This is a genomic window from Leifsonia sp. NPDC056824 (assembly GCF_042789575.1).
Classification (GTDB): Bacteria; Actinomycetota; Actinomycetes; order Actinomycetales; family Microbacteriaceae; genus Leifsonia.
This window is the reverse complement of the sequence record NZ_JBHUAV010000004.1, coordinates 245,780-355,660: the sequence shown is the minus strand read 5'-3', so window position 1 is coordinate 355,660 and position 109,881 is coordinate 245,780. Positions and strand designations below refer to the sequence as shown.

98 protein-coding genes, 1 tRNA gene and 3 pseudogenes are annotated in these 109,881 nt (G+C 71.1%); 51 read left to right on the top strand and 51 right to left on the bottom strand.

The window, feature by feature from the left end:
• Window positions 1-34: 34 nt before the first annotated feature.
• From ACFRFH_RS16995 to ACFRFH_RS16985, 3 genes are read right to left on the bottom strand one after another with little or no spacing between them, the layout of a single operon-like run.
• Complete coding sequence (locus ACFRFH_RS16995; RefSeq protein WP_382464167.1) at window positions 35-895, bottom strand: hypothetical protein; 861 nt, start codon at window positions 893-895, stop codon at window positions 35-37.
• Between the two features lie 56 nt (window positions 896-951).
• Window positions 952-1,923, bottom strand: a complete 972-nt coding sequence (locus ACFRFH_RS16990) for an RNA polymerase sigma-70 factor (RefSeq protein WP_382464166.1) — start codon at window positions 1,921-1,923, stop codon at window positions 952-954.
• Window positions 1,920-2,852 carry an NAD-dependent epimerase/dehydratase family protein gene (locus ACFRFH_RS16985; protein ID WP_382464165.1) on the bottom strand — a complete coding sequence of 311 codons (933 nt, stop codon included), beginning with the start codon at window positions 2,850-2,852 and terminating at the stop codon, window positions 1,920-1,922. Before ACFRFH_RS16985 ends, ACFRFH_RS16990 begins: the two co-directional genes overlap by 4 nt.
• A 113-nt stretch (window positions 2,853-2,965) precedes the next feature.
• Between ACFRFH_RS16985 and ACFRFH_RS16980 the strand changes: the two genes are divergently transcribed.
• The 5 genes from ACFRFH_RS16980 to ACFRFH_RS16960 all read left to right on the top strand — a co-directional run bounded on the left by ACFRFH_RS16980 (window position 2,966) and on the right by ACFRFH_RS16960 (window position 7,521).
• The gene (locus tag ACFRFH_RS16980; RefSeq protein ID WP_382464164.1) at window positions 2,966-3,166 is read left to right on the top strand and encodes a hypothetical protein; all 201 of its coding nucleotides are present in this window, start codon (window positions 2,966-2,968) and stop codon (window positions 3,164-3,166) included.
• A 40-nt stretch (window positions 3,167-3,206) separates the two neighbouring features.
• On the top strand, window positions 3,207-3,791 hold the full coding sequence (locus ACFRFH_RS16975; protein WP_382464163.1) for a YdeI family protein: 585 nt from the start codon (window positions 3,207-3,209) through the stop codon (window positions 3,789-3,791).
• 74 nt (window positions 3,792-3,865) lie between these two features.
• Complete coding sequence (locus tag ACFRFH_RS16970) at window positions 3,866-4,930, top strand: hypothetical protein (RefSeq protein ID WP_382464162.1); 1,065 nt, start codon at window positions 3,866-3,868, stop codon at window positions 4,928-4,930.
• A gap of 29 nt (window positions 4,931-4,959) precedes the next feature.
• Window positions 4,960-5,574 carry a GNAT family N-acetyltransferase gene (locus tag ACFRFH_RS16965; protein WP_382464161.1) on the top strand — a complete coding sequence of 205 codons (615 nt, stop codon included), beginning with the start codon at window positions 4,960-4,962 and terminating at the stop codon, window positions 5,572-5,574.
• A 75-nt stretch (window positions 5,575-5,649) separates the two neighbouring features.
• The gene (locus ACFRFH_RS16960; RefSeq protein WP_382464160.1) at window positions 5,650-7,521 is read left to right on the top strand and encodes an alkyl/aryl-sulfatase; all 1,872 of its coding nucleotides are present in this window, start codon (window positions 5,650-5,652) and stop codon (window positions 7,519-7,521) included.
• Between the two features lie 23 nt (window positions 7,522-7,544).
• Here the strand turns inward: ACFRFH_RS16960 and ACFRFH_RS16955 are convergent, their stop codons facing one another.
• Both ACFRFH_RS16955 and ACFRFH_RS16950 read right to left on the bottom strand, forming a co-directional pair.
• Window positions 7,545-10,229, bottom strand: coding sequence for a DUF4062 domain-containing protein (locus tag ACFRFH_RS16955; RefSeq protein ID WP_382464159.1), 2,685 nt, complete (start codon window positions 10,227-10,229; stop codon window positions 7,545-7,547).
• 72 nt (window positions 10,230-10,301) lie between these two features.
• Window positions 10,302-11,282, bottom strand: coding sequence for a DUF1996 domain-containing protein (locus ACFRFH_RS16950; RefSeq protein WP_382464158.1), 981 nt, complete (start codon window positions 11,280-11,282; stop codon window positions 10,302-10,304).
• Between the two features lie 110 nt (window positions 11,283-11,392).
• Here ACFRFH_RS16950 and ACFRFH_RS16945 point away from each other — a divergent pair, with 110 nt between their 5' ends.
• From ACFRFH_RS16945 to ACFRFH_RS16930, 4 genes are all read left to right on the top strand, one after another.
• Window positions 11,393-12,079 carry a response regulator transcription factor gene (locus ACFRFH_RS16945; protein WP_382464157.1) on the top strand — a complete coding sequence of 229 codons (687 nt, stop codon included), beginning with the start codon at window positions 11,393-11,395 and terminating at the stop codon, window positions 12,077-12,079.
• Window positions 12,080-12,084: 5 nt separating this feature from the next.
• On the top strand, window positions 12,085-13,437 hold the full coding sequence (locus tag ACFRFH_RS16940) for a sensor histidine kinase (protein ID WP_382464156.1): 1,353 nt from the start codon (window positions 12,085-12,087) through the stop codon (window positions 13,435-13,437).
• A 35-nt stretch (window positions 13,438-13,472) separates the two neighbouring features.
• The gene (locus tag ACFRFH_RS16935; protein ID WP_382464155.1) at window positions 13,473-14,198 is read left to right on the top strand and encodes a hypothetical protein; all 726 of its coding nucleotides are present in this window, start codon (window positions 13,473-13,475) and stop codon (window positions 14,196-14,198) included.
• Between the two features lie 86 nt (window positions 14,199-14,284).
• Window positions 14,285-15,151 (top strand): ABC transporter ATP-binding protein, encoded by an 867-nt coding sequence (locus tag ACFRFH_RS16930; RefSeq protein WP_382464154.1) that lies wholly within the window; start codon window positions 14,285-14,287, stop codon window positions 15,149-15,151.
• Here ACFRFH_RS16930 and ACFRFH_RS16925 read toward each other — a convergent pair.
• Window positions 15,097-15,567: a GNAT family N-acetyltransferase gene (locus ACFRFH_RS16925; RefSeq protein ID WP_382464153.1), complete on the bottom strand. Its 471-nt coding sequence runs from the start codon at window positions 15,565-15,567 to the stop codon at window positions 15,097-15,099. The two genes, ACFRFH_RS16930 and ACFRFH_RS16925, sit on opposite strands and share 55 nt — an antisense overlap.
• Window positions 15,568-15,608: 41 nt before the next feature.
• Between ACFRFH_RS16925 and ACFRFH_RS16920 the strand changes: the two genes are divergently transcribed.
• Together ACFRFH_RS16920 and ACFRFH_RS16915 are read left to right on the top strand one after the other, a co-directional pair.
• The gene (locus tag ACFRFH_RS16920) at window positions 15,609-16,385 is read left to right on the top strand and encodes an alpha/beta fold hydrolase (protein ID WP_382464152.1); all 777 of its coding nucleotides are present in this window, start codon (window positions 15,609-15,611) and stop codon (window positions 16,383-16,385) included.
• Between the two features lie 164 nt (window positions 16,386-16,549).
• A complete protein-coding gene (locus ACFRFH_RS16915) occupies window positions 16,550-17,929 on the top strand; it encodes an FAD-binding oxidoreductase (protein ID WP_382464151.1) in 1,380 nt (459 codons plus the stop codon).
• Window positions 17,930-18,019: 90 nt separating this feature from the next.
• Here ACFRFH_RS16915 and ACFRFH_RS16910 read toward each other — a convergent pair whose 3' ends face one another.
• Window positions 18,020-19,381: a DUF2252 domain-containing protein gene (locus ACFRFH_RS16910; protein WP_382464150.1), complete on the bottom strand. Its 1,362-nt coding sequence runs from the start codon at window positions 19,379-19,381 to the stop codon at window positions 18,020-18,022.
• Window positions 19,382-19,546: 165 nt separating this feature from the next.
• Here ACFRFH_RS16910 and ACFRFH_RS16905 point away from each other — a divergent pair, with 165 nt between their 5' ends.
• From ACFRFH_RS16905 to ACFRFH_RS16885, 5 genes are all read left to right on the top strand, one after another.
• Window positions 19,547-21,169, top strand: a complete 1,623-nt coding sequence (locus ACFRFH_RS16905; RefSeq protein ID WP_382464149.1) for an MFS transporter — start codon at window positions 19,547-19,549, stop codon at window positions 21,167-21,169.
• A 92-nt stretch (window positions 21,170-21,261) separates the two neighbouring features.
• Complete coding sequence (locus ACFRFH_RS16900) at window positions 21,262-23,094, top strand: glycoside hydrolase family 15 protein (protein ID WP_382464148.1); 1,833 nt, start codon at window positions 21,262-21,264, stop codon at window positions 23,092-23,094.
• Window positions 23,091-24,191 carry an ATP-binding protein gene (locus ACFRFH_RS16895; protein WP_382464147.1) on the top strand — a complete coding sequence of 367 codons (1,101 nt, stop codon included), beginning with the start codon at window positions 23,091-23,093 and terminating at the stop codon, window positions 24,189-24,191. Before ACFRFH_RS16900 ends, ACFRFH_RS16895 begins: the two co-directional genes overlap by 4 nt.
• Before the next feature lie 13 nt (window positions 24,192-24,204).
• Window positions 24,205-25,059 (top strand): MIP/aquaporin family protein, encoded by an 855-nt coding sequence (locus tag ACFRFH_RS16890; RefSeq protein WP_382464146.1) that lies wholly within the window; start codon window positions 24,205-24,207, stop codon window positions 25,057-25,059.
• Window positions 25,060-25,111: 52 nt separating this feature from the next.
• Window positions 25,112-25,669 carry a hypothetical protein gene (locus ACFRFH_RS16885; RefSeq protein WP_382464145.1) on the top strand — a complete coding sequence of 186 codons (558 nt, stop codon included), beginning with the start codon at window positions 25,112-25,114 and terminating at the stop codon, window positions 25,667-25,669.
• Between the two features lie 67 nt (window positions 25,670-25,736).
• Here ACFRFH_RS16885 and ACFRFH_RS16880 read toward each other — a convergent pair whose 3' ends face one another.
• From ACFRFH_RS16880 to ACFRFH_RS16870, 3 genes and pseudogenes are all read right to left on the bottom strand, one after another.
• Window positions 25,737-26,969, bottom strand: a complete 1,233-nt coding sequence (locus ACFRFH_RS16880) for an AI-2E family transporter (protein WP_382464144.1) — start codon at window positions 26,967-26,969, stop codon at window positions 25,737-25,739.
• Window positions 26,956-28,686, bottom strand: coding sequence for a SulP family inorganic anion transporter (locus tag ACFRFH_RS16875; RefSeq protein WP_382464143.1), 1,731 nt, complete (start codon window positions 28,684-28,686; stop codon window positions 26,956-26,958). Before ACFRFH_RS16875 ends, ACFRFH_RS16880 begins: the two co-directional genes overlap by 14 nt.
• A 106-nt stretch (window positions 28,687-28,792) precedes the next feature.
• Window positions 28,793-29,173 (bottom strand): annotated as a pseudogene (locus ACFRFH_RS16870) (SHOCT domain-containing protein); the annotation flags it as partial.
• A gap of 279 nt (window positions 29,174-29,452) precedes the next feature.
• On the opposite strand from ACFRFH_RS16870, the gene ACFRFH_RS16865 reads away from it, so the two are divergent.
• Window positions 29,453-31,750, top strand: coding sequence for an arylsulfatase (locus ACFRFH_RS16865; protein WP_382464142.1), 2,298 nt, complete (start codon window positions 29,453-29,455; stop codon window positions 31,748-31,750).
• 18 nt (window positions 31,751-31,768) lie between these two features.
• Window positions 31,769-33,373 carry a SulP family inorganic anion transporter gene (locus ACFRFH_RS16860; RefSeq protein ID WP_382464141.1) on the top strand — a complete coding sequence of 535 codons (1,605 nt, stop codon included), beginning with the start codon at window positions 31,769-31,771 and terminating at the stop codon, window positions 33,371-33,373.
• Here ACFRFH_RS16860 and ACFRFH_RS16855 read toward each other — a convergent pair.
• The 5 genes from ACFRFH_RS16855 to ACFRFH_RS16835 all read right to left on the bottom strand — a co-directional run bounded on the left by ACFRFH_RS16855 (window position 33,370) and on the right by ACFRFH_RS16835 (window position 39,008).
• On the bottom strand, window positions 33,370-34,284 hold the full coding sequence (locus tag ACFRFH_RS16855) for a hypothetical protein (RefSeq protein ID WP_382464140.1): 915 nt from the start codon (window positions 34,282-34,284) through the stop codon (window positions 33,370-33,372). The genes ACFRFH_RS16860 and ACFRFH_RS16855 overlap by 4 nt on opposite strands.
• 112 nt (window positions 34,285-34,396) lie before the next feature.
• Entirely contained in the window at window positions 34,397-35,545 is a 1,149-nt protein-coding gene (locus ACFRFH_RS16850) for a DNA glycosylase AlkZ-like family protein (protein ID WP_382464139.1), read from the bottom strand.
• A 41-nt stretch (window positions 35,546-35,586) separates the two neighbouring features.
• Entirely contained in the window at window positions 35,587-36,264 is a 678-nt protein-coding gene (locus tag ACFRFH_RS16845) for a DedA family protein (protein WP_382464138.1), read from the bottom strand.
• The gene (locus ACFRFH_RS16840; RefSeq protein ID WP_382464137.1) at window positions 36,261-37,802 is read right to left on the bottom strand and encodes a glycosyltransferase family 39 protein; all 1,542 of its coding nucleotides are present in this window, start codon (window positions 37,800-37,802) and stop codon (window positions 36,261-36,263) included. Before ACFRFH_RS16840 ends, ACFRFH_RS16845 begins: the two co-directional genes overlap by 4 nt.
• A 120-nt stretch (window positions 37,803-37,922) precedes the next feature.
• On the bottom strand, window positions 37,923-39,008 hold the full coding sequence (locus tag ACFRFH_RS16835; protein WP_382464136.1) for an NAD(P)/FAD-dependent oxidoreductase: 1,086 nt from the start codon (window positions 39,006-39,008) through the stop codon (window positions 37,923-37,925).
• 117 nt (window positions 39,009-39,125) lie between these two features.
• Here ACFRFH_RS16835 and ACFRFH_RS16830 point away from each other — a divergent pair, with 117 nt between their 5' ends.
• Entirely contained in the window at window positions 39,126-41,672 is a 2,547-nt protein-coding gene (locus tag ACFRFH_RS16830; RefSeq protein ID WP_382464135.1) for an ATP-dependent Clp protease ATP-binding subunit, read from the top strand.
• Between the two features lie 135 nt (window positions 41,673-41,807).
• The gene (locus ACFRFH_RS16825) at window positions 41,808-44,327 is read left to right on the top strand and encodes a transglycosylase domain-containing protein (RefSeq protein WP_382464134.1); all 2,520 of its coding nucleotides are present in this window, start codon (window positions 41,808-41,810) and stop codon (window positions 44,325-44,327) included.
• Here ACFRFH_RS16825 and ACFRFH_RS16820 read toward each other — a convergent pair.
• From ACFRFH_RS16820 to ACFRFH_RS16805, 4 genes are all read right to left on the bottom strand, one after another.
• On the bottom strand, window positions 44,324-45,217 hold the full coding sequence (locus tag ACFRFH_RS16820; protein WP_382464133.1) for a 3-methyladenine DNA glycosylase: 894 nt from the start codon (window positions 45,215-45,217) through the stop codon (window positions 44,324-44,326). The genes ACFRFH_RS16825 and ACFRFH_RS16820 overlap by 4 nt on opposite strands.
• Window positions 45,218-45,239: 22 nt before the next feature.
• A complete protein-coding gene (locus tag ACFRFH_RS16815) occupies window positions 45,240-45,845 on the bottom strand; it encodes an HD domain-containing protein (protein ID WP_382464132.1) in 606 nt (201 codons plus the stop codon).
• A gap of 432 nt (window positions 45,846-46,277) precedes the next feature.
• A complete protein-coding gene (locus ACFRFH_RS16810) occupies window positions 46,278-47,312 on the bottom strand; it encodes a zinc-dependent alcohol dehydrogenase family protein (RefSeq protein WP_382464131.1) in 1,035 nt (344 codons plus the stop codon).
• A complete protein-coding gene (locus tag ACFRFH_RS16805; protein WP_382464130.1) occupies window positions 47,309-47,749 on the bottom strand; it encodes a (deoxy)nucleoside triphosphate pyrophosphohydrolase in 441 nt (146 codons plus the stop codon). Before ACFRFH_RS16805 ends, ACFRFH_RS16810 begins: the two co-directional genes overlap by 4 nt.
• A 39-nt stretch (window positions 47,750-47,788) precedes the next feature.
• Between ACFRFH_RS16805 and ACFRFH_RS16800 the strand changes: the two genes are divergently transcribed.
• Complete coding sequence (locus ACFRFH_RS16800) at window positions 47,789-48,331, top strand: cysteine hydrolase family protein (protein ID WP_382464129.1); 543 nt, start codon at window positions 47,789-47,791, stop codon at window positions 48,329-48,331.
• A gap of 4 nt (window positions 48,332-48,335) precedes the next feature.
• Here ACFRFH_RS16800 and ACFRFH_RS16795 read toward each other — a convergent pair whose 3' ends face one another.
• On the bottom strand, window positions 48,336-49,454 hold the full coding sequence (locus ACFRFH_RS16795; RefSeq protein WP_382464128.1) for a hypothetical protein: 1,119 nt from the start codon (window positions 49,452-49,454) through the stop codon (window positions 48,336-48,338).
• A 123-nt stretch (window positions 49,455-49,577) separates the two neighbouring features.
• On the opposite strand from ACFRFH_RS16795, the gene ACFRFH_RS16790 reads away from it, so the two are divergent.
• Entirely contained in the window at window positions 49,578-49,913 is a 336-nt protein-coding gene (locus ACFRFH_RS16790; protein WP_382464127.1) for an antibiotic biosynthesis monooxygenase family protein, read from the top strand.
• A 76-nt stretch (window positions 49,914-49,989) separates the two neighbouring features.
• Window positions 49,990-50,553, top strand: a complete 564-nt coding sequence (locus ACFRFH_RS16785) for a hypothetical protein (RefSeq protein WP_382464126.1) — start codon at window positions 49,990-49,992, stop codon at window positions 50,551-50,553.
• 46 nt (window positions 50,554-50,599) lie between these two features.
• On the opposite strand, the gene ACFRFH_RS16780 is transcribed toward ACFRFH_RS16785, so the two are convergent.
• The 7 genes from ACFRFH_RS16780 to hpaH all read right to left on the bottom strand — a co-directional run bounded on the left by ACFRFH_RS16780 (window position 50,600) and on the right by hpaH (window position 57,712).
• Window positions 50,600-51,178 (bottom strand): hypothetical protein, encoded by a 579-nt coding sequence (locus ACFRFH_RS16780; RefSeq protein WP_382464125.1) that lies wholly within the window; start codon window positions 51,176-51,178, stop codon window positions 50,600-50,602.
• A gap of 136 nt (window positions 51,179-51,314) precedes the next feature.
• A complete protein-coding gene (gene hpaD / locus ACFRFH_RS16775; RefSeq protein ID WP_382464124.1) occupies window positions 51,315-52,388 on the bottom strand; it encodes a 3,4-dihydroxyphenylacetate 2,3-dioxygenase in 1,074 nt (357 codons plus the stop codon).
• A 13-nt stretch (window positions 52,389-52,401) separates the two neighbouring features.
• A complete protein-coding gene (gene hpaE / locus ACFRFH_RS16770; protein WP_382464123.1) occupies window positions 52,402-53,898 on the bottom strand; it encodes a 5-carboxymethyl-2-hydroxymuconate semialdehyde dehydrogenase in 1,497 nt (498 codons plus the stop codon).
• Between the two features lie 38 nt (window positions 53,899-53,936).
• Window positions 53,937-54,635, bottom strand: a complete 699-nt coding sequence (locus ACFRFH_RS16765; protein WP_382464122.1) for a GntR family transcriptional regulator — start codon at window positions 54,633-54,635, stop codon at window positions 53,937-53,939.
• The gene (locus tag ACFRFH_RS16760; protein WP_382464121.1) at window positions 54,617-56,050 is read right to left on the bottom strand and encodes a fumarylacetoacetate hydrolase family protein; all 1,434 of its coding nucleotides are present in this window, start codon (window positions 56,048-56,050) and stop codon (window positions 54,617-54,619) included. Before ACFRFH_RS16760 ends, ACFRFH_RS16765 begins: the two co-directional genes overlap by 19 nt.
• Window positions 56,051-56,129: 79 nt before the next feature.
• The gene (locus tag ACFRFH_RS16755; RefSeq protein WP_382464120.1) at window positions 56,130-56,942 is read right to left on the bottom strand and encodes an HpcH/HpaI aldolase/citrate lyase family protein; all 813 of its coding nucleotides are present in this window, start codon (window positions 56,940-56,942) and stop codon (window positions 56,130-56,132) included.
• Entirely contained in the window at window positions 56,927-57,712 is a 786-nt protein-coding gene (hpaH, locus tag ACFRFH_RS16750) for a 2-oxo-hept-4-ene-1,7-dioate hydratase (RefSeq protein ID WP_382464119.1), read from the bottom strand. Before hpaH ends, ACFRFH_RS16755 begins: the two co-directional genes overlap by 16 nt.
• 129 nt (window positions 57,713-57,841) lie before the next feature.
• Between hpaH and ACFRFH_RS16745 the strand changes: the two genes are divergently transcribed.
• Window positions 57,842-58,087, top strand: coding sequence for a type II toxin-antitoxin system Phd/YefM family antitoxin (locus ACFRFH_RS16745; RefSeq protein ID WP_382464118.1), 246 nt, complete (start codon window positions 57,842-57,844; stop codon window positions 58,085-58,087).
• Window positions 58,084-58,521, top strand: a complete 438-nt coding sequence (locus tag ACFRFH_RS16740) for a type II toxin-antitoxin system VapC family toxin (RefSeq protein ID WP_382464117.1) — start codon at window positions 58,084-58,086, stop codon at window positions 58,519-58,521. The genes ACFRFH_RS16745 and ACFRFH_RS16740 overlap by 4 nt, the downstream gene beginning before the upstream one ends.
• Window positions 58,522-58,524: 3 nt before the next feature.
• Here ACFRFH_RS16740 and ACFRFH_RS16735 read toward each other — a convergent pair whose 3' ends face one another.
• Window positions 58,525-59,814 carry an MFS transporter gene (locus ACFRFH_RS16735; protein ID WP_382464116.1) on the bottom strand — a complete coding sequence of 430 codons (1,290 nt, stop codon included), beginning with the start codon at window positions 59,812-59,814 and terminating at the stop codon, window positions 58,525-58,527.
• 54 nt (window positions 59,815-59,868) lie between these two features.
• On the opposite strand from ACFRFH_RS16735, the gene ACFRFH_RS16730 reads away from it, so the two are divergent.
• The 3 genes from ACFRFH_RS16730 (at window position 59,869) to ACFRFH_RS16720 (ending at window position 63,060) form a co-directional block, all read left to right on the top strand.
• Window positions 59,869-60,825: a GlxA family transcriptional regulator gene (locus ACFRFH_RS16730; protein WP_382464115.1), complete on the top strand. Its 957-nt coding sequence runs from the start codon at window positions 59,869-59,871 to the stop codon at window positions 60,823-60,825.
• A 229-nt stretch (window positions 60,826-61,054) separates the two neighbouring features.
• Window positions 61,055-62,050: a type I glyceraldehyde-3-phosphate dehydrogenase gene (gene gap, locus ACFRFH_RS16725; protein WP_382464114.1), complete on the top strand. Its 996-nt coding sequence runs from the start codon at window positions 61,055-61,057 to the stop codon at window positions 62,048-62,050.
• A 71-nt stretch (window positions 62,051-62,121) separates the two neighbouring features.
• Entirely contained in the window at window positions 62,122-63,060 is a 939-nt protein-coding gene (locus ACFRFH_RS16720; RefSeq protein WP_382464113.1) for an MBL fold metallo-hydrolase, read from the top strand.
• A gap of 34 nt (window positions 63,061-63,094) precedes the next feature.
• Here ACFRFH_RS16720 and ACFRFH_RS16715 read toward each other — a convergent pair whose 3' ends face one another.
• Window positions 63,095-63,397, bottom strand: a complete 303-nt coding sequence (locus ACFRFH_RS16715; protein WP_382464112.1) for a DUF1905 domain-containing protein — start codon at window positions 63,395-63,397, stop codon at window positions 63,095-63,097.
• A gap of 110 nt (window positions 63,398-63,507) precedes the next feature.
• Between ACFRFH_RS16715 and ACFRFH_RS16710 the strand changes: the two genes are divergently transcribed.
• On the top strand, window positions 63,508-63,903 hold the full coding sequence (locus tag ACFRFH_RS16710; protein ID WP_382464111.1) for a hypothetical protein: 396 nt from the start codon (window positions 63,508-63,510) through the stop codon (window positions 63,901-63,903).
• 86 nt (window positions 63,904-63,989) lie between these two features.
• Window positions 63,990-64,616, top strand: a complete 627-nt coding sequence (locus ACFRFH_RS16705; RefSeq protein WP_382464110.1) for a hypothetical protein — start codon at window positions 63,990-63,992, stop codon at window positions 64,614-64,616.
• Window positions 64,617-64,631: 15 nt separating this feature from the next.
• On the opposite strand, the gene ACFRFH_RS16700 is transcribed toward ACFRFH_RS16705, so the two are convergent.
• Together ACFRFH_RS16700 and ACFRFH_RS16695 are read right to left on the bottom strand one after the other, a co-directional pair.
• Window positions 64,632-66,077: a lipase maturation factor family protein gene (locus ACFRFH_RS16700; RefSeq protein WP_382464109.1), complete on the bottom strand. Its 1,446-nt coding sequence runs from the start codon at window positions 66,075-66,077 to the stop codon at window positions 64,632-64,634.
• Between the two features lie 72 nt (window positions 66,078-66,149).
• Window positions 66,150-66,860 carry an endonuclease/exonuclease/phosphatase family protein gene (locus ACFRFH_RS16695; protein WP_382464108.1) on the bottom strand — a complete coding sequence of 237 codons (711 nt, stop codon included), beginning with the start codon at window positions 66,858-66,860 and terminating at the stop codon, window positions 66,150-66,152.
• Window positions 66,861-66,973: 113 nt separating this feature from the next.
• On the opposite strand from ACFRFH_RS16695, the gene ligD reads away from it, so the two are divergent.
• The gene (gene ligD / locus ACFRFH_RS16690; protein ID WP_382464107.1) at window positions 66,974-67,993 is read left to right on the top strand and encodes a non-homologous end-joining DNA ligase; all 1,020 of its coding nucleotides are present in this window, start codon (window positions 66,974-66,976) and stop codon (window positions 67,991-67,993) included.
• Between the two features lie 78 nt (window positions 67,994-68,071).
• Here ligD and ACFRFH_RS16685 read toward each other — a convergent pair whose 3' ends face one another.
• The 8 genes from ACFRFH_RS16685 to ACFRFH_RS16650 all read right to left on the bottom strand — a co-directional run bounded on the left by ACFRFH_RS16685 (window position 68,072) and on the right by ACFRFH_RS16650 (window position 75,066).
• Window positions 68,072-69,142 (bottom strand): ATP-dependent DNA ligase, encoded by a 1,071-nt coding sequence (locus ACFRFH_RS16685; RefSeq protein ID WP_382464106.1) that lies wholly within the window; start codon window positions 69,140-69,142, stop codon window positions 68,072-68,074.
• Between the two features lie 68 nt (window positions 69,143-69,210).
• Complete coding sequence (locus ACFRFH_RS16680) at window positions 69,211-70,068, bottom strand: SDR family NAD(P)-dependent oxidoreductase (RefSeq protein WP_382464105.1); 858 nt, start codon at window positions 70,066-70,068, stop codon at window positions 69,211-69,213.
• The gene (locus tag ACFRFH_RS16675; RefSeq protein WP_382464180.1) at window positions 70,065-70,448 is read right to left on the bottom strand and encodes a Fe-S oxidoreductase; all 384 of its coding nucleotides are present in this window, start codon (window positions 70,446-70,448) and stop codon (window positions 70,065-70,067) included. The genes ACFRFH_RS16680 and ACFRFH_RS16675 overlap by 4 nt, the downstream gene beginning before the upstream one ends.
• Window positions 70,449-70,462: 14 nt before the next feature.
• The gene (locus ACFRFH_RS16670) at window positions 70,463-71,914 is read right to left on the bottom strand and encodes a dihydrolipoyl dehydrogenase family protein (RefSeq protein ID WP_382464104.1); all 1,452 of its coding nucleotides are present in this window, start codon (window positions 71,912-71,914) and stop codon (window positions 70,463-70,465) included.
• Between the two features lie 78 nt (window positions 71,915-71,992).
• Window positions 71,993-72,778, bottom strand: a complete 786-nt coding sequence (locus ACFRFH_RS16665) for a crotonase/enoyl-CoA hydratase family protein (protein WP_382464103.1) — start codon at window positions 72,776-72,778, stop codon at window positions 71,993-71,995.
• Window positions 72,779-72,800: 22 nt separating this feature from the next.
• Window positions 72,801-73,748 (bottom strand): arginase family protein, encoded by a 948-nt coding sequence (locus tag ACFRFH_RS16660; RefSeq protein ID WP_382464102.1) that lies wholly within the window; start codon window positions 73,746-73,748, stop codon window positions 72,801-72,803.
• Window positions 73,745-74,392, bottom strand: a complete 648-nt coding sequence (locus ACFRFH_RS16655) for an NADPH-dependent F420 reductase (RefSeq protein ID WP_382464101.1) — start codon at window positions 74,390-74,392, stop codon at window positions 73,745-73,747. The genes ACFRFH_RS16660 and ACFRFH_RS16655 overlap by 4 nt, the downstream gene beginning before the upstream one ends.
• Window positions 74,389-75,066 carry a TPM domain-containing protein gene (locus ACFRFH_RS16650; protein ID WP_382464100.1) on the bottom strand — a complete coding sequence of 226 codons (678 nt, stop codon included), beginning with the start codon at window positions 75,064-75,066 and terminating at the stop codon, window positions 74,389-74,391. Before ACFRFH_RS16650 ends, ACFRFH_RS16655 begins: the two co-directional genes overlap by 4 nt.
• A gap of 126 nt (window positions 75,067-75,192) precedes the next feature.
• Here ACFRFH_RS16650 and ACFRFH_RS16645 point away from each other — a divergent pair, with 126 nt between their 5' ends.
• On the top strand, window positions 75,193-75,933 hold the full coding sequence (locus tag ACFRFH_RS16645) for a gamma-glutamyl-gamma-aminobutyrate hydrolase family protein (protein ID WP_382464099.1): 741 nt from the start codon (window positions 75,193-75,195) through the stop codon (window positions 75,931-75,933).
• Between the two features lie 64 nt (window positions 75,934-75,997).
• Here the strand turns inward: ACFRFH_RS16645 and ACFRFH_RS16640 are convergent.
• Window positions 75,998-76,630 (bottom strand): annotated as a pseudogene (locus ACFRFH_RS16640) (protein-L-isoaspartate(D-aspartate) O-methyltransferase); the annotation flags it as partial.
• 60 nt (window positions 76,631-76,690) lie between these two features.
• Complete coding sequence (locus tag ACFRFH_RS16635; RefSeq protein WP_382464098.1) at window positions 76,691-77,686, bottom strand: SDR family oxidoreductase; 996 nt, start codon at window positions 77,684-77,686, stop codon at window positions 76,691-76,693.
• Between the two features lie 173 nt (window positions 77,687-77,859).
• Here ACFRFH_RS16635 and ACFRFH_RS16630 point away from each other — a divergent pair, with 173 nt between their 5' ends.
• The 4 genes from ACFRFH_RS16630 to msrA all read left to right on the top strand — a co-directional run bounded on the left by ACFRFH_RS16630 (window position 77,860) and on the right by msrA (window position 81,173).
• Complete coding sequence (locus ACFRFH_RS16630) at window positions 77,860-79,071, top strand: mechanosensitive ion channel family protein (protein ID WP_382464097.1); 1,212 nt, start codon at window positions 77,860-77,862, stop codon at window positions 79,069-79,071.
• A 182-nt stretch (window positions 79,072-79,253) separates the two neighbouring features.
• Window positions 79,254-80,069: a hypothetical protein gene (locus tag ACFRFH_RS16625; RefSeq protein ID WP_382464096.1), complete on the top strand. Its 816-nt coding sequence runs from the start codon at window positions 79,254-79,256 to the stop codon at window positions 80,067-80,069.
• 118 nt (window positions 80,070-80,187) lie between these two features.
• A complete protein-coding gene (gene msrB / locus ACFRFH_RS16620) occupies window positions 80,188-80,661 on the top strand; it encodes a peptide-methionine (R)-S-oxide reductase MsrB (protein WP_382464095.1) in 474 nt (157 codons plus the stop codon).
• Window positions 80,661-81,173: a peptide-methionine (S)-S-oxide reductase MsrA gene (gene msrA / locus ACFRFH_RS16615; protein ID WP_382464094.1), complete on the top strand. Its 513-nt coding sequence runs from the start codon at window positions 80,661-80,663 to the stop codon at window positions 81,171-81,173. Before msrB ends, msrA begins: the two co-directional genes overlap by 1 nt.
• 17 nt (window positions 81,174-81,190) lie before the next feature.
• Here the strand turns inward: msrA and rlmC are convergent, their stop codons facing one another.
• Both rlmC and ACFRFH_RS16605 read right to left on the bottom strand, forming a co-directional pair.
• Window positions 81,191-82,315: a 23S rRNA (uracil(747)-C(5))-methyltransferase RlmC gene (rlmC, locus tag ACFRFH_RS16610; protein ID WP_382464093.1), complete on the bottom strand. Its 1,125-nt coding sequence runs from the start codon at window positions 82,313-82,315 to the stop codon at window positions 81,191-81,193.
• A gap of 113 nt (window positions 82,316-82,428) precedes the next feature.
• Complete coding sequence (locus ACFRFH_RS16605) at window positions 82,429-82,725, bottom strand: DUF4190 domain-containing protein (protein ID WP_382464092.1); 297 nt, start codon at window positions 82,723-82,725, stop codon at window positions 82,429-82,431.
• 194 nt (window positions 82,726-82,919) lie between these two features.
• On the opposite strand from ACFRFH_RS16605, the gene ACFRFH_RS16600 reads away from it, so the two are divergent.
• The 5 genes from ACFRFH_RS16600 (at window position 82,920) to ACFRFH_RS16580 (ending at window position 88,197) form a co-directional block, all read left to right on the top strand.
• Window positions 82,920-83,705: a DeoR/GlpR family DNA-binding transcription regulator gene (locus ACFRFH_RS16600; RefSeq protein WP_382464091.1), complete on the top strand. Its 786-nt coding sequence runs from the start codon at window positions 82,920-82,922 to the stop codon at window positions 83,703-83,705.
• The gene (locus ACFRFH_RS16595) at window positions 83,702-84,667 is read left to right on the top strand and encodes a 1-phosphofructokinase (RefSeq protein ID WP_382464090.1); all 966 of its coding nucleotides are present in this window, start codon (window positions 83,702-83,704) and stop codon (window positions 84,665-84,667) included. The genes ACFRFH_RS16600 and ACFRFH_RS16595 overlap by 4 nt, the downstream gene beginning before the upstream one ends.
• Window positions 84,668-84,736: 69 nt before the next feature.
• Window positions 84,737-86,803, top strand: a complete 2,067-nt coding sequence (locus tag ACFRFH_RS16590) for a fructose-specific PTS transporter subunit EIIC (protein WP_382464089.1) — start codon at window positions 84,737-84,739, stop codon at window positions 86,801-86,803.
• Between the two features lie 54 nt (window positions 86,804-86,857).
• Window positions 86,858-87,127, top strand: a complete 270-nt coding sequence (locus tag ACFRFH_RS16585; protein ID WP_382464088.1) for an HPr family phosphocarrier protein — start codon at window positions 86,858-86,860, stop codon at window positions 87,125-87,127.
• Between the two features lie 122 nt (window positions 87,128-87,249).
• Complete coding sequence (locus ACFRFH_RS16580; protein ID WP_382464087.1) at window positions 87,250-88,197, top strand: trypsin-like serine peptidase; 948 nt, start codon at window positions 87,250-87,252, stop codon at window positions 88,195-88,197.
• 75 nt (window positions 88,198-88,272) lie between these two features.
• On the opposite strand, the gene ACFRFH_RS16575 is transcribed toward ACFRFH_RS16580, so the two are convergent.
• Complete coding sequence (locus ACFRFH_RS16575; protein WP_382464182.1) at window positions 88,273-88,398, bottom strand: hypothetical protein; 126 nt, start codon at window positions 88,396-88,398, stop codon at window positions 88,273-88,275.
• Here ACFRFH_RS16575 and ACFRFH_RS16570 point away from each other — a divergent pair.
• A pseudogene (locus tag ACFRFH_RS16570) lies at window positions 88,367-88,624 on the top strand (IclR family transcriptional regulator C-terminal domain-containing protein); the annotation flags it as partial. The gene ACFRFH_RS16575 and the pseudogene ACFRFH_RS16570 sit on opposite strands and share 32 nt — an antisense overlap.
• Window positions 88,625-88,957: 333 nt before the next feature.
• Here ACFRFH_RS16570 and ACFRFH_RS16565 read toward each other — a convergent pair.
• The 4 genes from ACFRFH_RS16565 to ACFRFH_RS16550 form a co-directional block, all read right to left on the bottom strand.
• Window positions 88,958-89,515 (bottom strand): hypothetical protein, encoded by a 558-nt coding sequence (locus tag ACFRFH_RS16565; RefSeq protein WP_382464181.1) that lies wholly within the window; start codon window positions 89,513-89,515, stop codon window positions 88,958-88,960.
• An 80-nt stretch (window positions 89,516-89,595) separates the two neighbouring features.
• On the bottom strand, window positions 89,596-93,597 hold the full coding sequence (locus ACFRFH_RS16560) for a hypothetical protein (RefSeq protein ID WP_382464086.1): 4,002 nt from the start codon (window positions 93,595-93,597) through the stop codon (window positions 89,596-89,598).
• 409 nt (window positions 93,598-94,006) lie between these two features.
• A tRNA-Arg gene (locus ACFRFH_RS16555) sits at window positions 94,007-94,079 on the bottom strand.
• A gap of 60 nt (window positions 94,080-94,139) precedes the next feature.
• Window positions 94,140-94,751: an iron ABC transporter ATP-binding protein gene (locus tag ACFRFH_RS16550; protein WP_382464085.1), complete on the bottom strand. Its 612-nt coding sequence runs from the start codon at window positions 94,749-94,751 to the stop codon at window positions 94,140-94,142.
• A gap of 98 nt (window positions 94,752-94,849) precedes the next feature.
• On the opposite strand from ACFRFH_RS16550, the gene argS reads away from it, so the two are divergent.
• The 8 genes from argS (at window position 94,850) to prfA (ending at window position 106,039) form a co-directional block, all read left to right on the top strand.
• Window positions 94,850-96,553, top strand: coding sequence for an arginine--tRNA ligase (gene argS / locus ACFRFH_RS16545; protein WP_382464084.1), 1,704 nt, complete (start codon window positions 94,850-94,852; stop codon window positions 96,551-96,553).
• 4 nt (window positions 96,554-96,557) lie between these two features.
• Complete coding sequence (locus ACFRFH_RS16540; protein ID WP_382464083.1) at window positions 96,558-97,376, top strand: DUF2993 domain-containing protein; 819 nt, start codon at window positions 96,558-96,560, stop codon at window positions 97,374-97,376.
• A gap of 149 nt (window positions 97,377-97,525) precedes the next feature.
• Window positions 97,526-98,941 carry a diaminopimelate decarboxylase gene (gene lysA, locus ACFRFH_RS16535; RefSeq protein WP_382464082.1) on the top strand — a complete coding sequence of 472 codons (1,416 nt, stop codon included), beginning with the start codon at window positions 97,526-97,528 and terminating at the stop codon, window positions 98,939-98,941.
• The gene (locus tag ACFRFH_RS16530; protein ID WP_382464081.1) at window positions 98,938-100,293 is read left to right on the top strand and encodes a homoserine dehydrogenase; all 1,356 of its coding nucleotides are present in this window, start codon (window positions 98,938-98,940) and stop codon (window positions 100,291-100,293) included. Before lysA ends, ACFRFH_RS16530 begins: the two co-directional genes overlap by 4 nt.
• Window positions 100,293-101,414 carry a threonine synthase gene (gene thrC / locus ACFRFH_RS16525; protein ID WP_382464080.1) on the top strand — a complete coding sequence of 374 codons (1,122 nt, stop codon included), beginning with the start codon at window positions 100,293-100,295 and terminating at the stop codon, window positions 101,412-101,414. The genes ACFRFH_RS16530 and thrC overlap by 1 nt, the downstream gene beginning before the upstream one ends.
• Window positions 101,411-102,373, top strand: coding sequence for a homoserine kinase (gene thrB / locus ACFRFH_RS16520; RefSeq protein ID WP_382464079.1), 963 nt, complete (start codon window positions 101,411-101,413; stop codon window positions 102,371-102,373). The genes thrC and thrB overlap by 4 nt, the downstream gene beginning before the upstream one ends.
• 260 nt (window positions 102,374-102,633) lie before the next feature.
• Window positions 102,634-104,874 carry a transcription termination factor Rho gene (gene rho / locus ACFRFH_RS16515; RefSeq protein ID WP_382464078.1) on the top strand — a complete coding sequence of 747 codons (2,241 nt, stop codon included), beginning with the start codon at window positions 102,634-102,636 and terminating at the stop codon, window positions 104,872-104,874.
• Between the two features lie 88 nt (window positions 104,875-104,962).
• The gene (gene prfA, locus ACFRFH_RS16510) at window positions 104,963-106,039 is read left to right on the top strand and encodes a peptide chain release factor 1 (protein ID WP_382464077.1); all 1,077 of its coding nucleotides are present in this window, start codon (window positions 104,963-104,965) and stop codon (window positions 106,037-106,039) included.
• A gap of 84 nt (window positions 106,040-106,123) precedes the next feature.
• Here prfA and ACFRFH_RS16505 read toward each other — a convergent pair whose 3' ends face one another.
• From ACFRFH_RS16505 to cysK, 3 genes are all read right to left on the bottom strand, one after another.
• Window positions 106,124-107,125: a DUF2510 domain-containing protein gene (locus tag ACFRFH_RS16505; RefSeq protein WP_382464076.1), complete on the bottom strand. Its 1,002-nt coding sequence runs from the start codon at window positions 107,123-107,125 to the stop codon at window positions 106,124-106,126.
• 195 nt (window positions 107,126-107,320) lie between these two features.
• The gene (gene epsC, locus ACFRFH_RS16500) at window positions 107,321-107,890 is read right to left on the bottom strand and encodes a serine O-acetyltransferase EpsC (protein ID WP_382464075.1); all 570 of its coding nucleotides are present in this window, start codon (window positions 107,888-107,890) and stop codon (window positions 107,321-107,323) included.
• Window positions 107,891-107,894: 4 nt separating this feature from the next.
• Window positions 107,895-108,833 (bottom strand): cysteine synthase A, encoded by a 939-nt coding sequence (gene cysK / locus ACFRFH_RS16495; protein WP_382464074.1) that lies wholly within the window; start codon window positions 108,831-108,833, stop codon window positions 107,895-107,897.
• A 62-nt stretch (window positions 108,834-108,895) separates the two neighbouring features.
• Here cysK and prmC point away from each other — a divergent pair, with 62 nt between their 5' ends.
• Entirely contained in the window at window positions 108,896-109,768 is an 873-nt protein-coding gene (gene prmC / locus ACFRFH_RS16490) for a peptide chain release factor N(5)-glutamine methyltransferase (RefSeq protein WP_382464073.1), read from the top strand.
• Window positions 109,769-109,881: the final 113 nt, after the last annotated feature.

Genomic DNA, 109,881 nt, shown 5'->3' with positions numbered 1-109,881 from the left:
CGTAAACGCCCCTAAAACGCACTTTTAGGGGCGTTTACGTGCCCCTCGGCGGGGTTGCGGGGGTTGGGGCGGCGGCGATGGGGCCGGGGCGGTCGGCGTAGGTGCGGCCGGTGACGACCAGCCGCAGGATCGCGGGCGCGACGTCGTAGCGTTCCGCCAGCTCGGTGAGCGGGGTGCCCTCCGCATACGCCTCCCGGATGCCGCGGACCTCCTCGTCGCCGAGCCGCCTCCGGTGGGCCTCGACGATCGGGCCGCCGTGCCCGGCGTGGGAGCTGCCGCGGACGATGAGGCTGACCCGCTGCTGGCTGGTGCCGAACCGGCGGGCGATCTCGGTCTGCGACACCCCTGCGCTGTGCAGCCGGCGCATCTGGACGACCTCGTCGTCCTCGCCGGTCGCCTCAGCCACCCCCGTCGTCGCGCCGCGGACGACCGACGCGATGGTCCAGTGCGAGACGCCGAAGCTGTCCGCGATGGCCTGACGGTCCTCCCCGGCGCGGACGCGCTCGCGGATGCGCTCCACCTGCTCGACGGTCAGCGGCCGGGCGCGCGTCGCCGCGGTGCTGGTGAGCGGTCCGCCGACGTCCGCGAACGCGCGGCCGGAGGCGATATTGGAGACCATCTGGTGCGAGATGCCGTAGCGCTCGGAGACCTCCGCGCGCGGCGCGCCGGCGGCGACGGCCTCCCGGATCGCGACCACCTCGGCGCTCGTGACCTTGCGCGCCTTGCCCGGCATGATCGGGCCGCCCGCCTCCTGGCGCGACCTCCCGGTCACCAGGCTCGACACCGTGTTCTGGCGCACGCCGTACTCGGCGGCGAGCTGCACCTGCCGCGCACCCGCGGCGTACTTCTCGCGCAGCTCGCGCACCTGCGCGTCGGTGAGCGGGACGGAGGCCATGAGCCGAGAGTATCGGTGCGGGCGCGCGCGGAAAAGGTTCCGCGCGCGGCCGCCGCTCAGTCGGGCCGGACGCGCTTGGCCAGCGGAGGCAGCGGGTCGCCGCCGGCTGCGAGACGCGCCCGGTTGGCCTCACGCAGCACCGCCCAGGCGTCGGCGACCGGGCCCACATGCGTCAGCTTGTCGGGGTTGATGACGGTACGGATGGTCTGGATGCCGCCACCGGCGATCTCCAGGACCATCGTGTTCACCACCCGGCCGTCGCGGTCGCGGAACACGGCGCCCGGCTGGCCGTTCACCTCGTGCGGCTCCACCGAGCCGCCGATCGTCGCGAACGGCCCGGCCATCGCGACCAGCACTCCCGCAACGTCGCCCGCCCCGACGATGCGTCGCGCCCACTGCGGCGCCTTGCCCCCGCTGTCGCCGACCAGCTCGACATCGGCGAGGAGCAGCGCGCGCAGCGCCTCCACGTCGCCCGCGCGGAAGGCGTCGAAGAACCGGGCGGCCAGGTCCTCCCGCTCGGCCCGGTCGGCGTCGAAGCGCGGCCGGCCCGCGTCCATGTGGCGGCGGGCGCGCACCGCGAGCTGGCGGCACGCGGCCTCCGACCGCCCGACGGCCGCCGCGATCTCCGGGAAGTCGAACGCGAACACCTCGCGCAGCACGAACACCGCGCGCTCCAGCGGGGTGAGCCGTTCGAGCAGCAGGAGGGCGGCCATCGACAGCGAGTCCGCCAGCTCGGCCGACCGCTCCGGATCCTCGTACGGGTCGGAGAGCAGCGGCTCGGGGAACCAGGGACCGACGTAGGCCTCGCGGCGCACCCGGGCGGAGGAGAGCACGTCGATGGAGACGCGGGTGACGATGGTCGACAGGTACGCCTTGACCGAGACGGGCTCGACGCCCGCCGCTTCGTAACGCAGCCAGGTCTCCTGCACGGCGTCCTCGGCCTCCGTCACGCTGCCGAGGATGCGGTACGCGATCGAGAAGAGCAGCGGGCGCAGCTCCTGGAACGTCTCCTGCGTGCCCTCGGTCACCTCAGCCCCTCCGCGAACCCCTGCCGCCACGACGGGTAGCGCAGCTCCCAGCCCAGCTCGCGCTTGGCCTTCGCGTTGGAGAAGCCGCGGCCCTCGGTCATCATGATGACAGCCTGGTCGCCCGCGGCGATCCGCGCCAGCCACACCGGGATGCGCAGCGGAGGCTTCGCGCCGGCCGCCTGCGCGAGGGACGGCAGCCACTCGCTCGCCGGCGCCGGTTCGTCGTCCACGATGTCGAACACGCCGGTCGCACCCTGCTCCAGTGCGAGGACGGTCGCCGACGCGGCGTCGTCCAGGTGCACCCACGAGCTGTAGCCCTGGCCGCGGCCGACGAGCGGATACTGCCGCCGGCGCACAAGCTCCACCTGGTCGTCGGTCGCGCCGGGGCCGTAGAAGGCGCCGTAGCGCAGGACGGTCCCGCCGAACGCGGTGACCGCGTCTTCGACGTGCTTCATCGCCCGCATCCCCGGCTCGGCCGGCGTGCCGGGCAGCAGGTCGAGCGGGTCGGCCTCCGTCTTCACCCAGCCGCCCTCACGGAGGCCGTTCCAGCTCGCGTAGCCCTGGGCGAGGAACCGCGTCACGCCCTGCGCCTCGGCTGCGGCCAGCAGATGGTCGGTGCCCTCGGTGCGCAGCCGGTTGGTGCCGGCGAACCACTTGTCCGGATGCTTGAGGTCCGGCTTGCCCGCGTGCGCCGGGTTGATCGCCGTCATCTGGTGGATGACCGCCTCCGGCTCGGCCGACGCCACGGCCCGGCCCACGGAGGCGCCGTCCAGCCCGTCCATGACGACGCCCGCCGCGCCCATCGCCTCGATCGTCCCGAGCTTCGCCGCGCTCGTCGTCGACGCCGTCACCGCGTGCCCGCGCGCCACGAGCTGCGGCACCAGCCGCCGTCCGAGCACGCCGCTCCCACCTGCCACGAAGACCCGCATCCTGTCCACCTTCCACTGTGTTCCCTGCGTACACCCCTGCAGACGGGACAGCGGTCGCGCGTGTGACATCGCACCGCTACCCGGCGCGCGCTCGGCTCGCTACGCTGACGGCCATGAGCGAGAACGGGCGGGGCCGGGTGGTCGTGCAGTCGGCGCAGTGGGGCTTCTTCTTCTTCATCGCCTACATCGGCGCGGCGGTCTACTTCGTGTCGGTCTCCGACGGGTCGTTCTGGGGCGTCGTGCTCGGCCTGCTGCAGGCGATCGTCTGGCCCGCGTACGTCGTCTACCACGCGCTTGTGCTGCTGCACGCGTGAGGCGGCCGCCGGTGTCGGCGGCGGTCGCTAGGGTTGCGGAATGGGGCAGGAGACGATGACCGAGCTGATCGTCGCCGACGCCGCGGCGTGGCGTGCGTGGCTCAACGCGAACGAGGATGCGTCGGACGGCGTCTGGCTCGTGCTCGCGAAGAAGGGCACGACCGACCCGACCTCCCTCAGCTACGCGCAGGCGGTGGACGAGGCGCTGTGCAGCGGCTGGATCGACGGGCAGAAGCGCAGCCGCGACGCGACGACGTTCGTGGAGCGGTTCACGCCGCGACGGGCGGCGTCGCTGTGGTCGCAGCGCAACATCGGGCTCGTGGAGGCGCTGATCGCCGACGGCAGGATGCGGGACCGCGGTCACGCCGAGATCGAGCGCGCCAAGGCCGACGGCCGCTGGGAGCGCGCGTACGCGCCGTCGAGCACCGCGGAGATCCCCGAGGACCTCGTGGCGGCCCTCGAGGTCTCGGCCGCGGCCGCCGCGACGTTCGCGACGCTCAACGCGGCGAACCGCTACTCCGTCATCCACCGCGTCATCACCGCGCCCAGCGCGACCAGCCGCGGCAACCGGCTCGCCAAGCTGATCGGGATGCTGGAGGCGGGCCAGACGCCGCATCCGCAGTGACGCCGCATCCGCTGTAGCGCTGACACCCGAACCGGGGAGCATCGGTCTGCGCCGTCGCCCCCTAAGCTCACTCCGTGACCGACACCGCACCGCAGCGGACCCAGTACGAACTGGTTCCCGGGATGACCGCCTACCGCCTCAACGTCATCCTGAAGAAGGCGCAGTTCGGGGTGTACGCGGCAGCCATCGCCGCGGTGATCTGGTACGTCTTCGCCCACTCGACACATGGTGCCTCCGCGGACCGGATCGTCACGTACCTGATCGTGGCCGTTCCGTCGCTGATCTGGATCGCCGTCAGCATCCTGCTCGTGCGGCGACGCGATGCCGCGGAGACGGCTGCCGGGTACACGACCCGTGCGGGCGTCCTCCATCGGCTCGACCAGGTGGACCCGGTGACCGGCGTCGTCATCCGGCGCGCGGGCTCCGCCGTGCTCACGAAGCCGGGACGCCAGGCAGACGGCGACGCGACCGGACTGTCCGCGGGCGCGGTGCTCAACGGCGGGTCGTCGGGCGGGGTGCGGTTCGAGGGGACGGTCAACAAGCCCGCCCGGCTGCTGGTCATCGTCGTCGTGGTCGTCCTCATCCTGCTCGTGATCGGCATCCCCCTCATCGTGGCCTCGTCGAACGGTGGCGACACCGGAGTGGCGCTCGCCGTGGTCCTGCTCGTGCTCGGCATCACGGTGGTGGCGATCGCGATCGGCTACGGAGGTCCTGCGCTCCTCACGCGCCAGAAGATGAGTGCGGTCCTCCGGCGACGCCCCGACGCGTTCGTCTTCCTCAGCCGGCGCACGCCCGAGCTGGAGGATGCGCTCGACGAGTTGCTGGGCAAGCACGGCACTCTGGGGCAGTCCGTCGCGGTGTCGGTCGGCGCGCTCGGCGTCGAGCTGTGGCGCGGGTCCGCCGACGAACCGCGTGTCGTCATCCCGTGGAGCGCGATCGGTCACGTCCATCCGGGGCGCCTGCTCGTGACCCTCGGCCGTCGCGAGTACGCGGCCCGAACCATCCACATCTTCCTGGGCGACGGAGCCAGGCTGGACGCGCCGCTCCCGGTCTACGGCCGCCACGGGATCACCGTCGCGGGCGCCGACCACGCCAACGAGGTGCTGGACGCCTTCCGCCGCTACACGACGGTCGCCTGAGCGGCGGCCTCCCCGCTACAGTTCGCGGTATGAATCAGCGCACCGCACGCCCCGACGACGTGGACGCGGTCACCGCCACCATCGCGCTCGCGTTCAGGGACGACCCGGTGTGGGGTCCCGCGCTCGTCTCCGCGGACGGCAGCACTGGCCACCTCCTCCCGTTCTGGCGGTTCTTCGTGGAGGGCGCGGTCGGCCACGGGACCATCTCGCTCGTCGACGGACCCGACGGGGAGGTCGCGACCGTCGCCGTCTGGCTGCCGCCGGGCGTCGACGAGCTCACGCCCGAGCAGGACCGCGACCTCGACGCCCTCCTGGTCGCGGCCCTCTCGCCGGAACGGTACGCCGCGTACGAGCAGCTCTATGCGCTGTTCGACGACGCGCACCCGCACGAGACCGCCCACATGTACCTGAGCCTCCTGGCGACGCATCCCGACCAACGCGGGCACGGGATCGGGCAGCGGCTGCTCGCGGAGGACCTCGCCCGGTTCGACGCGGACGGGCTGCCCGCCTACCTGGAGTCGACCAATCCGGCCAACGACCACCGCTACGCGCGCGCCGGCTTCCGGCCCGTGGGCGGCTTCCGCGCGGTGCTCGACGGAGCCCCGGTCACGACGATGTGGCGCGATCCGGTGGGTCGGGACTAGACGCTCCGGTCGTCCCTGAGGAAACCTCGGCGGTGACGGTGCGCACTGTGCGCCGCCTGGCCCGAGGGAGACCCGATGAATCAGAACGACTCGACCGCCTCCGTCGCCGACGCCAACCGCGCGCTGCTCGACGCCCTGCCGTTCGCCGACACGGACGACTTCGCCGACGCCGACCGGGGCTACCTCGGCACGCTCGAGGACCCGGTGATCCGCGACGCCGACGGCAAGGTCGTCTGGGACGCGGCGGCGTACGACTTCGTCGACGGGGACGCGCCAGCCACGGTCAACCCGAGCCTGTGGCGGCAGTCGAAACTGGTCGCCAAGCACGGCCTCTTCGAGGTGGTCGAGGGGCTGTATCAGGCGCGCGGGCTCGACCTGTCGGTCATGTCGTTCATCGAGTCGGACAACGGCGTGATCGTCGTGGACCCGCTCATCTCGAAGGAGACCGCGGCAGCCGCGCTCGGCCTGTACCGGGCGCACCGCGGCGACCGTCCGGTGGTCGCCGTGATCTTCACGCACAGCCACATCGACCACTTCGGCGGTGTGCTCGGGGTGGTGGAGGCCGCCGACCTGGAGGGCCGCACCGTGCAGATCGTGGCGCCGGACGGCTTCCTCGGCCACTCCATCGCCGAGAACGTCTACGCCGGCACCGCGATGGGCCGCCGCGCCGGCTACATGTACGGCGCGGCGCTCGACAAGGGGCCCGCGGGACAGGTGGGCGCGGGCCTCGGCCAGACGACCTCCACCGGTGAGGCCGGCATCCTCGTCCCGACCGTGGACATCCGGGAGACCGGCCAGACGCACACCATCGACGGCGTCGAGTTCGAGTTCCAGCTGGCGCCCGGCACCGAGGCGCCGGCGGAGATGCACTTCTACCTGCCGCGCTACCGCGCGCTGTGCATGGCCGAGAACGCGACCCACAACCTCCACAATCTGCTCACGCTGCGCGGCGCGCTGGTGCGCGACCCGCACATCTGGTCCGCCTACCTGACCGAGGCGATCGAGCGCTTCGCCGACCGCTCCGATGTGCTGTTCGCCTCCCACCACTGGCCGACCTGGGGCGGTGACCGCATCCGGCACTTCCTCGGCGTGCAGCGCGACCTCTACGGCTACCTGCACGACCAGACGCTGCGCGGCATCAACCGCGGCTACACCGGGGCGGAGATCGCGGAGGACTTCGAACTGCCTCCGGCGCTGGTCGCCGAGTGGAGCACCCACGGCTACTACGGGTCGGTGTCGCACAACGTCAAGGCGGTCTACCAGCGCTACATGGGCTGGTTCGACGGCAACCCGGCGCGGCTCTGGCCGCACCCGCCGCAGGCGCTGGCCGAGCGTTACGTTGCGGCGATCGGCGGCGTGGACCGGGTGGTCGAGCTCGCGCGGGAGGCGTACGACGCCGGCGACTTCCGCTGGGCCGCGACACTGCTCGACCACGCCGTGTTCGCCTCCCCGGAGCACGAGGCGGCGAAGGGGCTGTACGCCGACACCCTGGAACAACTCGCCTACGGTTCCGAGAACGGCACCTGGCGCAACTTCTTCCTCTCCGGGGCGACCGAACTGCGCGAGGGCAACTTCGGCACCCCGACGGCGACGGCGTCGCCCGCCATCCTCATCCAGCTCTCGCCGGAACAGCTCTTCGACTCGGTCGCGATCCGCGTCGACGGCCCGCGCGCGTGGGACCTCGACCTGGAGTTCGACATCACGCTGACCGACCTGGGCCGCAGCTTCCACCTCGCCCTGCGCAACGGGGTGTTCGTGTACGTGGAGCGGGAGCCGTCGGGGAGGGCGCCGCTGCACCTGACGTTGACGAAGCCGCGGCTGCTGCGGCTGGTCGGCGGCGACACGGCGTCGGAGGGGCTGACGGTGGAGGGCGACCTCGGTGTGCTGACGGCGCTGGTCGGGGTGCTGGATCAGGGGGACCCCGGGTTCGACATCGTGGTGCCATAAGGGCGGTTTCTTCGCGCCCGACGTCAGCTCTCGCCCGGCCCGTCCTCCCTGCCACCGTCCGCGTCCGCTCCCTCGCCGCGGCCTTCCGCCAGCGCCTCCGCGACCGCCTGCTCCACGGTGAGCTCGCGCCCGTCCGCGATGGCGGCCGCGACCAGATCACCGTGCGGCCCCTGGAGCAGGTCGTCGAGGTATCGCCGGTGAAACGTGAACGTCGGCCCGTTGTGGAGGCCGCTGCGCTCGCGGAGTGCCTGCGCCGCGCCGGCCAGCTCGCCGGCACGCTCGTCGTCGTGCAAAAGCGCCGCGACCGCGACCATGCCCTCCAGGCCGTACGCGATGCCCTCCGGATGCCCGACCGCCGCGGAGATGGTGACGCTCAGCGCGAAGTCCGACCGCGCCGCCGCGACGTCGCCGAGCATGAGCTCGGTCCAGCCGAGGTGGTACGACGCGATCCGCTGGCCCACGCGGTCGCCGGACCGGTTCGTGAGCGCGAGGCTCGTGGTGAAGTGGTCCTGCGCCTCCGCCAGGTCGCCCTCGCGCAGCGCCACACGTCCCAGCAGCACCAGCGCCATCGACTCGCCCCACACGCTGCCGGTCGACCGGTAGAGGGCGAGCGCGGCCTCCATCACCCGCCGGGCGCGCGCCGTGTCGGGCGGGGTGCCGGCGAGCAGGGCGAGGGCGAGGGAGATCGACGCGAGCCCCTCCCCGTTCGAGTCGCCGGTGCGCCGGAACAGCTCGATGCTCTCGGCGAGGTCGGCGGCGACGCTGCCGTCCGGGTCCTTCCAGAACATGATGGTGCGGCTGAAGTAGAGCGCGATGGCGCGGGTGTGCGGGTCGAGCTCGTCGCCGGACGCCAGCGCCTCCTCCATCCAGGTGCGCACCTCGCCGAGGAGGCCGGTGACCCACCAGTACAGGTAGAGGCTGAAGGCGAGGCGCGCGGCCCGATCCCAGTCGCGGCCGTCGAGCAGGAACCGCTCGGCCGCGCGCAGGTTGTCGCGCTCGTCGCCGAGCCGCTGCATCCACCGGCGCTGGCCTGCTCCGCGGAGGTCGTCCTCCGCGTCGTCGCCGAGCGCGAGGAAGTAGCGCGCGTGCGCGTCGCGGGTCGCCGGCTGTTCGCCGCTGCGGGCGAGCTGCTCCCTGGCGTACTCGCGGACGATCGCCTGCATGGAGAACCGCGGCCGGTCGTCGCTGTCGTGCTGGCCGACGAGGCTGCTGTCGACGAGCGCGGCGAGGTTCTCGAGGACGTCGGGGTCGGTGGGGGAGGTGCTGTCGTCGGGGATGTCGTCGTCGGTGTCGCCGCCGTGCCGTTCCGCACTCGCCGCCCCCACGAACTCCGCGGCCTCCAGCGTGAACCCGCCCTCGAACACCCCGAGCCGAGCGAGCAGTTTCCGCTGGTCGCTGTCGAGGAGCTGCGTGCTCCACTCGATCGTCCGCCGGATGGTCTGTTGCCGGGCAGGGAGGTCCCGCGGGCCGCCGACCAGCACGGACAGTCGCCGGTCGAGCCGGTCCAGCAGTTCGGCGGGGGAGAGCACCCGCACGCGCGCCGCCGCCAGCTCGATCGCGAGGGGCACACCGTCGAGCGCCTCGCAGACCCGTTCGACGGCGTCCTCGTTGTCTGGCGTGATCTCGAAGTCCGGTTTGACGGCGTGGGCGCGTTGGACGAAGAGGTCGACCGCCTGCTCGTCGGCGAGCGGCTCGACGTCGTAGCTCTGCTCGCCGCTGATCCGCAGCAGCACCCGGCTGGTGACCAGGATCGCGAGCTCGGGCGCCTCCGCGAGCAGCGTCGTCAGGGCGGGGGCGGCCTCCACCACCTGCTCGAAGTTGTCGAGCACGAGCAGGATGCTGCGCTCCCGTAGCGCGGTCGCCAGGTTCTCCATGATGGGCGCGTCGCCGGTGTCGCGGACGCCGAGGGACTGCGCGATGCGGCTGGGCACGCGCTCGGGGTCGTGCACGGCGGACAGGTCGACGAACACGGAGCCGTCCTCGAAGTCCGGCGCCGCCGAGCGGGCCGCCGCGATCGCCAGCCGGCTCTTCCCGATCCCACCGGGGCCGACCAGTGTCACGAACCGGGTCCCTGCCGCGAGCATCCCGTGGATCGCGGCGATGTCCCGCTCGCGCCCGACGAGCCCGGTGAGCGGCGCAGGCAGCCGGACGGGGTCCGCCACAGCCGGGTCGGGCCCCGACCGCCCGATGGTGGCGCGCGCGGAGTCCACCTCGTCGAGGAACAGGGGCCGGCTCTGATCGAACCGCTCGGCGAGGAGGATGGCGAGGTCGGCCTCCACCAGCCGTGCCAGCTCTTTGGAGGTCTCGAAGTACTTGTAGGCGGCGCGATCGTCCTCGCGGATGCGGTTCAGCAGGCCGGTGAGCCGCTCGTCGCGGTGGTCGGACACCTTCACGTAGAGCAACCGTGGCACGTCGTCGGGGCAGAGGTTGTACTCGTCCTCGAGCCCGGAGACCTGCTCGTCGGGCGCCACCCAGCCGTAGCGCTCCCAGTACAGCCCGAGGAAGACGTCCGACTGCTGGAGGTACGAACGATAGAGCTCCCGAGGCGGGTGCGGCCGCGCGCCGAGCTCGAACATGACGGGCGCGAGGTGCAGCCGCTCGATGGCGGTCCTGGCGGCACGGCGCTCGGCGGCGAGCTCCTGCAGTGTGGACGAGACGAAGATGCGTAATCGCTGATCGGGAGTCCGGATTACATGAGGTTGGCTCATGTTATGTCATTGTGTTGCGTGCGTATGGAAATGTACAGGGAGGCGAGCCAACCAATTCGCCCGGGTTGCGCCTTACGCTTTCCGGCCCTGCACCTTCCCGCCCTGCACCTTCCCACCTTGCGGTGTCGCGTCCGCACCCTTCACCGGACCGCATCGCACTTGGGCTGTGTCGCAGGCGGCCACGTCGGCGTCCATCCGGCTCTGCTGCCAGCCGCTCACGAAGTCGGCGTGACCGGTGACCGGCTGACCCTGACTCCGCGGCCCGGTCGAGAGAGTGATCCCCGCACCGCTCGAGGTGGGATACGTGACGTGGAGGACGAGCTGCGGGATGTGCACGGGATGCGATGCCGGGCATCCCGTGCTCGTGGCGTAGACCGCGCCGGAGCGATCGCGGCCGTCCATCGTGTGGCCGTCCCAGCAGTTCGGGAAGGTGATGACGAGCCGGAGCTGAGAGCCGGACGGGCAGCCGTGCGGCAGCGACGCCCTTCCCGGTCTCGGGTTGGACGCGGTCGTGGCACAGGTCCAGTCGACGATCGAGGTGCTTTGCGGAGCTATCGCCGTCTCGTTGCCGGCGATCAGGCTGATGCCTTGCGGCATGGTTCGCGTGGACGACGCGATGCCGGCCGGGGTGCGCCAGTAGAGCAGGGTGCGCTGCGGCACCAGGGCCGTGCCGTGCTGGTAGACCACGGGCGTCCAGTACGCCGACGCGTCTGCGGATGTCGAACACGTCGTCGAGCCCGCTCGGAGCATCGCCGCGGTGGAGGAGGCGTTCACCGCGGGGTTGCCGAAGAAATCGTGCTGCATCGACATCCCGGTCATGCCCGGCATCATGATCGGATCGTTCGGCGCGGTCGTGGACCGCGTGCAGGTGTCGGTGAAGATGCCCGGATTGGAGCCGCCGGAGGGGAAGCCGGTGGTGTCGACGCGGGGAGGCGGCGCCGAGGATGCGACAGCCGCAGCCGTCGCCGCCGCCGCGCCTGCTGCGAGCACGAGCGCGGCGGCGAACGCGATCAGCAGCGCGATCGGGCTGCGGAGGCGGGTGGAAGTGGACATGGTGAGAGTCAACGCGGCGAGTGTTCGGTGTGTGCGAGCGGAATGTAAGGAAACGGTAAGGGGGCGCCGAAACGGCGGCGCGGAGCCGCGCGACCAGGGAAGATGGACAGGTGAGTGAGGAGAGAGGGCTGGTGCTCGTCGTGGAGGACGAGGCCTCCATCGTCGAGCTCGAGAGGCTGTACCTGTCCGGCGCGGGCTTCGGTGTTCACGTCGAGTCCAACGGGCGGGAGGCCTTGGCGGCGGTCGAGCGCCTCCGGCCCGCGGCCATCGTTCTCGACGTCGGGATTCCGGGCCTCGACGGCATCGAAGTCTGCCGTGCCCTGCGTGCACGCGACGACTGGACACCCGTCATCTTCGTGACCGCGCGCGACGACGAGGTGGACAGGGTCGTGGGCCTCGAGCTGGGCGCCGACGACTACCTCACCAAGCCGTTCTCGCCGCGAGAGCTCGTCGCGCGCGTCAAAGGAATGGTGCGGCGTGCGGCCGGGCCGGTCGCGGCGCCGAGCCGCACAGTGGGCGGCGTGCATATCGACGGCGCGCGCCGGCGGGTGGAGACTGCGGCGGGCAGGGTGGAGTTGACGGCGACGGAGTTCGACCTCCTCGACCGGTTGATGAGCCAGCCCGGTCGCGTGTTCACACGCGAACAGCTCCTGTCGTCGGTGTGGGGGGTCGCGAATTACAGCAGCAGCCGCACCGTCGACGTCCACATCGCGCAGTTGCGGGTCAAGCTCGGCGACGCCGCAGGGATCGTGCGCACGGTTCGCGGGGTCGGCTACAGCGTGGCGGACGAGGGCTGAGCGGCATGGCGAGACGCCAGCGCCTGCTCACTTCGCTGAGCGCGCGATTCGTCCTGGTGACCTTCGCCGTCGCCCTCATCGCCGTGCTCGTGACCGCTCTGGTGGCGGTCCAGGTGGTGCAGACGGTCGAGCAGAACCAGGCGCGGCAGCAGCTCAAGGCGCAGGCGACGGCGCTCATCGCCTCCGGACGCGCGGCTGCGGGCCGGGTCGGTGTCGTCGGCGACCGGTTCGCCCTCGTCTCGCCCGACGGCACGGTCACCGGAGCGGCGCGGGGCTCCGTCGGCGCAGAGGTGGTGCGGAAGCTCCAGGCCGGCGAAGCGGTCTCGGCGACCACGACGCTGAACGGCAAGGACGCGGTGCTCGTGGGCATCCCCGGCCCGAACGGCGGCGGGATCGTCGGCGTGCGCAAGGTGGCGGACATCGCGGCGGGCGACGCGGAACTGCTGCGCGGCATCCTGCTCGCGCTCGCGATCGGCCTCGCGGTCGCCACCGTGGCGGGCGTGCTGCTCGCGCGCCTGCTCGCCCGCCCGCTCCGCCGGCTGGCGGACGCCGCCCGGGCCCTCGCCGGGGGCTGGCGCGACGTCCAGATCGAGCCCCAGTCGGTCGCCGAGATCGACGACATCGCTCAGGCGCTGCGCACGCTCGACTCCGCGCTCGCGACGAGCGAGGACCGTCAGCGCGAGTTCCTGCTCTCCGTCTCCCACGAGATCCGCACGCCGCTCACCGCGATCCGGGGCTATGCGGAAGCGCTGGCGGACGGCGTCATCCCTCCCGGCGACGTGGCGGAGGCGGGGCGGACGCTCTCGGCGGAGTCCGAGCGGCTGCGGAGGTTCCTCGACGACCTCCTGGAGCTCGCCCGGCTGGAGGCCGACGAGTTCACGATCTCCAAGACGCACTTCGACGCCCGCGAGACGGTCGGCGCCGTCGTGCGGGCATGGGCGGGCGCGGCGGGAGGAGCGGAGGTGGCGTTGCACGCGGCGCTGCCGGACGACCCGATCCCGGTGCACACCGACGAGATGCGGCTGCGGCAGGTCTTGGACGGCCTCGTGGAGAACGCCCTGCGGGTCGCACCGGCCGGCACGGAGATCGTCATCGTGGGTGGGCTCTCCCCGCAGCGGGTGGTGGAGCTGGCGGTCCGTGACCGTGGGCCCGGGCTGAGCCCGGAGGACACCGCCGTCGCGTTCGATCGCGGAGCGCTCCACACACGCTACCGGGGCGCCCGACCGGTCGGAACCGGGCTCGGCCTCTCGATCGCGCGGGCTCTCGTCGGCCGGCTGGGCGGCTGGATCAACGTGTCCGCCGTCGAGGGCGGCGGGACCGAATTCCGGGTGGCTTTACCTTCCTCTGACATTCCGTGAGTATCGCCCTGATCTGCGCCTGTCACCGTTGAGGCATGGACACGAATGACGCCGAGAACGGCTCCGGGAACGACGCCTCGAAAGACGCGGGGAATGATGCTGACAACGCCGCGGGGGGAGACGTGAGCGACCCGGAGAATGGCCGGGAGCTTCCGACGGAGCCACTGCCGTGGTGGGTGGAGGCGCACGATGGCGTTGCGGGGGACACGGCGCCGTTGGGGACGGTGGCGAGCGCGCCCACCGCGGGCAGGACGGTCACGGACTCCATGAAGGCGGGCGAGCCGGAGCGCACCTCGTTCCTGCGTCGGCACGTCGTCGGGCTCTCCATCGCCGCGGCGGCACTCGCGATCGTGGTGGTCGCCGGAGGGACGGCATGGGGGGTCTCCGCGGCGATCGCCGGGGGAGACTCCGCTGCGCCCGCGGCGATGAACTCGGCCATGCACGCCAAGAAGGGCGGCGCCGGCGGCAGCGCCGCGAAGCAGAAGCGCTCGCATGGCACCGTCGGAACGCTGACGGGCATGTCCGGGGGCACCTGGACGATCCAGTCCGCGGCGGGCGCCACGGTCACCGTCACCGTCGGCTCCGGCACCACGTTCGGCACCGCGAAGAAGCCGGCCACCGAGTCGTCGTTCGCAGTGGGGGACAGGATCGGAGTGATCGGGACCCGCAGCGGCGACTCCGTCACGGCCACGCGCATCGTTCACGTCGGGGCAGCGAAGAACGGCACGATGGCCACCGCGGCGCCGACCCCGAACACCTGACCGCTGTGTGGGCGATCCCGGCGCGTGCTGATGGGGTCGCGATGTGACGGTCCGTGTCCGCGGACCGCACAGGGCAGGATGGGGGGATGGAGACGGTGCTCGAACTGCGCGACGTGACCTTCCGGCGTGGCGGCCGGCACATCCTGGAGGACATCGGTTTCGCCGTGCGTGCCGGGGAGCACTGGGCGCTGCTCGGCCCGAACGGTGCAGGCAAGAGCACGGTGCTCGGCTTCTGCGGCGCCGTCGCGTTCCCCACCTCCGGTACGGTCGACGTGCTCGGGCGGCGGCTCGGGCGGGTCGAGCTGCAGGAGCTCCGGCGTCACATCGGCCATGTGAACCCACGTCATCCCGTTCGCTCGCCGCTCACCGTGACGGAGGTCGTCCTCACCGGGATCACCGGAACGCTGGAGCCTCCGATGCGCTGGGAGCCGGCCGCAAGCGAGGTCGCCCGCGCCCGCGACCTGATCCGCACGATCGGGCTCGACGAGCTGCGCGAGGCCCGCTGGCCCACGCTATCGCAGGGTGAGCGCGGCCGGGCCCTGATCGCGCGGGCACTTGTGTCCGAGCCGCGGCTCCTGCTGCTCGACGAGCCGACTACCGGGCTCGACGTCGCCGCGCGGGAGCAGCTCCTGGAGACGATCGACGGACTGTCCGTCGCCGTGCCCGACCTCGCCAGCGTGCTCGTCACACATCACCTGGAGGAGCTGCCGGAGACGACCTCGCACGCCCTGCTCCTGTCGCACGGGCGCATCGTCGCCGCCGGCCCGATCGCGGAGGCCGTGACCACCGAGACGGTCAGCGCGGCGTTCGAGCACCCGATCCGGGTGGAGCGCGAGGAGGGACGTTGGAGCGCGCGAGCGGTGCGGGGCGAGCGCCCAGGCGACCACGGGAATGCCGCTCAGCGCAGCTCGAGCAACAGCTCCTCCACGGGCCTGCCGGCTCCCGCCGCGTAGGACGTCTCCCGCCCGGTCTCCACGAACCCGGCCCGGGCCAGCACCCGCTGCGACCCGATGTTGGCCGCCGCGACCCGCGCGTGCAGCGGCCGGCCCGGCTCGCCGGCGACGAGCAGGAGGAGCGCCGCGGTCGCGATGCCCCGGCCCCAGAGCTCGCGGCGCACCCAATAGGTGACCTCCCGGTCGCCGTCGAGGGTGAACGCCGCGACCGTTCCCGCGAAGCCGCCGTCGGCCTCCACCGCGCGCATCGTGATCGCCGGATCAGCGAGGTGCCGTCGCCACCGAGTGTCGAAGTCGGCCCGGTCGTCGGGGTCGGCGGCAGTGAACGCCGCCATCCGCACGGCCTCCGGGTCGCGCATCATCTCGAAGGCGGCGTCAGCGTCGGCGGCGGTCACCGGGCGCAGTCGCACATGCATGCCGCGATGCTAGCGGGTGGCGGCAGGTAGACTCACACGCCGTGCCCCCTCTCGCGACCGCCGACGACGGTGTGCCGATCGCGTTCGAGGAGCGGGGGAGCGGCGTCCCGCTGCTGCTCATCGCCGGGCAGGCGACCGGGATGCACGGCTGGGGGCCGTTTGCGGACGCGCTCGCCGACGACTTCCGCGTGATCGTGTTCGACCATCGCGGGATCGGCGAGAGCGGCGCGGGCGACCCGGCCGCCTACAGCACCCGGCAGTTCGCCGACGACGCGCTCGCCGTGCTCGACGAGGCGGGCGTGTCCGCCGCGCACGTCCTCGGGCACTCGATGGGCGGGCGCGTGGCGCAGTGGCTCGCGGCCGAGCACCCGTCCCGGGTCCGCCGGCTGGTGCTCATCGGCACAACGGCCAGCGACCGGGCCGGGGGACAGCACGGCCGGCGCGACCCGGCCGTCATCGGCGACCTCCTGAGCGGCGACCGGGAGCGGATGCTGCCGCTGTTCTTCGACGCGGACTGGGCGCGCGCCAACCCGGAGGCGGTGGCCGGGTTCTTCGACCGGGTCGCGTCGCGGGCGGCGCTGCGCGGGCACTTCGCCGCGAGCCGCGACCACGACGCGCGGGAGGCGCTCGGTCGGATCCGCGCCGAGACACTTGTGATCCATGGCCGGGAGGACGCGCTCACGCCGGTCGCCCACGCGCGGCTGCTGGCCGAGCGCATCCCGGACGCGCGGATGCTGGAGCTCGACGCCCGGCACGGCCTCCACCTCGACACCCCCGAGGTCGTGGAAGCGGTCCGAACGTTCCTCACCGCTCGCTGAACCGCGGCAGCGGCCGCCGAGGAGAGCGCGCCTGCTCAAATGAGCATTTTTCAGTTCGGGGTGGTGCGAGGCCGGCGCGGAGGGGCATCCTTGCTCCCGTCGCCGTGCGTGCCCGGCCGTCGGCGGCCTTCACCAGAAACCCGTACCCGAACAGGAGCACCACCATGTCTCTCACCGAGACCGCCGTCTCGGATCGATTCCGAGATCTCGCCGCCCGGCTGACCGGCCGTGTCGTCACCCCCGCCGACCCCGACTGGGACCTCGAACGGCAGGGCTGGAACCTCGCCGCCGACCAGCGCCCGGAGGCCGTGGTCGTGGCGGCCGACGCCCCCGACATCGCCGCCGTCGTCGGGTTCGCGCGCGACCACGGCCTGCGCGTCGTGCCGCAAGGCACCGGCCACCTCGCGGCGCCGCTCGGCGACCTCGCGGGCTCCATACTGCTGCGCACCTCGCGGCTGTGCGAGGTGAACGTCGACGTCGCGGGCGCGACGGTCCGCGTGGGCGCAGGCGTGCTGTGGGGCGAGGTCACCGCCGCCCTCGCGCCGCACGGCCTCGCAGCCCTCGCGGGCTCGTCGCCAGACGTCGGCGTCGCCGGCTACCTGCTCGGCGGCGGCTACAGCTGGATGGCGCGGGAGCGCGGGCTCGGCTGCTCGGCGGTCACCGCGATCGACGTGGTCACGGCGGACGGCCGGCAGCGGCATGTGACGGCAGCCACCGAGCCCGACCTGTTCTGGGCGCTGCGCGGAGGCGGGGGCAACGTCGCGGTCGTCACGGCGCTCACCTTCACCGTGTTCCCGGTCGCGACCGTGTACGCGGGGATGCTGCTCTACCCGATCGCTCGCGCCGGGGAGGTGCTGCGCGCCTACGAGGAGTGGACGCGCGACCTGACCGAGACGGCGACGACCTGCGTGCGGCTGCTGCACGTCCCGCCGCTGCCCGACCTCCCTGACTTCCTCCGCGGGCAGGCGTTCGTCGGCGTGGACGGCGCGATCGACCTTCCGGAGGACGAGGCCGCGGCGGTCCTGGAGCCGTTGCGCGCGCTCGGCCCGGCCATCGACACGTTCGGCGTCCTCCCTGCCGCTCAGCTCGGGCTCGTCCACCTGGACCCGCCGCAGCCGGTGCCGGCAATCGGCGATGGGCTGATCCTCGACGACCTCCCCGAGGCGGCGATCGAGGCGCTGGTCGCGATCGCCGGCCCCGAGGCGGACACCGCGCTGCTGGCGATCGACCTTCGGCACCTCGGCGGCGCCGCCGGCCGCCCGGCCGAGAACGGGGGAGCGGTCGACCACTTCCCCGGCCGTTTCCTCGCTTACGCGGTCGGGATGCTGCCCGATCCGGCGCTCGCCCCGGTGCTCGTGTCCCAGGTGGCCGCGATGCGCGCGGCGCTGGAGCCGTGGACGAACCCGCGCGACTACTCCAACTTCCGCGAGGTCCCGGCCTCGCCGTCGCGGTTCTACGACGCGGCGACGCTGGAGCGGTTGCGCGCGATCAAGCAGGCGTTCGACCCGGAGCGCGTCATCCGCACCGCCCACCCGCTCGACTGACCCCGAAACGCCCGCCGAGGGGCACGTTGTTGTCGCTTATGCGCGTGGAAAGTGACAACGACGTGCCCTTCGGCGAGGAGTGAACGCCGCTCAGTTGAAGTCGCCGGCGCGGACTGCGTCGACGAAGGTCGCGTAGTCCGCCTCGGACTGGTTCGCGTACGAGTGCGCCCACTCGGACACCGCCCGCACGAACGTGCCCCCCGTCCCCATGTACCCGGCCGCGAACTGCGCCTTCGGCGAGCGGGCGTGCGCGCGGCCCAGGACGACGGCGCACGACTGCGCGTAGTCGCCGAACTGGGCGCGGTTCATGTCGGCGATCTCGAACGAGGCGTTCCGGTTGCGGAAGATGCGCATGTAGAAGCTGAAGTCCTCCACGTTCAGGTAGCCGAGGAACGGGTCGGACACCGCCTGCAGGATGCGCTGGCAGCCGACGACTCGATACCCCTGGTGCAGAGCCTCCAGCTCCGGGTCGAGATAACCGATGACGGGTGCGATCCCGCCGTACTGCTGGACGACGGAGCGGCTGGCCTCCTTGAGCTGGAGGATGAGGACGTCGCCGGTCGGGTCGCCGAGCGCGATGATGAAGCAGCGCGTCCCGACGCTGCCGACGCCGACCACGCGACGCGCGGCGTCGAGCACGGTGTACTGCGACAGCATCAGCGCGAGGTTCGTCGGGACGGTCTTGCGGTACGCGCTGAAGACCGATTCGATGAGCGTGCGGATCTCCGGCTCCAGCCGGGTGAGCACCGGCGGGTTCTCGACGAACTGCACGGTCCCGTCGCCGCCCTCCTCGAGGGAGCGCCGGGCGACGCGCTCACTCGTGCGCTTCTCCGACTCCTTGAGGGTGCGCTTGATCATCCGCTCGCTGTCCGGACTGAGGATCTGTCGGTCCACCAGGCTGGTCGGCCGGAAGTACCGGCCGATGAGCGTCTGTGTGAGGGCGTTCCGCAGCGAGTTGCGGTACATCGCCGCCGCCGAGATCACGACGGAGCGCAGGTCGGAGCCGCCCATCCCGAGCGAGCGCCCGGCTAGGACGACGCTGGCCAGCAGCCGCCGCACGTCCCACTCCCACGGGCCGACGGACGCCTCGTCGAAGTCGTTGATGTCGAACACCATCGCGCGCTCCGGCGAACGGTAGATGCCGAAGTTGCTGATGTGCGCGTCGCCGCAGATCACGACCTCGGCGCCGGAGGTCGGCCCACCGCGCATGTCGGCGGCCTGGAGGGCAGCCGTGCCCCGGTAGAAGGCGAACGGGTCGGTGCTCATCCGCTGCATGCGCAACTGCACGAGGTTCGGGAGCCGCGACTCGTTCTGCTCGTGCAGGATGCCGAGGGGGTCGCGCCCGGGCGGCGGTGTGTACTCCGCCTGCGCGGACCGCGGCACCTGTGAGCGGGCCTGGCGGCCGGCGTCGTAGAGCTCGGTTTCGGTGAGCGGGGTCGCGATCGTCGTCATGACGCACCTCCTGGGGTGGCGCTCATGCTAGCTCTGTGCGCGGCGGGCGGGTAGACGGTTTCCCGTTCACGGTGGAGAGCCTGCGCGCTGCGGCGCTGAGCGCGGGTCTGGTGCGGCGCAGCGGCCGCGGGCTACCATCGGGCAGATTTTCCGGAGGTGGCGGTCATGGCGAATCGGTGGGGCGCGGTGACGGTGCTGGCGTCGGCGCAGTTCGTGATGACGCTCGACAGCACCGTGATGAACGTCTCCATCTCGACCGTCGTCAAGGACCTCCACACGACCATCTCCGCCATGCAGGCGTGCATCACCTTCTACACGCTGACGATGGCGGCCTTCATGCTGCTCGGCGCGAAGCTCGGCGACGTCTGGGGCCGCCGGCGGGCGCTCGTCATCGGCTCGATCGTGTACGCCGTCGGCTCCGGCACCACCGCGCTCGCGCCGAACATCGTGGTGCTGTTCCTCGGCTGGTCGGTGGTGGAGGGGCTGGGCGCCGTGCTGGTCATCCCGGCCATCGCCGCGCTCATCGCGGACAACTACTCGGGGCACGCGCGGGTGACGGCGTTCGCCGCGATCGGCGCCGCGTCCGGCGTGGCCGTCGCGGTCGGGCCGCTGATCGGCGGCTTCCTCACCACCTACGCGAGCTGGCGGTACGTGTTCGCGGGCGAGGTCGTCATCATGGCGATCGTGCTGCTGTTCCGCAAGGTCGTCGCCGACAACGGTGCGCGCCTGCGCATCCGGATCGACATCCTCTCTGTGCTGCTCTCGGCCGCCGGCCTCGTGCTCATCGTCTACGGCCTCCTGCAGACGAAGACCTGGGGCTGGATCCTGCCGACCCAGCAGGACATCAAGCTCCTCGGGATCTCGCCCGTGCCGTTCATCGTCGGGATCGGCGCCGTGCTGCTCTGGCTGTTCTTCCTCCGCCAGCGCCGGTTGATCCGGCTCGGGAGGCCTCCGCTGCTGAACACCGCCATCCTGCGACTCCGGCAGCTCCGCGCGGGGGTCGGGAGCCTCGGCATCCAGTACACGGTGACCGCGGGCCTGTTCTTCATCGTGCCGATCTTCCTGCAACTCTCGCTGGGGCTGGACGCGCTGACGACCGGGCTGCGGATCTTCCCGCTGTCGGTCGCGCTCGTGCTGTTCTCCATCCTCGGGACCGTGCTCGCGCGGAGGCTGTCGCCGAAGCTCATCGCCCGGATCGGCCAGTACGGACTCGTGCTGTCGAGCCTCGTGCTGCTCGGCTCGGTGGACTCGACGCTCGACAACTGGATCTTCGGTGCAGGGATGTTCCTGGCCGGCGCGGCCCTCGGGCTGCTCGCGTCCCAGCTCGGCAACGTGACCATGTCGGCGGTGGGCGACGACGAGCTCAGCGAGGCCGGAGGCGTGCAGGGGGTGTACCAGAACCTCGGTTCGTCGCTGGGGACCGCGCTGATCGGCTCGGTGATGATCGCTTCGCTCACCACGCTGTTCAGCGGTGGGGTGGCGGCGAGCACCCTCCCGGACTCCGTGCAGCAGCAGATCGCGCAGGAGACGCAGGCCGGCGTCGCGGTCGTGCCGGTGGCCGACGTGCCGAAGATCGCGACCGACGCGGGCCTCTCGCAGGATCAGGCGAACGAGCTCTCGTCCATCTACAGCACGTCGCAGCTCGACGCCCTGCGGCTGTCGTTCGCTGCGTTGGCGATGGTCTCGCTCGGCGCGGTTTTCTTCTCCCGCAACCTGCCGTCGAGCGTGCTGGGGAAGCCGGAGGGCGAGGCGAGCGAGGATGCGGAGGAGGAGGCGCCCTCGCGCTGACAGCTCCTGACAGGTCTGGTGCCGCGCTCGCGCCCGGAGCTAGCATGCGGCCGTCGGCGCCGGGCGGCGCGGCACGACGGGAGGAGACCCGCATGGAGGCGTTCCCCGACATCGCGGACCACGGTCTGATCGGCGACCTGCAGACCGTGGCGCTGGTCTCGACCGGCGGCTCGATCGACTGGTTCTGCGCTCCCCGGTTCGACTCTCCGACGATGTTCGCGGCGCTGCTCGACCGCGAGAAGGGCGGCTTCTTCCGCATCCACGCCCTCGCCGACGACGTGCGCATCCGGCAGATGTACTTCCCGCAGACCGCCGTGCTGATCACCCGGTTCATGTCCTCGGCGGGCGTCGGGGAGGTCATCGACTTCATGCCGGTCGCCGACGAGCCGCGGATCGCGACGGCCCGGCGCATCATCGTGCGCGCCGTGCGGGTGGTGCGCGGCGAGCTGACCTTCCGGCTGGAGTGCCGGCCGCGGTTCGACTACGGCCGCAGCGCGCACACGGCCACGGCCTCCGACAACGGGGTGCTGTTCGCCGACGACACGACCAGCGCGGCCCTGCACGGGGTGCCGGCGGACGCGCTCAAGGACGGCGACGTCGACCTGGAGTTCACGCTCGGCGCAAGCGACCTCCGGATCTTCGCTTTCGAGACCGAGCCGCGCGGCGAGCCCCGCGACATCGGCCGTGCCCGCGGCAACCGGCTGTTCCGGGAGACGGTCGCCTTCTGGCGCGACTGGATCGACCGCAGCGGCTACTCCGGCCGCTGGCGGGAGGATGTCGAACGCTCGGCGATGGTGCTGAAGCTGCTGCAGTACGCACCGAGCGGCGCCCTGGTGGCCGCCCCGACCGCGGCTCTGCCCGAGCAACTCGGCGGCGTGCGCAACTGGGACTACCGCTACACCTGGATCCGCGACGCCTCCTTCTCGGTCTACTCGCTGCTCGCCCTCGGGTACGAGGAGGAGGCCATCTCGTTCGCGCTGTGGACCGCCGACCGGGTCTCCGAGGCCGTGGGCGAGAGCTCCGGCCCGCTCAAGATCATGTACCGGATCGACGGCTCGTCCGACCTGGAGGAGCTCACCCTCGACCACTTCGAGGGCTACGCGGGCTCGACGCCGGTGCATATCGGCAACGGCGCCGCCGACCAGCTCCAGCTCGACATCTACGGCGAGGCGATGGACGCGCTGTCCATCGCCGAGGATCATCACCCGATCGGGCATCCCGGCTGGGTCAAGCTCGTCGGCGTCCTCGACTGGCTGGCCGACAACTGGGATCAGCCGGACGAGGGCGTCTGGGAGACCAGGGGAGGCCGCAAGGACTTCACCTACGGCCGGATCATGTGCTGGGTGGCGTTCGACCGCGCCATCACCATCGCCCGCGAGCGCAGCCGCCCGGCGCCGCTGGAGCGCTGGATCACCACCCGCGACGCCATCTACGAGCAGGTCTTCACGAGGTGCTGGAACCCGGAGCGCAAGGCTTTCACGCAGCATCCCGGCACCGACGTCGTGGACGCGATCACACTGCTGATGCCGCTGGTCGGGATGATCTCGCCGAAGGACCCGATGTGGCTGTCGACGCTCGACGCGATCGGGGAGGAGCTGGTCACCGACAGCCTGGTGTACCGGTACAACCCGTCGGCGTCGCCGGACGGCCTCCCCGGCGAGGAGGGCACTTTCTCGCTGTGCTCGTTCTTCTACGTCTGCGCCCTGACCGACGCCGGCCGCCTGGACGAGGCGCAGTACGCCTTCGAGAAGATGCTGACCTACGGCAACCACGTCGGGCTGTTCGCCGAGGAGATCGACCCGGCCGGCCTCCAGCTCGGCAACTTCCCGCAGGCCTTCACCCACCTCGCGCTCATCCGGGCGGCGATCACGCTGGACGCCGCCCTGACCGCCCTGAGCGCCACCAACCGGAAGGCGGCACGATGATCCCGCTCACCATCGGCACCACCGTCGACGCCCCCGAGCGTCCCGCCGTCATCGACGGCTCGCGCTTCAATCGCCACACGTTCTGGTGCGGGCAGAGCGGGTCGGGCAAGACCTACGCGCTCGGCGTCGTGCTGGAGCAACTGCTGCTGCAGACCGAGCTGCCGATGGCGGTGCTCGACCCGAACGCCGACTTCGTGCGGGTGTCGCAGACCCGGGAGGACGCGTCGGCCGAGGAGCGCGAACGGTTCGCGGCCTTCGACATCCGCGTCTTCCACTCCAGCACCCGCGCCGAGCCGCAGCTGCACGCCCGCTACGTCGACCTCCGGGTGCGGTCGCAGGCCGCGGTCGGCAGGCTCGACCCGATCGCCGACGAGGAGGAGTACAACGCCCTCCTGCACCTCGACAAGTCGCCGGGGCAGCACTTCGACAAGCAGCGCTTCCTGGAGATGCTCGCCTCCTCGGACGACCCGGCGCGCCAGCGGCTCGGGATGCGGATCGACAACCTCCAGATCCTGGACTGGCCGCTCTGGTCGTTCGGTCGTTCCTCGGTCGTCGACACCATCGACGAGCGGCCCCGCGTCACCGTGCTCGACGTCGGGGGTTTCGCGCACCTGGCCGAGCCCCAGGCGGCGGCGCTGTGCGTGCTGGAGCACCTCTGGGAGAAGCGGATGGACCGCGACCCGCTGCTGATCGTGCTGGACGAGGCGCACAACTTCTGCCCGCCGACGCCGCGGAACAGCGTGGAGGCGCAGCTCACCGAGCAGCTCATCCAGATCGCCGCGGAGGGCCGCAAGTTCGGGCTCTGGCTGTTCCTCTCCACGCAGCGGCCCACCAAGATCCACCCGAACGTGCTGTCGCAGTGCGACAACCTCGGCCTGATGCGGATGAACTCGCCGCGCGACCTGGACGAGATCGGCGACGTGTTCGGGTTCGTGCCGCAGCATCTGCTGGAGCAGTCGCCGACGTTCCGCAAGGGCGAGGCGCTGTTCGCGGGGGCGTTCTCGGACGAGCCGCAGCTGGTCCGGATCGGTCGGCGCATCACCGTCGAGGGCGGCAGCGACCTGTCGGTGGAGCCGAGCGCGGTGGGAGTCGGATAGCCGAGGAGGCAGCATGAGCCAGGAGCAGACCCGCAGGGACGCCGCGGAGGCGCGCGGGATCATGAACGACGTCGTCCACGGTCGGCTGATGCATGTGCCGACGTCGATCGAGCAGTCCATCGAGGACTTCCACGACACGTCGCAGGAGTGGCGACGGCTGTTCTCCGAGCTGCTCGGCACCTTCTTCCTGGTGCTGGTGGCCGCCGGCGGCGGGATGATGGGCCAGGCGTTCCCGAACACGATCTCGCGCACGGCGGCGGTGACCGCGCCGGCGCTGATGGTGTTCGCGATCATCCTGTTCATGGGCAAAGTCTCCGGCGCCCACCTCAACCCGGCGGTCAGCGTGGCGTTCGCGCTGCGCGGGGACTTCCCGTGGTCGCGCGTGCCCGGCTACATCCTCGTGCAGCTGGGTGGGGCCTCCCTCGCCGCGTGGTTCCTGGAGGGCGTCACCCATGTGTCGGCGCGCTACGGCTCGAACTACCCGGCGTCCGGCTTCAGCTCGTGGGACGCGCTGCTGATGGAGACCGTGCTGACCTTCGGCCTGGTGAGCGTCATCCTGGGCACGGCCTCCGGAGCCCAGAACCTCGGCATCATCGGCGCGTTCGGCGTCGGCGCCTACATCGCGCTGGCCGGGCTGTGGGGCAGCCCGATCTCCGGCGCCTCGATGAACCCGGCCCGCACCTTCGGTCCCGACCTGGTGAGCGGGCACTGGGACGCGTACTGGGTGTACATCGTCGGCCCGGTGGCGGGCGCGGTGATCGCGGTCGGCGCGGCGTTCCTGCTGCGCGGGCGCGGGGGAGGCCTCTCGGGGTCGGCGGCGGCGCAGGGCGGGCTCGGGACGGAGGCGCGGTTCCCGGAGAAGGAGTGAGTGCTCCGCGACGGGACTGACGCTGCGACTCGCGGCGGACCATGATGTCCTCATGGACTCGATGGACCTCAACGACGCCGGGGCGGAGGCCTCCGACGGCGGCGTCCGGGTCCAGCGGGCACTGTGGCGGCACTGGGGCACGCCGGCGGGCATCTACGGCACCATCGTCTACGCGAGCGTGGTCGCCGCGAGCTCGGGCGGCGCGACGGACCAGGCGGACGCACTCCACGTCCTGGTCTTCACCCTGGTGAGCATCGTGGTGTTCTGGCTGGCCCACGTCTACTCAACAGCCCTCGGCTTCCACGCCGACGACGACAGCGTCCGCGGTCGCATCGTCGACTCGCTCCGGCACGCCCTGTTCGAGTCGAGCGGCATGCTGGAGGCGGCCGTCGTCCCCAGCATCCCGCTGCTGCTGGCGGCGCTCGGCATCCTCCCCGCCGAGGTCGGTGTGTTCGTGTCGCTCTGGCTGACCGTGCTCCTGCTGGCGCTGCTGGGATACCTGGTGTTCCTGATCCGCGGCAGGTCGGTGCTGGTGTGCCTGACCGGCGCCCTGGTGACGGGCCTCTTCGGCTTCGTCGTGATCGCGCTGAAGACGACGCTGCAGCACTGATCGGCCGCAGCTGGACCCGCGAGACGTGAGTCGTTGCGGAAATCGCCGGTGCGAATTCCGCAATTACTCACGTTTCGGGGTCCTCTTTCCGCTCGTCGATCGCGGGGGTGTGCTTCGCGTCCTTCGCCGACTTGCGTTCGGCCTTCGCCGCGTCGGACTCCACCTTCATCAGGTCCTTCGTCTCCCGGAGGTCGCCGATGAAGGCGCGCCAGATCCGGGCCCGCGGGTCGGAGTCCACCAGGATGGCCCGGGCCAGCAGCGTCAGCGGGATGGCGAGGATGGCGCCGATCGCGCCGAGCACGATCGCCCAGAGCAGCACGGAGAAAAAGGTGAGCGTCTGGCTGAGCGCCACAGCGTTGCCGACGACCTTCGGCTGCACGACCGACTGCACGACCGCGTTGACGACCCCGTAGATGACGATGATCGCGATGACAGTGCCCCAGCCTCCGATCAGGTAGCCGAACACCAGGGGTGGCACCAGTGCCAGGAAGTAGCCGACGTTGGGGATGAAGCTGCACAGGAACGACAGGATCGCCCAGAGCAGCGCCGCGGGCACGCCGAGGATGAACAGCGCGACGCCGTTGATGACGCCCTGCACGACACCGAGCACCGTGGTGACGACCATGTACCGCCGGACGCTGTGGGCGAAGCCCGTGAGCGCGTAGACCAGGTTGGGTTTGGTCGGCTTCAGCTGGCGCAGCAGCGTCGGCGTGTAGGCGGCATCGGCGGGCATGAGGATGAGCATGGTCAGCACGATCACGCCGAAGGTGATGAGGCCGAAGGCGCCGCCGAGCACGCCGCTGAAGAAGTTCAGCAGCTTGGTCGGGTCGAAGCCCTGCGTCACGACCTTGAGGTCCTGCGGGCTGATGCCGATGCTCGTCAGCCAGCTCGCGAACTGCTGGCCGATCTGCTGGAACTGCTCCTTGTACTGCGGCAGCATCGCGACGAACTGCGCCATCGCGATGATCAGGAGGGCGGCGAAGCCGGCCAGCAGCGCGAAGGTCGTCAGCGCGACGGCGCCGGTCGCGACGCCGCTCGGCGTGCCGTGCCGCTCCAGCCACACCCGCACCGGCTGCACGCAGATGACGAGCACCAGCGCCAGCAGGGTCGGGGCGAGGATGCCGGAGATCGCGTGCAACCCGATCAGGATGACGACGCCGGCTGCCAGGGCGAGGAGGATGCGGACGCTGCGGCCGTTCGCCGCGGTGGCCTCCTGGTCGGGGTCCGGCCCGGCCGGCGGCGGGGGCTCGGGCGCGCGGGTGCGCCGGCGGAACGGCCAGATCCCGCTAACGGCGGCCATGATCGGTTCCTGCGATCGGTGTCTGGAGCGCCATGATGGCCTCCCGGTTGGTGTCGAAGAAGCGCACCCCGTCGAGGAGCTCGAGGTGCTGGAGGCGGTCGCGGATGCCGGGGCGCACCCGGCTGAGGGCGAGGTCGCCCTCGTGCGCGGCCAGGAAGGTCTGCACGGCCTCCCACGATTCGGCGCCGGTCACGTCGACGTCGGTGACGGCCTCCATGTCGAGCACGACGTGGGTGGCGCCGGTGTCGCCGACGGCGCGCTTCACCGCCTTCTCGAAGGAGGTCGAGTTCGCGAAGAACAGCGGCGCGGCGAGCCGGACGACCACGACGCCCGGGACGGTCGGCTCCCCGGCGGGAGCGGCCTCCAGGAGGGAGTGCTCCGGGTCCCCGTCGGCGGCGAGAGTGTCGATCGGCGGGTTGGCCGCCCGGCGCGTGACGTTGATGACCGCGAGCACGAACGCGATCACGATGCCGGCGATCGGCCCGATGATCAGGGCGCCGAGGAAGCACGCGGCGCCGATCGCGAACTCGAACCGGTCGAGCCGCCAGAGCCGGATGAAGTCGGGGATGCCGAGCAGCGGGACGACCGCGACGGCGACGATGGTGCCGATGGCGGGGGAGGGAATGTCCGCCAGCAGGGCGGTCCCGAAGATCAGGAGCAGCAGGGTGCCGAGGGCCGTGATCAGGGAGGGCAGCTGCGTGCGCGACCCGGACTGGTCCATCGCGGCGGTGCGGGAGGTCGACGACCCGACCGCGAAGCCGCCGCTGACGCCCGCCCCGATGTTGGCGAGCCCGAACGCGAACAGGTCGCGGTCGGGGCGGGTCGGGTAGCCGCGCTTCTCGCCGTAGGAACGGGAGACGAGCAGTCCCTCGCCCATCGCGACCACGGTCAGGGCGATAGCCGAAGGGATGAGCGCGAGCCACTGCCCCCACACGATGATCGGCCAGGTGAGTGTCGGAGGGCCGGCATCGACGTGGCCGAGAACGGCGACGCCTGCCCGCTCCGCGCCGGAGAACACGACCACGACGGTCGCGACGATGAGGACCAGGAGCGCCCACGGCATGGAACCGGCGAGCCGGCGGCCGACCAGCAGGACGACGAGGGCGCCGAGCGAGATGAGCAGCGACCAGACGTTGAGCGTCGGCAGCCCGGTGATGAGCCCGCCGACCTTCTCCAGGAACTCCCCGCCGGAGTTGATCTTGACGCCCAGCATCTTGGCGATCTGCGACACCAGGATGTCGAGAGCGAGGCCGCCGACGAAGCCGACCAGGATTGGCTTGGAGAGGAAGTTGGCGAGGAAGCCAAGCTTGAAGAACGAGCACAGCAGGAAGAGCACGCCGCTGATCAGGGCCTGCGCGAGGGCCAAGGTTATGTAGTCCTGATGACCAGCGACCGCGAGGCCGCCGAGCGAGGAGGCCACGAGTGCGGCGGCCGCGGCGTCCGGCGACGCGACGAGCTGCCGCGACGAGACGGTGAGCGCGTAGACGACGGCGGGAATGACCAGCGCGTACAGCCCTGCAGTGGCGGGGAGGCCGGCGATCTGCGCGTAGCCGATGTTGAGCGGGATGGCGATGGCCAGCAGCGTGACCCCGCCGAGCACCTCGCGGACCGCGTTCTTCGCGGTCAGGCCGGCGAGCGGCCGGATGCGGGTGCGCGACGGCGCCGGAGCCCTGGAGGACTCCGGCGCCGTCGCGGTCGGGTCGGTCACGTCGGTCACCGATCCCGTTCGGTCACGCCGTGGGCGCTGCCGGCGGCGGGGTCGGCGCGGACGGGGCGGCGGGGGCCGCTGGCGCTGCGTGCGCTCCGGACGCGGCCTGGTGGCCGAGGGCGACGCTCTTCAGGTGCGCGAACTCCTCCGGCGTGATGGTGCCGGCGTCGAGGAGGGCCTTCGCCTTCGCGATCTCGTCGGCCGGGCTGGACGTCGCCACCTGGCGGATGTAGGCGTCGGTGCTCTGCTGGACCTGGCGCGCCTCCTTCTGGCTGCGCTCCGCCATCCCCGGCCCGCGGGCGATGAGGTAGACGAGCGCGGTGAGGAAGGGCACGAAGATCAGGAAGATGATCCAGACCGCCTTCCACCAGCCGTTGAGCTTGTGGTCGCGGAACAGGTCGCTGATGATCGCGAACAGTGCGAACAGGTACGCGATGAAAGCGAAGCTCCAGAAGAACAGCCAGATGATGTTCCAGAAGTTGTTCCAGAAATCCATGTCGTTTTACCTTTCCCCCGGGGCTCGGGCCGAGCCTGGATGTGCGCTGAGAGTAACGCCGCGGGGGGAGATGCGTCTAGAGGTCCTTGGGGTGGTGAGGAGGTGAAAATAAGGTAGGCCGTTATTTACACTTAGGCCGCTAAGTGTAAATAAGGACCGCGCCGCGACACCCGTCTAGACGCCACTGGCCGCCTCGCCTAGCGTGACCCGTGAATCGAGGGGGTACACGCTGTGACCAGAGATTTCCGGGGAAAGATCGAACTCGATGTGCGGGATTCGGTGTCCGATTGGGACGCGTTCCTGCCGCCGAAGGCGCGGGAGGGGTCGCCGAACGTGCTGCTGGTGCTCTACGACGACACCGGGCAGGCGGCATGGTCGACCTACGGCGGCCGCATCCAGATGCCGACGATGGAGCGGCTTGCGCAGAGCGGTCTGACCTACACGCAGTGGCACACCACAGCCCTGTGCTCCCCGACGCGGTCCACCTTGCTCACCGGGCGCAACCACCACTCGAACGGGTTCGCGACCATCTCCGAGTCGTCCACCGGGTTCCCCGGCTACAACTCGCACATCCCGGCCTCCAACGCGACCATGGCGAACCTGCTGCGGGACGCGGGCTGGGCGACCTTCTGGGTGGGCAAGAACCACAACGTCCCGATCGACGAGTGGACGGCGGGCGCCAGCAAGAAGAACTGGCCGCTGGCGCAGGGCTTCGACCGGTTCTACGGCTTCATCGGCGGCGAGACCAACAACTGGTACCCGTCGCTGGCGGAGGACAACCACTACATCGACCAGCCCTACCTCCCGGAGCAGGGTTACCACCTGTCCAAGGACCTCGCCGACCAGGCGCTGCGGATGCTGCGCGACGTCAAGCAGACCGAGCCGGACAAGCCCTGGTACCTGTGGTTCTGCCCCGCCGCCAACCACGCCCCGCACCACGCGCCGCAGGAGTACATCGACAAGTACAAGGGCGTCTTCGACGACGGCTACGAGGCGTACCGGGAGTGGGTGCTGCCGCGGATGATCGAGCGCGGCCTCCTGCCCGAGGGCACCGAGCTCACCGAGCTGAACCCGATGCCGCCCGGGACCTTCTCGGAGACCGACGAGGTGCGTCCCTGGGCCGATCTGAGCGCGGAGGAGCGTGCGCTGTTCTGCCGACTGGCCGAGGTGTACGCCGGGTTCTCCGAGTACACCGACGCCCAGGTCGGCCGCATCATCGACTACCTGGAGGAGTCCGGGCAGCTCGACAACACGCTCATCATCTACTGCGCCGACAACGGCGCCTCGGGCGAGGGGAGTCCGAACGGGTCGGTCAACGAGGGCAAGGTCTTCGGCGGCTACCCCGACGATCTGCAGGAGAACCTGACGATGGTCGACAAGCTGGGCTCGCCCGACACCTACAACCACTACCCGACGGGCTGGGCGGCCGCGTTCTCCACTCCGTACCGGATGTTCAAGCGCTACGTCTACCAGGGCGGCGTGTGCGATCCGCTGGTGATCTCCTGGCCGAAGGGCATCGCGGCCCGCGGCGAGGTGCGCAACCAGTACCACCACTCGACCGACATCGTCGCGACCATCCTCGACGTCTGCGGGGTGGAGCTGCCGGAGACCTACAACGGCGTCGAGCAGCGCCCGCTCGACGGCGTGCCGATGACGTACAGCTTCGACGCCGGCCCCGACGGCGCGACCACGAAACGCACACAGTACTTCGAGATGTTCGGCAACCGCGGGGTGTGGCACGACGGCTGGAAGGCGGTCACCGAGCACGGGCCGGTCAGCGGCCGCGGTGACTTCCCGAGCGACACCTGGCAGCTCTTCCACACCGACGTCGACCGGTCGGAGGCCCACGACCTCGCGGCGGAGCATCCGGACAGGGTGGAGGAGCTGAAGGCGCTGTGGCTGGAGGAGGCGAAGCGCAATGACGTGCTGCCGCTCAACGACCTCCAGGTGATCGGCAATCCGAAGGACTACGAGACGTTCCTCGCAATGGAGTTCAAGGTCCCGGTACCGCCGAGCGGGCAGTACACCTACTATCCCGGCACGACCGAGATCCCGGAGCGGTCCGCGGCGAACACGCACGGCGTCTCGTACAAGGTGCTCGCGGAGGTCGACACCACGTCCGACACCGAGGGCGTGATCTTCGCGCACGGCTCGCGGTTCGGCGGCCACAGCCTGTTCGTGAAGGACGGGAGGCTGACCTACGTCTACAACTTCCTCGGCATCCCGCCGGAGAACGTCATCTCGGCACCCGTCCCCGGCCCAGGCAGGCACATCTTCGGCGTCTCCTTCACGAAGGAGCGGATGGGCGAGTACCGGGAGAGTATCGGCCCGCTGGCGCTCTACATCGACGACGAGAATGTCGCCGAGCAGGAGATCCGGACGATCCTCGGCCACTTCTCGCTCTGCGGCGAGGGGCTGTGCATCGGCTACGACTCCGGCGACGCGGTGTCGAAGCTGTACGAGGGCTCGCACTTCGAGTACAGCGGCGGCGGGATCGTCAAGGTCGTCTTCGACATCGCCGACGACGCGTACGTGGATGTGGAGGCGCACCTGGCCGCCGCGATGGCCAGGGACTGACGGCTGCGGGGGCCGACCGTGAGCACCGCGCCCCCGGCCGTCCGGCGGTCGTGGCTGCTGCCGACCCTGGCGGGGTACCGCCGGGAGTGGCTGGGCCGCGACATCCTCGCCGGGCTGTCCGCGGGCGCGGTGGTCGTTCCGCAGGCGATGGCGTACTCGACCATCGCCAACCTGCCGGTGGAGGCCGGCCTCTACACGGCCACGGTGCCGATGGCGGTGTACGCGTTCCTCGGCGGCTCGCGCGCCATGAGCGTGTCCACGACCTCCACCATCGCGACGCTCACCGCCACCACGTTCGTGTCGGCGGGCGTCGTCGCGAACTCGCACGCGATCCCGCGCGACCTGGTGACGCTGACCCTGCTCGTCGGCGTGGCCCTCCTGCTGGCGCGGCTGCTGCGGCTCGGCACGCTGGTCGAGATCATCAACAAGCCGACGCTGCTCGGCATCCAGATCGGCGTCGGCGCGACGGTGGCGGTCGGCCAGCTCCCGAAGCTGCTGGGGGAGACGGACGCGCCGACCGGCGGCGGCTTCGTCCACAGCATCAACGCGGTGATCGCCGCCGTCCCGCACGCGAACCCCGTCACGACCGTGCTGTCGGTGCTGTCGATCGCGGCACTGTTCCTGTTCAAGCGGTTCCTCCCGCGGGTGCCGGGAGCGCTCATCGTGGTGGCCGCCGGGATCGTGCTGGTCGCGTTCGGCGGCCTCCGCTCCGCCGGCGTCGCGCTCATCACGCCGGTGACGCGGGCGTTCCCGCTGCCGGCGCTGCCGAGCCTCGACCACGTCTTCCAGCTCATCCCCGGCGCACTGGCCATCGCAGTGATGGCGTTCCTGGAGTCCGCGGCCGTCGCGCGGGGCATCCGCGAACTGGACGACCCGCGCATCGACAGCAATCGCGAGCTGCTCGCGACGGCGATGGCGAACCTGGTCGGCGGCTGGTTCCAGACGCTGCCGGCGGCTGGCGGGTTCTCGCAGAGCGCGGTGAACAAGGCGGCGGGAGCGCGCTCGCAGCTCGCCGCGCTGGTCACGGTCGTGCTGGCGCTGCTGATCGGGCTGTTCCTCGGGCCGGTGATCAGCCTCCTGCCGCAGGCGACGCTCGCCGCCCTGGTGTTCGTCGCGGTGTTCGGGCTGATCGATGTCAAGGATCTGGTGCTGCTCTGGCGGATCAGCAGGCGCGACTTCGCCATCTCGATGGCGACCGCGGTGATCGGCTTGACCGCCGGCCTGCTGGCGGCAGTGGCAGTCGGGGTGCTCTTCACCCTCGTGCTGGTGCTGGCGGCGCTCAACAAGCCGCGCGTCCGGGTGCAGGAGACGGCGGGAGGCCGCATGGGCGTCAGTCTGCTCGGCCCGCTCTACACGGCGAACGTGCTGGCGACCGAGCAGGCGATCCTCGACGCGACCGACGCCGCGCGCACTGCCGGCGAGGTCACCGAGCTCACCCTGGACTGCTCAGCGCTGCAAGACATCTCGATCACGGTCATCCTCGCCCTCCAGAACCTCGACCAGGAGCTCGCGGGGCGCGGCGTGCGGCTCCGCGTCGGCGGCCTCCCCGCCGCCGCGCACGCGGTCGCGGCGCGGACGAAATGGTTCCAGGGGCTGGAGGCGGAGGGACGGGTCGTGGACTAGTCCCGCTGCGCTCCGGCCCACTCCAGCACGCGTAGAGCCCGCAGCGTGTTCCAGCGGCTGGGCTCGCCGACCGTCTCCATGTCCAGGAGGGCGCGGCCGGAGTGCTCGTGGTCGAGCAGCCAGCGGCCGTCGGGCTGCCGGCGTTCTGCGACGACGGCCACGGCCTCGGCGACCCGCTCGTCCGCCGGGACGCCGGCCGCCCGCAGGTGGTCGAGGCCGCGCAGGAGGTCGAACGACCAGTAGTACGGGAACGAGAACCGGAGCCAGCTGTCCTTGATGATCGAGCCGTCGCTCTGACGCCGCATCAGGCCGCGCGCCAGCAGGTACCCGTGGCCGCGCCCGATCGCTGCGGACACGTCGGTCGGGCCGCCCGCGTCGCGGTACGCGGTAAGGCCCTCCAGCGCGCAGATCGTGCTGTGGAACGACCCGGGGTCCTGGCGGGTCTCCGCGTAGCAGTTCCAGCCGCCGTCGTCCTGCTGCTCGTTCAGCAGCCGCTCGACGATCAGCTCGCTGGGGTGCCCGAACCGCGCACCGGCGACGAGCACCCGGCCGTTGATGCACGCCTCCACCTCGCCGTCGAAGAAGGCGTGATTCCACCACTCCTCGCCCCAGTCGACCTGGCGCGCAACCCGGTCGACGGCCAGCCGCGTCCGCTCGCCGTCCGCGGGAGCGCCCAGCACGGCAAGCATGAGCATCGCGTCGTCCACGCCCACCCGGTCGCGCTGCGTCCAGACGCCCTCGCCCCAGCTGCCGTCCTCGCGCTGCCGGTCGAGCAGGGCGGCGCCCCAGCCCTCGGTCTCCACGTTCGCGCGCTCCGCGGCGACGGCGTCGTCCGGCTCGTGCAGGAGGTCGCGACGCACCTGCCAGCGGATCGAAGGGTCGCCGTCCAACAGCCAGCCGATGACATCCACGGCGCACAGGCTACCCGGCGAACGACTGCGTGCCCAGTACCGCCAGCGAGTCCGCTGCGTAACCGTCGCCGAGGGGCACGTAAACGCCCCTAAATCGCGGTTTTAGGGGCGCTTACGTGCCCCTCGGCGACCGAGCTTCGGGCGCGTGCTCGGGGGCGAGGTTCAGCCAGCTCGCGAGGGCGTCGATCTCGGCGCGCACCTCGTCCCGGAGCTCCGGGGTGAACGGCTCGTCCTCGTGGATCGCGGCCACGCGCAGCACGCCCGCCTTGCGGTCGGCGGCGGCGTCGAGCTTGCCGACCAGCCGGTCGCCGTGCAGGATCGGCAGCGCGAAGTAGCCCCAGCGGCGCTTGGCGGCGGGCTTGTACATCTCCAGCAGGTAGTCGAACCCGAACACCTCCTTCGTGCGCACCCGGTCGTGCACCAGCCGGTCGAACGGGGACAGCAGGGCGGTGCGGCCGGCGAACGGGAGGCCGACGGCGGCCGGGTCCACCCGCCACTCCAGGGCGCTGCCGTCGACGGTCGCCGGCTCGCCCGCCTCGCCGACCAGGGCGCGGCGGGCGATGCCGAGCGAACGCAACCTGCGCTCGTCGCGTAGCGGGGCGGCCTCCGCCTCCGGCACCACCTCGATGCCGGCCGGGTAGACGCGCTCGCCGAGGTCCCAGGTGCGCTGGCGGCCGATGCGGCCGGCAACGGCGAGCTCCCCGCGGCCCTGCAGCAGTTCGAGCAGGCGGGTGACGTTCTGGTTGTGCGTCCAGCCGGTCGACTCCCACGGCACGGCGGCGGTGTCCGGGATGTCCTTGGACAGCGTCGGCCCGTGGTCGCGCAGCAGCGCGAGCACGTCGCGGCGGAACGCGTCGTTGGCCTCCAGCCACTGCTGGGCGCGCGGCAGCCTCTCCGACGGCCAGCGCGACATCCGGTCGAGGTGGAGGCCGAGGTCGGACACCGGCCGGACCATCGCGAACGGCGGTGTGACGGGATCGTCCATCGCCTTGACCTCGTAGAGCAGCCGGTCGGTCTCCAGCGCCGCCACCAGGGTCTCGGGCCGGTAGGCCGCGCCGAGGCGGGTGTAGGCGATGAGGTCGGCGCTCGGGGCGATGACGGCGGTGGGGTCGAGCTGGAGGAAGGTCAGGCTCTCCGCGAGGGACACGAGCCCGGACACCCGGTCGGCGGCGGCACTGTCGGCGGCGGCACTGTCGGCGTCCAGGCGCTGCGCGCGCACGGCGATCCGGCGCGCTTCGTCGCGGTCCAGGGTGACGACCATGCCCCTACGCTAGCGGCGGCCGCCGACGGCGGACGGGCGCCTTACGACTCGACGCGCGACTTCCGCCGCCGCAGCGCGATCGCGCGCACCAGCACCGGCCCGACCGAGAGCACGACGATCCCGATGAGCACGAAGTCCAGGTACTTCGACACGAAGTCCGCGACGCCGGGGATGTGGCCGAGGCCGAACCCGATGAGCGTGACCCCGGCGGCCCAGACCGCGGCGCCGATCACGTTGAAGAGGCTGAACACGCCGTGCCGCATCCGGCCGACGCCCGCGGCGACGGGCGCGAAGGTGCGGACCACCGGGACGAAGCGGGCGACCACGACGGCGCCGCTGCCGTACTTGTCGAAGAACGCCTGCGTGCGCAGGACGCTCGCCCGGCTGAAGACGCCGGACTCGCGCCGGTCGAACACCGCGGGGCCGGACTTCCGGCCGATCAGGTAGCCGACCTCCCCGCCGGCGATCGCGGCGACGGCGACGGCGACGATCACCACCCAGAGCGGCTGCGAGATGTGGCCGGTGAGCGTGAGCACGCCCGCGAAGAACAGCAGAGTGTCGCCCGGCAGGAAGAAGCCGAGCAGGAGGCCGGTCTCGGCGAAGACGATCGCGCAGATGCCGACCAGTGCCCAGGGACCAGCGGCCTGGATGAGACCCTGCGGGTCGAGGAGGCCGGTATGGACGAGGGCGCCGGCGGCGGCCAGTGCGTGGGGGATCATGGGGTCCTTTCGTACAGCGAGATCAGCTCGCGATGCGTCGCGATCCGCGTGGTGGTCTCGTGGAAGCCGAGAGTGGTGAGGTCCGCGACGCCGTAGTCGTCGACGGAGCCGGGGGTGGGGGCGTACTCGATCAGCCAGACCCGGTCGACGCCGTCGAACCGGCCGCGCGCGGCGGCCTGGCGCACACTGTACGCGCTGTCGTGCCACGAGCTGGTCGTGGCGGCCGGGAGGTCGAGGGCCACGTCCGTCGTGTCCGCGAAGCCCGCGGGGTAGGTGTGCTCGGCGAGCCGGGGGCGCTTGGACGGCTTGGCCGACTCGTCGAACACGACCGCGTCGCCGGGACGGGCGTGCGCTCCGACCGCGGCCGAGACCTCCGCCCAGTCGCTCTGGTTCTTCGCGTATGGCGTGCGCTCGGCCACATAGACGGGGACGCACAGCGCGAGCACGAGCACGCCGGCGACCGCTCCCGCCCAGCGCCGCCAGCCGAGGATGTCGTCCACACCGCACGCGATCAGCAGCGCAGCCGCCGGGGCGCAGAACGACACGTACCGGGCAGTGAAGTCGGGCACGACCGACTGCACAGCGATCAGGATGACGGGCGGCAAGAGCAGCCAGACCAGGGCGACGCCGACGAGGGACGGGAGGCGCGACTCCGTGCGGGCGAGGAAACGCTCCCCGCGGGCGTGCGCCGCCACCACCCGCTGCCGGATCGCGACCGCCACGGCCAGGACGATGAGCGCCCAGGCCACGATCGCGAGCGGCCAGGAGTCGCCGAACCACAGCCCGCTGAACAGGGTCTGCGGCGCGAGCTGCGGCACAGCGCCGAGGTAGGAGATCTGGTTGTGCTGGCCGATCGCGAAGACCAGCACGGGAGCGGCGGCCAGCACCGCCCCGCCGACCGCGATCAGCAGGCCGCGGACGGTGCGGCGCGGCGGGCGGCACACGGCGACGATCACGCCGTGGACCACCACGAACAGGATCGTGTAGAGGAAGACGTACGTCCCGACCGCGAGCAGCAGGCCGTAACCGACGAACCACACGGCCCGCGGGCGCTCGCGGTCGAGCGCGGCGACCAGCAGCACGGTCAGCCAGGCGACGACCGCCGCCGAGAACGCGAACGAGCGCGCCTCCTCGCCCATGTAGGTGACGCGGGGGAGGATCGCGCAGACCAATCCGGCGATGACCGCCGTGCGCGCGTTCCGCAGGCGCGCCGCCAGCAGCACGACGGCCGCGGTGGCGAGCCCCACCACGATCGCGCTCGGCAGCCGCACGGCGAACGGGGAGAACCCGACCAGGTCGCCCCAGAAGTGCAGGCCGAGATAGTAGGTGCCGTGCACGGCGTCGACGTTCCCGAGCATCCGGAACAGCGAGGGCAGCGGGCGCTGCGCGGACATGATGCTGGTGGCCTCGTCGCCCCACAGCGACGGGATGCCGGAGCCGACGGCGGAGAGCAGGGTCGCGAGCACGCCGAACAGCGCGGCGAGCACCGCGGGGCGGGTGAGCGGGGCGGCACTCCTGGTCGGGGCCGGCCGCAGCATCGTGACAGACAGGTCGGCACCGTCCTTTCGAATCAGCGTCCGTCCCCAGTCAATCCCAGTCCTCCCAAGAAAAGTCCAAGACGGTGGTGAACGCCGGAAGGATACCCGGTGAAGTGCCGGTCAGGCGAGCGATGCGAGGATGCGCTCCGCGAGCAGGTCGCCGATCAGCGGGCCCATCGTGAGGCCGCCGGCGCCGAACCCGGTGTTGACGAAGAGGCCGGGCCGGTCGTCCACCGGGCCGGCGGTCGGGAGGCCGCTCTCGGCGACAGGGCGCAGTCCGACCCGCGTCTCGATCACCGTCGCGTCGGCCAGGCCGGGCGCGATGGCGAGCGCGTCGTCCAGCACCTGCCGCACGCCCGCCGCCGTCACCCGCGCGTCGAACCCGGAGCCGGCCTCCCTGGTCGCGCCCACGATGATCCGCCCGGCGTCGAACGGCACCAGGTAGTGCGCAGCGACCGGGTGCACGGACGGCCACTCGCGGGTGTCGGCGTCGACCCGCAGGTGCACGAGCTGTCCGCGCTGCGGCTCGACGGGCACGCGGACGCCGAGCGGGTGGAGCACCCCGTCGGTCCAGGCGCCCGCGGCGACCACGACTGCGTCGGCGGGGACGGTCTCGCCGTCGACGGTCACGACCCGGTCGGCGTCGAGCGCGGCGGTGGCATCCAGGTGCGTCGCGCCGAGGGCGGTCGCCGCGGCGAGCAGGCCGGTGCGCAGCGCGCTCCCGTCCACCCGGGCGCCGCCGGCGATGTGGAGGGCGTGGAGGCCGTCGGCCAGTGGCGGGAACAGCTCGCACGCCTGGTCCGCGTCCACCCTGCGCACCTCGCCGGCGGTGCGGGACGCGGCGGCGCGTCCGCGGACCCGGGCCTCCACCTCGTCGACGACGGCCGCATCCCGGTTGACGACGAGCGCGCCGGAGCGCCGGTAGCCGATGTCGTGCACGCCCGCCTCGGCGAGCCGGTCGATCAGCTCCGGGTAGAAGTCGGCCCCTGCCGCGTAGAGCTCGTAGTAGTCGCCGCCCGCGCTGCTGCTCCACGGCTGCACGATGCCCGCGCCCGCGTCGGTCGCACGGCCGGGGAGGCCGGCGTCCACGATCGTGACCGCGGCGCCGCGCCGCGCGAGCGCGAAGGCGGTGGCCGCGCCCGCGACGCCGTCGCCGATCACCACGACGGCCGGATCGGAACTGTTCGAGACGCCATGCTTCCCCATGCGGGCGACGGTACACGTCGCCGGGGACGAATTCGTCCTCGCCTCCCGGAATAATGGCTCCCCCTGAACGTTGAACTTGAGTGCAACCAACTCAACTTTAGGAAAACAGGAGATCAGGTGCCCGAGAACTTCACCCCTGAGAGCGGCAGCGAGAACTCGTTCGACGAGTTCCTCTCGCGCTACCTCGCGGGCGAGCGCGCCCGTGCCGCGCGCTCCATCGACATCAGCCGGTTCCTCAGCCGGCGCACGCAGGAACTCCTCGCCGAGGCGGGCCGTTACGCCCTCGAGCACGGCCACCGCGAGCTCGACGCCCTGCACATCCTCCGCGTGATGGCCGGCCAGGAGCCCGCGTCCGACGCCATGCGCCGCATCGGCGTCGACCCGTCCGCGGTCGCCGACGCCGCCGAGCAGCGCCTCCCCGCGTCCGGCGAGCCGATCGACGCCGACGGCGCCTCGATCACCGCGTCCGCCCAGCGCGTGCTGTTCCACGCCTACCAGGTGGCCCGCGCCTCCGGTGCGACCTACATCGATCCCGAGCACCTCTTCTTCGCGCTCGTGATCGGTCAGGACGCGCCCGCCGGGCAGGTCCTCCAGGCCGCGGGCGTCACCCCGGACTCCCTCACCAACGCCATGCGGCAGTCCGCCACGGTCGGCGCAGGAGCCCAGGAGGCCCCTGAGGCGGCCGGCGACTCCGAGACCCCGATGCTCGACCAGTTCGGCACCGACCTGACCGCGCTCGCGCGCGACGGCAAGCTGGACCCGGTGATCGGCCGGCTCGACGAGATCGAGCAGACCGTCGAGATCCTCTCCCGCCGGACCAAGAACAACCCCGTCCTGGTCGGCGAGGCCGGCGTCGGCAAGACCGCGATCGTGGAGGGCCTGGCCCGCGCGATCGTGGCGGGCGACGTCCCCGAGCAGCTGCTCGAGAAGAGGGTGGTCGCGCTCGACCTCGCCGGGATGGTCGCAGGGACCCGCTACCGCGGCGACTTCGAGGAGCGGCTCACGAAGCTCATGGACGAGATCAGCGCGGACAAGGACGAGCTGATCGTGTTCGTGGACGAGCTGCACACCGTGGTCGGCGCCGGAGGGTCCGGCGAGTCCGGCGGTATGGACGCGGGCAACATCCTCAAGCCCCGTCTGTCGCGCGGCGACCTCCACCTGGTGGGGGCCACCACTCTCAAGGAGTACCGCCGCATCGAGAAGGACCCGGCGCTGGAGCGCCGCTTCCAGCCGGTGATGGTCGGCGAGCCGAGCGTCGAGGACGCCGTGCTCATCCTGGACGGCCTGCGTTCCGCCTACGAGGAGCACCACGCCGTCACGTACACGCCGGAGGCGATCCGCGCGGCCGTGGAGCTGTCCAACCGCTACATCTCCGACCGATTCCTGCCGGACAAGGCGATCGACCTGATCGACCAGGCCGGCGCCCGGCTGCGGCTGTCGCTCGGCAAGCGGGTCGACGCGTCCGCGCTGATGCAGCGCCTGGCGACCCTGGAGTCCGAGAAGAACTCCGCCGTCGCCGCCGAGCACTACGAGGAGGCGTCCCGCCTGCGTGACGAGATGGAGGCCGTGCAGCACGGGATCGACGAGCTCGGCAACGCCCCGCGCCACGCCGCGGAGGCGGTCGTGGACGAGCCCGAGATCGCGGCCATCGTCTCCCGGGCGACCGGCATCCCGGTGTCCCGCATCGGCGACGCCGACCGCGAGCGCCTCGCCGCGCTGGAGTCGGAGCTGCACGCCCGCGTCATCGGCCAGGACGACGCCGTGACGGCCGTCGCGAAGGCCGTGCGCCGCAACCGCACCGGCCTCGGCGACGAGCGCCGCCCTGTCGGCTCGTTCCTGTTCCTCGGCCCGACCGGCGTCGGCAAGACCGAGCTGGCCAAGTCGCTGGCGGAGTCGCTGTTCGGCGACGACAAGGCGATGATCCGGTTCGACATGAGCGAGTTCGGCGAGCGCCACACCGTCGCCCGCCTGGTCGGCGCCCCTCCCGGATACGTCGGCTACGACGAGGCCGGCCAGCTCACCGAGCGCGTGCGCCGCAACCCGTACTCGGTGGTGCTGTTCGACGAGATCGAGAAGGCGCACCCGGACGTGTTCAACCTGCTGCTGCAGGTGCTGGACGACGGCAGGCTGACGGACGGCCAGGGCCGCACGGTCGACTTCCGCAACACGGTCGTCATCATGACCTCCAACCTCGGCTCGGAGTTCCTGGCCTCCCGCAGCGGCGCCCTCGGCTTCGTGCCGGTCGGCTCCGGCGGGTTCGCCTCGGACAAGGACATCCGCGACCGGGTGATGGGCAAGCTCCGGGAGGCCATGCGTCCCGAGTTCCTGAACCGCATCGACGAGATCGTGCTGTTCCGCAAGCTGGACGCCGAGCAGCTCCGCGACATCGTCCGCCTGCTGCTGCAGGCGACGGCGGCCCGGCTGGCGCACCGGTCCATCGGATTCGAGGTGACGGAGGCCGCCGTGACGTGGATCGCCGAGGCCGGCTACGAGCCCGAGTATGGCGCCCGCCCGCTGCGCCGCGTCATCCAGCGCGAGGTGGACGACCGGATCGCCGAGCTGATGGTGGCGGGGAGCGTCGCGGACGGCGGGAGCGTCGTGGTCGACGCCGTCGACGGGGTGCTCCAGGTGCGGCCGCGGGTGGTGTTCGCGGCCGCGGCGTAGTCGCGTCGCTGAGCGACGGAAGGCGCCGGCACCCTGTGGGGGCCGGCGCCTTTCGCATCCCCTTCCTGAAAGTCCCCATAGGGGTACAGTGCATGTCTCAACCCCTCCCACAGCAGACCCTGGAAGCGTGGATACGTGCCCAACCCGGACAGATTCCCAAATTCCCCGCGCCTTCAGGCGATCGACGAGCGTTTCGAGCCACTCAAGCGGTTCGAGCTGCGTACTCCGCGCTCGCGAAACGCCGCGATCGTGCAGTGGGTGGCGCTCGCGCTCGTCGCTGCGGTGCTCTCGACCTTGTTCTTTCTTCCGGGTTTCCTGGGAGCCGGCGTAGCGGCCGCTGCGGGCATCAGCGACTTCAACAAGCTGCCGGCCGACCTGAACATCGGGCAGTTCGCGCAGAACTCCACCGTGTACGCCAAGCAGGGCGGCAACGACGTCCCGATCGCGCAGTTCTACGCGCAGAACCGTAAGGATGTCGGCTGGGCCGACGTCGCGAACGTCGCCAAGGACGCCGCCACCTCCGCCGAGGACCCCCGGTTCTACAGCGAGGGCGCCGTCGACCTGTTCGGCACCGTGCGCGGCGCGCTCTCGACCGTCGTCGGCGGGGGCGTGCAGGGCGGGTCCTCCATCACCCAGCAGTACGTCAAGAACGTCGAGGTGGAGCACTGCGAGGGCCTCACCGACCAGAAGAAGGTCACCGCCTGCTACAACGACGCGGCGGGCGTGACCCTGCAGCGCAAGATCCAGGAGATGCGGTACGCGGTCGGCCTGGAGAAGAAGTACAGCAAGCAGGACATCCTGCTCGGCTACCTCAACGTCGTCGGCTTCGGCGGCCAGGTGTACGGCATCGAGGCCGCGTCGGAGTACTACTTCAACACCAGCGCCGCCAAGCTGACCCTCCCGCAGGCGGCGACCCTGATCGCCATCGTCAACAACCCGTCGAACCTGCGCATCGACGAGCCGAACAACAAGGACAACGGCGCCGCCGACGGCTACAAGCTCACCAAGGCGCGGCGCGACTACGTGCTCGACCGCATGTACGTGAACCACAAGATCTCGCTGGCCGACCGGGACGCCGCCAAGAAGACGCCCATCCAGCCCACCATCACCGCCACCGCGTCCGGATGCGCCGGCGCGCAGCAGGTCAACGCGGCGTTCTTCTGCGACTACGTCCGCGACGTCATCCTCAACGACCCGGCGTACGGCAAGACCAGCGCCGAGCGCTGGACGACGCTCAACCGCGGCGGGCTCAAGATCTACACGACCCTGAACCTCGACCTCCAGACCGCGGCCCAGCAGTCGATCTCCAAGTACATCCCGTCGGCGCGGCCCGACATCGACGTGGGCGCGACGAACGTGTCCGTCGAGGTCGGCACCGGGCGCATCGTCACGATGGTGCAGAACAAGACCTTCAACAACACCGACCAGCCCCAACCCGGCACGACGGCGGTGAACTACAACACCGATGAGGCCTACGGAGGCTCGGAGGGCTTCCAGACCGGTTCGACGTTCAAGGCGTTCGACCTCGCCGGCTGGCTGGAGGGCGGCCACAGTCTGTACGAGACGATCGACGCCTCCCAGCACAACTTCCAGATGTCCGACTTCCACAGCACCTGCGGGACGGTCTCCGGCCCGCCGTGGCCGGTGTCCAACGACGAGGGCTCGGCGAGCCGGCTGTCGGTGATGTCGGCGACGGCGCAGTCCGTCAACACGGCGTTCGCCCAGATGGCCACCAAGACCGACCTCTGCTCGATCCTCAAGGCGGCGCAGAGCCTCGGCGTGCACCCGGCCAAGACCGGCGCGCAGCTCAACTCGTACCCGTCGATGATCCTCGGCACGAACAACGTCGCGCCGCTGACGATGGCGACCGCCTACGCGGGCATCGCGAACGGCGGAACGGTCTGCTCGCCGATCGCGATCGACAAGGTCGTCAACGCGGACGGGACGCCGCACAAGGTGAGCCCGTCGACCTGCACGCAGGGCCTCCAGAAGAACATCGCGTCCGGCATCACCTACGCCCTGCAGGGCGTGATGCGCGGCGGCGGAACCGCGGCCAGCGCGAACCCGTACGACGGCACCTCCATCATGGGCAAGACCGGTACGACGGACGACTCGCTGCAGAACTGGATGATCACCTCCACCACGAAGGTCGCCCAGGCCACCTGGGTGGGCAACGTGTCCGGGTCCGTCCCGCTGCGGAGCCTCGACTTCAACGGCATCGGCGGCGGCAACGTCAAGTTCTCGATCGCCAAGCCGATCCTGAAGGCGCTCGACGACGTCTACGGCGGCGACTCGTTCCCGAAGCCGGACAACTCGGTGCTGTACGGCAGCCAGGTGACCGTTCCCGACGTGAGCGGCAAGACGCCCGACCAGGCGACGACGCTGCTCCAGGGCCTCGGGCTGACGGTGACCGTCGATCAGACGCCGGTCCCCAGCGACCAGCCGGCCGGCACCGTCGCGGGCACCGACCCGTCGTCGGGCTCCAGCGTGGACGGCGGATCGAGCATCACCCTCCAGATCAGCTCGGGTCAGAACACCTCGACGCCGGCGCCGACCACCACCCCGACACCGCAGCCGACCGGCGGCGGCCTCCTCGGTGGAGGCAACGGCGGAGGCACCGGTGGTGTCGGTGGCGGGAAGGGCAACGGCGGCTAGGCCGGGACGCGGTCCAGGGTGGGCGTGACCTGACGCCCGCCCGGCCACGCGTCGAGCACCCGCGCGCGCAGCGCGTTCGACCGCTCGGCGAACGCGCGCTGCCGTCGCACGTACTCGGCCTTGCCCTCCGCGGTCTCGATGCGCACCGGCTCCGCGCCCCACGGCCGCATGTCGTAGGGGGAGGCCTGCATGTCGAGCAGCCGGATGTCGCGGGCGAGCTCGAACGCGTCGAGCAGCACCTCGCCGGGGACGAGCGGGCCGAGCTTCATCGCCCACTTGTAGACGTCCATCCCGGCGTGCAGGCAGCCGGGCTGCTCCAGCTCCGGCTGTGTCGCGCGCGTGGGCGCGAAGCGGTTGCGGGGCGCGGCCTCCGGCGTGAAGAAGCGGAACGCGTCGATGTGCGTGCAGCGCAGCTCTGCGGCCTCCACCACGGCGTCGGTGCCGCCCTGGCCGAGGCGCAGCGGGACGTCGTGACGGTGCTCGTCCTGCCGGTACACCATCGCCCACTCGTGCAGGCCGAAGCAGCCGAACCGGCCCGGCCGTGCGGCGGTCGAGCGGAGGATGCGCTCGATCGTGGTGAGCAGTGGCGCCTTCTCGCGCTCCATCGCGGCGCGGTCGACGACGAGGCCGCCGGGCGTCGCGCCTGCGGTGTACCAGCGCCAGGACGCGCGCGGGTCGCCCGCGGCCTCCAGGAGCTCCACCCCGGCGCCGGGATGCCAGCGGCGCAGCACCGACGGCGAGTAGGCGTAGTAGGTGAAGAGGAAGTCCTCGATCGGGTGCTTCTCGCCGCGGGAGGCGCGGGCGCGGTGACCGGCCGTGAGCGCGTCGGCGCGCTCGGCGTGCGCGGCCTCGCGGGCGCGCCAGTCGGCGGCGGGGAGCTGTAGGGGCACCAGACGAGGATACGTCGCCGCGTCAGCCGAGGGACTCCAGCGGGTTGCGCCGCAGCTTCTCGGCGACGCCGCGATCGACGATCCGCTTCGCCGCGGTGTCCGGCTTGCGCTCGGCCTGGTCGGTCACGCACGCGGTGAACTCGGCGGCCACGCCGAGCCGCGGGAACGCGGCGACGACCTCCCGCCGGAACTCCACCGGCAGCACGTCGGGCCGCACGCCGGAGATGTCGAGTGCGGTCGCGACCTCCAGCAGGTGGCCCTCCGGGTCGAAGTCGGGGTCGACCTCCGGCCAGTTGTGGCGGACGATCACCTCGTGCGCGCGGGTCCGGCGCGCGGCGGACCAGCCGGCGCCCGCGGTGAGCGCCTTCGCGACGTGGCCGCCCGCGTCCTCGTAGGCGAGGGTGTGGTTGTCGAAGGCGGGCACGATCCCGATGTCGTGGAGGACGGCGGAGACATAGAGCAGCTCGCGGTCGACGCCGTGCAGGCCTTCGACGGTCGCGAAGCCCTCCGCCCACAGCCACGACCGGAGCACATGGTTGAGCAGGGACGGCGTGTGGTACTCGGTGGCGAGCTCGAGCGCGGCGCGGGCCGCCGCGGAGTCGGGCGCGGGGATGTCGGACAGTCGCATGCCCCCATCCTGCCGCCCCCCACCGCACACATCCGGCCCCGCACCACCCGTTTCCGCCGACTTGCCGCCCGCCCGCCCGCGCCACGGCCACCCGCCGCACGGCTGTCCCGCCCTACCGCCATCCCACCGCCGCCCACCCCACCGCCGGCCGACCCCTGCGGCTAACGGAGGAGTGGACGCCCCGGCATCCCCGAATCTCCTCCGTTAGCCGTCCTCGGCCGGTGTCTCGCCACGGATCTCCTCCGTTAGCCGTCCCCGACCGGCGCGTCGGTGTGGATCTCCTCCGTTCGCCACGCCTGTCGAGAACGGAGGACATCCGCTGCGGCGGGCACACGAAAGTCAGTTAGCGGAGGAGGTTCGGGGGATTCGGGGTGGATGTCCTCCGTTGGCTGCGGGGTGGGAGGGAGGAGGCAGGGGAGGGCGGAGGCGGGGCTAGGGGTGGCTGGGGTTGAGGACGGTGATGCCGGGGGTGGGGGCGGACGCGGCCAGGGGGAGGAGGCGGGCGGCCTCGGCCAGGCCGACGATGCGGGTGACCAGCAGGTCGGGTCGGAGGGCGCCCGAGGCCACGAGCGCGAGCATCCCCGGGTAGTCGGCGGCCGCCATCCCGTGGCTGCCGAGGAGGTCCAGCTCCCAGGCGATAGCACGGTCGAGCGGCAGCACGGGCATCCCGCCGGCCAGGAGGCCGATCTGCACATGCCGGCCGCGGCGGCGCAGCGACAGCACGCTCGCGGTGGCGGTCTCGGCCGAGCCCACTGCGTCGACCGAGACGTGCGCGCCGCCGGAGGTCAGGGCGGCGACGGCCTCCGGCGCGTCCGGGCCGGCCGGGACGGTGTGCTCGGCGCCGAGGCGTGCGGCCTCCTCGAGCGCGTCGGGCGAGCGGTCGATCGCGATCGGGCGGGCGCCGAGTGCGCGGGCGATCGCGATCGCGCTCAGCCCGACGCCGCCCGCGCCGTAGACCGCGATCCACTCGCCGGGGCGCAGGGCGGCGCGCGCGGTCAGAGCACGGTAGGCGGTCGCGAACCGGCAGCCCAGCGCCGCAGCAGCGGAGTCCGGGAGGCCGTCGGGCACCGCCACCAGGTTGAGGTCGGCCGCCCGTACCGCCACCAGCTCGGCGTGCGAGCCCCAGTGCGTGAAGCCGGGCTGGGTCTGCTGCGGGCACACCTGCGCCTGGCCCGACCGGCACCACTCGCACGTTCCGCAGCCGTTGACGAACGGGGCCGTGACGCGGTCGCCCGGCCGCCAGCCCTCGACGCCGGCTCCGACCGCCTCAACGACCCCGGCGAACTCGTGACCCGGGACGTGCGGCAGCCGCACCGAGTCGTCGTGGCCCGCCCAGGCGTGCCAGTCGCTGCGGCAGAGCCCGGAGGCGCCGACGCGGATGAGCGCGCCGCCGTCCGGAAGCTCGGGCGAGGGGAGGTCGCCGACCCCGACCGGGCCGGAGAATGTCTCGTAGTGCAGTGCTTTCATCGGGTCTCCTCCTCCACAGGTGCCGCGGCCGCGGCCAAGTCGGAAGCCCCCATCCTCCCCAGCACCGCGACCACCGGCCGGTCGGCATCGGCCCACTCCAGACCCTCGAGGTCGTCCGTCGCGCGCCATTCCAGCGCGTCGTGATCGGTGGAGGCCGTCGGCGCCGCGCCCGCCAGCGTCACCGCGTAGCAGGCGAGCTCCACACCCCCGGTCGCAGTCCTGTCGAGCAGCGCGCCCACCAGCACCGCGGCGCCGAGCTCCTCGCGCAGCTCGCGGCGCAGCGCCTCCCGCGGCGTCTCACCGGCCTCCACCTTGCCACCGGGGAACTCCCACCGTCCCGACGCGTCCTTGTGCGCGGCGCGCCGGCAGGCCAGCACGGCGCCGTCGCGCACGATCACGGCGGCGACGACGGGGAGGGGACTGCTCGGGGAGGTCACCGTCCCATCCTGCCCCGTCCGGGATGCCAGGATGGTGACGTGACCGACTCGAACCCCACCGCTCTGCTCGTGATCGACCTGCAGAAGGCGGTGCTGCCCGGCTGCCTGGACGCGGACGGCGTCGTCGCCCGCACGGCCGCGCTCGTCGACCGGGCGCGCGCCGCCGGCACCCCGGTGGTGTGGGTCCAGCACGAAGGGGAGGACCTCCCGTGGGAGAGCGCTCCGTGGCAGCTCGCTGACGGCCTGGTCCCGGCGAAGGGCGAGTCGCGCGTGCGCAAGGAGTACCGCGACGCGTTCGCGGGCACCGACCTGGACGAGGTGCTGGAGTCCCTCGACGCCACCCGCCTGGTCGTCGCCGGCGCGCAGACCGACTTCTGCATCCGCACCACGACACAGAGCGCAGCCGTGCGCGGCTTCGACGTCGTGCTCGTCGGCGACGCGCACACGACCACCGACGCGGAGTGGGAGGGCGTGACCATCAGCGCGCAGCAGATCGTCGCGCACACCAACCGCTACTTCTCGGGGCTCCGCTACCCGGGCCAGGAGTTCGCGGTGGTCGCGGCGGTCGACGTCGAGTTCTGAGCACTCACGGCGTCCAGCGCAGTTCGATGATCTCGTGGGCGTCGCTGAGGTAGAACACGTTCTGCGTGCCCTCGTCGACCTCCACGAACGCCACCGGGTCCCCGACGATCGCCGGGGCGCCGACCAGCGGCCCGATGTCGTTCGAGTGCCAGGCGCCCTCCCGCCACCAGAGCTCGTGGACCGCGTTGTCGTGCCCCGTGAAGATCACATGCTGCGTCGCGACCGGCTGGAACAGTCCCGCCTCGAAGGCGTAGCCCGCCGGGCTGGAGGTGGCGTACGGCGTGACCGCGGAGGCCGCGGTCGTGAGGTCGTTGGTGTGCCAGCCGGTGGCGTCCCACCACAGTTCGATCAGCCGGCCGTTGCCGCTCACGTAGTCGATGTGCTGGGTGCCCTGGCCGCGGAACACGTACCCGGTCACGGTCTCCGCGTCGCTCACGATCGGCGCGCCGGTGACCGCGGTGAGGTCGCCCCAGTGCCAGGCGGAGGCGTCCTTCCAGAACTCCAGCAGGTGCCCCACGTCGGTGCGCACCAGCACATGCGCGGTCTGCTGGTCCTCGAACGAGTACCCGGTCGGTGCCGCGTCCGGAGCGCATGGCGGGGCCCCGGTCGCCGCGGTCAGGTCGAGGTCGTGCCAGCCGTTCCCCGAGTTGCTCAGCTCGTGGATGTGGCCGCCGCCGCGCGCCTGGTAGACGACGCGCTGCGTGCCGTCGTAGTACGTCTCGTAGCCGAACGGCTGCGAGAGGGTGAGCGGCGCGCCCGCCGACGCGGTGAGGTCGTTGGCGTTCCAGCCGTCGTCCTCGGTGTACCAGAGCTCGTGGACGTGGCCGTCGAACCGCTGGCCCTGGTACACGACGTGCTGCGATCCCTGGTGCGCCCAGATGTAGCCGTTCGCGTTGGTCGCGGCCGCCGCTCCTCCCGCCTCGGAGACGAGGTCCTTGACGTTCCAGTCGTCGCTCTCGCTGCAGTACAGCTCGTACAGCTGTCCGTCGCCCCCGGTGGTGGGGTTGTACCCCTGGAACACGACGTGGCGCGTGAACTGCGCGAACAGCCACGCGGTCGGCTGGTACACGGCGTGCGGCGCCCCGGAGGTGGCCGTCGTCAGGTTCTTGAGTCTCCAACCCATGATCCGCTCCGATCCTGCGGTGTCAGCGTCGGGAATCGGCGTCGACAGCACCCAGGGTAGGCGCGAGCGGGCCGCTGCGGGATGGCCGATTCGTGGTACTTTTCCCCCGGCGAGGGGAGTGCCGTGTACACATCGACCTTCATCTTCGAGGCGAAGCCCTACGACGACGAGTTCCACCGGTTCAACGACGAGATCGCGGCGCGCGCCCGCGTCATCCCGGGCTTCCTCGGCGAGGAGGAGTGGCACAACGAGGCGACCGGCCTCCACGCCGAGGTCTACCACTGGGAGACGCTGGAGGCGCTGCACCAGCTCATCGGGATGCCGGTGCACAAGGAGGCCAAGAGCATCCATGAGCGCTGGATCGGGCGGTACCGCGTGGTGATCGCGGAGGTCGTGACCGTGTACGGGGAGCGGGGGCTGGGGTTGGAGCATGTGCCGCCGGAGGCGACGCGCGTCTGAGGGCCTGATGCCGCAGCCGATATGCTTAGATTTCTGATGGCGGTGTGAAGGTCGCGCGGCCGGGGGAGGAGCCGGCATGTTTTTCGAGGGTGCGCACGAGGTGGACGGGTGGCCCCGCGAGATGCTCATCCGCGTCTCGGACGGGTCGAACCTGCTCGAACTGTTGTGGCTGCGCCATCATACGGTGGCGAACGCGGAACCGTCGCTCCCGGCGGCGGCGCTGTCGGGTGATCCCGTGCCCTCCGACGATCACCGGCTCGTCGGGTTGTGGGAGGTGGCGTGGAAGCAAGCCCTGGAGAGCTCGCGCCGGCTGCAGGAGGCCGATCCGCTCACGATGCCTGAACGCTCGGACCTGTGGGTGGCGCCGGACATCGAGCCGCTCGCGGCGGAACTCGGCGTGGACGTACGTTCGGGTGCTGGGTCCTGGCGACAGTCGCTCGCGTTCCACGACGCGGAGAGAGCGGTGACGGGCAGCACGCGCGGCGCGTGGGAGCGGGGGCTGCGGGTGGTTCTCGACGTTCCTTTGGCCGGCCCGTATGCGCGGCAGCTGTCCGGCGAGACCTTTCTGGTGTCGAGCGCGACGCGCCGCGATCATGTCGCATATGCGGCAGCGCTGGATTCCTTCGGGCGGAATTCCTGAGCGGGCGCCATCACGGCGATGACGCCCGCCCCGGCGATCGGCGTGATCAGGAGTGGAAGTTCTCTCCCGGTGACCCGGAAGCGCAGACTGTGCCGTCGCTCATAACGACATTGGAGCCGGGCAGAACGTTCGCGAAGCCGTCCCCAGGCATCGAGAACGACCAGCTGCTGCTCCAGGAGGGCCCGCTCGCGCCTCCCCACCAGGTCGAGGGCATCCCGGACCATCCCCACACCTGAACCGTCCAGTTCTTGGCGATCACCGGTCTCGGGACGACATAGCCGGTCGAGATGAACTTCGAATTGCCGCGACTGACGGCATTGATCCACGAGTTGCCGCAGGGTCCGACCACGTAGGTGGTCCGCGCCCTCGCGAGTGTCCGTTCGAATGCAATCGCTTCTGGGCTGACGGCGACGGACCGCTGTACGCCATCGCTGTCCGTGATGACCCGATACCCGTTGGCTTCCGCGACAGCGACATCGAAGCCGGACGGCACCATGGCCGTCGAGACCGTCTCCGTTGCCGGGGCCGGCTCGTCGGCCGCGGCGGCGAGAGCGCCGGAAAGGACGAGAGCTCCCGTCGCGGCTGCGGCTATCCCGGCACGAATCGCGGTGCGTCGAATGCGCATGTGATTTCCCTTCGTCGTTGAAAGCGTGCTCATATGTGTGAGCACCGATTCAGGTTACTACAGGCGCTAGATGTGAGATAGATATTTCTGAATCGTACGACGACCGAGACTCGGGCCTGTCTGAGCGAGCTACCCCCTACAACTGCGCCCCCAACTTGAACCCGTGCTCCGTGTCGTCCTTCCGCGTGTACGAGAACCCGTCCGCCCCGATCGTGACTGCCATCTCCGAGTCGTCCGTGCGCGCCGTCAGCGGTTGCACGTTCCCGTCCAGGTCGAGCACGGGCGACGCGTCCGTGTACCACGACGGCACCACCGGGTTGCCCCACCAGTCGCGGCGCTGGTTGTCGTGGACGTCCCATGTGACGACCGGGTTGTCCGGGTCACCGGTGTAGTAGTCCTGCGTGTAGATCTCGACGCGGTGGCCGTCGGGGTCGCGCAGGTACAGGTAGAACGCGTTGGAGACGCCGTGGCGGCCGGGGCCGCGCTCGATGGCGTCGCTCATGCGGAGGGCGCCGAGCTTGTCGCAGATCGCGATGATGTTGTGCTTCTCGTGCGTGGCGAACGCGACGTGGTGCATGCGCGGGCCGTCGCCGCCGGTCATGGCGGTGTCGTGCACGGTGGGCTTGCGGCGCATCCACGCCGCGTACGTCGTGCCCGCCTCGTCCTGGATGTCCTCCGTCACCCGGAAGCCGAGGTCCTCCATGTACTTCACGGCGCGCGGGACGTCAGGGGTCACCTGGTTGAAGTGGTCGATGCGCACCAGCTCGCCCGGCGTGTGGATGTCGTACCGCCAGGTCAGCCGCTCGACGTGCTCGACGTCGTAGAAGAACTCGTACGGGAAGCCGAGCGGGTCCTCCACGCGGACGCTGTCGCCGACGCCCTTCGTGAAGCCGTCCGGGCGGCGCTCGACCCGGCAGCCGAGCTCGGTGTAGAACGCGTCGGCGCGGTCGAGGTCCTCCGGGGTTCGCACGCGGTACGCGAACGCGGCGACGGCCGCGACCGGGCCCTTCCGCAGCACGAGGTTGTGGTGGATGAACTCCTCGAGGCTGCGCAGGTAGACGGCGTCCTCGTCCTCCTCGGTGATGTGGAGGCCGAGCACGTCGACGTAGAAGTCGCGGCTGGCCTGCAGGTCGGTGACCACGAGCTCCATGTACGCGGCGCGGACGACGTCCGGCGGCGTGGCGGCGGGGGTGGGGATGGGCGTGCTCATGCTGACTCCTTCGTCATTCGGCGCCGAAGCGCGGCGTGTGGACCGGGCCCAGCGTGATGTGGACGGCCTGCTGGTCGGTGTAGAAGTCGATGGAGCGGTAGCCGCCCTCGTGCCCGAGGCCGGAGGCCTTCACTCCGCCGAACGGGGTGCGGAGGTCGCGGACGTTGTGCGAGTTGAGCCAGACCATCCCGGCCTCCACGTTCTGGGCGAAGGTGTGGGCGCGCTGGAGGTCGTTGGTCCAGAGGTAGGCGGCGAGGCCGTACTTCACGCCGTTGGCGAGGTCCAGCGCCTCGGCGTCCGAGTCGAACGGCGTGATCGCGACGACCGGGCCGAAGATCTCCTCCTGGAAGATGCGCGCGTCGGGCGCGACATCGGCGAAGACGGTCGGCGCGACGTAGTTGCCGTGGTCGATGCCCTCAGGGCGGCCGCCGCCGGCGAGGAGGCGGCCCTCCTGCTTGCCGAGCTCGACGTAGCTCATCACCTTCGCGTAGTGCTCCGGGTGCACCAGCGCACCGACCTCCGTCGCAGGGTCGTGCGGGTCGCCGACCACGATGCGCTTCGCGCGCTCGGCGTACCGCTCGCAGAACTCGTCGTAGACCGCGCGCTCGACCAGGATGCGGGAGCCGGCGGTGCAGCGCTCGCCGTTCAGCGAGAACACGCCGAACAGGGTGGAGTCGATCGCGGCGTCCAGGTCGGCGTCGGCGAACACGATCGCGGGGGACTTGCCGCCGAGCTCCATCGACAGGCCCTTGAGGTAGGGCGCGGCGTTCGCGAAGATGAGCTGCCCGGTGCTGCTCTCGCCGGTGAACGAGATGAGCGGGACGTCGGGATGCTTCACCAGCGCGTCACCCGCCTCCTCGCCGAGGCCGTTGACCAGGTTGAACACGCCGTCCGGCACGCCGGCCTCGCGGAAGATCTCGGCCCAGAGCGAGGCCGACAGCGGGGTGAACTCGGCCGGCTTGAGCACGACCGTGTTGCCGGTCGCGAGCGCCGGGGCGAGCTTCCAGCTCTCCAGCATGAACGGCGTGTTCCACGGCGTGATGAGCCCGGCGACGCCGATCGGTTTGCGGTTGACGTAGTTGAGCTGGCTGCCCGGGACCTTGAAGGCGTCGTCGGCCTGCGCCACGATCAGGTCGGCGAAGAACCGGAAGTTCTCGGCCGCGCGCTGCGCCTGACCGAGTGCCTGGGTGATCGGGAGGCCGGTGTCGAACGTCTCCAGCTCGGCGAGGCGGGCGTCCTGCGCGGCGACGGCGTCGGCGATCCGGTTCAGGACGCGGGCGCGCTCGCGCGGCTTCATCCGCGGCCAGTGGCCCTCCCGGAACGCGCGCTTCGCGGCGGCGACGGCGAGGTCGATGTCCTCCTTCTGCCCGGCGGCGGCCTGCACGTAGGTCTCGTTGGACACCGGGTCGAGCACGTCGAACGTCCTCCCGGAGACGCTGTCGACGAACCTCCCGTCGATGAAGTGCTGGATCTTCGCCGGAAGATCGGTGGGGACGTGGTGCTGCGGCATGCGCGGCCTCCTGTCTGGTGCGTGGTTCTGTGGGGACGTCAGTGTTGGCGCTCGGCCTGGTAGTGCTGGAGCGCGTCCAGGGTCGCGAGCCGGTGGTCGCGGGCGGCGAGCTCGATGTCGATCGGGTCGGCGTCGGTCTCGATCAGGCGGAGGATCTGCTCGTGCTCGGCCACCGACTCGCGGGCGCGGCCGGGCACGAAGCTGAAGGTGGAGTCGCGGAGCACGGTCAGGCGGTTCCAGCCGCGGTGCACGAGGTCGAGGATGTGCGGGTTCGGGCACTCCTCGAACAGCACCGAGTGGAACCGCTGGTTGAGCTCGGTGAAGCGGTGCGGGATGAAGTCGTCGAGGCATGCGATCAGCTCGCGGTTGATCATCCGGGCGCGATGGAGGTGGTCGCCGTCCAGCAGCGGGGCGGACAGCCGGGTGGCGGCGCCCTCCACCAGCGCGAGGGTCTCCATCGTGTACGCGTACTCGGCGTCGTGCAGCAGGGCGACCTGGGCGCCGACGTTCTTCTCGAACGTCACGAGCCCCTCGGCCTCCAGCCGCCGGATCGCCTCCCGCACCGGGACGACGCTGATGCTGAGCTCGCCGGCGATCTGGCCGAGGACGAGCCGGAATCCGGACACGTACCGGCCGTCGTCGATGCGCGCGCGGATGAAGTCGTAGGCGAGCTGGGATTTGCTCGGCGTCCCGGACGACTTCGCCGGCGCCGCGGCCTTCACTGCTGCGTCAGCCATGCCCGGTACCGCTCCTTCCAGGCGGCGTTCATCGGGAACAGGCCGTCGACCTTCTCGCCGGCGCGCACCATCTCCGCGATGAACACTTCCTCGCGCTCCTGCTCGATCGCGTCCGCGACCACCTCGGCGACGAGCGCGGGCGGGATGACGAGGAGGCCGTCCGCGTCGCCCACGATGACGTCGCCGGGCAGCACGGTCGCGCCGCCGCAGGCGATCGCCACATCCGCGTCCCACGGCACATGCTTGCGGCCGAGCACCGCCGGGTGCGGGCCGGCGTGGTAGGTCGGGATGTCGAGGGCGGCGACCTCCGCGAGGTCGCGCACGCCGCCGTCGGTCACGATCCCCGCCGCGCCGTTGACCTGGGCGCGCAGCGCCAGGACGTCGCCGACGGTGCCGCTGCCGCGCTCGCCGCGCGCCTCGATGACGAGCACCTCGCCGGCGCCGACCGCGTCGAACGCGCGCTTCTGGGCGTTGTAGCCGCCGCCGTGCGACGCGAAGAGGTCCTCGCGGCCGGGGAGGTAGCGCAGCGTCCGCGCGGTGCCGACGAGGCGGGCGCCGGGACGCGTGGAGGCGAGGCCGTCGATGGAGACCGCGTTGAGGCCGCGCTTGCGGAGCTGAGAGCTGAGGGTTGCGGTGGAGACGGAGGCGAGCTGGGCGCGAAGCTCGCCGGTCAGTGCGAACGCGGGCGCCGGAGGCGTACCCCACGCTTCGGACCGCTGGGTCTCGTCCACGCTCGGCTTCGACCCGAACTCGCCGAACGCGACGGTGCCTTCGGTGATCCGGGTGACCAGGCGTCCGGAGGTCGGGGCGCCGGGCGCGGTCGGGGCGTCGACCTCGACCTCCACCGTGTCGCCGGGCTGGGTGACCGACGACCCCGCCGGCGTGCCGGTGAGGATGACGTCGCCGGGCTCCAGGGTCATCAGCTGCGAGAGGTCGGCGACCAGGCGGCCGAACGGGAAGAGCAGGTCATCACTCGTGCCGTCCTGCACCAGCTCGCCGTTCAGCCAGGTGCGCACCCGCACGGCGCCCGGGTCGACAGCGGCGGCCGGGATGATCGCGGGACCGAGCGGGGTGAAGCCGTCGCCGCCCTTCGAGCGGACGTTGGAGCCCTTGTCGGCGGCGCGCAGGTCGTAGAGGCCGAAGTCGTTCGCGGCGGTGATGCCGGATACGGCCGCCCAGCCCTCGTCGGGGGAGACCCGGCGGGTGGACCGGCCGATGATGAGCGCGACCTCGCCCTCGAACGCGAGCAGTTCCGTCCCGGCCGGACGCTCGAGCACGTCGCCGGAGGCTGCGACTGAGGAGGCCGGCTTGAAGAAGTAGGAGGGCTGCGCGGGGGTGCGTCCGCGCTGCGCGGCGCGCGAGCGGTAGTTGAGGTGCACCGCGATGATCTTGCCGGGCCGGCCGATGTCGCTCACAGCTCAGGTCTCCTCCTCGTCGGGGATGGATGAAACGTATTCGAAATTGTATACGATCTGGCGAGCCTCCGGAAGGGCGTCAGTACGACGCGGGGGCCGGACCGCCGTCGGCGTCGCCGATGAACCGCGACGCGAGCCCCTCGGAGGCCCGCGCCAGCAGCGTCACATCGCTGCCGACCAGCACGTACGCGGCGCCGGCCTCCGCATACCGGGCGGCCATCGCCGGGTCGAACGCGTTGACGCCCACCGGCGTCCCGGCCTCCCGGCCCGCGCGGATGACGCTCTCGACGGCGGCCACCACCTCCGGGTGGTCCTGCTGCCCGAGCAGGCCCATCGACGCCGCGAGGTCCGCCGGGCCGACGAGCAGGGCGTCCACACCCTCCACCGCAGCGATGGCGGCTGCCGCGTGGAGGCCGTCGGTGGTCTCGATCTGCACGGTCAGCGACACCAGCTCGTGGGCGCGCGCCAGGTAGTCCGGGATGCGGCTCCAGCGCGACGACCGCGCTAGCGCGCTGCCCACGCCGCGGACGCCGAGCGGCGGGTACCGCACCGCCCGCACCATCTCCTCGGCCTCCCGCACGCTGGACACCATCGGCACGAGCACGTTCTGCGCGCCCAGGTCGAGGAGCTGCTTGAGGATCACCGCGTCCCCGATCGGCGCGCGCACCACCGGGACGACCGGGTAGGCGGCCGCTACCTGGAGCTGCGCCAGGATCGACTCCAGCCCGACGGGGGAGTGCTCGCCGTCGATCAGGAGGATATCGAGCCCGCTGCCCGCGCAGATCTCGGCGACGAGCGGGCTGCCCGCGCAGGACCACATCCCGTACAGGCTGCGGTCGGCCGCGCGGAGGCGGTCGGCGAAGGTGGGTGCGGGGGTCAGGCGAATCGGCATGTCACGGCTCCCAGGGTCCCGTAGTCGGCGTGGATGGTGTCGCCGCGCTCCACCCAGAGCGGGCGGGTGAACGAGCCGGCGAGGACGATGTCGCCGGCCTCCAGGCGCGTCCCGTGCTGCGCGAGCTTGTTCGCGAGCCAGGCGACCCCGGCGGCGGGATGGTCGAGCACCGCGGCGGCGACGCCGGACTCCTCGATGGTCTCGTTGCGGTAGAGCAGCGCGGACACCCAGCGCAGGTCGACCGCGTCGGGCGCGACCGGCCGCCCGCCGACGACCATGCCGCCCATCGCGGCGTTGTCGGAGATCGTGTCGACGATGGTGCGGCCCTGCAGCTCGATGCGCGAGCTCAGGATCTCCAGGGCGGGGACGACGTACTTCGTCGCGTCGAGCACATCGAACAGCGTGACGTCGGGAGCCGCCAGCGGCTCGGCGAGCACGAAGGCCAGCTCGACCTCGATCCGCACGTTCGAGTACCGGTCGAAGGAGATGACCGCCCCGGTCTCGTTGACCATGTCCGCGAAGATCGCGCCGTAGTCCGGCTCGGTGATCCCGGTCGCCTGCTGCATCACCTTCGAGGTCAGCCCGATCTTGCGGCCGACCAGGCGACGCCCGGACGCGAGCCCGCGCTCGACCCACACACGCTGCACGGCGTAGGCGTCGTCCACCGTCATGCCGGGGTGGCGGGCCGTCAGCAGCGGGACCGTCGTGCGCTCGCGCTCGGCGTCCGCGAGCTCGTCCGCGATCGCGTGGATGGTGGGGGTGTCGAGCATCGGCGGCTCCCTGTCGTCGTCGGAGGGCGTCATCCGGGCCCGGAGAAGGCCCGCTCTGGATCGTATATCATCCGGCCGCACCTCGTGTGATAGCGTTAGTAGCTACGTAGCTACATTGGGGAGGCGAACATGGCGATCATGACGGCCAGAGCGTTCAACCAGGACACCTCGGCGGCGAAACGGGAAGCGGCCACGGAGCCGTTGATCATCACCGACCGCGGCGAGCCGTCCTTCGTGCTGCTGACCTACGCGACCTACAGGCAGATCACCGGGACGGCCGACAACATCGTCGATCTCCTCCGTCAGGACGACGACGGGGATTTCGACGTCGAGTTCCCGCCGATGACCTTCCAGGCGAAAGAGATCGACCTGTGAAGTGGCTGCTCGACACCATGACGCTGTCGGCGACGCGCCGCCCGGAGCGTGAAGACCCGGACGTCATCCGCTGGCTCGAACGGCAGAACCCCTTCTCGCTCCATCTCTCGGCGATCACGATCTTCGAGCTCGAACTCGGCATCCAGCGCAAGGAACGCGTCGACCCTGCGCAGGGGATCATGCTCCGGCGATGGCAGGACGACGTGATGATGATCTTCCACGAGCGCATCCTCCCCGTCGACGCCGAGGTCGCCGGACTCGCCGCCGGCTACCATGTGCCCGATCCGCGACCCGAGCGGGACGCGCTGATCGCCGCGACCGCCGAGGTCGGCAACCTGACGCTGGTCACCCGCAACGCGCGCGACTTCGAGCCGTTCCGCGTGAGTATGTTCAACCCGTGGAACACCCGGCTCGCGAAAGCTCCGAGCCGGTAGGCCCTACGCCTCCGTCGCCGGCCGTCGCCGCAGCGCCCAGAACACGACCGGCACCAGCAGCGCGGAGAGCACCCCGCCCGCGATCGACAGCAGCGCGTAGCCGGCGTTCGCCATCACGACGCCGGACATCGCGCCGCCGCCCGCGCCCGCCAGTGCGATCAGCACATCGATCGTGCCCTGCGTCCTGGCCCGGTTCGCGGGAGTGGTCGCGTCGATCACGAGCGCGGTGCCGGAGATCAGCCCGAAGTTCCAGCCGAGACCGAGGAGCGCGAGGGCCAGCACGAGAAGGCCGAGCGAGTCCGCGGGGGCGACCGCGCCGATGATGCCAGCGGCGAGCAGCGTGACGGCGGCGGCGATGGCCATCGGGATGCGGCCGACCCTGTCCACCAGCAGACCGGTGAGCGGCGACGGCAGGTACATCGCGGCGATGTGGATTCCGATGACCACGCCCACCTCTGCCAGGTCGTGGTGGTGGGCGCGCATCTCCACCGGCGTCATGGTCATGATCGCGACCATGGCGATCTGAGTCAGGATCATCACGGCCGCGCCGACGACCGCGCCGCGGCCGACCGGGGGGACCTTCGTCGCCGTCGTCCCCTGATCCGCAGGCGCCACCGCTTCCTGCTGTGTGCCCGCCGCCGCGTCCGCTGCAAGCCGCCGCGCGAGCAGCAGCGGGTCCGGCCGCAGCAGCAGCACGAGCACGAGTCCCGCAGCGAGGTAGGCCGCCGCAGCGAGCAGGAACGGGCCGGCGAGCGCGGGGATGCCGAAGGCGACGGCGACGGAGCCCATCGGCGCGACGAGATTCGGCCCGGCCACCGCGCCGAGCGTCGTCGAGACCAGCGCCACGCTCACCGCCGTGCCTCGGGCGGACGGCGCGGCGAGGTCCGAGCCTGCGTAGCGCGCCTGGAGGTTCGTCGCGGTCCCCGCGCCGTACACCAGGAGGGCGACGAAGAGGAGCGGGACAGTGTCGGTGGCCGCCGCGACCACGACGCCGAGGGCGCCGAGCCCGCCTGCGCAGAAGCCGATCCCGAGACCCACGCGCCGTCCTCGTCGCTGGCTGACCCGGCCCACGACGAACGCGGCGCCAGCCGAGCCCAGCGTGAACAATGCGGCTGGGAGGCCGGCGAGCGAGTCCGCGCCGACCAGTTCCTGAGCCAGCAGAGCGCCGACCGTGACTCCCGCGGCGAGTCCGGCGCCGCCGAGCACCTGGCTGGCGACCACTACGGCGAGCGTGCGGCGCTGGACCCGGCGGCGCAGCGCCTCGTCTGCTTCGAGGACCCGCTCGTCGGGCATCACGATAACTCCATGCGCTTCAGCGTAGGACCCCCGTCCCGCTAGCCTGAACCCGTGCCGGACCGTCTCCATCGCGTCGCCGTCCTCGTGCTGGAGGGCGCCAAGCCGCTGGACGTCGGCATCCCGGCGCAGGTGTTCACCACGCGCGCGAGCATGCCGTACGAGGTCCGCGTGTGCGGCGCGGCGCCCGGGCTCGTGACCGGCGGCGACGGGCTCTCCTACCATGTGGCGCACGGCCTGGAGGCGCTCGGCTGGGCGGACATCGTGTTCCTCCCCGGCTACCGGCATCCCGACCGCGACGACCCGCCCGCCGCCGTGGTGGAGGCCCTACTCGCGGCGCACGCGCGCGGCGCCCGGCTGGCCGCGATCTCCACCGGCGCCTTCGCTCTTGCGGCGACCGGCCTGCTCGACGGCAAGCGCGCGACGACGCACTGGCACTACACCCGCGCGCTCGCGCAGCGCCATCCGCTGATCCGGGTGGACGAGAACGTGCTGTTCGTCGACGAGGGCGACGTGCTCACGTCGGCGGGCGCGGCCAGCGGGATCGACCTCTGCCTGCACATCCTCCGCGGCGACCTCGGGATCAGCGCCGCCAATCACGCGGCCCGCCGCCTGGTCGCCGCGCCCTACCGCAGCGGGGGACAGGCGCAGTACGTCCCGCGCAGCGTGCCGGAGCCGCTCGGCGAACGGTTCGCGGCCGTCCGCGAGTGGGCGCTGCACCGGCTCGGGGACCCGCTCACGCTGGAGGTGCTCGCGCGCAGGGCGGCGGTGTCGCCGCGCACCTTCTCCCGCCGCTTCGTGGAGGACACCGGCTACACGCCGATGCAGTGGGTGATGCGGGCGCGCATCGACGTCGCCCGCGAGCTGCTGGAGCGCTCCGAGCTCGGCGTCGAGCAGATCGCGGCGGACGTCGGCCTCGGAACCGGCGCCAACCTGCGCCTGCACTTCCAGCGCATCCTCGGCACCACACCCAGCGAGTACCGCCGCACCTTCAGCGGCGACGCCGGCTGACCCGTCGCGATTCGTGCCGAATGTCGCCTCTGGCGGCGGTATTCGCGATATTCGTGCCGAATGTAGCGGCCAGGGGATTCGTGCGGAATGTGGTGAATGGCGGCAGCATTCGCGACATTCGCCACGAATGTCGCGCCATGGCGGGATCCTTTTGAACCGTGGCGATTGCGCCGCTGGCGGGAGCGCGACAGCGCGGCGAGGCTGTCAGGGAACGAAAGGACCACTCCGCATGACCCGCATCGCCATCAACGGCTTCGGCCGCATCGGCCGCAACGTCCTCCGCGCCCTCCTGGAGCGCGACACCGACCTGGAGGTCGTGGCCGTCAACGACCTGACGGACCCCGCCGCCCTCGCCAAGCTCCTGGCCTTCGACTCCACCGCGGGTCGCCTCGGCCGTCCGGTCTCCGTGGACGGCGACGTCCTCGTGGTCGACGGCCACCGCATCCGCGTGCTCGCCGAGCGCGAGCCCGCGCAGCTCCCGTGGGGCGAGCTCGGTGTGGACATCGTGCTCGAGTCCACCGGCCGGTTCACCTCCGCGACCGCCGCGCGCGCCCACCTGGAGGCCGGCGCCAAGAAGGTCCTCATCAGCGCCCCCGCCGATGGCGCGGACGTCACCCTCGCGTACGGCGTCAACACCGACGCCTACGACCCGGCCGTCCACACGATCGTGTCGAACGCCTCCTGCACCACCAACGCGCTCGCGCCGCTCGCCGCAGTCCTGGACGACCTGGCCGGCATCGAGCACGGCTTCATGACCACGGTCCACGCGTACACGCAGGAGCAGAACCTGCAGGACGGCCCGCACCGCGACCCGCGCCGTGCCCGCGCCGCCGCGGTCAACATCGTGCCGACCACGACCGGCGCGGCGAAGGCGATCGGCCTCGTCCTGCCGAACCTGGACGGCAAGCTGTCCGGCGACTCGATCCGCGTGCCCGTCCCGGTCGGCTCGATCGTGGAGCTGAACACGGTCGTCGCCCGCGATGTCACCCGTGAGGACGTGCTCGCCGCGTACCGTGCCGCCGCCGGGGGCAAGCTCGCCGGCGTTCTGGAGTACTCGGAGGACGCCCTGGTCTCCTCCGACATCACCGGCAACCCGGCGTCGTCGATCTTCGACTCCGAGCTCACCCGCGTGGACGGCCGCCACGTCAAGGTCGTCGCCTGGTACGACAACGAGTGGGGCTTCTCCAACCGCGTGGTCGACACGCTGGGGCTGCTCGCCGGCTGAGGTCTCCGCAGTGCTGACGGACCGCGCCCTGGTCGGGGCGCGGTCCGTTTGCTGTCGGCTACCGTGAGGGGATGCCGTCGCACTCCGCCGCCGACCCCGCCGAGCCGATCGCGCCGGGCGTCCGTCGCGTGCGCGTCCCCATGCCGCCGGGCACCGGCCTCCCATTCAGCAACGCGTACCTGATCGAGGACGCGGACGGACGCGTCCATGTGATCGACCCGGGCTCCCCGACCCCGGAGGCGCGCGAGACGCTGCGGGCGGCCCTCGGGGCGGCCCCGGTCGCCTCGATCGTGCTCACCCATCTGCACGCCGACCACTCCGGCGGCGCCGCGGCGCTGGCGGCCGAGACGGGTGCCCCCGTGCTCGTCCACGAGCGCGAGCGGGCGGCGCTCGGGCTGATCGCCGCAGGCCTTCCCGCGCCGGACCTGGAGGCGTGGGGCGTCCCCGCCGGCCGCCGCGCCGAGCTGCTCTCCGCTGCGGCCGTGCCGACGGGCCCGGCCGCACAGCTCGTCGACGGGGTGATCACGGGCGTGCTGACGGACGGCGACCTGCTCGACCTCCCCGGCCGTCGCCTCCGCGTCATCGGGACGCCCGGCCACACCGGCGGACACCTCTGCCTGCACGACGAGGAGGCCGGCCTCCTCCTCACCGGCGACCATGTGCTGCCGACGATCAACTCGGGACTGGGGCTCGGCGGGCCCACCGAGAGCAACCCGATCGCCGACTACCTCGAATCGCTCGACAGGGTCGCGCAGCTCGACAGCAGGGGCTTACGCGCCCTCCCCGGCCACGAGGACCCCTTCACCGGCCTGCGCGAGCGCTGCTCCGCCCTCGCCGCCCACCACCTCCGCCGCGCGGACGAGGTCGCCGCCCACCCCGGCGGCACCGTATGGGAGACCGCGCGCACTCTGACCTGGACCGGCGGCTGGGACGGCCTCGCCGGCTTCACCCTGCTCTCCGCGCTGCGGCAGACGGCCCAGCACCGGGAGTTCGTCGCCCGGCGGAAGTGAGGGCCTACAGCGTGAGGGCCTACAGCGTGAGCGCCTACAGCATCGTCTCCACGCCCAGCGTCACCCGGTCCCCGAGTCCGACGCCCTCGCGTCGGCGCACGTCGCCCTTGATGGCCACGACGTAGGCGCCCTCCGCGCTCTCCGGGAACACCGAGGTCGACCAGCGCGAGCCGCCGAGCGTCACCATCACCTTGACCGAGCCCCAGCCGGCCGGCGGGTGCGGCTGCAGCCGGATCTCCTCCGAGATGTCGTCGGGCAGGCGGGCGAACACCCACAGGTCGCGCCGCGCCTCCCAGCGGAACAGCTCCGTCTCGAACTCGTAGCGCACGCCGGCCATCACCCCAGCCTGCCACCGACCGCCGACATCCGCCCGGACCCACGACGGACGGACCCCTGCCCGCCGGCGCACCCGTGGCGCTATCCTCGCACCGACCGTCAGGAGGACCCATGCCAGCCACCCGCCCCGGCACCGTCACATTCGTCGCCGTGCTCGCCTACATCAACGGTGTCCTCAACATCGTCGGGGGCGTCGTCATCCTGTTCACCCGCGACCAGATGGTGCGCGCGTCCAACGCGGGTGCCATCGCCGGGATCACCACGGCCGCGATCCTGTCGATCATCCTCGGGATCGTGATCCTGGTCGTCGCCCGCGGCCTCCTGAACGGCAGCCGCTTCGCGCGCGGGATCGTCACCGTCGTCATGGTCCTCAACGCGGTCGGCGGGTTCCTGCTGCTGTTCAGCGGGCAGTTCTTCAGCGCGATTCTGGAGCTCCTCTGGGCCGTGGTCATGCTTTCGCTGCTCTACACGCAGCGCGCCAACGCGTTCTTCGCCTCCCGCGCCTGAGCGGTCGGTGGGATCGGTAAGAATGGGAGGTGGCGCCGACGCCGGCGTCCGTCCTCCATCCCGACCCGACCCGAAAGGCTGTGGCCATGCGCTGGCCCAACTGGCTCAGGAAGCCCACGGTGAAGACCGTGCGCACGCGTCCCTTCGACGAGGACGCCCTGCCGGAGCCCGCCGCGCCCACGCTGGAGCAGACCGTCGACGAAGGTATGCTCCTGGCGGAATACGCCACCAGGATGGCGGTCAAGAACCACATCGTGGTCGACACGCTGCAGTACGGGAACGACTTCGACCCGGCCAGGCACACCGGCGAGGCGGCGCACCTGCTGCGCGAGCTCGCTTCCGAGCAGGGCGAGGCCGCCGGCCGGATCGATGCGGACCTGGAGGTCGCGCAGGGACTCCGCGGCGACGCGACCCACCCGCACGACTACCGCGACGTCGACGTGGCGAACCTGCGGTTGCGCCGGGACGCGGCGGTCGCACTGGCGAGCGCGCTTCGGGCGAAGGCCGATTCCGAGGAGGAGCTGCTCGCGCTGGTGGAGCGCGGCAGGGTGGACGCCTGGGACGAGGTCGGCCGGGCGATCGAGGCCGGGCTGGACGCGTTCTCCGGTGTGGAAGCACTCAAGGCCGACTACGAACGCGAGAAGCCGGGACGGCTCAACCTGCTGATCCGGCGCGACCTGGCCCGGCTGCAGGAGGAGCGCACCGGGTACTGAGGGCGGCGAGCCCGCTCAGCCGCCGTCGCGCAGCGCAACCGGGGGCACCAGCGTCCCGACCTCCGACCGCACCCAGCGGTCCCCGCTCGAGCGCTTCTCCGCGTGCGTGGCGAACCGGTACAGGAACATCCGCGCCCGCACCGACCGCGGCGCCCTGCCGCCGAACGGGTCGTCCCGCAGCAGCCGGAGGGTCGGCCGGTCGGCCTCCAGCAGCCGCAGCAGGAAGACCTCGAACCACGGCGAGTCCCGGGAGCCCAGCGCGAGGAACCACATCAGCCAGTCCAGCCGCAGGTGGTACGGCGCGTACTGGCGCGGCAGCCTCCGCACGTCGCCCGGTTTGCCCTTGAAGCCGTACTCGCGCCACTCGGCGCCGGGATCGTGCGGGTCGTCGGCCGTGCCCTCCACGACCACCTCGTAGCGCTCCTTGGTGACGCTCCCGAACGCGCCGTACGCGTTGACCAGGTGCCAGCGGTTGAAGCTCGCATTCATCAGCTGCCGCCGGCGGAACAGGTTCTGCAGCGGCCACCAGCTCAGCGCGACCAGGAACGCGCTCACCAGGAGTACGACGACGGCGTACCAGAGCGGTACGTCCGCCGCGCCGATCCCGCCGTGGAGGGCGCCGCCGCTGATCCACCGCCAGGCGTCGTCGCTCACGCCCGCGAAGGCGAGCACGATCGTGATCCAGTTGAGCCAGGCGAAGTTGCCGGTCGCGACGAGCCAGAGCTGGGTCAGGATGACCACCGCGGCCGCGGCGCTCGCGACCGGCTGCGGGAGGAACAGCAGCCACGGCACGACCAGCTGCGCGAAGTGGTTGCCCAGCACCTCCACGCGGTGCCACCACTTCGGCAGCAGGTGCGCGGTCCGGCTCAGCGGGTTCGGCATCGGCTGGGTCTCGTGGTGGTAGTACAGCGCCGTCAGGTCGCGCCAGGACCGGTCGCCGCGCATCTTGATCATCCCGGCGCCGAACTCCAGCCGGAACACCAGCCAGCGCAACAGGATCACGATCGTGATCGGGGGAGCGGTGTCCCACGAGCCGAGGAAGGCGACGGTGAAGCCGGCCTCGCAGATCAGACTCTCCCAGCCGAAGCCGTAGAAGGTCTGCCCGATGTTCGCGATCGAGAGGTACAGGAACCAGATGACCAGGAACACCGGCACGAACACGTACGTCGGCGTCAGTTGCAGCACGCCGAGCACGACGAGCGCCGCGAGAACGGCGCCGGTCCAGGCGACGGCGCGCAGCAGCCGGTCGGAGTACCGCCAGCGGAACAGTGTCGGCTGCCTCCTGGCGTAGGTCGACCGCAGGAAGCGCGGCGCGGGCAGGAGGCCGTGCTCGCCGAGCAGCGCGGGGAACTGCGCGACGGCCGAGAGGAACGCCACCACGTAGAGGGCGGCCACGCCGCGCTGCAGGATCTCCCGCGCGATCGTGTAATCGGTCCCGGCCAGCCAGCCCAGCGCATCCATCGGACCTCACCGTACGCTCGCCGCGGCGGCGGGCGAACGCCGGATCGGGCCCCGGACCGACCGGCAGGAGGACTAGGCCGCCAGCTCCGCGTCCAGCCGGATCGCCCGGTGGTCCGACGCGCCGGCGGGAAGCACATCCACCCGGTCCACATCGAAGCCGGTGGAGGTCACGAAGTCGAAGTAGCCGCTGAAGAACTTGTAGCGCAGGTAGGTCGGCTCGTCGGTGCGCTTGAGCGTGTAGCCGGAGGTGGTCAGGTGCCGCTCCAGCCCGCGGATGAACCACGGGTAGTTGAAGTCGCCGACCATGATCGCGGGCGTCTCGGGCGCAAGCGAGCGCATCCCCTCGTGGGCGGCGGCGATCTGCTTGCGTCGCAGCGAGTTGGAGGCCGTCAGCGGCGCGGCGTGGAACGAGCCGACCAGCACGCGCTCGCCGGAGTCGCGGTCGCGCAGCAGCACGGCGAGCAACCGCTCGCTGGCGGGGGCGAGCACGCGGTCGTGGAGGGACTTCTGCACGGCGAAGACCTGTGTGTCCAGCACCTCCCAGCGCTCGTCGCGGACGTACACGGCGAGGCCGAGCCGGTTGGCCCGGGTGGCGTCGGCGAGCTGGAGGTCGTGCAGCCGCGGCGCGAGCGCCTCGCTGTCGCACTCCTGCAGGCACAGCGCGTCGACGTCGTACGTCTTGGCGATGTCCTCGAGCTCGTGACCGGCGGCGTGCTTGCGCAGGTTGTAGCTGATGAGCCTCAGTGTCCTGCACCTCCTCGCGTCGTAGGGTCCGGGGAACACCCGGGTCACCGCTCATTGTGGCCCAACCTTCCTGGTGCGCAACGATGACCTCCTGCATCCCACACGGAATTCACACCCTGGTCATCGCCCGTTGTGCCGGTACGGTGGGTCGCATGGCAGGCGACGCAGTCATCCTCACGGTCCCCGGTCCGCACGGGGAGCGGGAGATCCGCATCTCGAGTCCGGGCAGGGTGCTCTACCCCGAGCTCGGGATCACGAAGCTCGACCTCGCGAACTACCTGGTGGAGGTGGGGGAGGCGTTCGTTCGGGCGAACGGCGACCGGCCGCTGTCGCTGCAGCGCTTCCCGGACGGGATCGACGGCGAGCAGTTCTTCTCCAAGAACCCGCCGCGCGGCACGCCGGACTTCGTGCGCTCGGTGATGGTCGTCTACCCGAGCGCGCGGTCGCACCCGCAGCTCGTGATCGACGAGCCGGCCGCCGCCGTGTGGGCCGCGCAGATGAACACGGTGGTCTTCCACCCGTGGCCGTCGCGGGCGGAGGACTCGGACAACCCGGACCAGCTGCGGATCGACCTCGACCCGCAGCCCGGCACGGACTTCACCGACGCCATCCCGGCCGCGATCGAGCTGCGCGCGGTGCTGTTCGAGGCGGGGCTGGAGGCCTACATCAAGACCTCGGGCAACCGCGGCCTGCACGTGTTCGCGCCGATCGAGCCGAAGCGGGAGTTCCTCGACGTGCGGCACGCGGTGATCGCGGCGGCACGCGAGCTGGAGCGGCGGATGCCGGAGAAGGTGACGACGGCGTGGTGGAAGGAGGAGCGCGGCGAGCGGATCTTCGTCGACTTCAACCAGGCCAACCGCGACCGCACGATGGCGGGCGCGTACAGCCCGCGGGCGCTGGCCCACGCGCCGGTCTCCACACCCGTGACCTGGGACGAGCTGCCGGAGGTCGACCCGCGCGACTTCACGGTGCTCACCGTCCCGGAGCGGCTGCGCAGCACGGGCGACCCGTGGCAGGACTTCGGCGAGCGCCCCGGCACGATCGACGCCCTGCTCGGCTGGTGGCAGCGCGACCTCGACAACGGTCTCGGCGAACTCCCCTTCCCGCCCGACTACCCCAAAATGCCCGGCGAGCCCCCGCGCGTCCAACCCTCCCGCGCCAAAAAGCCGTAGCCCAGCCATCAGTTCCGGAGTTGTGTACGCCCGACTCCGGCGTGTTGCGTACACAACTCCGGAAAAGATGGCTGCGGGTCAGGACATGACGTCGGCCAGGTCGTAGGCGATGGGGCGGTCGAGTTGGTCGTAGGTGCAGGAGGCGGCGTCGCGGTCGGGGCGCCAGCGCTCGAACTGCGCGGTGTGGCGGAAGCGCCAGCCCTCCATCTGGTCGTAGCGCACCTCCATGACGCGTTCGGGGCGCAGGCGCACGAACGACACGTCCTTGCTGGCGGAGAACCGGCTGCGGTCGGTCGCGCCGGTGACCATCGCGCCGCTGTCGTCCCGCTCGACCAGCGGCTCCAGGTCGTCGACGAGCTGGAGGCGCACCTTGTCGCTGAACGCGGAGACCCCGCCGACGTTGCGCAGCACCCCGTCCTCGCCGTAGAGCCCGACGAGGAGCGACCCGACGCCCTGGCCGCTCTTGTGCACCCGGTAGCCGAGCACGACGACGTCGGCCGTGCGGTGGTGCTTGATCTTGAGCATGGTCCGCTTGTTCGGGGCGTACACGCCGTCCAGCGGCTTGGCGACGACGCCGTCGAGCCCGGCGCCCTCGAACTCGACCAGCCACTGCCGGGCGCGCTCGGTGTCGACGGTGGTCCGGGTGACCTTGATGGGGTCGGGGAGGTCGCCGGCGAACTCCTCCAGGGCCGCACGCCGTTCGGAGAACGGCCGGTCGAGGTACGACTCGGGGCCGAGGGCGAGCAGGTCGAACGCGACGAACGTGGCGGGCGTCTGCTCCGAGAGCAGCTTCACGCGGCTGGCGGCCGGGTGGATGCGCTGCGAGAGCGCCTCCCAGTCGAGCCGCTGCGCGCCGGGCTCGCCGGTGGGGACGACGATCTCGCCGTCCAGGACGCACGGCCCGGGCAGCAGCTCCCGGAAGGCGGCGATCAGCTCGGGGAAGTAGCGGGTCAGCATCTTGGAGCCGCGGCTGCCGATCTCGATCGCGCCGATCGTGCCGTCGCCCGCGTCGTCCGCGTACACGAGCGCGCGGAAGCCGTCCCACTTCGGCTCGAAGCTGAGACCGCCGGGGACGCTGCCCTGTTCGGGAACGGCGGGCAGCGCCTTGGCGAGCATGGGGGCGACGGGGGAGCCGGAGGTCGGACGCATGTCTCGATCATGCCGTGACCCGGGACCAACTGGAAGGGCGCTCTGCGCGGGCCGGCGCCCCGAGGACGTCAGGCCCGCTCCGCGACCCCCGTGAGCCCTTCGCTCAGCGTCCAGAGGTCGCGGGCGAGCTGCGGGTCCTTCGCCTGGGCGGTCACCCGGCCGTTGGCGGTGAACTGATCGAAGTAGGTGCCGCTCGGCGCCCCCACCGGCACCGGGCCGGTGAGCCGTTCTAGAGGGGCGGACCCCTCTTCCGGGGTGATGCCGTAACGGCCGCCGGTGACCGCGCCGCCGAACCGGATGAGTGGGGAGCTCGCGCCGAAGCGGGTCACGACCGTGCCCGGGTGGAAAGAGTAGGCCAGGACACCGGTGCCGGTGAGCCGCTCCGCGAGCTCGGTGACGAACAGGATGGTCGCGATCTTGGACGTGCCGTACGCCCGCCAGCCGCCGCGCCAGCGCCGCCGCTCCCAGTCGAGGTCGTCCAGCCGCAGGCTCCCGAACCGGTTGGCCATGCTGGCGGTCGAGACCACGCGGACGTCGCGCCCGGCCGCCGCCGACTCCAGCAAGCGCGGCTGGAGGAGCCGCGTGAGCAGGAACGGGGCCAGGTGGTTGAGCTGGATGGTGCGCTCGTGCCCGTCGACCGTGACGCGCCGCTCGTGGTACAGCCCGCCCGCGTTGTTCGCGAGCACGTCGATGGTGTCGTAGCGGTCGAGGAGGGCGGCGGCGAGCGCGCGCACATCGTCCAGCCGCTCGAAGTCGGCGAGGAACGGCGTGGCACCGATCTTCTCAGCGACCGCGCGCGTGCGCTCCGGGTCGCGGCCGACCACGGCGACATCGTCGCCGGCCGCGGCGAGCCGTCCGGCGGCGACGGCGCCGATGCCGGAGCTGGCGCCGGTGACGACGACGGTGCGCCGTTCCTTCGCGTTCATCGGTAGCCGCCTTTCTCGAGGCCGGCTTCGATCTCGAACCGGTTGCGCAGCGGGTCCCGCCCGGCCAGCAGGTAGAGGAACGGGAAGAGCATGCCGTAGCGCTGCCACTGCCGCTTGTGGACGGCCTCGTGCTCGAGGACGTCGTCGCTCACGTTGCGGTCGGTGAGGTAGCACGCGCCGACGCACGACCCGCCGCGGCCGAACGTCCGCTTCGGCATGCCGCGGAACACGAACAGCCCGGCGCGGCGCTCCACCCGCCCGGTGCTCCAGGCGAAGCCCCAGACGATCCCGACCGCGGTGGCGTACAGGTAGCCGAGCCTGCTGATCGGCGAGTCGAAGAAGACCGCCGAGAGCGACCGCACCAGATCTCCGCGCGCCATCACCTTGGGCGTCGTCACTTGGTGGGCCGGCCGTACGTCTCGAGCAGCCGCAGCCAGACCTCGCTGACGGTGGGGTAGGACGGGACGGCATGCCACAGCCGCTCCAGCGGCACCTCGCCCACGATCGCGACCGTCGCCGAGTGCAGGAGCTCGCCGACGTCCTGCCCGACGAAGGTCGCGCCGAGGACGACGCCGCGGTCCTCGTCCACGACCAGGCGCGCCAGGCCGTCGTAGTCGTCCGCCAGCACGTAGGCGCCGCTCACCGAGCCGATCGGGTGGTCCACCACGCGGATGCGGTAGCCCGCCTTGTCGGCCGCGGCCGCGGTCAGCCCGACCGAGGCGACCTCCGGCTCGGTGAAGGTGACCTGCGGGACCGCCTGGTGGTCGGCGGTCGCGACGAACGCGCCCCACGGCGCGAGGGACACCTCCTGACCCTTCGCCCTGGCGGCGATCGCGTCGCCGGCCGCGCGGGCCTGGTACTTGCCCTGGTGGGTGAGCAGCGCACGGTGGTTGACGTCGCCCGCGGCGTACAACCAGCCGCCGTCGACCGGCTCGCCCGCCGCGTCGAGCACCCGCATGCTGTCGTCGACGGTGAGCCAGCCGCCGTCCTCCAGCCCGAAGCTCTGCAGCCCGAGGCCCGAGGTGCGCGGCAGCCGGCCGGTCGCGACCAGGAGTTCGTCGGTCTCGACCGCTGTGCCGTCGCCGAGGCGGACGATGTACCGGTCGTCGTCGGTGCGCTCGACGGATTCGGTCGCGACGTCGAGGTGCACGGTCACGCCGAGCTCCGTCAGCGCCGCCGCGACGCGTTCGCCGGCGAACGGCTCGGCGCCGCCGAGCAGCCCGTGCCGCGCGATGAGGTGCACCTCGGTGCCGAACCCGGTATACGCGGTCGCCATCTCGCTGCCGACCGTCCCACCGCCCAGGATCGCCAGGGACACGGGCACGCGCTGCACGCTCGTCGCGTCCCGGCTCGTCCACGGCTCGCTCTCGCGCAGGCCGGGGATGTCGGGCAGCAGGGATGCGGAGCCGGTGCACACCGCCACCGCGTGCTTCGCGGTGAGGACGGTCGTCACGCCGTCCTCGCCCGTGACGCTGACCTCGCGAGGTGCGGAGATGGTGGCCCAGCCGCGGACCAGGTCGATCCCGGCGCTCTGCAGCCATTTCACCTGGCCGTCGTCCGTCCAGTCGCTTGTCATGTAATCGCGCCGGCGGAGCACCGCGGCGACGTCGAGCGGCCCGGTCACTGCCTCCCTGGCGCCGCCGACGCGTTGCGCCGCCCGGAGCGCGGCGGCGGAGCGGAGCAGGGTCTTCGAGGGGATGCAGGCCCAGTAGGAGCACTCGCCCCCGATGAGCTCGGCCTCGACGATCACCGTGCGCATGCCGCCCTGCGCTGCACGGTCGGCGACGTTCTCGCCGACGGTGCCTGCGCCGATGACGATGACGTCGTACTCGGTCGTTGCGGTCATCTCTCCTCCTCAGTGATTCTGGTCCCAGCGCTTCGTGGTCGCTGGGCTTCGTGGTGCCGGCCGGATGGCCGGGCGGCGTCAGCGCCCGACGAACTCCGCCGGGGTGCGGGTCAGGAAGGCCTGCATCCCGATGCGGGCGTCCTCGCTGCCGGCCATCCGGACGAGCGCAGGCTGCAGCGCGGCCTCGGCCGCCGCGTCGCCGTCGCGCACGGCGGTCACCGCGTTCGCGAGTGTCGCCTGCACGGCCAGCGGCGCCTGGGCGGCGATGCGCTCGGCAATGGCGAGCGCGGCGTCGAGCTGGGCGCCGTCGTCGACGACCTCCTGCACGAGGCCCATCCGGTACGCCTCGTCGGCGCCGAACGGGTCGCCGGTGAGGATGTACCGCATGGCGTTGCCCCAGCCGGCCGCGCGCGGGAAGCGGATGGTCGCCCCGCCGAACGGCAGGATGCCGCGGGCGACCTCGATCTGCGCGAACGTCGTGGATCGTGCCGCGACAGCGACGTCGGCGGCGAGGATGAGTTCGATGCCGAGCGTGAGGCAGGTGCCCTGCACCGCGACCACCACCGGCTTGCTGACGCGAGGCCCCGACACGCCCCACGGGTCGATGCCGGTGTCGCCGACGAACGAGAGCCCCTCCGGGCCTATGCGCGGCCCGACGTCGGCGAGGTCGAGCCCGCCGGTGAAGTGGTCGCCGATCGCGTGGACGACGCCGACCCGCAGCTCGGGATCGCGGTCGAGCTCCCCGTAGGCCTCCGCCAGCGCGTTCAGCAGTTCGAAGTCCGCCGCGTTGCGCTTGTCGGGACGGTTGAGGCCGATCAGCAGCAGGTGACCGCGCCGCTCGGTCAGGATCTTGGGTTCGCTCATGCCTCTCAAGCTACCGGCGGGATCAGCGGACGTCATCCGGCGGAGCAGTATCCGTGGATAAGTGGCGCGGCCGGTGATCTGTGGAGGAACCTCCGTCGACCGGGCTGCCGGCCGCTGCATCGTTCTTCAGCGGCGCCGTCAGGCTCCCGAGCACCCGCAGGATCACGCTCAGGTCGCGCCCCGCCGCGTCCGGCGACTCCGGCGCGAACTCCGTCACCGCGGCGCCGGCCAGCTCGAACCGTGTGCGCAGCGCCCGGATGGCGTCCGTGAGCTGCTCCGGCGACACCCCGAACGGCTCGGGGAACCCGATGCCGTCGATCGCGGACGGGTCGAGCACATCGAGGTCGACGTGCAGGTACACGGACGTTGCGCCGGTCGCCTCCACCGCGCGCACCAGCGCCTGCGGGTCCTCGAACTCGTCCGGCGCGACCACCCGGATCCCCATCCGCTCCACGAACGCCGACTCGCCGTCGTCGAGGGCGCGCGTTCCGGCGAGGATGAGCTGCTCGTGGTGCAGGCGCGCCGCCCCGGTCGCCGCCAGACCGTCCGGCCCGTCGCCGAGGAGGGCGCGCACGACCATGCCGTGGAAGGCGCCGGAGGGCGACGTGGACACGTTGTTGAGGTCGCCGTGCGCGTCGAACCACACGACGGCGACCGACCCGGCCGGATGCGACTGGATCGCGTGCTGCACACCGGCGAGGTCCGCGCCGCAGTCGCCGCCGATCGTGACGACCGGCGCCTCCAGCACCGCCAGCTCCGCCGCCGCGAGCTCGCGGACCAGGCTGAGCGAGGAGTACCGCAGCACGCCGGTCCCGAGCGCCTCACCCGCCGCCGAGGGGACTGCGACACCGTGGGTCGCTGCCGCGGGGAGGTCGCCGCGGATGGCCTCCGCGCCGTCGATCAGCCGCATCGCCCGGGAGGAGCCGGAGCCCTGCCACTGCGGTACGACGAGGAACGATGCCGGGCTCATCCTTTTTCCTTCCGTGTCGCCGCCGCGGCCGCGCTGCGCAGGCCGGAGGCGGTCAGGTGCTGGCCGTAGGCGGGCATGTCGCGCTCGAAACGCCAGCCTTCGGCGAGCGGGCCGAGGTCGACCACATCGAAGCCGAACTCGTCGAGCAACTCGGAGACGAGGGCCTTCGCGTCGCCGTCGTCGCCCGCGATCGCGAGGGCGCGGCGCCCCGGGGTGCCGGGCGGCGCGGCGTCCGCGGTCAGGTTCGCCGCCGGGATGTGGTTGAACGCCTTGACGACGCTCGCCTGCGGCAGGACGCGCTGCAGCAGCCCCGACACCGTCTCGCGGCCGTCCTCCAGTTCGGGGATGACGCCGTCGCGGGCGGGGTAGTAGTTGCCGGTGTCGACGACGACCTTGCCCGCGAAGGCGGCGGACGGCAGTGACGCGATCGAGCGCAGCGGGATGGCGACGACGACGATGTCGCCGGCCTGCACGGCCTCCGTCACCGTCCCGGCGCGCGCGTGCGGACCGAGCTCGCCGACCAGCGCGGCGAGCGACTGCGGCGCCCGCGAGTTGCTGATGACCACCTCGTAGCCGTGTGCGATGCCGAGGCGGGCCAACTGGCTGCCGATCCGGCCGGCCCCGACCAGGCCGAGAGTGGTCATGCTGCGCCCTCCCTGTGCTCCACGTCCCTGTGCTCCACGTCCCTGTGCTCCACGCTCTGCCGCACGCCGCGCCTGCGCCGGAACACCAGCCACAGCACGACTCCGCCGACGATCAGGACGACCGCCAGCGCGACCCAGAAGATCACGGTCCCGCCGCTGTCGCCGACCGCCGCGCCGAGCCCCTGTGCCGCGGCGACGGCGGCGGGAGTCCAGTCCTGCGTGCGCAGCTTCGGCTCGACCTGCGTCTGCTCGATGGTGGTCAGCTCGCGGTCGCTGACCGGGCCGCTGCTGTCGCCCGACAGGTAGTAGGACTGACCGTCCGTCGCGACGGCGAGCAGGTAGTCGGTCGGACCGAGACCGTTGCGGGCGGCGGTCTCGTTGGCCCAGTCCTCCTCGTCGGTCGGGTTGGTGAACTGGTCGACGTAGGCGACGTAGAGGCGGATGCCGTGGCTCTTGTAGAGGGAGGCCGACGCCGCCTCGATCGTGTCGACGTCGGCGTCGGAGAGCACGCTCGCCTGGTCCACGACGTGCCCGGAGCCGAAGTCGACCGGGTCCGCTGTGCGCGCCGCCTGCGCCGCCGGAGCGGACAGGACGAGCGGGGCGGAGACGACGCCCACCGCGAGCGCGAGGGCGATGAGCGCGCGGCGCCCGATCAGCGAACGGAGCACAGACATTCACCCACTCTCCCGAGCTTTCCTGTCATCGAGCCGAGTCTAGGAGCGCGCTCCGTGCCCTGTCACTGTTTCGACCTGTTACACCCCCGGGTGCGCCGAAGCGCAGGCCGCCGCAGAATGGCTGTCATGTCCCCGGCCGCCCGCACCCTCGCCGTCGTCGAGGCGACGCGCTTCCGCGGCCACGACCCCGAGTACCACGCCTACGTGCAGCTGCTCGTCGGAGGGGTCGTCCGCGCGGCGGAGGCCGACGGCTGGGCCGTCTCCCGGCTGGCGGCCGACGGTGGCACGGACGCTCTGCTCGCCGCCACCGAGCGCGCCGACGCCGTGGTAATTGTCGGCGGCGAGGACATCGCGCCGCGGTTCTACGGCGCCTCGCCGGGCTACCCGCACGAGAGCCTGCACCGCGAGACCGCGGACGCCGCCCAGCTCGCGCTCGTGCACCGCGCGATCGAGCGCGGCCTCCCGCTGCTCGGCATCTGCCGCGGCCTGCAGATCGTCAACGTCGCGCTCGGCGGCACGCTCATCCAGGACCTGGGGGAGTCCGACCACGTCCGTCGCGGCGTCCCCATCCCGGAGGTGCTCACCACGCATCCCGTGCTCCTGGAGCCGGACAGCCTCGTGGAGGAGCTGCTCGGCGGTCCCGTGGTCGCCGTCCGCAGCGCCCACCACCAGGCGGTGGATGTCGTCGGCGCGGGCCTCCGCGTCACCGGCCGTGCGCCCGACGGGCACGTCGAGGCGATCGAGCACGAGAGCGCTCCGATCCTCGCCGTGCAGTGGCACCCCGAGGACCCCGCCGCCCCGGCGGGCCAGCTGACGGCGCTGCTGGGCGCGCTGTGCGCACCGGTGCACGCCTCCGTCGCCGCCTGAGCGCCGGCACATTCGTGCCGAATGTCGCGAATGCGGCGGCGAAAGGCGACATTCGGCACGAATGTCAGGCGGTCCAGCCGTCGTCGCCGATGAGGGGGACGAACGCGACGGCGCCGAGGTTGCGCTCGCGCAGCGAGCCGTCGGCGGCGCGCACGAACACGGCCAGGTGCTGGGCGCCTCCCGGATGCCCGACCGGCATCACGATGCGGCCGCCCGGCGCGAGCTGCTCGGGCCAAGCGCGCGGCACGGTCGGCCCGGTCGCCGCGGCGACGATCGCGTCGTACGGCGCGCCGGCCGGCCAGCCGAGCGTCCCGTCGCCGGTCACGACGTTCACGCGGTAGCCGAGCGCCTCCAGCGTCGCCGCCGCGGTGATGGCGAGCTCGGAGTGCCGTTCGATGCTGACCACCCGGTGGCCGAGCTCCGCGGCGACCGCGGCCGCGTAGCCGGAGCCGGTGCCGACGTCGAGCACGGCGTCCTCCGGGCCGATCCTGGCGGCCTCCAGCATGAGCGCGACGATGTAGGGCTGCGAGATGGTCTGGCCGTCGCCGATCGGCATCGGATGGTCCTCGTAGGCGTACCGCTCCGCGCCCTCCGGGACGAACTCGTGCCGCGGCACGCGTCTCATCGCGTCGAGCACCCGTTGGTCCTCGATCCCGCGGAGGCGGAGCTGCTCCTCGACCATCCGCTCGCGTTCTGCGCTGAATTCCCTGTTCGTACGGCTATTGAACCACCGCGGGGCGCCGGTCCTGAAGCCCGGTCAGACCACGGAGCGCGCGTGGTCGACGAGGTGGTCGAACGCCGCGTCCAGGTCCGGGTCGAGGCGCTGACGGGACGCGTCGGCGAGGTACCAGTCGACGATCTCGCCCGCGCCGTGCGCGAACGTGACCCTGGCCTGGTACTCGGGCACCAGCGCCTTCACCTTGGCGTTGTCGAAGTGCATCGAGTGCGCCTTGTCGCCGAGGAGGCCGGGTCCGAGGTCGGGGATGACGGCGGCGATGGTCTCGCTCGCGACGTGCACGAGCTCGGCCTCCACACCGAGCGCCTCGGCGAGGTAGCAATAGATCTGGTCCCAGGTCGGCGCCTCGTCGGAGGTGATGTGGAAGGAGTCGCCGACGGCCTCCGGGCGGCCGAGCAGCCCGACGAACGCCACAGCGAAGTCCGTGTTGTGCGTGATCGTCCACCGGCTCGAGCCGTCGCCGTGCACCACGACCGGAGCGCCGCGGCGCATCCGCTCCAGGTCGGTCCAGTGCCCGCTGGTCGGGATCATGGTGCGGTCGTAGGTGTGCGACGGGCGCACGATGGTGATCGGGAAGCCGCGCTCGCGGTAGGCCTCGACCAGGAGGTCCTCGCACGCGATCTTGTCCCGGGAGTACTGCCAGAACGGGTTGCGCAACGGCGTGGACTCGATCACCGGCATCCGGGCGGGCGGGGTCTGGTAGGCCGACGCCGAGGAGATGAACACGTACTGGCCGACCCTGCCCTCGAACAGGTCGAAGTCGGTGCGGATGTGCTCCGGCGTGAAGGCGAGGAACTCGGCCGCGACGTCGAAGCTGCGCTCGCCGAGCACACGGTGCACGCTGTCGGCGTCGCGGATGTCGGCGTGCAGGACCTCGACGCCGTCCGGGAGGGGACGCAGGTCGCTGTTCCCGCGGTTCACGACCGTGACCTCGTGACCCTGCTCGAGGGCACGGGCGACGCACGCGGAACTGATGACCCCTGTGCCGCCGATGAAGAGTGTCCGTGTCGCTGTCATCCCTGCTCCTCGCATCGTCGCCGGCGGTCCCGCACAGGTTTCGCGGCCGTCGCCGGCCACGCCCCCAGACGACCCAGACTAACGCTCGGACGGCCCTCGAGGTTAAGGTCCTGTCGCCTCCCGGGTACAGTGCAGGTCGTCCACCCGTCGACCAGGGAAGGGGTCCACCGGCCGTGCCACTGCGAACCTGGCCTTCACTCGTGATCGCGTGCCTCATCGCCATCGTCGCCGCCGTCGTGGTAACGGCGATCGTGGGGCTGATCCTGCGCGGTGTCGGCCGCCATCGCCAATGGCCCGCTGTGCTGACGAAGCGTGCACGGGTGCCGTTCCGGCTGTTCCTGGCGGTGATCGTGCTGTGGATCGCGGTCGCGCTGACACTTCCGCCGGACGTGCCGGCGGACTGGAGGGGCGTCATCCAGCACGCCTTCCTGATCCTCGCCATCGCGACCGGCACCTGGTTCCTCGCGGCGCTCGTCGTGTTCGCGGAGGACCTCGGGCTCGCCCGCTACCGCGTCGACGTCCCGGACAACCGGTACGCCCGCCGGGTGCGCACGCAGGTGCTGGTGCTTCGGCGGTTGACGGTCGTGGCGGCCGTGGTGATCGGGCTCGCTGCGATCCTGCTGACCTTCCCGGTGCTGCAGGCGGCGGGGGCCAGCCTGCTGGCGTCGGCGGGGATCATCGGTGTGATCGCGGGTGTCGCCGCGCAGTCGAGCCTGGCGAACCTGTTCGCCGGCATCCAGCTCGCCTTCAGCGACGCCATCCGGATCGACGACGTGGTGGTGGTCGAGCAGCAGTGGGGGACCATCGAGGAGATCACCCTCACCTACGTGGTGGTGCACATCTGGGACGACCGCCGGCTGGTGCTGCCGTCGACCTACTTCACGACGAAACCGTTCGAGAACTGGACGCGCCAGCACAGCGAGCTGCTCGGCGCGGTGGAGTTCGACCTCGACTGGCGGGTGTCGCCGGCCGGAATGCGCGCGGAGCTGAACCGCATCCTGGCCGCCACTGACCTGTGGGACGGCCGCACCGGCGTCCTCCAGGTCACCGACGCGACGCAGGGCTGGGTGCGCGTGCGGGTGCTGGTCACCGGCAAGGACGCCCCGACCCTGTTCGACCTGCGCTGCCATGTGCGGGAGCGCCTGATCGACTGGATGCAGCGCTACTCCGCCGCCGCGCTGCCGCGCAATCGTGTGGAGATCGTGGACACCCCGGAGACGCAGGTGCCGAGCTCCCGCGCCCGCAGCGCCCAGGAGGCCGAGGGCCGCCTGTTCGGCGGCAGCCCGGAGAAGGAGCAGCGGGCGTCCCAGTTCACGGACGCGATCCCGGTCGTGCAGGACCCCTCCCGCACCGACGAGCGCGCCGCCGACCCCGCCGACGACTGAGCCCCCCGCGGCCCCGCAAACAGGAGAATTTCCCGCGACACCCCCTGTATCTCCTTCCGAACCCCCTTCGGCAGGAGATCCAGATCGTGTCCCCTGTTCACACCAGCCGCCGCCTGCGGCGGGTTGTCCACAGATTCGGGCGACAGGCCCCATCGGCGGCCTTCGGCGCTCAGGATCGATCCATGACCTGGATGAATCGGCTCAGAGAACTCGGTGGCGCGGCCACCACCCATCAGCTCCGGATGGCGGGCGCCACACCGGACGATCTGAAGCGCGCGGTGCGCGGCGGCGCGGTGGAGCGCGTGCGGAGAGGCGTCTACGTGTCTCCGCTCCTGGACGGAGTGGCGCTGGAGGCCGTCCGTGCGGGAGCGCGTCTGTCGTGCGTCTCGGCGTGCGCCAGTTACGGGCTCTGGTCCGGCTCGGATCGGCGGACGCACGCGACGCTGTCTCCGCAGTCGCGCCGTGCGCCGCCCGGTCTCGTCTGCCATTGGCGGCCGGTCGAGGAGCATCCCGAGCTTTGGCGGGTGTCGCTCGCCGACTGCCTGCGGTCGGTGGCGCGGTGCGCGGACGAGGAGACGGCGGTCGCGGCGTTCGACACGGCGCTCACGGCGGGGCTGGTCAGCCCGTCCGGGCTGCGGCGGATTCTGGAGGACGCGCCGAGGGCCGCGCGTGAGCGGGCGGCGCTCGCGCGGCCCGGTTCGGACTCCGGGGTCGAATCGCTCGTGCGGCAGCGGCTGGAGCGGCGTGGGCGCAGGGTCGAGCAGCAGGTGCATGTGCGCGGCGTCGGCCGTGTGGACATGCGGATCGACGGCGAGTTGTATCTGGAGATCGACGGGTACGCCTTCCACAGCGACACAGGCGCGTTCGAGCGCGACCGGCTGCGGGACGCCACCCTCGCCGAGCTCGGACACCGGCGGCTCCGGGTGACCGCACGGCAGGTGGTGGGGGACTGGCCGAGGGTGGAGGCTACGATCGACCGCATGGTGCAGCGGGCGTGACCCCCAGCGGCACAGCCCCTCAGCGAACTCACAGCAACCCAGGGACCATCCCGGCGCCTTCCGCTGTTCTCCTTACTGACGGCGCCGCAGCCAGCGCTCGCCGCACTCAGGAGGAAACGTGACACAGGACTACCGCAAGAGCCAGGACGCCGTCGCGCGGCTCACCCCCGCGCAGTACGCGGTCACCCAGGAGGCGGCGACAGAGCCGGCCTTCCGCAACGAGTTCTGGAACAATCACGAGGCAGGGCTCTACGTCGACATCGTGTCGGGGGAGCCGCTCTTCGCGTCCGTGAACAAGTACGACAGCCGTTCCGGTTGGCCGAGCTTCACCGTGCCGGTCGAGCCGGGCAACATCGTCGAGAAGAGGGACCGCACCTTCGGGATGGTCCGCACCGAGGTGCGTTCCGCCCACGGCGACAGCCACCTCGGCCATCTGTTCGACGACGGGCCCGCCGAGGCGGGCGGCCTGCGCTACTGCATCAACTCCGCTGCACTCCGGTTCGTCCCGCTCTCCGAGCTGGACGCGCAGGGCTACGGCGACTACCGCCACCTTTTCGAGAACGACGACAACCACACCGAGGAGAACCACTGATGACGACCGAGAAGGCCATCCTGGCCGGAGGATGTTTCTGGGGCATGCAGGACCTCATCCGCAAGCGCCCCGGCGTCGTGGGCACGCGCGTCGGCTACACCGGCGGCGACGTGCCCAACGCCACCTACCGCAACCACGGCACCCACGCCGAGGCGATCGAGATCGAGTTCGACCCCGAGAAGGTCAGCTACCGCGACCTGCTCGAGTTCTTCTTCCAGATCCACGACCCGTCGACCAAGAACCGCCAGGGCAACGACGTCGGCACGAGCTACCGGTCGGCGATCTACTACGAGAGCGCCGAGCAGCGCCGCGTCGCCGAGGACACCATCGCCGACGTGGACGCGTCCGGTCTCTGGCCGGGCACGGTCGTCACCGAGGTCGAGCCCGCGGGGCCGTTCTGGGAGGCCGAGCCCGAGCACCAGGACTACCTGGAGCGCATGCCGTGGGGCTACACCTGCCACTTCGCCCGCCCGGACTGGAAGCTGCCGCGCCGGGAGGCCGCCGCGAGCTAGTAGACAGCTAGTCCCGGTCAGACCCGGTCCAGCAGCACCGCCACCTCCTGGTGGCCGGTCTGCGGGAACATGTCGAGCACGCGGCCGGTGCGGATGCGGTACGACGGCATCCGCGCCAGGTCGTGGGCGAGGCTCTTCGGGTTGCAGCTCGAATACACCACGCTCGGAACGCCGGAACCTTCGAGCCAGCCGGCGAGCTCCGCGCCGATGCCGCGCCGCGGCGGGTTGACGATGACCAGCTCCGGCGCGGTCTTCGCCGCCAGCGCGAACGCGGTCGCGTCGCCCGCCCGGAATGCAACCAGTGGCAGCCCGGCGGCGGAGGCCGTCGCGCGGGCGCTCCGCACCGCCTCGGTGCTGGTCTCCACACCGACCACGCGACGACCCGGTGCCGCCACGTTCAGGGCGAAGCCGCCCACGCCGCAGTACAGGTCCCACACGCTCGCCGGCGACACCTCGTCCACCCAGGCGGCGACCTGTGCGTACAGCGCCTCCGCGACGGCGGTGTTGGTCTGGAAGAAGCTCTGCGGACGCAGCCGGAGCGGGATGCCGCCCACCCGCATCACGAGCGACGACTCCGCGGTCAGCACGATCTCGCGCTCGCCCTCCACCACCGCCTTGTGCTCCGGCTGGAGGTTCACGGTCACGACCCGCGCGTTCGGCAGCGCGGCCAGCAGCTCGGGCAGCAGCGCGCGGATGCGTCCGACCGACTCCTCCGACCGGACGACGAACCGCACCATCAGCTCGTCGTCGGGGGAGAGGGTCACCAGGACGTACTTGAACTCGCCGCGGCGGTCGGGCACGCTGTACGGCTCGATCCGGGCGCGCGTCACGAAGTCGGCGAGCACGGGCAGCGCGGCCCGGACGCCCGGCGCGCAGATCCCGCACTCGCGGAGGTCGACGCCGCGCCCCGCCTCGTCGAGGATGCCGATGGTCGGCGCATCCACAGTGCCGGAGACGACCATCTTGGCCTTGTTGCGGTAACCGGACTCGGCGCTCGCGACCGGCGGCAGCCAGACCGCGTCGCCGAACGGCGCCAGGAGCTCGCGCGAGTGGCGGTCCTTGCCGGCGAGCTGCTCGGCGTATGCGACACCCATCAGCGTGCACGAGCGGCACACGCCGGCGTCGAAGTACGAGCAATCCATTCCGCGAACGATTGTACGTGGGGTCGCCGGTCCCGACAGTTCGTCGCGATTCACGGTCGGCGCGATGTCGCTCCCCACGACAATCGCGCGGTCGTCACCGGCCAGCCCAGGGACTACTTGGACTGGGACGCGATGAACACGACCGCCCAGTACACGAACCCGGCCGCCCCGATGATCATGCCGGCGATCGCCAGCCCCTTGCCGCGCGCACGACCCTGCGCCGCCGCTCGGAAGCCGCGGCCGGAGAGTGCAGCGCCGAGGACGCCGATGAACCCGAACGCGAGCAGGCTCACGCATGAGATCACGAAGCCCCAGATCGCCAGCTGACTGAACGGCAGTCGCTGAACCGGCTGGGCCGCCGCGGCCTCCGGGCTGAACGGTTGGCCTGCAACGGATTCGGACTCGTCCATGTGTCTCCCCTCATGCGACGCGTCGCGTCGGCTGGCCCGACTGTAGCGGGAGGTGACGCGCTCTCGTGACGGAAACGGGCAAGCCTGCCGCCATTCCCACACGGCCGCACGAAAACACAGAAACAACCACAAAGAATTCTCTTGCTAGATGTTGTTTCGTGTTGTAATGTGTGGGAAACCAAAGGAGGTCTCGCGTGTATGCAACGGAGCGTCAAGAGCTGATCGAGCGGCTGCTGCTCGAGGAGGGTCGCGTCGCCGTGGTCGGGCTCGCCGAGCGGTTCGGGGTGACCACCGAGACCGTGCGCCGCGACCTCGACGCCCTGGAGACCGCCGGTGCGCTGCGCCGCGTGCACGGCGGCGCCGTCGCCCTGGAGCGCGTGAGCACCGCGGAGGCCTCCGTCTTCGAGCGCACCGGCCTCCGCGCCGACACCAAGCAGCGCATCGCCGCCCGCGCCCTCGACGTCCTCGGCGACGGCTTCCGCGGCTCCCTCTACCTCGACGCGGGCACCACGACCGCGGCTGTCGCCCAGCTCCTGCCCGCCCGGCTGTCCGCCACCGGGGGAGAGGCGGAGGTCGTCACCCACTCGCTCACCCTCGCTCCCGCCCTCGCGGCGGCCGATCGCGTGGCCCTCACCGTCGTCGGCGGCCGCATCCGCGGGGTCACCGCGGCGGCGGTCGGCGCGGCGACGGTCCGCTCCATCCAGTCGTTGCGGCCCGACATCGTGTTCGTCGGAGTCAACGGCGTCTCCGCGGGCTTCGGCCTCAGCACGCCCGACCCGGAGGAGGCCGCCGTCAAGGAGGCCATCGTCCGGGCCGCCCGCCGCGTCGTCGTCGTCGCGGACTCCACCAAGTTCCAGCAGGAGTCCCTGGTCTCGTTCGCGCCGCTCGACGCGGTGGACGTGCTGGTGACCGACCGCGCACCCGACGGTGAGCTCGCCGATGCGCTCGCCGCCTCCGGCGTGGAGGTCGTGCAGGCATGATCGTCACCCTGACCGCCAACCCGTCCCTCGACCGGGCCGTCACGCTGAGCGCGCCGCTGCGCCCCGGCGAGGTCCAGTCCGCGGCGTCGTCGCGCGAGGACGCCGGCGGCAAGGGGATCAACGTGGCACGCGTCGTCGCGGCCTCCGGGGTGCCGGCGCTCGCGGTGCTCCCCCTCGCCGCCGACGACCCGTTCGGTATCGTGCTCCAATCCGCCGCCGTGCCCGTCCGAACGGTCGCCATCCACGGCCACGCGCGCGCCAACCTCACCATCACCGACCCCGCAGGCACCACGACCAAGCTGAACCTGCCCGGCGCCGCCCTCAACACCGCCGACGCCGCCGCGCTGGTGGAGGCCGTGGTCGAGGCCTGCGCCGGCGCCAGCTGGCTGGTGCTCGCCGGCTCGCTGCCGCCCGGCGCGGGCGACGACTTCTACGTGACCGTCATCCGCGCCGTGCGCGAGCGCTGGGCGGACGCCGCCCCGCTGATCGCGGTGGACACGTCGGGGGAGGCCCTGCGGGCCGCGGTATTCGACGGCCACCCCGACCTCATCAAGCCCAACGAGGACGAGCTCGCCGAGCTCACCGGCTCCCCATTCACGTCCGGAGAGCTCGGCGAGTCCGGCGAGCTCCCGGAGGCGGTCCTCGCCGTCGCCCGCACGCTCGTCCCCGAGCAGGCCGGCGCCGCGCTGGTCACGCTCGGCGCCCTCGGCTCCGTCCTCGTGACCGCCGACGGCGGCTTCGTGGCCGACGCCCCGCGCATCCGCGTGCGGAGCACTGTCGGCGCAGGCGACAGCGCGCTGGCCGGCTTCCTGCTGGCCGACGTCGCGGGCGCCACCCCTTCCGAGCGGCTCGTTCACGCGATCCGCTACGGCTCGGCCGCGGCCTCGCTGCCCGGCACCCAGGCGCCCCGACCGGCCGACCTGCCCATCGGCGACCTCAGGGTCGCCGCACTCCATCCCTGAACCCGAACCCGAACCCGAACCCCCCGGAATCCATCTCCCCGGAGTTCATCCCCCGACCTGGAGGACACCGTGTCACTGAAGACAATCACCCCCGCACTCGTCAGCCTCGACAGCGTCGCCGGCGACAAGAGCGACGTCATCCGCGCACTCGCCGCGCGCGTCGTCGCCGAAGGCCGTGCCACCGACGCCGACGCGCTCTACGCGGACGCCTGGGCCCGCGAGCTGAAGGACGAGACCGGCCTGCCGGGCGGCATCGCCATCCCGCACGCCAAGAGCCCGTCCGTAACCGTGCCGACGCTCGCGTTCGCGCGGCTGGAGCCCGGCGTGGACTTCGGCGCACCGGACGGCCCCGCCGACCTCGTCTTCCTGATCGCCGCTCCGGCGGACGCGGCCGAGGCCCACCTCGCCGTCCTCTCGAAGCTCGCGCGCAGCCTGATGACCGAGGAGTTCACCTCGGGACTGCGGGCCGCGAAGACCCCGGAGGACGTCGTGGCGCTCGTGGACGAGGCCATCGGAGAGGGCGCGGCGACCGCCGCGACAAAGCCGGCGGCGGCATCCACCGACTCCGCACCCGAGGCCGACGCCGCCCTCCGCATCGACGGCCGCCGCGCCCGCATCGTCGCCGTCACCTCGTGCGCGACCGGCATCGCCCACACCTTCATGGCCGCCGACGCCCTCACCGCCGCCGGCACCAAGAACGGCGTCGCCCTGACCGTCGAGCCGCAGGGCTCCAGCGGCTACCAGGCCATCCCGCAGAGCATCATCGACGACGCCGACGCGGTGATCTTCGCCAACGACGTGGATGTGCGCGAGGAGGCCCGCTTCGCCGGCAAGCCCGTCGTGCGCTCCACCGTCAAGCGCGGCATCGAGCAGCCCGACCAGCTCATCGCCGAGGCGGTCGCCGTGGCGGCCGACCCGAACGGCGCCCGCGTCACCGCGTCCGGCGGCTCCTCCGCCGCGTCGGCGGCGACGAACCTCTCCTGGGGCGCGAACCTCAAGCGCATCCTGCTCACCGGCGTCAGCTACATGATCCCGTTCGTCGCCGGCGGCGGCCTGCTCATCGCGATCAGCTTCCTGCCGTTCCTCGGCGGCTACGGCATCGCGCTCGCGCACGGCACCTCCGGGATGAACAACGCCGTCTACACGCTGACGCACTTCGCGATCTGGAACCTCCCACCCGAAGGCCTCGGCTACTACCTCGGCGCGATCGCGTTCGAGATCGGCAGCGTGAGCCTCGGCTTCCTCGTCCCGGCGCTGGCCGGCTACATCGCCTTCGCGATCGCCGACCGGCCGGGCATCGCACCCGGGTTCGTCGCCGGCGCCATCGCGGTCTTCATGAACGCCGGTTTCCTCGGCGGCCTGATCGGCGGCCTCCTCGCCGGTTACGCCGCGTGGCTGATCGGCCGCCCCGCCGTGCCGCGCTGGCTGCGCGGCCTGATGCCGGTGGTGATCATCCCGCTCGGCGCCTCGATCATCGCCTCCGGCCTGATGCTGCTGATCCTGGGCGCGCCGATCGCGTGGCTGATGACCCAGCTCACCGCCTTCCTGAACGGCCTCTCCGGCGCCGGCGCCATCTTCCTCGGCGTCATCCTCGGCCTGATGATGTGCTTCGACCTGGGCGGCCCGGTCAACAAGGTGGCCTACGCCTTCGCGGTCGCCGGCCTCGCCGCGCAGACCGACGCCAGCTTCCACATCATGGCCGCGGTCATGGTCGCCGGCATGGTGCCGCCGCTCGGGATGGCGCTGGCCTCCACGGTGCTCTACCGCCGCGGCTTCACCGAGGTGGAGCGCGAGAACGGGGCGGCCGCCTGGCTGCTTGGACTGTCGTTCATCTCGGAGGGCGCCATCCCGTTCGCAGCCGCCGACCCGCTGCGGGTGATCCCGGCGAACCTCGCCGGCGGCGCCGTCGCCGGAGCGCTGGCGATGGCCTTCGGGGTGGGGTCGCGCGCTCCTCACGGCGGGATCTTCGTCTTCTTCGCGATCGACCCGGTCTGGGGCTTCCTCCTCGCACTCGCGGCCGGAACGCTCGTCACGGCCTTCCTCGTGGTCGGTCTGAAGCGCTTCGCGGCGCCCCGCATTGTTACCCGTGCCGCGGCGGAGGCCGAGCAGCCCGTCCCCGCCACCGTCGCGGCCTGACCGGCACAGCGGCCCCCACCCCGTCACCACCCACGACCAGAGAAGAAGAGAACCATGACCCAGCGCACCGCCACCGTCGCCAGCTCCTCCGGGCTGCACGCCCGCCCCGCCAAGCTGTTCGTGAAAGCCGTCCAGGAGAAGGGCATCCCGGTGACGATCGCCGCCGGCGACGGCCCCGACCTCAACGCGGGCAGCATCCTCTCCCTGATGGGGCTCGCCGCGAGCAAGGGCACCGTGGTCACCCTGAAGTCGGACGCCCCTGGCGCGGAGGTCGCATTGGACGAGCTCGTCGTCCTGCTGGAGACCGACCTCGACGCCGAGTAGCGGCCGAGCAGCCACCCTCCCCGGGCCGACGCGGCCCGCCGCCTCCCCGCCCTAGCGTCGAAGGACACGACCGCTCCCCAGTCGCGTCCGGCGGGGACGCAGGGGCGGGAAGGGGGAACAGGATGCGCACGCTCACTCGAGGACTGGCCGCGATCGCGGCGGCGGCCGCGCTGACGGCGGGAGGTCTCGTGCCCGCCACGGCGGCGGAGCCGGTGATCGATCCGCAGGGGTACTGGTCGGAGGCGAGGCTGCGGGCGGCGGCGGCGGACGAGCTCCCGGCCGACCAGCTCCCGGCGGACGGGCTCCCGGCGGACGGGCTCCCGGCGGACGGGCTCCTGGCCGACGACGGATCGGCGGCTCGTGCGGGCGATCGGACGCTGGTCTGGGGAACGATCACGCCCGCCAACCACACCATCGGGAGGCTGTTCCTCCGAACCCCGACCGGTGACACCTCCTGCACCGCCTCCGTCGTAGACAGTGCGACGAAGAACCTGCTCATCACCGCCGCGCACTGCGTGCACCCCGGCGGCCCGGGCAACGCGTACTACACGAACTTCCTGTTCGCCCCCGGCTGGAACAACGGCCCGTCCGCGCACGGCTACTGGACGGGCACGGCGGTCGGCGCCCCGGCCGAGTGGACGCAGAACAAGAAGTGGGACCACGACTACGCCTTCGTCCGGCTCGCCGCCAGCGGAGGGCAGCAGCTCGCGAACCGGGTGGGCGGCAACGCCGTCGTGGCGGGGGCCGGGCAGGCCCAGGCGAAGGTGCAGGTCTGGGGCTACCCCGTGCTCGCGCCCTACACCGGGCAGACCGCGCAGCGCTGCGATGTCTCCACCACCCGCGTGAACAGCTACGCCCCCGACGCCAGGGCCGCATGCGGTTTCACCCACGGCGCCAGCGGAGGCCCCTGGCTGAAGGACGTGCAGTCATCCGGGCTCGGCTCCGTGTGGGCCGTGACCTCCCGCTGCGAGAGCCCGCCGGCCGGCGGGAGCGCCTGCGCGGGAACGGCGCTGTTCGCGGCGCCGTTGCCTCCCGCGGTGTTCGCGCTGCGGGATGCGGTGGGCGGCTGATCGTCCAGTGCGAACGGCGAAGCCCTCTCCGGTCGGAGAGGGCTTCGCCGTCGTTGCGCGTTATCCCCTCAACGCTCACCCCTCACTGACCGAGGCGATCGCCTCCAGGGCGAGCCCCTGTCCCCACGGCTGCGCTCGGTCGTCGCAAATGACCGAGTAGCCGAACGGGATGATCTGGAGGACGGTGCCGGCGCTGACCAAGCTGGACGGGCCTGGCGCCTATGGAATGAAATCCCGCGTCGACAAGACCGTCCCGCTGCGCACCACGGCGGTCGGCAACGCCCTGTTGGCGTGTCTCCTGCCGGCGCAGGTGCGCTCGCTCGCCCGAACGACCGGCCTCTCCTCGGTGACAGCCCGCTCGATCACCGACCCGGACACCCTGCTCACCCACCTCGATTTCGTGCGCGCCCCGCGCTTGGCGAAGGACGACGGAGAGAACCCCGAGCGGCGGCATCTCGCTCTCCGGCCTCACCAACGACATGCCGCACGGGCCCGTCGACGTCCTGATTGCTCCGCTGCTCGAGGCCGCGTTCCGCATCAGCGCGGCCTTCGGGGCCCCGCGTATGGAGAGCTAGCGCGTGGCTGGCAAATGTCTGGTTCAGGCGACGACAATGTTGAGGATCACAGCTGCACGGTGGGTGACCCAGATGCGCTCGGATCACGCGGGAGGAGTAGTCTTTGTCCCCCCCCCGGACCGCGGCGATCATGGCGAGCGCCGATGCCTGGTTGCGCGGGAGCTGAGGCGAAAAAGGCGATCCATTCAGCGCCGTGGCGGCCGCTGTTCTACCTCACCCGTGACTGCGTTGATCAGGCTGTATTGCTGACTAAGAATGGTTTGTTGCATTGGCGCAGGGCAGGCGCCGTTGGCCATGGTCGTGCGTGGTTTGGCTTCGTAGGTGACGGTAATGTCCGCACACGCGAAGAGATGTGCTTCCGCGTGGGCGAATCCGTTCAGGTTTGTTCCGGCGTCAGTGTAAAAGCTGCTGGTCCCGGTCTGACCTTTTTCGTCAGTAGCGACCGCGTAGAGCACGCTTCCACTGGATACGGCGTCCGTTGAGGACAGCGCTTCCGGTGCGGCTTGCGTGAGGTCCAGAATGACCGTGATCGGACGCTTGTCGCGGAGATAGTCTTCGGTGAGCGGGATCCCTTTCGCATACGCCTCGGCGGCGTTCCTGCGGATTTCGTCTGCAAAGTTGTTGAACTCTCTCAGGATTTGGCCACCGACTTTCCCTTCGAATGTCGGGCGCGCACAGCCGCTCAGGACCAGCAAAACAGTGGCGCTCAGCAGGGTGAACGTGCGAATCGGCGTTCTTTTCATGCTCGCTTTCGATTGCGCGAGACTCAGCCGGCGTAGGTCGGACGAGAAGCCCGAGTGGCCTGCGCGTCCCACCGCACCGCCTATTTTTCTCGGAGTGTTCGGTTCATGGCATTGGCGTAGAGGTCAGTTCCGAGCTGATTCGGGTGGACGGATTGCGCGGAAGGTCCCATGCCGAAGTTGGGGCCTCCGGGGACGCCGAGCTCGAAATATGCGCCGTAATCACCGGGAGAGAGGGTGAAGGTGAGCGTGTTGATCGCGGTTCCGTTGGTGCAGAGCGCCTTTCCGGAGAAGTCGGAGACAGGGTTGGCGAACCGGGCTGGCGGTTGTGTGGGGTTTTGTAGGTTCGATTTGGCTACTGCATCCGCGAGGGACTTGTTGAGATCTCCGGACATGTCACTGAGCCAGCCACCGAGTCCGCCTGCGAACGTGCAGGGGACGATGTTCTCGAGCCCACGATTCTCGAACAGATTGGGGTAGCCCATGAGCATGATTTGCGCGCTGGGGGCTTTCTTCCGAATCTCCCGCAGGATTGTGTCCAGCGAGGTCGGGAGTTCGACGGTTGTGCGCTGCTTCGTTGCCTGGCTGAGGGTCTTCCCGGGCTTACTGGCGTCCTTGACGTACTCGCAGGCCCAGAGCGTGCTCAGACAGGTCGTGATGACGTTCTTGAACCCGATGTCGTTCCCGCCGATCGAGAGAGTGACGAGGGTGGTGTTCTCATCCAAGAATCCCGTGTCGAGCTGGCTCACCTCACCCCATTGGCCCTTCTCACCGGACTGCCCGATTGCGTTGACTGGTCGCTGGCTATCGGGAACCGTGTAGTACGGGAGCAGGTTCTCCGACTCGGCCCCGGAGCAGGCGATGAATTGGAAGTCGAGAGTGTTGTCCCAGGTATCGCTGCGGGCGCCGTTGCTCTTTGAGGCGCCGGGTAGCGTTGCTTTGCGTGCCCACGCTTCGGCGGAGCGGTGGCAAGCGTTCATTGTGTCAGAACTCATGCTGTCTTTGTTGCCGCCGTGATCCGTGCTCCGGTAGTAGTTGGCGCCGTTCAAGTCCGATGCGCCCTCTCCTGAGGAGAATGAGTCACCCATCGCCACCACGATGTCTTTCGGCTTCCCCGGCAACGGCTGGAATGCGACGGCGTCCCAGGCGATGTCGATGACGCCGTTGTTGTTGTTATAGTCGGCGGCCACACCGGTTTCCGCGTCACGGGGCGCCGCCCGATCCTGAATCGGCTCCCCGGCGGTGGTGATGGGGGTGTTGTCGAGGGTTACCTTGGGAGTCCCCGCGATGTTGAACACGCCAAGCGAAACCCATGTATTCGCGAAGTGGCGTTGCAGAACGACTCGCTGCTTGACACCGTTGCCGGTGTCCACCAGATAAGCGGCCTGTTGCGTCCATGCGCCGTGGTCAGGCATATGGACGAATACACGGGTCCACTGCTTCAGAGATTGGCCCAGGGTCCAGGTCCCAGTAATCTTCATCCGGTTGTTCAGGTAGCCCTCATCGTAGTTGTGGGAGAAGTAGAACTGGCCGTTGAAGCCGCCACCGAGTTGGTGGAGGTCCATTTTCGCGGGAACCGTCCCGTTCGGTCCCTGGTTGAAGGCGAACTGGAAGCTGCCCTTGCTGGCAACCGGGCTGCAGCCGCCCCGAACGGCGGAGGTGCCGCTCGGAAGGTTGTCAACGATGAGGGAGCCGGAGGGCAGGCCGGTCGCTCCGCAGTTGGGCGGGAAGCTGTTCGCGTCCGCCTGCTCGGCATACTCTCCCGGGTCAAAGCGGATGAATTCGTATCCGCAGGTTTCATCGCAATTCTTTTTCCAGGTCGCACTGTTGTGGTACCAGCAGTTGGAGTTGTCATCCGGGCAGGCACCGGTCGTTTTTGGATTGCACTTATTGCTGGTGTCGCAGAACAACCCGAGCGGAGGCTTGACATTCGCGCGGTTCACGACGCCACTGGCGCCGTCGGTTCCGGGCCACCAAGCTGTGCGGAAACCAGGGACAACGTTGTTCGCATCCTCCTGCAGTTCCAGCGAGTGCGCAGCGAATCCCAGGGCTTTCTCCGGGTAAGGCCAACGCTGCGGGTTCGCCGCGTCCGCTGGGCTGCGATCGAGGAACGGTCCGCGTGCCGGATTGTACGTAGGGTTGATCGGATTGTTGAACCATCCGACACCCCAGTTTCCGCTGCTGTCAGACCCTTTCTGATAAAAGCCGGTGTTGTACGCCCAGAGTGCATAGAACCAGTTCTCGAGCCGCTCTGGGTCGCCGTTGTTGATTTTCATCCCGGCCTTGGTGACCTGGTTCCACTTGTCGCTGAGCATCTTCACTGCTGCAGCAACATTGACGGTGTAGTCCAGGGCAATGGCCCGTTGCGTCTGATACGGATATGCGGTCTCGCCCGGCTTCTCCTTACCGGCAAGCCGCATCCCGTCGGTGATCTGCCCGACCCCGTACCCGCAGTCCGCGTCAGCCCAGTTCACTGTGAAAAACTTGTCGTCGCTGCTGCTGGTGCTGTCGTTACCGTAGAAGTTGCCGATCAGTGGGTTCCCGGTCACACCCGGCGTCGTATATCTGGAGGCTTGCCACAGGTTCGACTCTTGGGCGAGGACCCCGAGCACGACCTGGGCTGGCACAGAACCGCCACCGATCAGTGCGGGCTTCGGGAAGAGTCCCTGAGGCGAGTAGGACCCTATGCCGAGGTTTTTCCAGTTCTTGTCGCGTGTGAACGTTAGACCACCAGAGACAGCTTCATCGACGGCCCATTCGACCTGGCGCGGCTTCGGCTGCAACACCTGATTCTTCGGGTCATTGCGCGGTACGGAACACGACCGCTCGGCCTCCACTGGATCAGTCAACGAGCCGGATGACGGGAGACCGCGTGTCCTTGGCGAAGGAACCTCTGGCGCTGCCGCGTCTGCGTCCGCTGCGCCAGACGCGATCGGAACCGTGAAGTGCAGCTTCTTGCTGGTCTTCAAACTCTGCCCTTCGACATCGACAAGAGGCTTGAGTTCGCCCGGGCTCTTTGCTCGCTCTGTCTCGAAGGCATAGATCGACGTCACGGCCAGTTCACCCATCGATGAGACCTCGGAATTCGCGGGGACCGCCTGGTCTGACAAGACCGCGCCGAAGTCGCGCGTCTTCTTCTTCGGCTTTCCGGTCAGGTAGAGCTTTCCCCTCGTGTCGCGTGTGACGCCGACTTCGGCCAGGTCTCCCGTCGCCAGTTCCGTGGCCTGGTTAGCCGTGGCACCGGGGGCGACATAGCGAACTCGCGAGGACTTCGTGTCGTGATCGACAACGACCAAACCGCCATCCGCGGTCGGCTGCAACCGGTGAGAAACACCCGTCGTGTTCGTCAACGTGCTCGTGGATCCAGTACTTTCGATCCGGACCACTTCTCCTGGTACCGCACCGACGAGACCTACGCTGTCCGCGGTCGCGGAGGTGATGTGCCTATCCAGGGTAATCTCGGCCCCAGCCGTGCCAGTGGTGGCGTCGAAAGGCATCAACCGGGTTCCCCCAGCCTCCGAGAACGCGGTCATCACGATCGTATTGTTCGTTCCGCAACCGGGATTGAAGTACGCCAGCGTGTACTTGCGCCCTAGATCAGTCACGTCGCCTGTCGTGGTGTCGACAATCGCGCCAAACGCGCCCTGCAGCATCTGGCCCGTATCGTTGGTAGCCGCGCGCGGCGCGTACACAACTGCCGCCTTCGACCCGTCCGCGGTCAGGCACATGTTCCCCACCCAGCGGTCGGTCTCGACCCCGGGTGACGACAGGGTGACGAGGTTCTTCCAGTCGTATCCGTGCGCGGCCTCGGCGACCAGGATCGAGTAGCCGAGCGCGCTCCCGGTGGCGGAAACCATACGGTCCTCGCTCGCGGTCCAATCCTTTCCGAGGTCACTTGCCCGCGCATCCTCGGGGACGACTGGATCGACAACATCGGGGGTCGTCTCACCCAGGCTGTGAGCGGCGCCCTCCGGCACCTGTGTGCTTCCTTCATCCTCACCCTGAGCGTTGCCCGCGCTCGGAGAGAGAATCGTGCCTACGATCGCCAAAGCCACCGCTACCGGAAGCCACTTACGTGCTCTCATGGAACCTCTTCACCACTCGTGTGGATGCCTTAGTCGCAACGTTCGATGCGTGGTCATGAGGGAGATAAACGATGGACTAAGAAACAAACCGTGATTAGAAAACATATAAAATCACGGCCATAGGAGTTAAGCAATAGCGAATTGGCTGCCTTACATGAAGAACGCTTTGAGGCCCCTGACTTCTCGCCAGAATTGCCTCAGCGTTCCGATTGAAGATGCTTTCCAACAAAGGCCAAATGACCATGTGGCGTATCTGGCGGAGGAAGAACAGGCACGCTGTCACTATCTGCGACTGTGCGGCGAGAAAAATGCCGTCATTGAACTCGGGCTTTGCCGAACCTGGAACGGGCTGCCACCGGCGAAACCGGCGTCCCTTCATGTGGCCACGATTGGACCATCGTATTTTCGGTGCCCCCAGTAGGATTTGAACCTACGGCCTTCTGCTCCGGAGGCAGACGCTCTATCCCCTGAGCTATGGGGGCCAGGAGTGCCCGTCCAGGCTAGCATCCTTTCGCGCCGCGACCGTCCAGCGCGGGCCCGGCTCAGCTCGCCGGGATGTTGCCCAGCACGCTCTGCATCAGCGGCGCGGCGTCGCCCGGCTCGAAGAACGCGGTCGACTCGGCGACCACCCAGTATTTGCCGCGGAAGATCTGCACCTGGCCGGCGGTTCCCGGCTTGAAGTAGCCCTCCACCTGCGGCGGCGTGCCATACGTGGGGACCGGCTGGGCCACGGTGATGGCAGTGTTCTTGAGCCCTTCGAGCTTGTCCGCCGGCGGGATCGCCACCGCGATCTGGACCACGTCGCCGCTGGTCTGGTTCTTCCAGGCGCAGGTCACGCCCTTCCAGTCCGCGATCTGCTTCTCCAGCGTCCCGTCGGTAGGCGCGTAGCCCGGGTCGGTCGCGAAGTTGGGGTTGTAGGCGTAGAGCTGGTCGGCGGTGAGCACCTGCGCGCAGGTCAGCGTGACCGGCGTCGGCGGCAGCGTCGGGGTCGGGGTCGGCGTGGCGGTCGCGGCGGGGTCGGCCTTCGAGCCGCCGGCGTGCGCCGACGAGGTCGCGGCGGCGTTCGGCTTCGCGGCGGGCGTGCAGCCCACGAGCGTGACGGCGGCGACGGCGATCGCGAGGGCGGCGAGGGTCCGTGCTGTGTGCTGCTGCATGCGGTTGTGCGTCTTCCGTGTCGTCCCGGTGCGTGTCGCATCGCACCCTATCAAGAGCGGGAACGGGTTGCCTTGGAGCGCCATTAGACTAGTTCTTCATGACTCCCGCTGACCTCTCCGCCGCTCTGCTCGCCATCGTGACGACCGTGGTGAGCCGCCGACGCGAGGCCGACGGGAGCATCCCGGAGCTCACGATCACCGCGGAGGACATCCCGCTGGAGCGCCCGAAGAACCGCGAGCACGGCGACTGGTCGTCCAACGTCGCGATGCGGCTCGCCAAGCGGCTCGGCGCGAACCCGCGCGAGCTCGCCGGCGAGATCGCCGAGGGCGCGGCCGGCATCGAGGGCGTCTCGTCCGCCGAGGTCGCCGGCCCCGGCTTCATCAACTTCCGCCTGGAGGCCGCGGCCGCGGGCAAGCTCGCCCAGACCATCCTGGAGGCCGGCGAGGCGTACGGCCGCGGCGACCTCTACGACGGCCTCCTGGTGAACCTGGAGTTCGTCTCCGCGAACCCGACCGGCCCCATCCACCTGGGCGGCGCGCGCTGGGCGGCCGTCGGCGACAGCCTCGCCCGCATCCTGCAGGCCGAGGGCGCCGACGTGACGCGCGAGTACTACTTCAACGACCACGGCTCCCAGATCGACCGTTTCGCGCGCAGCCTGCTCGCCGCCTACCTCGGCGAGGCGACGCCGGAGGACGGCTACGGCGGCGGCTACATCGGCGAGATCGCGGCCGAGGTCGCGACCCGCGCCGCGGCCGACCCGGAGGTCGGCGACCTGGCCGCCCTGCCGCGCGAGCAGCAGCAGGAGGTCTTCCGCAGCGTCGGCACCGAGCTGATGTTCCAGGAGATCAAGGACCGGCTGCACGCGTTCGGCGTCGACTTCGACGTGTACTTCCACGAGGACTCCCTGCACGAGTCGGGAGCCGTCGAGCGCGCGATCGAGCGGCTGGACGAGCTCGGCCACATCTTCGAGGCGGACGGCGCGATCTGGCTGCGCACCACGACCTTCGGCGACGACCGCGACCGCGTCATCGTGCGCTCGAACGGCGAGCCCGCCTACATCTCCGGCGACCTCGGCTACTACCTCGACAAGCGCGAGCGCGGCTTCGAGCAGAACATCATCATGCTCGGCGCCGACCACCACGGCTACATCGGCCGGCTGATGGCGATGGTGGAGGCCTTCGGCGACGAGCCGCACGTCAACCTCCAGATCCTGATCGGCCAGATGGTCAACCTGATGAAGGACGGCGAGCCGGTCAAGATGTCCAAGCGGGCAGGCACCATCGTCACGCTCGACGACCTGGTCGACGTCGTCGGCGTGGACGCCGCGCGCTACTCGCTGGTGCGCTCCTCCACGGACTCGCAGCTCGACATCGACCTCGACCTGCTCACCAAGCGCAGCAACGAGAACCCCGTCTACTACGTGCAGTACGCGCACGCCCGCACCCGCTCGGTGGCGGCGAACGCGGCCAAGTCCGGCGTCGACCGCACCGTCTTCAAGCCGGAACTGCTCACCCACGAGACCGAGAGCGCGCTGCTCGGCGGCCTCCAGGAGTTCCCGCGCGTCGTCGCCCAGGCGGCGGAGCTGCGCGAGCCGCACCGCGTCGCCCGCTACGTCGAGGAGCTCGCCGGGCTCTACCACGCCTGGTACGCCGTGCGCGACGGCTCCACCCGCGTGCTCCCGCACGGCGACGAGCCGGTCACCGACGCCCACCGCACCCGCCTGTGGCTGAACGACGCGACCGGCCAGGTCGTCCGCAACGGCCTCGCGCTGGTGGGGGTGTCCGCCCCGGAGCGGATGTGACGGCATGAGCGATCAGCGCGATCAGTCCACCGAGGCCCTGCCCGGCGCACAGCCGCCGACGGGAGGTCCGGCCGCGCGCCGGGGCCGCCGGCGTCCGCTGAGAACGCTGCTGCGGATCGTGATAGCGGTCGTGGTCGTCGTCCTCCTGCTCGTGGTCGCCGACGCGGTAACGCGCGCGGTCGCGGAGCAGCGGGTCGCGGCCGAGATCGAGAAGAACCTCCCGTCCTCGGTGAAGGCCGACGTCACCGTGCACATCGGCGGGTTCTCCGTGCTCGCGCAGTTCCTCGAGGGCAGCTTCTCGGACGTGGACCTGGTGGCGCCGCACGCCACCGTCAACGGCGCCCCGCTGAGCGCGGCCATCCACGCCACCGGGGTGCCGTCCGACCTGAGCAAGCCGATCCAGTCGGCCACGGGCACGCTGACCATCTCGCAGGACTCGCTCAACAAGCTCGTCACGATCCCCGGCGCGAAGGGCGACATCACGCTCGGCGACGGCGTGCTCGGCTACGACGGAAGCATCGACCTGCTCGGTCTCCCCGTCGACTACACCGTGAGCGCGACCGCCAAGGCGAACGGGACCACCGTCCTGCTCACCCCGGGCAAGGCCACGGTCTCCGCGGGGTCGGGCAACGTGAGCATCACCAAGCTGATCCAGGCGCTGACGGCGAGCGGCCCGTTCCCGCTGTGCGCCGCGCAGTACCTCCCGGCCGGCGTGCAGGTGAGCGACATCCATGTCACACCCAATCGAGCCGCGGTCACGCTGACCGCGTCGAACTTCGTGATGGATGAGAAGTTCCTGCACAGCAAGGGGAGTTGCTCGTAGGGTGCGGGTGAACGCCCGTAACACGGCGAAGCCGCGCCTTGCCGCTCGATAGACTTTGTGCACTTCTCCACCGGCTTCAGGGGCCAATCCGGGTCCGCTCGCCAGAGAGAACCCCACTCGTGATTTCCCGTACTCGTGAGGTTGTCCCCATGGCATCGAATCCGCTCGCACCTCCGTGGCTGAGGGAGCCGGCCGACGCGAACGCGCTGGTCCCCGGTCTCTGGTCGCGCACCGTCCACCGTGAGGAGGGCGCGATCGTCGTCGGCGGCGTCCCGGTCGCCGAGCTCGCCGAGCGTTTCGGCACTCCGCTCTACGTCGTCGACGAGGCCGAGGCGCGCGAGCGCGCCGTCGAGGTCCGGTCGGCGCTGCAGCGCGCGTTCGCCGAGGTCGACTCCGCCGCCCGGGTCTACTACGCGGGCAAGGCGTTCCTCTCGATCGAGGTCGCGCGCTGGATGACGGAGGCCGGACTCAACATCGACGTCTGCTCGGGAGGCGAGCTGGCGGTCGCCCTCGCCGCAGGAGTCCCGGCCGAGCGGCTCGGGTTCCACGGCAACAACAAGTCGCTCGCCGAGATCGACCGCGCCGTGGCGACGGGCGTCGGCGCGATCATCATCGACAGCCTCCAGGAGATCGAGCGCGTCGCGGAGGCCGCCGAGCGGCACGGCGTCGTCCAGCGCGTCCGGCTGCGGGTGAACAGCGGCGTGCACGCGCACACGCACGCCTTCCTGGCCACCGCGCACGAGGACCAGAAGTTCGGCATCGCCCTGGCCGATGCCGCGGACGCCGTCGCGCGCATCCGCTCGCACGCCGGGCTGGCCTTCCTCGGCCTGCACTGCCACATCGGCTCGCAGATCTTCGGGGCGGACGGCTTCGCGGAGTCCGCCGCCCGCCTGCTCGCCGTGCACAAGGAGCTGCTCGCCGGCGGCGACGTCCCCGAGCTGAACCTCGGCGGCGGCTTCGGCATCGCGTACACCGCAGTGGACGACCCGGCGCCGATCGAGACTCTCGCCCGCAGCATCGCGGAGACCGTCGCGGCCGGCTGCGAGGACCTCGACATCCCGATCCCCGCCGTCGCGTTCGAGCCGGGCCGGTCGATCATCGGCACCGCCGGACTCACCCTCTACACGGTCGGAACGACCAAGGACGTCACGGTCGCCGCCCAGGACGACGGCGAGACCGCGGTCCGCCGCTACGTGAGCGTGGACGGCGGGATGAGCGACAACGCCCGCCCCGCCCTCTATGGCGCCGACTACTCCGCCAGGATCGCCGGCCGGGAGTCCGCCGCCGCGCCCGCGCTCGTGCGGGTCGCCGGCAAGCACTGCGAGAGCGGCGACATCGTGGTGGACGCCGAGTACCTGCCCGGCGACGTCGCCCCGGGCGACCTCCTGGCCGTGCCCGCGACGGGCGCCTACTGCTGGTCGTTGGCCAGCAACTACAACTACCTCGGCCGCCCGCCGGTCGTCGCCGTGAAGGACGGCGCGGCCCGCGTCATCGTGCGCGGCGAGACCGAGGCGGACCTGCTGGCACGCGACGCCGCGTACGAAGACGGGAGCACCCGCCGATGATCGAATACCGTAACCTCCGGGTCGCGCTGCTGGGCGCCGGCTCCGTCGGCTCCCAGGTGGCGCGGCTGCTGCTGGAGCAGGGCGACGAGTTCGCCTCGCGCGTCGGCGCGCGGCTGGAGCTCGTCGGCATCGCCGTGCGCGACGTGAACGCGCCGCGCGACGTCGACCTCCCGAAAGAGCTGTTCACCACCGACGCCACCTCGCTCATCCTCGGCGCCGACATCGTCGTGGAGCTGATGGGCGGCGTCGAGCCGGCGCGCGGCTACGTGCTGGAGGCGCTGAACTCCGGCGCCGACGTCATCACGGCCAACAAGGCGCTGCTCGCCACGCACGGTCCCGAGCTGTTCGAGGCCGCGGAGCAGGTCGGCGCACAGCTCTACTACGAGGCGGCCGTCGCCGGCGCCATCCCGATCATCCGGCCGCTGCGCGACAGCCTCGCCGGCGACACGGTGTCGCGCATCCTCGGCATCGTCAACGGCACGACCAACTTCATCCTCGACCGGATGGACGCGACGGGGGAGACCCTCGCCGACGCGCTCGCCACCGCCACCGAGCGCGGCTACGCGGAGGCCGACCCGACCGCCGACATCGGCGGCTACGACGCAGCCCAGAAGGCCGCGATCCTCGCCAGCCTCGCCTTCCACACCACCGTGCCGCTGGAGCAGGTCTACCGCGAGGGCATCACCTCGATCACGCGCGCGCAGGTCGAGGCGGCCCGCGCGGGCGGCTGGGTCATCAAGCTGCTGGCGATCTGCGAGCGGCTGGTCGACCCGGAGACCGGCGAGGAGGGCGTCTCCGCCCGCGTCTACCCGGCGCTGATCAGCCGCGAGCACCCGCTGGCCGCCGTGCGCGGCGCGCACAACGCGGTGTTCGTCCAGGCCGAAGCCGCGGGCGACCTCATGTTCTACGGCGCGGGCGCCGGCGGCGTGGAGACGGCCTCCGCCGTGCTCGGCGACGTGGTGTCCGCCGCCCGCCGGCACGTCGTCGGCGGCCCGGGCGTTGCGGAGTCGACGCACGCGGGCCTGCCGGTGCTCGACGTCGGCCGCGTCGTGACCCGCTACCAGATCACTCTGTCGGTGGAGGACCAGCCCGGCGTGCTCGCCACCGTCGCCAACATCCTGAGCGACGGCGGGGTGAGCGTGGAGACGGTGCAGCAGTCCGTGCCGAGCACGACCAGCTCCGTCGTAATACCGGGTAATGCGCCGATTCACGGCGCAGGTGCGCCCACCGCTACCCTGGTGATCGGCACCCACGAAGCCGAGGAGGCCGCGCTGGCGGCCACCGTGGAGGCGCTCGCCGCGAGCGACGTGGTGACCGCCGTCTCTTCCGTTCTCCGAGTCGAAGGATCGTAATGCCCCAGTCGTCGAATGGGCCGAAGTCGTACAGCCGGCAGTGGCGCGGCGTGCTCCGCGAGTACGCGGACCGCCTGAACATCTCCGAGGCGACTCCGATCGTGACGCTCGGCGAGGGCGGCACGCCGCTGCTCCCCGCGCCGGCGCTCTCCGCGCGCACCGGTGCGAACGTCTTCGTGAAGTTCGAGGGAATGAACCCGACCGGGTCGTTCAAGGACCGCGGCATGACGATGGCCATCTCCAAGGCTGTCGAGCACGGCGCGAAGGCCGTCATCTGCGCCTCCACCGGCAACACCTCGGCCTCAGCGGCGGCGTACGCCACGCACGCCGGCATCCAGGCCGTCGTGCTGGTGCCGGAGGGCAAGATCGCGATGGGCAAGCTCAGCCAGGCGATCGCGCACAACGCGCAGCTCCTGCAGGTGCAGGGCAACTTCGACGACTGTCTCGACATCGCCCGCGACCTCGCCACCAACTACCCGGTGCACCTGGTCAACTCGGTGAACCCCGACCGCATCGAGGGCCAGAAGACCGCCGCGTTCGAGGTCGTCGAGGTCCTGGGCGACGCCCCGGACTTCCACATCGTCCCGGTCGGCAACGCCGGAAACTACACCGCCTACCACCGCGGTTACACCGAGGAGCTGCAGCGCGGGGAGGCCACCAAGCTCCCGCGGATGTTCGGCTTCCAGGCCGCCGGCAGCGCCCCGATCGTGCTCGGCCACGCCGTCAAGGAGCCGGACACCATCGCCACCGCGATCCGCATCGGCAACCCGGCGTCGTGGGAGCTCGCGCTCAACGCGCGCGACGACAGCGACGGCTACTTCGGCGCGATCGACGACGCCGGCATCCTGGAGGCGCACCGCATCCTCTCCGCCGAGGTCGGCATCTTCGTGGAGCCCGCGAGCGCGATCAGCGTCGCCGGCCTCCTGGAGCGCGCGGCCGCCGGCGTCATCCCGGCCGGCGCCACCGTCGTGCTCACCGTCACCGGCCACGGCCTGAAGGACCCGCAGTGGGCCCTCCGCACGGCCGACGGCTCCGACGTCACGCCCACGATCGTCCCGGTCGACACGAACGCCATCGCCGACGTGCTCGGGCTGGTGCCGACCGCCGGGGCGTCCGCATGACCCTGCGCGCCGCCGACCTGCGCGGGCGCACGGTCGCGGTCAAGGTCCCGGCGACGAGCGCCAACCTCGGTCCCGGCTTCGACACGCTCGGGCTCTCGCTCGCCCTCTACGACGAGCTGCGCGTCAGCGTGCGCGACGAGCCGGGCGCGACCGTGGAGGTCGTCGGCGTGGGCGCGGGGGAGGTCCCGACCGACGAGAGCAACCTCGTCGTGCGGGCGATCGCCCATACCTTCGAGTCCGTCGGCGTCGCGCTGCCCGGGCTGAACCTCCTCGCGCGCAACAGCATCCCGCACGGCCGCGGCCTTGGCTCGTCCGGGGCGGCGATCGTCTCCGGCATCATGGCCGCCAAGGGACTGCTGGAGGGCGTCGTCGAGTTCGACGCCCAGGCGCTGCTCGCGCTCGCCAACGACATGGAGGGCCACCCCGACAATGTCGCACCGGCGCTCTTCGGCGGCCTCACGATCGCCTGGGTCACCCCGGACGGCCCGCGCTTCAAGAAGCTGATCGTGCACCGCGGCGTCTCGCCGCTCGTGTTCGTGCCGGAGCACGTCATGTCGACGGCGCTCGCCCGAAGCCTCCAGCCGCAGTCGGTGCCCCACGAGGACGCCGTCTTCAACGTGTCGCGCTCGGCCCTGCTGGTCGCTGCGCTCATCCAGAGCCCCGAGCTGCTGCACGCGGCGACCGAGGACAAGCTCCACCAGAGCTATCGCGCCTCGGCCATGCCGGAGACCGACCGGCTGATCACGCTGCTGCGGTCCAATGGATTCGCGGCCGTGGTCTCGGGAGCCGGACCGTCCATCCTGGTGCTCTGCAGCGACCCGGGCCAGCGGCTCGCCGCGGCGGAGCTCGTCGCCCGCGAGGCGCAGACGGCCTGGCAGCCGCTGATGCTCGCGGTCGACTTCAAGGGCGCGACCGTCACCGCGGTGGCCGCCGACGACGCGGACACACCGGCGGCGTAGCGTCCGAAGCGTGTGACGCGAGGTGGTAAACTACCGAGTGCACCCGTGAAGACCCCGCGTCACGAGCGAATCCAGCTTCCGGGTGATCTCTTAGCAATCATGCCGTCACTCCTGCCTGCGCTTTTCGGATCTCCGGAGCATCCGGGGACCCAGAGCGCACCGTAGCGCGGATCAGAACGCAGCACGGTAAGGCAGGCTCATGTGACGAGTGCTCCACAGCGGCGCGCAGAGTGCGCGCCGGGGGAAAGGAATCCTCTTCAGTGACTGATGTCGAACTCCACGCCGGGGGCGTGGACACCAGCGACCTGACCTCGCTCAAGGTGGCGGAGCTTCAGGCTCTCGCCGCAGAGCTCGGCCTCCAGGGCGCGACCCGGCTCCGCAAGGGCGAGCTGGTCTCGGCGATCGCGGCGGCTCGCGCCGCGGCTGCCGGAACCGAGGCGCCCGCCGAGCCGGAAGCGGCTGAGCCCGTCTCGATCGAGACGGCCCAGGCCGAGACCGAGCAGCAGGCGGACCACGCGACCGCGGCCTCCCAGGTGCTCATCGAGCCGCTCATCGCCGAGCCTGTGGCCGACGAGCCCTTCGCAGGCGAGCCCTTCGCCGCCGACGCCGTGCTCGCCGAGGCGCCCGCCGAGCCGCGTCGCCGCGGTTCGCGCCGGGTCTCCAGCCCGGACGGCACGGGCATCGCCCCGTCGACCAGCGTCGGCGCCGTCACCCACGTCAACACCGGCGAGACCGGTGTCGAGTCGCTCATCCCGGACGTCGACGCACTGCTCGACTCCGCGCTCGCCTCCCGCGAGCAGGCGCAGCGCGACGGCCAGGGCGGCGGACGCCGTCGCCGCGGCCGTGGCCAGAACGGCCAGGGCCAGCAGAACGGCCAGGGCCAGGAGACCGACGAGCAGTCGGCCGAGGCTCCCGCGCAGACCGAGCAGGCCCGTGGCGAGCAGGGTCGTGGCGACCAGGCCCGTGGCGAGCAGGCCGGCGAGCAGCAGGGCGACGCCGGCGAGCAGGGCGGCGAGCAGCAGCCCTCCGGCCGCAGCCGCCGCAACCGCAACCGCAACAAGGGCAACGCCCAGAACGACCAGGGCCAGCAGAACCAGCAGGGCGCTCAGCAGAATCAGCAGGGCGGTCAGCAGGGTCAGCAGAACCAGCCGAAGGACCTCCAGGGCGACGGCGGCCAGCAGCGCGGTCAGCAGAACCGCGGCCCGCAGGAGCAGCAGCAGGCCGAGGGCGACCGCGCCGGCCGCTACCGGGACCGCAACCGCAAGCGCCGTGGCGGCGTGGGCGGCGACGAGTTCGAGCCGGAGATCGCCGACGACGACGTGCTGATCCCCGTCGCGGGCATCCTCGACGTGCTGGACAACTACGCGTTCGTCCGCACCACGGGCTACCTCCCCGGCGCCAGCGACGTCTACGTCTCGCTCGGCCAGGTCAAGAAGTACAGCCTCCGCAAGGGCGACGCCGTGGTCGGCGCCATCCGCCAGCCGCGCGACGGCGACAACAACAGCCGCCAGAAGTACAACGCGCTGGTGAAGGTCGACTCGATCAACGGCCAGACCGTCGAGGAGGCCGCGACCCGCGTCGAGTTCGGCAAGCTCACCCCGCTCTACCCGCAGGAGCGCCTGCGCCTCGAGACCGAGCCCGGCAAGGTCACCCAGCGGATCATCGACCTGGTCGCCCCGATCGGCAAGGGCCAGCGCGGCCTCATCGTCGCGCCGCCGAAGGCCGGCAAGACCATCGTGATGCAGCAGATCGCCAACGCGATCACCACCAACAACCCCGAGGTCCACCTCATGGTCGTGCTGGTGGACGAGCGTCCCGAAGAGGTCACTGACATGCAGCGCACGGTGAAGGGCGAGGTCATCGCCTCCACCTTCGACCGTCCCGCCGAGGACCACACCACCGTCGCGGAGCTCGCGATCGAGCGCGCCAAGCGCCTGGTCGAGCTCGGCCACGACGTGGTCGTGCTGCTCGACTCGATCACCCGCCTCGGCCGTGCGTACAACCTGACGGCCCCGGCCTCCGGTCGCATCCTGTCCGGCGGTGTCGACGCCTCCGCGCTGTACCCGCCGAAGCGCTTCTTCGGCGCCGCGCGCAACATCGAGCACGGCGGCTCGCTGACCATCCTCGCCTCGGCGCTGGTCGAGACCGGCTCCAAGATGGACGAGGTGATCTTCGAGGAGTTCAAGGGCACCGGCAACATGGAGCTCCGCCTGTCCCGCCAGCTCGCCGACAAGCGGATCTTCCCGGCCGTCGACGTGAACGCCTCCGGCACCCGCCGCGAGGAGATGCTGATGGGCCAGGACGAGGTCAAGATCACCTGGAAGCTGCGTCGCGCCCTCGCCGGCGTCGACCAGCAGCAGGCCCTGGAGATCGTGCTCGGCCGCCTCAAGGAGACCTCGAGCAACGTCGAGTTCCTCATGCAGGTGCAGAAGTCGATGCCCGCGCCGACCAACGGCCACGGCAACGCGCACTCGCACGGCCACGAGAACGACCACCGCTAGCTGACGAAGTGCCCGTCCGCCGCGCCACTGTGCGCGGTGGGCGGGCGCTTTCTCGTTTCCCGCCGGCGCCTCCAGAAAGAAGTCACGCATGTTCGAGTCGGTCAACGGCCTCATCGCCGAGCACGACGACCTCCAGCAGCAGCTCTCCGACCCCGAGCTGCACAGCGACCCGGTGCGCTCCAAGAAGGTGAACCGCCGCTACGCGGAGCTCTCGCGCATCGTCGCCTCGTATAACCAGTGGAAGCAGCTCTCCGACGACCTCGAGGCCGCGCGCGAACTGGCCGCGGAGGACGAGGCGTTCGCCGAGGAGATCCCCGGGCTGGAGCAGAGCCTGGAGGAGTCCGGCGAGAAGCTGCGCCGACTGCTGATCCCGCGGGACCCCAACGACAGCCGCGACGTCATCATGGAGATCAAGATGGGGGAGGGCGGGGCCGAGTCCGCGCTCTTCGCCGGCGACCTCCTGCGCATGTACCTGCACTACGCGGACTCGAAGCGCTGGAAGGCGGAGATCATCGAGCAGACCTCCAGCGACCTCGGCGGCATCAAGGACGTCCAGGTCGCCTTCAAGGGGTCGTCGAGCGACCCGGCCGAGGGCGTATGGGCGCACCTGAAGTACGAGGGCGGCGTGCACCGCGTGCAGCGCGTGCCGGCGACCGAGTCGCAGGGCCGCATCCACACCTCCGCCGCCGGCGTGCTCGTCTTCCCCGAGGTCGACGAGCCCGAAGAGGTGGACATCAACCAGAACGACCTCAAGATCGACGTCTTCCGGTCCTCCGGCCCCGGCGGACAGTCGGTCAACACGACCGACTCGGCGGTGCGGATCACGCATGTGCCGACCGGCATCGTGGTGTCGATGCAGAACGAGAAGAGTCAGCTGCAGAACCGGGAGGCCGCGATGCGCGTGCTCCGGGCACGACTGCTGGCGAAGCAGCAGGAGGAAGCGGACGCCGAGGCGGCCGAATTCCGCAAGGGCCAGATCCGCACGATGGACCGGTCGGAGCGCATCCGCACCTACAACTTCCCGGAGAACCGGATCGCCGACCACCGCACCGGCTACAAGGCGTACAACCTCGACTCGGTGATGAACGGCGCCCTGGAGCCCGTCATCGAGTCGAACATCCTCGCCGACGAAGAGGCCCGCCTAGCCGACCTCGCCTCCGACTGACCCGCCTCCCGCTCCATCTCTTCCGGAGTTGTGCACGCGACACGCCGATGCGAGGCGTGCATAACTCCGGAAACGATTGCTCACTCAGTCGGTGTTCCAGTGCAGGTGGCCGTTCGCGTCGGGGCCTTTGCCGCCGCAGGTGTAGGTCCGGCCTGCTGCTGAATGCCCCACCACGCCCTGCTGCGAGTCGGCGCAGAAAGCTCCGGGGATGACCAGCGGCCCAGGGAGACCGGGCGGCTGGGCTGGTGCAGGGGCCGGCGCGGGGGCAGGTGCGGGAGCAGGCGCCGGAGCGGGCGCCGGAGCGGGTGCCGGGGCTGGAGCGGGCACCACTGTCGGAGTCGGCGTGGGTGTCGGGGTCGGTGTGGGTGTCGCGGACGGAATCGGTGTCGGCGTCGAGTCGGGACGGACGGTGATGGTCACGGTCGCGTTGTGGGCGAGTACGGCCCCGGCCGACGGGCTTTCATCGACGACGACCCAGCCCGTCCAGTCGTCCGGCGCCGGGCTGCCGTCCGCTGTCACCATGCGGACCTTGAAGCCCGCACCGGCAAGATTCTGCGACGCGCTCGTGGCGACGTCCCCGGTGTAGTCCGCCAGCGTAACCGACGCCGGAGTGTGCACGGTCGCGTGGGAGTCGGACGACGGCTGCGGGATATCGGCGACGACAGACCCCAGCACGAGCGAGAACGCCGAGGCGGCGACGAGGACTTTCGGCACGGTGCTCGAGCGCGGTATTCGCAGCCAGGTCCGGCGGTGGGTGGCGAGTGCCACGATGGCCGTCGGGAGGACGAAGAGTGACAGCACGACGAGGAACATGCCGAAGCCGCTGCCGATCCCATAGGCGACGCTGAGCATCGCCGCGAGTCCGCCGACGATCCAGGTCGAGACGCCGGGTCGCTTGAGGCTCGGGACAGTCGACTTCTCGGAGGCCGGCGTCCGAGTGGCGTCCGGCGCCCCACCCGCGGCCTGCGACACGGCACCGGCGGGATACGCGGAGACATCGGCGGTCCAAGCGGTGCCGTCCCACCACCTGATCCGCGAGCGGTCGTTCGGGTCCGGGTACCAACCGGCAGGCGGCGTCTCTGCCATCGAAAGCCTCTTCGTATGCGCCCCGGGTCTGGTTCCCGAGGATGCCTCACATTAGCATCGAGTCGAACATCCTCGCCGACGAAGAGGCCCGCCTAGCCGACCTCGCCTCCGACTGACCTCTCCATCTCTTCCGGAGTTGTGTACGCAACACGCCGATGCGGGGCGTACATAACTCCGGAAGAGATGGCTTGGGACTCAGATGTAGAGGGCGGGGTCGAGCCAGTCGTCGCCGGGGATCTGCTCGTGGCCGGAGCGCGGACGGGCGCGGGCGGGGACGCCGGTGAGCACCGAGTCCGGCGGGGCGTCGTGCACGACGACCGCGTTCGCGCCGATCACGGTGCGCGTGCCGATCTCGATCGCGCCGAGCACCTTGGCGCCGGCGCCGACCGTGACGTGGTCGTGGATGGTCGGGTGCCGTTTGCCGTGGCCGCTGCCGCGGCCGCCGAGGGTCACACCGTGGTACAGCATCACGTCGTCGCCGATCCAGGTGGTCTCGCCGATGACGACGCCCATCCCGTGGTCGATGAAGAAGCGGCGGCCGATGCGGGCGCCCGGGTGGATCTCGATGCCGGTCAGGAAGCGCGTGAACTGAGAGAGCATCCGTGCGGGCGTACGGAAGCCGGCCCGCCAGAGCCGGTGGGCGACGCGGTACGACCACACGGCGTGCAGGCCGGAGTAGACCAGCGCCACTTCGGCGCCCCCGCGCGCGGCGGGGTCGTGCGTGCGCGCGTTGCGGATGTCTTCGCGCGCGCGGAACAGGGGCACGCCGTCAGTCCAGCAGGTCGGCCCAGAGGGCCGTGGAGATGTAGCGTTCGCCGGTGTCGCAGACGATCGCGACGATGGTCTTGCCCGCGTTCTCCGGTCGCTTGGCGACCTCCAGTGCAGCCCAGATGATCGCGCCGGAGGAGATGCCGGCGAGGATGCCTTCCTCGCTGGCGAGCTGCTTGGCTACGGTGATGGAGTCGTCGAAGGACACGTCGATGACCTCGTCGTAGATGCTGGTGTCCAGGATCTCGGGGACGAAGTTCGCGCCGAGGCCCTGGATCTTGTGCGGGCCCGGCTTGCCGCCGTTGAGGATGGGGGAGTCCGCCGGCTCGACCGCGATCACCTGCACCTCGGGCTTGCGCTGCTTGAGCACCTGGCCGACACCGGTGATGGTGCCGCCGGTGCCGATCCCGGAGACGAAGATGTCGACGCCGCCGTCGGTGTCCGCCCAGATCTCCTCGGCCGTGGTGGCGCGGTGGATGGCGGGGTTGGCCTCGTTGGCGAACTGGCGGGCCCAGATGGCGTTGTCGTTCTCGGCGACGATCTTCTTGGCGGCCTCGACGGCCCCGCGCATCCCGTCGGGGCCCGGGGTGAGGACGATCTCGGCGCCGAACGCGCGCAGCAGCACGCGGCGCTCCTTCGACATGGTCTCCGGCATGGTGAGGATGACCTTGTAGCCGCGGGCCGCACCGACCATCGCGAGCGCGATGCCGGTGTTGCCGCTGGTGCCTTCGACGATGATGCCGCCCGGGCGCAGCTCGCCGGACTTCTCGGCGGCGTCGATGATGGCGACGCCGATGCGGTCCTTGACGCTGGCGGCGGGGTTGAAGAACTCCAGCTTCGCCAGCACGGTCGCGCCGGTGCCGGCGGCGAGCCTGTTCAGCTTGACGAGCGGAGTGCGTCCGATGGTTTCGGTGATGTTCTCGTAGACCTGTGCTGGCATGGCCTCCACTCTATTCCGCCCAGGACCCTGGTGGCGGCCCGTGACGGTAAGCTCGTCGGGCCATGTCTGACGCCGCGCCCTCCACTGTCCGCTCCCTCCGCGACGAGACGGTCGCCGCCCTCGCGCAGGCGGGGGTGCCCGATCCGGAGGTGGACGCCGACCTCCTCGTCGCTTTCGTGCTCGGCGTCGGGCGCGGCCGGGTGCAGGCGCTGGTGGTCATGGATGCCACGATCGACCCGGCCGACGCCCTCCGGGTGCGCGAGCTCACCGCCCGCCGGGCCACGCGGGAGCCGCTGCAGCACATCACCGGTACTGCGCCGTTCCGCTCCCTGGAGCTCGCGGTCGGCCCCGGCGTGTTCGTGCCGCGGCCGGAGACGGAGCAGGTGGTCCAGTTCGCGATAGACGCACTCCGGGCGGTGCCGTCCGCGGAGCCGGTGGGTGTCGACCTCGGGACGGGCAGCGGCGCGATCGCCCTCGCGATGGCGACGGAGGTCCCGCACGCCCGCGTCTACGCGGTGGAGAAGTCCCCGGAGGCGTTCGCCTGGACGCGCCGCAACGTCGAGTCGGTGGGCGCGACCAACCTCCAGGCCGTGCTCGGCGACCTCGCCGACGCCCTCCCGGAGCTCGACGGCACGGTCGACGTCGTCATCTCCAACCCGCCCTATGTGCCGGACGACGCGATCCCGCGCGACCCCGAGGTGCGCCTCTTCGACCCGGCCGCAGCACTCTACGGCGGCGCCGACGGGCTGGATGTCGTGCGCGTCATCTCCGGCGTCGCGCGGCGGCTGCTCCGCCCGGGTGGGACGCTGGTGCTGGAGCACGGCGAGCTGCAGGGCGCGTCGATCCGCGAGCTGCTGACCGCCGACGGCTGGCGGGCGGCGGCGACGCACCGCGACCTCACCACGCGCGACCGGGCGACGACGGCGCTCCGCTAGCCTTCGCAGATTCGTGGGGGCGTGGGAGGTTGTCGGCGGGGCAAAAGCCAATGGGGAAGGAGAGTGGGGGACACCACCCAACCCCGCCGGGCGCGCGGCAACCCCCCGGGGAG

Excerpts from the sequence above, each read along its gene's own strand:
- ACFRFH_RS16995 (WP_382464167.1), bottom strand. The coding sequence starts at position 895 with ATGGCCTCCGTCCCGCTCACCGACGCGCAGGTGCGCGAGCTGCGCGAG.
- ACFRFH_RS16985 (WP_382464165.1), bottom strand. The coding sequence starts at position 2,852 with ATGCGGGTCTTCGTGGCAGGTGGGAGCGGCGTGCTCGGACGGCGGCTG.
- ACFRFH_RS16980 (WP_382464164.1), top strand. The coding sequence starts at position 2,966 with ATGAGCGAGAACGGGCGGGGCCGGGTGGTCGTGCAGTCGGCGCAGTGG.
- ACFRFH_RS16975 (WP_382464163.1), top strand. The coding sequence starts at position 3,207 with ATGGGGCAGGAGACGATGACCGAGCTGATCGTCGCCGACGCCGCGGCG.
- ACFRFH_RS16965 (WP_382464161.1), top strand. The coding sequence starts at position 4,960 with ATGAATCAGCGCACCGCACGCCCCGACGACGTGGACGCGGTCACCGCC.
- ACFRFH_RS16960 (WP_382464160.1), top strand. The coding sequence starts at position 5,650 with ATGAATCAGAACGACTCGACCGCCTCCGTCGCCGACGCCAACCGCGCG.
- ACFRFH_RS16955 (WP_382464159.1), bottom strand. The coding sequence starts at position 10,229 with ATGAGCCAACCTCATGTAATCCGGACTCCCGATCAGCGATTACGCATC.
- ACFRFH_RS16950 (WP_382464158.1), bottom strand. The coding sequence starts at position 11,282 with ATGTCCACTTCCACCCGCCTCCGCAGCCCGATCGCGCTGCTGATCGCG.
- ACFRFH_RS16940 (WP_382464156.1), top strand. The coding sequence starts at position 12,085 with ATGGCGAGACGCCAGCGCCTGCTCACTTCGCTGAGCGCGCGATTCGTC.
- ACFRFH_RS16935 (WP_382464155.1), top strand. The coding sequence starts at position 13,473 with ATGGACACGAATGACGCCGAGAACGGCTCCGGGAACGACGCCTCGAAA.
- ACFRFH_RS16930 (WP_382464154.1), top strand. The coding sequence starts at position 14,285 with ATGGAGACGGTGCTCGAACTGCGCGACGTGACCTTCCGGCGTGGCGGC.
- ACFRFH_RS16925 (WP_382464153.1), bottom strand. The coding sequence starts at position 15,567 with ATGCATGTGCGACTGCGCCCGGTGACCGCCGCCGACGCTGACGCCGCC.
- ACFRFH_RS16915 (WP_382464151.1), top strand. The coding sequence starts at position 16,550 with ATGTCTCTCACCGAGACCGCCGTCTCGGATCGATTCCGAGATCTCGCC.
- ACFRFH_RS16910 (WP_382464150.1), bottom strand. The coding sequence starts at position 19,381 with ATGACGACGATCGCGACCCCGCTCACCGAAACCGAGCTCTACGACGCC.
- ACFRFH_RS16905 (WP_382464149.1), top strand. The coding sequence starts at position 19,547 with ATGGCGAATCGGTGGGGCGCGGTGACGGTGCTGGCGTCGGCGCAGTTC.
- ACFRFH_RS16900 (WP_382464148.1), top strand. The coding sequence starts at position 21,262 with ATGGAGGCGTTCCCCGACATCGCGGACCACGGTCTGATCGGCGACCTG.
- ACFRFH_RS16895 (WP_382464147.1), top strand. The coding sequence starts at position 23,091 with ATGATCCCGCTCACCATCGGCACCACCGTCGACGCCCCCGAGCGTCCC.
- ACFRFH_RS16890 (WP_382464146.1), top strand. The coding sequence starts at position 24,205 with ATGAGCCAGGAGCAGACCCGCAGGGACGCCGCGGAGGCGCGCGGGATC.
- ACFRFH_RS16885 (WP_382464145.1), top strand. The coding sequence starts at position 25,112 with ATGGACTCGATGGACCTCAACGACGCCGGGGCGGAGGCCTCCGACGGC.
- ACFRFH_RS16880 (WP_382464144.1), bottom strand. The coding sequence starts at position 26,969 with ATGGCCGCCGTTAGCGGGATCTGGCCGTTCCGCCGGCGCACCCGCGCG.
- ACFRFH_RS16850 (WP_382464139.1), bottom strand. The coding sequence starts at position 35,545 with ATGGTCGTCACCCTGGACCGCGACGAAGCGCGCCGGATCGCCGTGCGC.
- ACFRFH_RS16845 (WP_382464138.1), bottom strand. The coding sequence starts at position 36,264 with ATGATCCCCCACGCACTGGCCGCCGCCGGCGCCCTCGTCCATACCGGC.
- ACFRFH_RS16840 (WP_382464137.1), bottom strand. The coding sequence starts at position 37,802 with ATGCTGCGGCCGGCCCCGACCAGGAGTGCCGCCCCGCTCACCCGCCCC.
- ACFRFH_RS16835 (WP_382464136.1), bottom strand. The coding sequence starts at position 39,008 with ATGGGGAAGCATGGCGTCTCGAACAGTTCCGATCCGGCCGTCGTGGTG.
- ACFRFH_RS16815 (WP_382464132.1), bottom strand. The coding sequence starts at position 45,845 with ATGCGACTGTCCGACATCCCCGCGCCCGACTCCGCGGCGGCCCGCGCC.
- ACFRFH_RS16810 (WP_382464131.1), bottom strand. The coding sequence starts at position 47,312 with ATGAAAGCACTGCACTACGAGACATTCTCCGGCCCGGTCGGGGTCGGC.
- ACFRFH_RS16795 (WP_382464128.1), bottom strand. The coding sequence starts at position 49,454 with ATGGGTTGGAGACTCAAGAACCTGACGACGGCCACCTCCGGGGCGCCG.
- ACFRFH_RS16785 (WP_382464126.1), top strand. The coding sequence starts at position 49,990 with ATGTTTTTCGAGGGTGCGCACGAGGTGGACGGGTGGCCCCGCGAGATG.
- ACFRFH_RS16780 (WP_382464125.1), bottom strand. The coding sequence starts at position 51,178 with ATGCGCATTCGACGCACCGCGATTCGTGCCGGGATAGCCGCAGCCGCG.
- hpaD (WP_382464124.1), bottom strand. The coding sequence starts at position 52,388 with ATGAGCACGCCCATCCCCACCCCCGCCGCCACGCCGCCGGACGTCGTC.
- hpaE (WP_382464123.1), bottom strand. The coding sequence starts at position 53,898 with ATGCCGCAGCACCACGTCCCCACCGATCTTCCGGCGAAGATCCAGCAC.
- ACFRFH_RS16765 (WP_382464122.1), bottom strand. The coding sequence starts at position 54,635 with ATGGCTGACGCAGCAGTGAAGGCCGCGGCGCCGGCGAAGTCGTCCGGG.
- ACFRFH_RS16755 (WP_382464120.1), bottom strand. The coding sequence starts at position 56,942 with ATGCCGATTCGCCTGACCCCCGCACCCACCTTCGCCGACCGCCTCCGC.
- hpaH (WP_382464119.1), bottom strand. The coding sequence starts at position 57,712 with ATGCTCGACACCCCCACCATCCACGCGATCGCGGACGAGCTCGCGGAC.
- ACFRFH_RS16745 (WP_382464118.1), top strand. The coding sequence starts at position 57,842 with ATGGCGATCATGACGGCCAGAGCGTTCAACCAGGACACCTCGGCGGCG.
- ACFRFH_RS16735 (WP_382464116.1), bottom strand. The coding sequence starts at position 59,814 with ATGCCCGACGAGCGGGTCCTCGAAGCAGACGAGGCGCTGCGCCGCCGG.
- gap (WP_382464114.1), top strand. The coding sequence starts at position 61,055 with ATGACCCGCATCGCCATCAACGGCTTCGGCCGCATCGGCCGCAACGTC.
- ACFRFH_RS16720 (WP_382464113.1), top strand. The coding sequence starts at position 62,122 with ATGCCGTCGCACTCCGCCGCCGACCCCGCCGAGCCGATCGCGCCGGGC.
- ACFRFH_RS16715 (WP_382464112.1), bottom strand. The coding sequence starts at position 63,397 with ATGGCCGGCGTGCGCTACGAGTTCGAGACGGAGCTGTTCCGCTGGGAG.
- ACFRFH_RS16710 (WP_382464111.1), top strand. The coding sequence starts at position 63,508 with ATGCCAGCCACCCGCCCCGGCACCGTCACATTCGTCGCCGTGCTCGCC.
- ACFRFH_RS16705 (WP_382464110.1), top strand. The coding sequence starts at position 63,990 with ATGCGCTGGCCCAACTGGCTCAGGAAGCCCACGGTGAAGACCGTGCGC.
- ACFRFH_RS16700 (WP_382464109.1), bottom strand. The coding sequence starts at position 66,077 with ATGGATGCGCTGGGCTGGCTGGCCGGGACCGATTACACGATCGCGCGG.
- ligD (WP_382464107.1), top strand. The coding sequence starts at position 66,974 with ATGGCAGGCGACGCAGTCATCCTCACGGTCCCCGGTCCGCACGGGGAG.
- ACFRFH_RS16685 (WP_382464106.1), bottom strand. The coding sequence starts at position 69,142 with ATGCGTCCGACCTCCGGCTCCCCCGTCGCCCCCATGCTCGCCAAGGCG.
- ACFRFH_RS16680 (WP_382464105.1), bottom strand. The coding sequence starts at position 70,068 with ATGAACGCGAAGGAACGGCGCACCGTCGTCGTCACCGGCGCCAGCTCC.
- ACFRFH_RS16675 (WP_382464180.1), bottom strand. The coding sequence starts at position 70,448 with ATGGCGCGCGGAGATCTGGTGCGGTCGCTCTCGGCGGTCTTCTTCGAC.
- ACFRFH_RS16670 (WP_382464104.1), bottom strand. The coding sequence starts at position 71,914 with ATGACCGCAACGACCGAGTACGACGTCATCGTCATCGGCGCAGGCACC.
- ACFRFH_RS16665 (WP_382464103.1), bottom strand. The coding sequence starts at position 72,778 with ATGAGCGAACCCAAGATCCTGACCGAGCGGCGCGGTCACCTGCTGCTG.
- ACFRFH_RS16660 (WP_382464102.1), bottom strand. The coding sequence starts at position 73,748 with ATGAGCCCGGCATCGTTCCTCGTCGTACCGCAGTGGCAGGGCTCCGGC.
- ACFRFH_RS16655 (WP_382464101.1), bottom strand. The coding sequence starts at position 74,392 with ATGACCACTCTCGGCCTGGTCGGGGCCGGCCGGATCGGCAGCCAGTTG.
- ACFRFH_RS16650 (WP_382464100.1), bottom strand. The coding sequence starts at position 75,066 with ATGTCTGTGCTCCGTTCGCTGATCGGGCGCCGCGCGCTCATCGCCCTC.
- ACFRFH_RS16645 (WP_382464099.1), top strand. The coding sequence starts at position 75,193 with ATGTCCCCGGCCGCCCGCACCCTCGCCGTCGTCGAGGCGACGCGCTTC.
- ACFRFH_RS16635 (WP_382464098.1), bottom strand. The coding sequence starts at position 77,686 with ATGACAGCGACACGGACACTCTTCATCGGCGGCACAGGGGTCATCAGT.
- ACFRFH_RS16625 (WP_382464096.1), top strand. The coding sequence starts at position 79,254 with ATGACCTGGATGAATCGGCTCAGAGAACTCGGTGGCGCGGCCACCACC.
- msrA (WP_382464094.1), top strand. The coding sequence starts at position 80,661 with ATGACGACCGAGAAGGCCATCCTGGCCGGAGGATGTTTCTGGGGCATG.
- rlmC (WP_382464093.1), bottom strand. The coding sequence starts at position 82,315 with ATGGATTGCTCGTACTTCGACGCCGGCGTGTGCCGCTCGTGCACGCTG.
- ACFRFH_RS16605 (WP_382464092.1), bottom strand. The coding sequence starts at position 82,725 with ATGGACGAGTCCGAATCCGTTGCAGGCCAACCGTTCAGCCCGGAGGCC.
- ACFRFH_RS16595 (WP_382464090.1), top strand. The coding sequence starts at position 83,702 with ATGATCGTCACCCTGACCGCCAACCCGTCCCTCGACCGGGCCGTCACG.
- ACFRFH_RS16585 (WP_382464088.1), top strand. The coding sequence starts at position 86,858 with ATGACCCAGCGCACCGCCACCGTCGCCAGCTCCTCCGGGCTGCACGCC.
- ACFRFH_RS16580 (WP_382464087.1), top strand. The coding sequence starts at position 87,250 with ATGCGCACGCTCACTCGAGGACTGGCCGCGATCGCGGCGGCGGCCGCG.
- ACFRFH_RS16565 (WP_382464181.1), bottom strand. The coding sequence starts at position 89,515 with ATGAAAAGAACGCCGATTCGCACGTTCACCCTGCTGAGCGCCACTGTT.
- ACFRFH_RS16560 (WP_382464086.1), bottom strand. The coding sequence starts at position 93,597 with ATGAGAGCACGTAAGTGGCTTCCGGTAGCGGTGGCTTTGGCGATCGTA.
- ACFRFH_RS16550 (WP_382464085.1), bottom strand. The coding sequence starts at position 94,751 with ATGCAGCAGCACACAGCACGGACCCTCGCCGCCCTCGCGATCGCCGTC.
- argS (WP_382464084.1), top strand. The coding sequence starts at position 94,850 with ATGACTCCCGCTGACCTCTCCGCCGCTCTGCTCGCCATCGTGACGACC.
- ACFRFH_RS16540 (WP_382464083.1), top strand. The coding sequence starts at position 96,558 with ATGAGCGATCAGCGCGATCAGTCCACCGAGGCCCTGCCCGGCGCACAG.
- lysA (WP_382464082.1), top strand. The coding sequence starts at position 97,526 with ATGGCATCGAATCCGCTCGCACCTCCGTGGCTGAGGGAGCCGGCCGAC.
- ACFRFH_RS16530 (WP_382464081.1), top strand. The coding sequence starts at position 98,938 with ATGATCGAATACCGTAACCTCCGGGTCGCGCTGCTGGGCGCCGGCTCC.
- thrC (WP_382464080.1), top strand. The coding sequence starts at position 100,293 with ATGCCCCAGTCGTCGAATGGGCCGAAGTCGTACAGCCGGCAGTGGCGC.
- thrB (WP_382464079.1), top strand. The coding sequence starts at position 101,411 with ATGACCCTGCGCGCCGCCGACCTGCGCGGGCGCACGGTCGCGGTCAAG.
- prfA (WP_382464077.1), top strand. The coding sequence starts at position 104,963 with ATGTTCGAGTCGGTCAACGGCCTCATCGCCGAGCACGACGACCTCCAG.
- ACFRFH_RS16505 (WP_382464076.1), bottom strand. The coding sequence starts at position 107,125 with ATGGCAGAGACGCCGCCTGCCGGTTGGTACCCGGACCCGAACGACCGC.
- cysK (WP_382464074.1), bottom strand. The coding sequence starts at position 108,833 with ATGCCAGCACAGGTCTACGAGAACATCACCGAAACCATCGGACGCACT.
- prmC (WP_382464073.1), top strand. The coding sequence starts at position 108,896 with ATGTCTGACGCCGCGCCCTCCACTGTCCGCTCCCTCCGCGACGAGACG.